The sequence below is a fragment of the Spirosoma migulaei genome (assembly GCF_054776855.1).
In genome coordinates this window covers 1-113966 of record NZ_BAAHBG010000004.1, presented here as the reverse complement: position 1 = coordinate 113966, position 113966 = coordinate 1, and the positions used below count along the sequence as shown (strand labels likewise).

Sequence of the window (113966 nt, the reverse complement as noted above, 5' to 3'; positions counted from 1 at the left end):
CCGCATCCTTTGGTTTATCGCGTAAGAGTTGTTGATACAAACGCGATGATTTGCTTCGGCCAAGCATGTCGCTCAGTAGGTCAGCGTTATAAAAATCAGCATCGAACCGTCCCGGCATATGGTAGGCTTTATACAAACCATTGAGGGGCACCTTCGCCGATGTTTCCAGCTTACGGGCTTCGGTCTGAATTGGTTCTTTAGGAAGCTGCCGAATATAAGGATCACCAGCCGGAATAGGGGAAAACCATTTGGCACACAACTGCTTCACCTGCTCAACGGTTACATTGCCTGCTACAACCAGAATGGCGTTGTTGGGTAGGTAATATTTGAAGAAAAATGATTTAACATCGCCCATCGTAGCCTCTTCAATGTGGCTGATATCCTTCCCAATCGTTGCCCAGCGGTAGGGGTGTTGCTGGTAGGCCAACGGACGAAGTTTAAGCCAGATATCACCGTAAGGCTGGTTTAGGTAACGTTGCTTAAACTCTTCAATCACTACTTTTTGCTGCACGTCCAGCACCTGCGGATCGAACGAAAGACTCAGCATCCGATCCGATTCGAGCCAGAAAGCGGTTTCCAGATTGGCTGAGGGTAAGGTGATGTAGTAATTCGTAATATCTGGGCTGGTAAAGGCGTTGTTTTCGCCCCCCACTTTCTGCAGCGGCTCATCGTAACTCGGAATATTTCGTGACCCACCGAACATTAAGTGCTCAAATAGGTGTGCGAATCCCGTTTTGGCGGGGTCTTCGTCGCGTGAGCCAACGTTATATAAAATATTGACGGCGGCTATCGGCGTAGATTCGTCTTCATGAACGAATACCCGCAGGCCATTATCTAAAACAAACTGTTCGTAATGAATCATTGGTAAGAATCTTTTGCGTAGAGCCCTTGTTAGATAATACGCATCAAACAAAAGTACGGTTCCGGCTGTATAGAATCAAACGGCGTTATTTCGACTAATACTTTGTCCATTCTGAAAAATACTTTACTGAGCGTATTTCTGCTCTGTTTACCGGTGCTCGCTCCAGCGCAGGTCATGAGTGATCCAGCCGCTCAGCAAACCATTGTAAAAGCGCTTGATCACATTTATAATCTTGAGTTTGCGGATGCTGATGTATTGATTCGACAGCTTCAGGCCAAGTATCCGCAGCATCCGGTTGCCCCAATTTTACGGGCTACACAATTGGATATCCAAAACTTGCCGCTCGCTGAAAATAAAGTGGCCACGGTACAGTTTGAACAAGCCGTTGGGCAGGCATTACAATTGTCGAAACGGATGCTTGCCAAAAACGAAGAAGATCCGGAAGCTGTGTTTTTTATGCTCACTTGTCATAGCTATATGGCCGCATTGTACAACAATCAGGGCGAGTCGTTAAAGGCTGTTGGTGAATCGAAAAAGGCATACAATTACCTGCGGGATGGTATCAAGTTGACGGACAAGAATCCAGATTTCTACTTCACAACCGGGCTTTATAACTATTATGTCGAGCGCTATCCGGCCGACCATCCAATTGTTAAGCCCTTCATGTTTTTCTTTGCTGATGGCGATATTGCACTGGGAATCAAACAGATGGATATGGCAACCCGTAAAGCGGTATTTATGCGCCCGGTATCCAATTACTACCTGGCACATTTGCTGATGAAACACGAAACGAACCCAGCACGAGCCACGGTCTACATGAAATATCTGGTTGATAAATACCCCAACAACCCGTTATTTGCCATGACCTACGCTGAATCGCTACTGCTGTCGGGGCGGTATACCGAAGCACGCCCTTATGTTCAGCGGTTGAAGCAGATGCCTAATAAATTAGTGCCATTGGCCTTCCATACGTTCACCGGAATGCTGACCGAGTTGGCTGATAAAGATGACAAAGAAGCTGCTGAGTCCTATGAAATGGCACTCAAATTTCCATCGAATGATGCCTATACGAAGGAGTATCGCGCGTTTGCCTATGCAGGTTTAGCGCGTATAGCTGACCGGGCTAATAACCAGAATCAAGCCAAACTGTATTACAAAAAGGCACTGGCCGTAGGGGAGTACAAGTCGCTGATTCGGGAGGCAAAGGCGTATAAATAGTCAGAACTGGGATTTAACTGATTTTAGGATTTACTGGATTTCGTCTCAGACGAAAAAACAAAATCAGGCCAATCCTAAAATCAGTTAAATCCCGGTTCTGACTAATAATCCACTTCCAGATTCAACACCTTTCGTAACTCATGCAGGGCAGGGTTTTTCTCGGCCAGATAGTTGTATTTATCCTGCGAGCTGTAAATCATTTTCTTTACTTCCTGCACAACCACCTGATGCTCAAGCTTAATCTGACTATTCTGAAGTTCAGTGCGAAGGTAGCCCAGCAGGTCGGGCTTCAGTTCGGTTAGAAAATCGACTTGCAGGGTGTTGTCAAGCTTAAGATGAATCGTTGTGCCGTCCAGAATCAGATCGCGATTCAAGACAACCTGTTCGGTGGTAATATCGCTTTTCTCGCGCCGAAGTTTTGCAAAGGCTTGCCAGGCGGCCTGTAACTCATCGAAATCAAACGGTTTATCAGGGCGAGTCGATGCTACAACAATGGGTGCTGCATCGGTAGTAGCCTCGGGTTGAACCGGCCCCGTTGTTAAGGCAACTGTCGACCGTAATCGACTTCCGGCGGGCCTTGTTGGTGGGACTTGTTGTGGCCTGGGCGGTAAATCCGACTTGGCAACAGCAGGTTGTGGTGTGACTACGGCTGTTACCTGCGCATTTGTTGCCGCTGTTTGCTCGTTGGGTTTAGCCAATCCATTCATTACTGTGCCGTTACCGTTAGCAGGTACCGTGGAATGGTATCCATTCACAGGCTCACTTGTGATAGGATGACTTTCGATTAGTTGGCTGCTATCAGGCGAGGGCTTGGGATTGCCGATTGTCGGTCCAGCGTTTTTTTTTTCAGCCATCACCTGGCTTACTGTCGTCGTTTCTCCACTATGTATACCGTTGAGTGGTAGGTCTGGGAGGGCTTCCCAGTTGAGCAGGTTACGCAAATTGGCCAGTTTCATCAGCCACAATTCGGTGTGTAGTCGCTGGTCTTTAGCCTGCTTGTAGTTCATGTCGCACTGACCGCCAAGGCTAAGGGCTGAGAGTAAAAACGACATGGGCGCCCGAGCCGCCTGGTCGAGGTATTGCCGCCGAACGTTTTCGGTCACTTGCAGCAACTGAACCGTAGCCGCATCTTTACAAACCAGCAAATCCCGGAAGTGACGACACAAGCCAACGATAAACTGATGTCCGTCGAAACCCTTACGCAGAATCTCATCGACTGTCAGCAAGCTTTGGGGAAGATTACCTGCCAACAGTAAATCCGTCAGTTTGAAATAATAATCATAGTCCAGAATGTGGAGGTTATCCAGCACTTCCTTATACCGGATTATCCGGTCGGCCGCAAAGGTCACGTTCAAATCGAACATCGACAACGCATCACGCAACCCCCCGTCGGCTTTCTGAGCAATCAGGTCCAGGGCTTCCGTTTCGGCAGTAACACCTTCCTTTTCAGCAATTTGGGCGAGGTGATTGGCAATGTGCCCCGGCTGAATCCGATTAAAGTCGAAAATCTGGCAACGCGATAAAATTGTTGGTAGAATTTTATGCTTCTCCGTTGTGGCCAGAATAAAGATGGCATAGGAGGGGGGTTCTTCCAGCGTTTTCAGGAACGCATTGAACGCAGCCGACGAGAGCATGTGCACCTCGTCAATAATATAGATCTTGTATTTTCCCGATTGGGGTGGATAACGAACCTGATCAATCAGGTTGCGGATATCTTCAACGGAGTTGTTCGAAGCCGCATCCAGCTCATGAATATTAAACGATGCACTCTGATTAAAGCTCACACACGACTCACATTGGTCGCAGGCTTCTCCATCGGCAGTCAGGTTTTGACAATTGATTGTCTTGGCCAGAATCCGGGCACAGGTTGTTTTACCAACCCCGCGTGGTCCGCAAAACAGGAAGGCAGACGCTAAGTGATTGGTCTTGATTGCGTTTTTAAGTGTGGTAGTAATGTGTTCCTGACCCACGACAGTGTCGAAGGTAGCGGGACGGTACTTGCGGGCCGAGACCACGAAATTTTCCATACTGCAAGTTAGTACTGTCGGGGGTGAAAGGCAAAAGGTATTTCGTGAAATGGGTGGAGTGAGTGGAGTTGGTGAAGTAGGTGGAGTGAGTGCGGTAGGTAAAATAAGTTATGTGCTTATTATTGCTTTTTAGTTTACTTTTTTATTTCCTTACACTTCTCTTATGCTTCATGGAACGTGAAAATAGCAGCGGTTTTGAAGAATTGATTGTCTGGCAGGAAGCCCGAAAATTCAGACAGACTATTGATTTACTCGTAAAATCTTTCCCTGGTGATGAACGTTACCGGCTGGCAGACCAACTTATTAGAGCTAGTCGAAGTATTTCTGCCAATATAGCAGAAGGTTATGGCCGGTATCATTTTCAGTAAAATATTCAGTTTTGCCGTCAAGCCAGAGGCTCACTTACAGAATGTCTAGACCATCTTATTTGTGCGTGCGATGAGGGCTATATTACAGCCAACCAACTACAGGAGAAACGTACTCACTATCAGCAGGTAATGAAGTTACTCAATGGATATATCGCTTACCTGAAAGAACGCAAAAAAACAGCATAGCCTTCACCAACTACACTTATTTCACTACCTCACTTATTAAACTTACTTCACCAACTTCACTCACTCCACTAAATTTCCTTCCCACAATGCGGACATACTTTGCGACGGGGTATTTTGTGATCACGAATATGCTCGTTGAAGCCGGATACCAGAATACCGGTTGGTAAGGCGAACACGCCAATACCGACTATGGCCGTAATCCCGCCCAGCAGTTTTCCTAAAGGTGTGATGGGATGAATATCGCCATAGCCAACGGTTGTCATGGCCGTAACTCCCCACCACATGGTTGCCGGAATGCTGGAAAATTTATCAGGTTGGGCCGCATGTTCAACATAATACATTACACTCGATACGATAATGAGCATGAAAATTACCAGCATAATACTGAGTACCAGTTCTTCTTTCTTTTCGGCAACTACATTCTGAATCAGGCGAAAGGCATGTGAGTAACGTGAAATACGAAAGAGTCGGAAAATTCGGAACAGTCGTAGAATCCGAACAATAGCCAGATCGGTAGCAAATAGTGAGAAGTAGAATGGGAAAATGGCCAGAATGTCAATAATGGCGCTGGTTGAGACAATGTAACGAAGGCGCCCCCAGAACCAGTGGTGGTATTTTTCATTCTCCACACTAACCCAAACACGTAATAAGTATTCAATGGTAAAGAAACCCACCGAAAACAGTTCGAAGTCAGTAAACAGGCGCGAAAATTGCTGGTTATAGTCCGGCACCGTATGGAGAACAATAGCGATCGCGTTCAGCGTAATGATCGTAATCAGTACCAGATTAAACGCCAGACTGACTCCCCGACGTTTACCTGCCGAAGTTTCGAGAATACGATAGAGTGATTTGCGGAGCATGATAGAAATAGAAACGGTCGGTAGAGATGCAAGCTACTCACCAAAATCTGAACTTGCCATTGATCCGTTTATAAAGAGAATCAGTTAGGCTTTTCGGGTTTATTACTGGTAGCTTTATTCCCGTTAAAAAAAATAGTTCCATTAAAAGCTATCATCTGCCAGTTCTAAAAACTACCTGGTACTTGTGAATGCCTGATTGTGAACGATGTAGCAATAGTGGGTTTAATGATTACCTTGTAGGTTTTAGCCGTTGACGAACTATCCTGAAAAAAAACCGTTATGATATTGCAAGACCCGGATAATCTCTCTAACATTGTTCGCGTTTTCGCACAAGAACCAATGGCAAAGCTCGTTTATATACCGACTTTCTTCCATACTACGCCATTTCGGTTTAGGTCCGAAAGGACTATACTATCTCGTTTGCCTATGCGGTAAGCACTTTCTACCCTTTTTCTTGTTCTATTTTTCACAACAAACCAGCTACCAGCTCGGATTACGCTGTCTCCGTTTTCGCGGCTTTACAACCGCTCAATAAACGACAATGATCACCCCAGAAATAGTTAACGATCAATACATCATTCAGGTGGCCAATGAAAACCACCTGCGGTTGGCCGAGACCATCTGCCACGAAATGGAAGAGAGCGCAAAAGCCCGGGGAACCGGTATTGCTAAACGTTCCCCCATTTATGTGATGGAGAAAATGCTCGAAGGAAAGGCTATTATTGCCATGACCCTTACGGGTGAGTGGGTAGGCTTTTGCTACATAGAGACTTGGGAGCACGGTAAATTTGTGGCCAACTCTGGCCTGATTGTCCATCCCGATTATCGGAAGAGCGGTATTGCCACACGCATCAAAGCCAAGGCTTTTGAACTGTCGCGGGCTATGTTCCCAACGGCTAAGATCATTGGCATTACAACCAGTCTGGCGGTGATGAAGATCAACTCCGATTTGGGTTATCAACCTGTTACGCTGAGTGAGCTTCCGGGTGATGACTCCTTCTGGAAAGGTTGCCAGACCTGCGCCAACTTCGATATTCTGACCCGAACGAATCGGAAGCACTGTCTCTGCACAGGGATGCTATACGATCCGGAAGAGCATAAGAAAGAAGAGAAAGATGAGAAATGGAATTTTCTCAAAGAATCGAAATTATATGAACGTTGGATGCGTATTAAAAAACGCATTCTGCTCCGTATCCAACCAGCCGACCGTTCGCGTTCCCGAAAAGGTGATCGTGAATTGGAAATTGCCTGATAACTACACAACAGTAAAACAAGAAAAGTCCGGAAGCAGCTTCCGGACTTTTCTTGTTTTACTACCTCTGTGATTTGACTGTATTTCTAAAAGCAGCCTGTAGGCTTATCACACGTTTTCATTTTTAGTCTGTCGCATCCAAGTACTTACTAATTTTCTTAACATTAAATTAACATTGAAGTGGGAAATAATATTTTGCAAACTGGCTATAGAAATATAGTTAGAGATATATTATACTTTAAAATTAATAAAATTCAAAATATGACAGCCGTTTTTATGCTATTTTGTAAAATAGACTGACTCCCAGTAAGTTAGGATAATGGATGTAAATGGTAATGTTTAGTTAATATTGACATAATATTTGCTTAATATTAACTAGCGAAAGCTCCTTGAGGATTTGAGACAAGGGGCGACCTTGTTTAATCATTTAATCCGTTTGAAGTCATGAAAAAGAAATTTACTCTTCTCATGCTGGTAGGCTTCCTGGCAACGCAAGCCTCCGCTGCGCCCATTACTACACACAAACCGAAAGAGGTTAAGGCTACATTGGAGCAGCAGTTAGCGAAACATATATCTTACCCAGATGTTCTCAAATCAACCCAACAGGCGGGTATTGTGGTCATTCAGTTTCGGGTGAATTCTGACAGTAAACTTTGCCAGTTGGAGGTATTTAGCCAGAATGAGAAATTGAATAACGAATTACTACGCCAGTTAACCGGTATTAAATTGACAGGTTATGCTACTGATTTGAGCGAATATGCTGCTCAGGTACATACCGTTCGATTACGCTTCAAGCCTCAATAAAGCGAAACATAGACAGAATAAGCAGTCAGAAGTTGCCAGACCGATTCATCTTGTCTGGCAACTTCTGACTTTTTTGTGACTTAACTTTTTCGACTAACGGCTGGTTAGCCCTTTTAAAAAAACTACTTACTGTATGTCTGAACCACTCTCGCTGGTCTGGCTCCGGCGCGATTTGCGTCTGCACGACAATGCCGCACTTTATTACGCATTTAAACGTGGTCGCCCTGTCATCCCCGTTTTTATTTTCGACCGTACGATTCTTGATGATCTTGACGACCGCCAAGACCGGCGGGTGGAGTTTTTGGTTCAGGAAGTAAACCGTCTGCATGAAGAACTAGCCAAAATGGGGTCAACCTTGCTGGTTCGGTACGGTAAGCCGATTGATGTATGGAAAGAATTATTGACCCAATACCGTGTAAGCGATGTATTTGCCAATCACGATTACGAAGTATATGCCAAGGAGCGCGATAAAGCAATTGGCGACTTGCTGACGGAGCAAGGCATCGGGTTTCATACGAGTAAAGACCAAACTATTTTTGAGCGTGATGAGGTGCTGACCGGCAAAAAAACGCCCTATACGGTTTTTACGCCCTATAGTCGAAAATGGAACGATAAACTGACGGATTTTTATCTGAAAGCCTATCCAACCGAGAACTATTTTAGCCAATTCTGGAAAACCAAACCCGAGAAAGTTCCTACACTCGCCGAAATGGATTTTCAGCCGGTTGGTGAGCCATTTCCAGCACGGACAGTATCGGATAAGCTACTTGATAACTATAACGAAACCCGCGATTTTCCTGCATTACCACACGGGACAAGTCAACTGGGAATGCATTTGCGATTTGGTACAGTCAGCATTCGAGAGCTGGCCCGTCAGGCAAGAGAGGCTGAAGACAAAACGTTTTTAAACGAACTCTGCTGGCGGGATTTTTACTTTCAGGTACTCGACCATTTTCCGCACGTTGAAAAGTATTCGTTCCGGCGTGAGTATGACCAGATTGACTGGCGAAACAATGAAGATGAGTTCGAGAAGTGGTGTAATGGCGAAACAGGCTATCCCATTGTAGATGCCGGTATGCGCCAACTGAATACGATCGGATGGATGCACAACCGGGTTCGAATGATTACGGCCAGTTTTCTGTGCAAACACTTGCTTATTGACTGGCGATGGGGTGAAGCCTATTTCGGTAAAAAACTGCGGGATTATGATCTGTCGGCCAATAATGGTGGCTGGCAGTGGGCGGCTGGTTCGGGCACCGATGCCGCACCCTATTTTCGCGTATTCAACCCAGAACGCCAGGCACAGAAATTCGATCCCAAGTCAGTTTATATTCGCCAGTGGGTGCCCGAAGTAGATGGACCAAACTACCCGAAACCCATTGTTGAGCATACTATGGCTCGGCAGCGCGCCATAGATACCTATCGGAAAGCATTGGCTAAGAGCAAGTAGGCTAATTAAAAATTAGTTAATTGATAGTGGAGCATATAGTCCAAAATGGCAACCTTTTTGTAGCTTACGGTTCTTTTTGTAGACTATTCCACTACTCGACCTTATGAATTTGCGGTTATCTCTTCTTTGTTTCTTCTGTTTGCTTGCGTTTCGTTCATCAGTAGTGGCCCAACAACGGCTTCGCCTGACTGTGATCGTACGCGACGGTGTTACTAAAAAACCTATCCCCGGTGCTAGTTTGCTCGTTGCCGAAACAAAAGCTGGGGCACGGGCCGACAGTGCGGGTGTCATTGCACTGGCTCATCCACCGGGGGCACTCACTATTTATGTGTCGGCGGTGGGCTATTTTCGGGGTCGAGAAACGGTTGTGCTGGATTTCAATAAACGAGTCGACTATTTTCTGCAACCCCGCTCCACCGATCTGGAAGAGGTAGATGTACGGGCTACTCGTAAAGACAAAAATATTAAAGACGTGCAGATGGGGCAGATCCAGATCAGCATGCCTGAACTGAAACGGATGCCAGTTGTACTGGGCGAGCCTGATATCCTGAAAGCCCTTACGCTCCAATCTGGAGTAACAACGGCAGGTGAAGGAGCCGGTGGTTTTAATGTCCGGGGTGGGCGTGCCGACCAGAATCTGGTGCTGGTAGACGGTGCTCCACTGTTTAATACCTCGCACTTACTCGGTTTTTACACGAATATCAATCCCGATATGGTGCAGGATGTTAGCCTGAATAAAGGGGCGTTTTCGGCGCAATATGGCGGGCGAGTATCGTCATTACTGTTGATGAGTACCCGTAATGGGAACAAGGATGGCTGGCGCGTATCGGGTGGATTAAGTCCGGTAAGTGCACGGGCTGTAGTGGATGGGCCAATTACCAAAAAACTGACATTGCTGGCCGGGGGACGTATCGCTTTTCCTAATTATCTGCTCCAATTGTTTCCATCGGGAAGTGTGAAAAATAGTCGGGCGTTCTTCTATGATGGTAACATTAAACTAACCTATACTCCCGACGAACGGAATACCATCTCGCTATCGGCTTACCGAAGTCAGGATAATTTCCGGTTTCCGGGCGATACGCTTTATGGCTGGCATTCGAATGTACTGACGGGCCGCTGGAGTTACCTCATCCGACCGAATGTGCAATTCAACCTGGCAGCGCTTTATAGCGGCTACTTCCTTAATGTAGATGGGGTCGCACCTAATCTGAACTTCCGTTTTACGTCGCACATTGAGCAGAAGGAAGGCAAGGCTGATGTGTTTTATACCCTGAACAAGTCGTTTAAAGTTCAGGTTGGTACGAATGCAATTTTGTATGGTATTCAAACGGGTGATATTCGGCCAACGAACGAAAATTCCAGTATTAACGCCAGACAAATTAATCCAGAACGGGGCCGGGAACTAGGTGTATATATAAACACCGAATGGGAAATTATGCCCACTGTTACGTTGATGGCAGGTTTACGCTATTCGGCCTTTGCTTCGCTGGGGCCACAAACCGTTTATGGCTATTCGGAAGGTCTGCCACCCTCACCCGAAACGGTTGTTGATTCGGTACAATACGGTAGCGGGAAAGTGGCACAGGCGTATGGGGGTTTTGAGCCGAGGTTAGCTTTGCGCGTGCAGGTCGCTAAAAACACGGCTATTAAAGCCAGTGCCGGTCGAACGCGACAGTATGTGAACCTTATTTCGAACACAACGGCTATTACGCCCCTTGATTTCTGGACATTGAGTAACCGATACCTGCCGCCCCAGATTGCCGACCAGATCTCTGTAGGATTGTTTCAGAATGTACAGGATAATGCCATCGAGCTAAGTGTAGAAGGTTATTACAAACGCCTTCAGAACCAGATCGACTATCGCTACGGCGCTAACCTGATTTTGAATCCAAAGCTTGAAACGGCGCTACTACGAGCAGCCGGACGGGCTTACGGAGTTGAATTTGGCATAAGCAAAAATACCGGACGGCTTACCGGACAAGTTAACTACACCTATGCCCGCTCGCTGATTGCCGTACAAACGCCTTACAATGAGCTTCGGATCAATGGTGGGGATTATTACCCATCCTATATTGACCGGCCACATACGCTTAATATGCAGGCTCGCTGGTCTATGTCGCACAACTGGACCTTCTCTACAAATTTTGTGTATTATACGGGTGTGCCAGCTACCTACCCCGATGGGCAGTACACCTATAACGGCCAGCCAGTTCAGGACTATTCGCGCCGGAATGCCGACCGCATTCCTGACTATCATCGGCTGGATGTTGCGTTCTCGAAAGATACCCGCTTTAATAAAGCGCAAAAACGGTATGGTATCTGGACCTTGGGTATCTATAATCTATACGCCCACAAAAATCCCTATTCCATCTATTTCACCCGGTATAACCAGCGGACAGAGTCGTATCGGTTGTCGGTATTCGGTACCATGATTCCATCTATTGCCTACAATTTCTATTTCTAGTATGCGCCAACTTATCAGCTATATCCTCATTCTGACCGTGTTGGTAGCCTGCATTGACCAGGTGGACTTACCCATTCGAACCGAAGAGCCACGTTTGGTCGTAGAGGGGCAAATTACCAACGAAGCTCCTCCTTATACCATTCGGCTTACTTATACTGGAAAGTACAGTGGCGCAGGCGCACAAAACGTGAACGATCAATATGTAAAAGAAGCGCAGGTTACCGTTTCTGACGACCAGGGCCGTTCAACGCGCTTTATATCAAGAGGATTAGGCGTGTACCAGACTACAGATTCAACCTTCCGGGGGCAGGTTGGCCGTTCATATAGCCTAAGCGTGGTACTTGCCGATGGCAAACGGTACACAACCAAACCCGAACGAATGCCTGCTGTTCCCGTAATCGATAGTATTTCGGCAACCTTGATTAAAACAAATAATTTGTCGATCCCTTACGCTTTTTCATATGGCGTGAATACGAACGATCCTGCTAATGAAGCAAATTATTATCGTTGGTCTGCGTATGGTTATACAACCCGTTTATCGGTAGGGGTACCCTGTAGTCTGGGTAATCCAAGTAAATGCAACTACCGCTGCTGGACAACGGTATCGAATGATGTGGTCAATGTATTTAGCGATGAGGCTATCAATGGCAATCCCCTCCGAGGGCGATTTGTTTTACAAGTGCCCATTTATGCCATTGGTCCCCAACTGGTGGAGGTGCAGCAGTATGCCATTACCCAGAGCAATTACCAGTTCTGGAAACTCTACCAGCAACAAAACGCCCGAACAGGTAGTATTTTTGATCCGCTCCCGGCCCCCGTTACAGGAAATGTAGTCAATACCAGCGACCCGACCGATGCGGCACGAGGGTATTTTGCCGTAACGTCGGTAACCCGGCGTCGGTATCGGCAGCAGAATTTTCCGAATGTTGTGTTTTATCAGGCTTTAGTCGGCTTCATCAGCAGTCAGATCATACCCGATGGCGATTGCCGGAATACGTATGGTAACGTACCTATAATTGAGCCGGAAGGCTGGTGATGTCTGACCGCCCGGGCGGTCAGATTACAGTTTCCATTGCACGATCCAGCCGGGTTTTGCAACCTTGGGGCGGGGAACGCCCGCCAAACCCGTTGCTGGATTCATAGCCTGCAAGGTGAGTGAAATCGTCGTATTTTCCTGAGAAGAAACTGCTTTGGTAGCCCGTAGAAACAGATTGCCACGTGTATCAACATCATCGACAATGGCATAGAGCATATCGCCTGTTTTGAGTGCATCATCGCCAATCTGAACATCTTCCGTCAGCGCAAATGCCCAACTTTGGCCCACTTTAGGAAGACCGGCCCGTACTAACCGGGTGGCTACATCGCCAACAAAGACAGGTAGGGAAGCAGGCTTGGTTTTGAGTAGCTCTGTTAACATGCTGTCCATAACCATCGCTTCATTTTTAACGGGTGTGTCTGATCCCAGAAAGGATTCAATGGGGATGCCTTCTGGTTCGGGTTCATCATCCTGGAGCCAACCCATGCGACGAGCCTGTTCGCGTTCACGTTCGTACAGATTACCTGACGATGCTGATGCCAGCATGATACCTATTGACCCAACTCCGTAAGTTGGATTCGTAAACAATTCTTTCATGGCCAGAATCCGGTAAAGGTAGTAACCCGTTTCTGGATTCATGGTCATCGAATAATAGTCCCGATTACCTGATTTTGTGATTTTACGCTGGACCATCCCTACGCCCCCGTTATAGGCAGCTGCTACGAGCGTCCAGGATCCCAGCTTGCGATAAAGAAATTTCAAATATTTACAAGCGGCTTCAGTCGATTTAAGGAGGTCGGTGCGCTCGTCGCTGCCGGGCGTGATGGAAAGCCCCATGTCCTGAGCGGTATCATCCATGAATTGCCAGTATCCAATGGCACCCGCCGATGATACGGCGTTCGACTGCCAGGCGCTTTCAATGAGTGGTAGGTATTTGAAATCGTTTGGGATATTGTACTTATGAAGAATTGGCTCAATAACCGCAAAAAATGGAGCTGAACGCGCCTTTAATCCATTTAGGTGGCGTATGTAGCCTGAACTACCAGCTAGCGCAAACGCCAGTTTTGCCGAAACATCTCCCTGCTCTGTTGGTACCACCTCACCACAAAAGTGTAACCGTTGGGGCTCATTTACTGAGCGAGGCTGGGCTATCGCTTTACGATTCGACTTGACTTTTAACGAAGCCGCCTTTTTTTGTGCCAGAAGAGGAGAGCTAAACGATAAAACGCTCAGAAGCAAAAGGATAACGCATCTCGTAAGTACTGTCAAAATAAAGAGCTGTTGGTTAGACCCATAGACAACGAATCGTATTCAGGGTTTAGTTCAGTTGGCAAAGTAGTGGAGTGAGTGGAGTAAGTGAAAGGAGTGAAGTGGTGGAGTAGGTGAAATAGATTAACCAGCGATCTACTTACTACACCTATTTCACTCATTTCACCCACTTTACAATGTTTTCCAGGTCAGAATCCAGCCTGCCTTTATCTGATCCACATCGGGGAGTTTAATGCCAATACGGCCCGTGGAGGCATCAATGGCCGATAGATTCATAGTATAGGTGTGTTTTTCACTCGCCGAATAGAGCCGATCTGCGCGCAGATAGATCTTATCCGTTTTTTTGTCAACGTCTTCCACAATGGCATACAAAACATCACCTTCTTCCACTTCTTTGCCGTCGGCCATCCCATCGCGGGTGAGGTGAAATACCCAGACCTGGCCTCGTTCGACACCCGCTGATTCCACCAGTCGCGCTTTAATACCTCCCCGAAACACATCAGCTGCATTGGGGAGGGGTATATCAAGCGTTCGCCCGGCGGTTGGCTGTGCTGTTTCAGTAGAAGGTGCATTAACCGCTACTTTGGTGGCCTCGTTCATGATCACTTCTGGCAAAAGCACCTCATCTTTATCCGGTTCAGCACCGGGCGTGAGTGGCTCACTTAAGTAGGCCATCATCCGCTCAGGAATAAACCCCTGATAGGATCGATAGTTAGAAAATAATTCTTTGAATGCCAGAATTCGGTACAGATACTTTCCTGTTTCGGCGTTCAGGCGTAGGTAATAATAGTCGCGTTGCTGTTGTCGGCGGATATTGCCCAGTAAGGCACCAATGCCATTGTTGTAAGCTGCAGCGGCCAGTGTCCAGGAGCCCAGTCGATTATACAGATAGTTCAGATAGCGGCAGGCTGCATTGGTTGATTTGACCAGGTTCTGCCGTTCATCGTAGCCAGGCCGGATGCTTAACCCTAGCTCACGCGCTGTGGCTGGCATAAACTGCCAATAGCCTACCGCTCCCTTAGGTGATACTGCCAGACCTGTCAACGCACTCTCGACCAAGGGTAAATATTTGAAGTCGAGCGGAATACCGTGCCGGGCCAGAATCGGTTCGATAATAGGAAAAAATACAGACGCCCGCTGCCGAATACGATAAAATATCCGATTTTGGTTTGTGTTCTGGGCTAAGGCAGATACTAATCGTCGGGCAACTGCTTCTTCGTGTAAGGGAACCGATTCCCCACAGAAATAAACAGGCGGCAATAGTCTGGTCAGTCCGGGATCGGCAACTAAAGCAGTAGCAGTGTGGATAGGCAATGATCTGTCTGCTGGTTTGTGTAGCAAACCGGCGAGATCAGAAACACTTGCCACCATCAAGCCAGTTGCCAGAGAAAGTGAGGCCAACAAGTTCATTAAACGGCAAGTTCAAGTTTTATGGGCTATATTTTTTTAGACTTTCACTTTAGTCTACAGTAACGCTATAGTGTTGCTTTATTTATTATAAGGTAGTAAACAGGAAAGCCGCTCTTATCAAGCGGCTTTCCTGTTTAAACGAATGTAGCGTTTTCGGATTCTGTTGGGTTTGCTGATTCTATTGTGTTGATAAACAGTGCCTATGCCCCAAAAGAATCCACAGAATGAAGATTGGTAACGAGAGCTTTATAACCAGTCCCAAAAGTGTAGAGGACGAATGCCTTCTCCTTTTTTCCACTGCAAAAACCTTGGCCGCCGGAACCGGAGCACCATTAGTCCCATCATTAATTTCTTGATTGGTAAATGTTGACCTTGCTGTTCTAAATCGGCAGCCGGGGTGTTAAGCGCTTTTTTGGCTAAAGCTGCACTAGCAATTAATTGGTCGGTATCCGAGGGGGCTTTGGTTAAGGTTGTATTTGGACGTGGCCCCCACATTGGATCGGTAAAATCTTCGTCAACCAGTTCGATAGTAGGCGAATCCTTGATTTTTTTCGGGAGAGCCAGCGGCTTATGCCAACTAGGCAATGGCTTTGTCAACTCAGCAATGGTTGAACCACTTAATAAGAGAGCGTATTGGCGCGGGTTCGTCAGTAGTTCTTTGAACGCCAGAATGCGGAACAGGTAGTGACTTGTTTCGCGGTGTAGCCGCAGCCGATAATAACTGGTTTGGCCCTGCTGCTCCATTTTGTTCATCACATGCGTGATACCACCATTATAAGCTGCAGCCACTAGTGTCCAGGAGCCTAATTCCCGATAGAGTTGGTGCAAATGCCGACAAACCGCTACCGTTGCTTTTTCCAGATTCAGGCGTTCATCTACTTTCCCGTTTACTTTCAGACCTAACTCGCGGGCAGTACCCGGCATAATCTGCCAGTAACCGGCGGCTCCCCGATACGATACACTCCGGTTGTCCAACGCACTTTCGGCAAGCGGCATGAATCGAAAGTCGCGCGGAATTTTGTATTTACGGAGAATAGGGTCAATGACCGGGAAAAACTCAGAGGCACGGGAACGAAGATCAAACAGGAACTCTTCCTGTGCTCCATAGGTGCGTAATGTTTGTGCCCAACGGCGCGACACTTTAGGTTCGTTAACGGGTACTTCTTCTCCGCAGAAGTAAATTGGGAACAGTCGTTTGGTTGAATCGACGACTAATAATTGAGGATTGTTGAGGCCGTTTGAGGGAAGAATTCGGCTCGTGTCGGGGCTGAAAATGGAGATCGGATGCGTTGTTGGCACGACACCCGGCCCCGATTTTACGGCGGCCATGAGCAGTGAAAAACTTACTTCTTTTATCAAAATTACATTAGTTGTTGTGATACATATAGACAACAAAACCCGCACTTGACTGACGGGCCTGTTTTCCACTAGAATACGAACTTAACTGATTCTCTGCTATATACCAACTATTTCCCTAAGAATTATCCAACGGTCCAAGCAAAAAATGGATTTTATCTTTAAAGAAGCCCTGCCACAAGCGTTAATTTGCCATAGTCATAGCGGCCACCTAAATGCTCGAAAACAGGCTTTAAACGCCCTTCTTCGATACCTACAGCCGCAATGGCTTTTTCAATTTCGCGCCGTTCGGTAGGGTCAATAAGTGAGACTAAATCAATATCGTATCCCGATTTGGAAAGCTGCACTAAATGGCTCGCAACAGAGCCGGTTGTGAGCTGGCGCTCGGCCGCAATCTGCTCCATGGTAAGGCCATTATTGTACAGATCAAGGGTTACTAATTGGGTCGATCCTTTTGGCTTTTCGCCAGCCTGCACCCGACCGCGAACATAACCGAGAATCTCGTCCAGAAACTGTTTCCCGAACAGTTGGAGTTTCCGTTCGCCCACCCCGCTCACATTCCGTAGTGCATCCGGGGTGATTGGCCGCTGGCGGGCCATGTCTTCGAGGGTCGTATCCGTAAAAATAACGTAGGCGGGTACGTTCTGTTCGTCGGCAAGTTGCTTGCGTAGTGTACGTAGCCGTTCGAACAGATCGTCGCGCTGGGTTTCGGTTTTGGTCTTCGTTTTCTCGACCACCGGCTTTGGGGCATCATCAGGCCGAACGAGGTCAATTTTGCGCGTTCCCCGCAATACCTGATCGGCCAGGATGCCCCGGCGGAGGGCGTAATGTTGCTCGTAGGCAATTTCAATGACCCCAATGTTGATCAATTGATGGATATAATTTCGCCAGTCTTCAAATTTAAGATCGCGGCCAGCCCCGTATGTTTTTACCTGATCGTAGCCGCCTTGCAACACCTGCTGACTTCGGGAACCACGCAAAATGTCAATCAGCAGGTTCATTGGTACGCGCTCGCCTGTGCGAACCATCGCCGACAAGGCTTTCTGCGCCAGAATTGTACCATCGAAGGTGACACGCGGGTCTCGGCACACATCGCAGTTGCCGCAGGGTTCAGACAGTTCTTCGGAAAAATACGAGAGCAGGATTTGTCGGCGGCAGGTGTGGGCGTCTGCGTATTGCTGCATCCGTTCCAGTTTGGCCAGCTGTAGACCAAGATTAGCTGGACTGTTTTCGGCGAGCATCTCCTTATAGGTAGCCACATCGGCGAAACTATAGAACAGAACAGTTTGGGCCGCTGCACCATCGCGCCCTGCACGCCCAATTTCCTGGTAAAAGCTCTCGATGTTTTTGGGCATGTTGTAATGAATTACCCAGCGCACATTCGACTTGTCGATGCCCATCCCAAACGCAATGGTAGCGCACATAATGCGGACATCGTCGCGGAGGAAAGCTTCCTGCGTTTTCGACCGATCGTCGGGGTCCATTTTCGCGTGGTAGAAAGCCGCGCTAAACCCTTTCTCCTGCAACTTAGCCGCGAGGGATTCCGTCGATTTGCGACTCAGACAGTAAATAATACCCGATGTATCGGGTTTCTGTTGCAACAGCTTAATGATTTGCTGAATCCGATTCTGGCCGGGCAGCACCTGTAAACTCAGGTTTTTCCGATTAAACGAATCCACAAATACCGCTGGATCATGCATGCCGAGCCGGGTGGCAATATCGTGTCGGGTGAGTTTATCGGCAGTAGCGGTGAGGGCAATGGTCGGTACGGTCGGAAACTTCTCCTTCAGGATATGCAGTTGGGTATATTCCGGTCGGAAATCGTGTCCCCACGATGAAATGCAATGCGCTTCGTCGATCGCAAACAGCGAGACATTGACGCGCTCCAGAAAATGAAAAAATGACTCGGTTAGTAATTTTTCAGGAGAAACGTAGAGCAATTTGAGCTTGCCACTGATGCAATCGTCTTCAATATCGCGCTGTTCGCGGCTGGTTTGGGTACTGTTATAGAAAGCCGCCTGAATACCGTTCATGTGCAACGCACCCACCTGATCTTTCATGAGCGCAATCAGGGGCGAAACCACCACCGTCAGGCCGGGGAGTATCAAAGCAGGAATTTGGAAACAAACGGATTTTCCCCCCCCGGTTGGCATCAGGACTACTGTGTCGCGTCCACTCAGGATAGACTGAATAATGGCTTCCTGCATGGGACGAAACCGATCATAGCCATAATAACGCTTGAGGTAATCGGCAGGAGTTTGCGAACGGGGTGGATTTGTACTAATCATTGCGTCTTTCCGAGTAGCGTATATGCCGGACAAACAGGCGTAGATAAGACGAGCTAACTAGCTATTCGTGACTGGCTGTCAGCTACTATATTTATATCAAATTTAAGAAAAATTTAAGTCATTTTTAGTGACAGATACGTGATTTTATACCCATCTTTCCGTCCTAAGAGTTAATATTTTCCAGTTGTTTCATAAACCCCAATCCAATGACCATGAAAAAGAATTTGTTAATGCTGTGTTTTGCCCTCGGCTTACTGGCCACATTTAATAGTATAGCCCAGGATACTAAACCGTCGAAAAGCAAAGCCAAGAAAGAGATGAGCGATGCGGACGCATCGGCTAAGGCAGCCGCGAAAGCGGAGAAGAAAGCGGCTAAGGATGCTGCAAAAGAGGGTATGACCGATGCCGACAAAGCAGCTAAAGCACAGGCGAAGGCCGATAAGAAGGCTGCCAAGGATGCCGCAAAAGAGGCTAAAGCGGATGCTAAAGGTAATGCAGAGGCAACGACCGATGCTGCTAAACAGGCGGCCATGAACGAGCGAATGGCCAAGGTCAGAGCGGCTAAGGATGCTAAAAAAGACGCCAAAGATGCTGCTGATAAAGGAGCTGTTACAGCTGACGCAAAGATGGATAAAGCCGCTAAAAAGGCAGATAAGGCCGCTGACAATGCAGGCCTAAAGGACGATAAAATGAGCAAAACCGCCAAAGCGTCGACGCCTGCCGTGAAGGAGGAAAAAGCCACTCCGGCCGACTATAAAGCACCGGTTGATGCTTCTAAAAAAGGCCCAAATGGCGAGAAAGTCATGACCGGCCCTCGTGGTGGTAAATATTACATCAATAAGAACGGCAACAAGACCTATTTGAGTAGCATAAAAGGGTAAGTTGCTGCTAGTCAAAACAAAACGTGGCGTCAGACTGTAAAGTCTGACGCCACGTTTTGTTTAATAAAAACTAGAAAAGTAGCTCTTAACGCTACTGGTTTGTTGGATAGGATTTTTAGAGCGGAACTGTTCCTTCGATAATACCGTCCTTGATAAGTTGATTGACAATCTGACGGGGAGGAACTTCACTGCTTCCGCCGGTTGTGACAAGGGCTTTCCAGAAAGGTTTTCCAGTTGTAAGGTCCGTCATCTCTAAAAGAAGTTCATTATAGGACGATATATACTTGCCAGAACCGGTTGTATAATTTCGATTAAAATCAATGGTTAAAATAACCTCACTTTGGCAGGTCTGCCGTTGCTTTTCAATTGATTCTTCTGGGCTCTCGAATGCGATTGGGCTGCTTGATACGGTACACACTTGATAGCCAGCCGGAAACGCCGTTTGGAATGTAGGCAAATAGGTCTGACTAACGTTTGAGAGCTTCGAGACGATTAGAATACGACGAAATTCCGGTTTGGCATCCGCTTTTACGTTTGACTGAAAGTTCGCTGTTATGCAACCAGTCAGAATTGTTAACAGGCTTATTATTAGGACTTTATTTATAATAGTTTTCATGGTTGTCGGGTAGTATGATTGGTTATTGAAAGTAACAACATAGTTACCTTTTACTTGCTAACTACCTGTTAAAGTTTAGGTGAACAAATTGTTGGCTATCTTACTCTAAAATAGCCTCAACGTAATGCGCCGAATACTACCTCTTCTTCTAGTTATTAGTACGTTCTCATCTGCCTGTTCCCAACAAACACCTGGTCTGCAACAACCTGTTGAAATCATCCGCGACCGATGGGGTGTCAATCATATCTACGCAAAAAACGAGCATGATCTGTTTTTTGCGCAGGGATATTCGGCTGCTCAGGATCGCTTGTTCCAACTGGAAATATGGCGTCGGCAAGCAACCGGCACCGTGGCTGAATTGCTGGGGCCGCAGGAAACCAAGCGGGATATTGGGACAAGACTATTTCAGTTCAGGGGCGACATTACCAAGGAGCTACTCCATTACCATCCCCATGGGCCACAGATTGTCCGAGCGTTTGTCGATGGGATTAACACTTACATTACGGAAATCCTGAAAACCCCCGAGAAACTACCTTTCGAATTTCGGGTGCTTGAAACAAAACCAGGCTTTTGGACGCCTGAAGTCGTTATCAGCCGCCACCAGGGTCTATTGGGTAATGTTCGCGATGAGTTAAATTACGGTCGGTTAGTGAAGCTCATTGGCCCTGAAAAACTTCGTGAGCTACAATGGTTTCATCCTATCACCAAAGCAGGTGAGCCAGACCTGACGCTCCATGTGAACGGCGACGAATTATTTCAGCCGATTCTGGAAATCTATGAAGCGTTTCGATTACCCCTCACCTTTAAAGGAAGACTATCAAAAGCGGATGAAGATGAAGCAAGTCGTTCCGTTGACGATTGGTTCGATACTGAAAAACAGTTTGTTGGCTCCAATAACTGGGTCATTTCGGGCAATAAGTCAGCCAGTGGATATCCGATGCTGGCGAATGACCCGCACCGCTCGCAGTCGACGCCTTCCCTGCGCTACTGGGTGCATCTGAACGCGCCCGGCGTGGATTCGCCCGGCTGGAATGTAATAGGAGGGGGGGAACCAACCTTGCCGGGTATTTCCATTGGCCACAACGACTACGGTGCCTGGGGACTGACCATCTTCGAAACGGATAATGAAGATTTGTATGTGTACGATACCAACCCCGCCAATCCCAATCAATATCGCTATAGAGGTAACGGTAAGGTGGATCGGTGGGAGACTATGAAAACGTTTACTGAAACCATTCCGATGAAGGTTGGCAAACCGGTTCAGGCCGAGTTAAAGTACACACGTCATGGACCGGTTGTATTTGAAGATAAACAACATCATAAAGCCTATGCTGTTCGGGCGGGATGGCTCGATACGGGCTGTGCGCCTTATCTGGCTAGTTTGCGCATGAATCAGTCGAAGAACTGGACGGAATTTCGGCAAGCCTGCCTGTATAGCCGGGTTCCAGGCGAAAACATGATCTGGGCGGATAAGACTGGCACCATTGGCTGGCAGGCCGTGGGACTGGCGCCCATTCGGCAAAACTTTACGGGTTTAGTGCCCGTTCCGGGCGATGGCCGGTTTGAGTGGAGCGGTTATCTACCCATTCAGCAACTTCCCAATAAACTGAACCCACCCGAAGGCTACGTAGCAACGGCAAATAATAACTTAACACCAGTTGATTTTTCGCACCGTAATGCCGTTGGCTGGACATGGGCTTCCCCGAGTAGGGCGCACCGAATAGAAGAAGTGTTAAGTGATGGCAAGCGTAAAAATCTGGTCGATTTTATGGCCTTGCAAGCCGATTATCTGGCTATTCCGGCCCGGACGCTCGTCCCACTACTTCAAAACCTGTCATCGCCTACTAATCAGACCGCAAAGGCCTTGGCGTATTTGCACCGATGGGATTATAAACTTGACCCAAACTCCATTGCTGCCGCCATTTATGTTGCCTGGGAAGAGCAGTTAAAACAGGCTGTTTATTGGCAAAAAGTACCGAAAAACGCTCAGCCTTACTTAAAAAGTCTGCCATCGAAACGGGTACTAGATGCCCTTCTCGTTCCAACGGCCTCTCGTGATAGTTTACTTCTTTCCTGCTTGGACCATGCCGTAGCCGAACTCACCAACCGACTCGGGAACGACATGGACAAGTGGCAGTATGGTCAATCGAAGAATAAACACATTACGCTTACACACCCGCTTAGTAATCTGGTTGACAAGGCTATGCGGAAGAAAATCAATCTCGGTCCGTTGCCTCGGGGTGGCTATGCCGAAACGGTTAATGCAACGAGTGCCAATCTCAACCAAACCCACGGCGCGTCGTTTCGTATTTTGGTCGATACCGAAGATTGGGATAAAACGTTAGGCATCAACAACCCTGGTCAGTCGGGTAATCCCGATAGCCCGCATTACGGCGATTTGTTCCCGATCTGGGCCGAGAATAAGTATTTCCCGGTATTCTTCTCGAAAGAAAAAGTAAAGTCAGTAGCGGAAGAAACTACTGTATTACGGCCCTGAAAGTAGCGTGACTTTCCAGTCGCACTACATAAGCCGCACATTTCGTACTTTTGCTATCGGAAAACTGCCCGTTCGCGCAGTTTCACAATCGAATGGATATTCAGGAAGAATTAAAAGTTGTTATTCAGCGTGCCGTTTCCGAATTGTATCAGCAGGAAATTGGTGAAGTGTCATTACAGCCTACTAAAAAAGAATTTGAAGGGCTTTACACCTTTGTTACGTTTCCGCTAACCAAAGCCCTTCGGCAGGCACCTGCGCAAATTGGACAAACCATTGGGGCCTGGTTGCTCGAACATAGTTCGCTTGTCAGTGCGTTTAATGTGGTGCAGGGTTTTCTGAATATTAGTGTTGCCGATGCGGCCTGGATTGAAGTATTAAATGACATTGCTGCCAGTTCGTCATTCGGTCTGTTGCCTGCAAAAGAACAGTCGGTGATGGTTGAGTTCTCATCGCCGAACACGAACAAACCGCTGCACCTCGGGCACTTACGTAATAATTTTCTGGGCGATTCGGTTAGCCGGATTCTGGCTGCCAATGGCTACGACGTTGTGAAAACCTGTATCGTTAATGATCGGGGCGTTCACATCTGCAAATCCATGCTGGCTTACAAGATGTTCGGTCATGGGGAAACACCTGAGTCATCGGGCATGAAGGGCGATCACCTGATTGGGAAATACTACGTCCTGTTCGATAAAGCCTACAAAGCGCAGATTGAAGAGATGGTGAGTCAGGGAACACTCAAAGAAGAGGCCGAAAAGAAAGCTCCTCTTATGCTCGAGGTTCAGCAGATGCTGCGCCTTTGGGAACAGGGTGATCCCGAAACGGTAGCGCTATGGAGCCAACTCAACGCCTGGGTATACGCTGGTTTCGATGCTACCTATAAAAGCATTGGCGTTAGTTTCGATAAAACCTATTACGAATCGAATACCTATTTGCTAGGGAAAGAAGTCGTTGAGGAAGGCTTACAAAAGGGGGTTTTCTACCGGAAAGATGACAGTTCGGTCTGGATCGACCTGACCGAAGAAGGCCTGGATCAGAAGCTGGTGATGCGTTCGGATGGTACGTCGGTATATATGACGCAGGACCTGGGCACAACTGATCTGAAATTCCAGGATTTTCATAATAACCGCTCCATTTGGGTGGTAGGCAACGAGCAGGATTATCACTTTGCGGTGCTTTTTGCTATTCTGCGTCGGTTAGGGCGGACGTATGCCAATGAGTTATATCACCTGTCGTATGGTATGGTGGATTTGCCAACGGGAAAAATGAAATCGCGCGAAGGCACCGTTGTGGATGCCGACGATCTGATTCAGGAAACCATCGACGCTGCGTCGACTGCCGCCGATGAGGCTGCCAAAGGTAAACTCGACGAGTTCAGTGAATCCGAAAAGACAACCCTGTTTCAGATGCTGGGGTTAGGCGCTCTGAAATATTACCTGCTGAAGGTAGATCCGCAAAAACGAATGCAGTTCAATCCGGCCGAGTCAGTTGATCTGCACGGAAATACGGGGCCGTACATTCAGTACGTTCACGCCCGGATTCAATCTGTACTAAGGAAGGCCGCCGACCTGACTATATCGCTGGAAGGGCCCGTGTCAGCAACGGAATTAGATGAGATTGAGCTACAATTGGTCTTTTTGCTGAGTCAGTATCCGCAGCGTGTAGCCGAAGCAGGAACAGCCTACGCACCCTCTTATATTGCCCAGTATGCCTATGAGTTGGCGAAGACGTTTAACCAGTTCTACGACAAGCTGTCGATACTGAAAGAAACCGATCCCATCAAATTACATACCCGGCTAGTATTATCAAAAGCCATTGGTGAAACTATTCGTAAGGCAATGGGTTTATTGGGCATAGAGGTGCCTGAAAAAATGTAGTTTAAGTGATTCAGGTTCAGTCTAAACAGTTCCCTTGCCAGAATTTCTACAAACACGTCAAACTAACCATGAAAAAAAATCTCATCGTTTCCATGATCGCGGTTGCGGTCGTTTTTACACTCACTAGTTTTATGTCCTTTTCCGTTCTTGTCAAAGGCATTTTTAGCGACAAACGGGCTGCTCTCTCGGTTCCAGCCGACGCAGCCGCGCCAACTAAAAGCCTTTATGATTTCACTGTAAATTCACTGGATGGCAAACCTGTAGCGCTGAAAGCCTACAAAGGCAAAAAAGTTGTCATTCTGAACGTTGCCTCGAAATGCGGCTTTACGCCACAGTATGCCGATTGGGAGAAATTCTACAAAGAACATGGCGATAAAGTAGTGGTTCTGGGCTTCCCGGCCAACAACTTCAAAAGCCAGGAGCCCGGCAGCAGCGAAGAAATTGCTGAGTTCTGCAAAAAGAATTACGGCGTAACCTTCCCCATGTTCGAGAAAGTATCTGTACTGGGCGAAGATCAGGCTCCCCTCTACAAATGGCTGACGACCAAGTCGTTGAATGGCTGGAATGAGCAGGCACCTACCTGGAATTTCTGCAAATATGTCATCAATGAAAAAGGTGACCTGACCAACTTCTTCGGCTCGAAAGTGAAGCCTGAAGATGAAGAGTTTAAGAAAGCTATTGGCATGTAATGTTAATAGCTAATGTAAAATGAATAATGAATAATGGATAATGAGTGGATCGGCCATTTGCTGATAACATCATTATCCATTATTCATTTTACATTATCCATTATGAAAAGCTGGATTGCGGCTGCCCGGCCGCGTACGTTACCGCTATCCTTAGCCAGTATTATTCTTGGTAGTTTTCTGGCATATGCCGATCACCATTTCAGTTGGCCAATTGCACTTTTGGCCGCTCTGACGACCATCTTCCTCCAAATCCTGTCCAACTTCGCCAATGATTACGGCGACGCGGTTTCAGGTAAAGACACCGAACTCCGAGTGGGGCCCCGCCGGGCCGTTGCTACTGGCGACATTAGTAAAGAAGCCATGCTTCGAGGCATTGTACTAATGTCGGTACTCTCGCTTATTTCTGGGATTGGGCTGCTTGCTCTGGCTTTTTATGATGCTGGCCCCAAAATCTTCTGGTTTTTCCTGGTCTTGGGCCTACTCAGCATTGCTGCTGCCATTGGCTACACCAATGGTAAACGACCGTATGGATACGCGGGTTTTGGTGATATTGCCGTGCTGATTTTCTTTGGGTGGGTAGGCGTACTGGGAACGTATTTTTTGCATACGCTTTCGTTCAGTGCTATCCTGCTGTTACCCGCCACAAGCGTTGGATTATTTGCTACGGGTGTGCTAAACGTCAATAACATCCGCGACATTGAAACCGACACCATGACCGGCAAACGCTCAATCCCCGCACGTCTGGGGTTGCCGCTAGCCATTCGCTACCATTGGGGATTGCTCCTAACCGGAATGGCCTGTGCTGTTGCCTATTCGTTTCTGACAGGGGCGGCCTGGTTCAGTTACGTTTACCTACTGGCGTTCCCGCTGTTTATACTGAACGGTCGGGCTGTGGCTACGCATAAGATGCCTGCTGAACTCAATGCCCGCCTGGGCCAGCTAGCCCTCACCACCTTACTGTTTGTGCTGTTATTTGGAATTGGGCAGGTGCTGTAATGCTTCGGGTAGGGACGCACCTACTGCGCTTTTGTGTTGCCTGAACATAGTTTTCCTACTAAAAATCCGCCTTTACAGGGCTGTGATACAGATGTTTATCTGATAACTATATGGCAGCAAAATTTACGTTCATAAGCGGTGTATAGCTATCTTTGAACGCTATTCTAAACTTGCCCATAGACATATGCTAAAACACTGGTGGAAAGCGTTGACCGTTCTCATTTTAACGTATGTCTTTATTGCAGGCTTGATGAGCCCTGTGCCTAAATTACCTATTTTACACGAGGCAATCCGCAATACGTTCTTTCATCCCCCCCTTTGGATTGCGATGATGGTTATGCTGCTGTCGTCCGCTATTTTTTCGATACGGTACCTCAGAAAAGGGAAAGCTGACGATGATTTGTTATCAGTGGAATTTGCCAATACGGCTCTTCTATTTGGTGTTCTGGGTTGTGTTACCGGATCGGTATGGGCCTATTTTGCCTGGGGCGATTTATGGCCCAATGATCCTAAAACGAATGGCGTTGCCGTTGGTATGCTTATGTATCTGGCTTATTTTGTACTAAGGGGATCGTTTGACGACGAGATGCGCCGAGCTAGAATTTCTTCGGTCTACAACATCTTCGCCTTTGCTATTTTTATTCCCCTTATTCTTATCCTCCCCCGCTTAACGGATTCATTACATCCTGGCAACGGCGGGAACCCCGGTTTTAATCAATATGATTCCGATAGCTCCATAAAACGGATTATCAGACCTGCTTTTATTGGCTTTACCTTACTTGGTTTTTGGATTACTCAACTTCGCGTTAGACTGCGCCGGTTAGAACTAAATTTGGACGAACAGGAAGAAGCGAAAAAGTCGGCTGCCCATCAGGCGATACAAGTACAAGACCCAGGCAATTTATAACGAGTAGCAAAATGGATAAACTAACAGAAATACTACGGGAAGACGGTAAAATCTGGGTTGTTGTCGTCGTGATTGGGGTTGTTTTGTCAGGGTGGCTGTACTACTTCCTGAGAATTGGAAGCCGGGTAAATAGGGTAAAACGCAGAATGCAACTGCGTCAGGATTCTTTGTGATGAAGCCTCCTGTTTTCACTCGGAAAAGCCAAGCGAAAACACAATATGTGTCTCACAGGCACTTAATAGGGCTCGTTTTTTTCTGCGGCTATGATCCGCTCTCTACTATTGGTACTACTGCCAAATACATTGATCTCCTTCAATATGATTCGGCCCGCCAGATCCTGAATAAATAGGGTATCCTGGGGAATAAAGGGTTTATCCGTATGGCGGTAATCCACAAAAATGAAAGAAACCGGTAAAATGTAGCTACCGGCGTATTGAAGACTTAGGGAAGGTAACTTTTTTAAGGCTGTTCGAATAGTTGGTTCAAAGCCATAATAAGTGCCTTTGTGGCTGGAGTTTAGAATTGAAATGTTCTGGATACGCCCTTTATTATCAACGGTAAATCCGGCAAAAACCCGACCATATACACTGGACCACTCAGCCTGGCGAGGGTAGGTGAGACGACGCTTTAAAACAGTCGTAAAAACGGGGTCCTGATTAAGATCAGGGCTTGCCAGTTGAGCAAAAGCCACATGACTACTTACGAATAGCAGGAATAATCGCCAATAGCGCATACGGGTATGTTAAGGTAAGTCAACAGCAATGGATCTCGGGAAGAAAGAAGAAAATTAGGTTGACCTACTTCAAAATACCTGTTCCCCTTATTGCCGCACCACCTTTCTAACCACCTTATTCTGCCCCGCCTGAATAGTAAGCATATAGGTTCCTGTGGCATGGGGCATTGAAATAGTTTCTATTACCGAAGAAACCGATCCATATTGTTTCTGGAACACCGATCGGCCCTGACTATCACTCAGGCTTAACGTGACCTCCTTTTTCTGATTCGTCGTTAACTCAATATACACTACTTCATGCGTTGGATTCGGGTAAATCCGAAGTTGTCCACCCGAAAATTCTTCTTCGGCGGTCGGTAAAAGCACTGTTATGGTTGCCTGTCCTGAAGCGCTGCCTTTCCCGCAACTATTTTCAACACTCGCTATTGAGTAAACAGTGGATTTGGTTGGTTGAACTGTTTGGACAGTGGGCGTTGTGCTGCTCGAAAAAGCCGTTCCGTCCGACAACGTGCCTTTCCAGGGGCTATCGCCTGTGAAGCTGAGCGAGAGATCAATGGGTTGTCCTTGCAATACCGTTCCCGAGCCAGCTAATGTAGCGGTTGGTAAGGGTTTTACTGTAAATCCATCGCTCGATACAAGCTGTGCATACGAAATGCCGCGTGGCCGCACTCGTACTCTGTAGCCTGCGCCGGGAGCTAAATTGGCTGGAAGCGACGCATTTAGAGTTGTCAGTGACCCTGAGCCAACAATCGTTTCGTTTGTAAAATCACCCGAGGCATCAGACAGGAGCACATCGTACTGCCAGGTTGACGCCTTGCTGGTATTTTCGGGTGTTGCTGTAACCGCGAAGGTGCTGCCTACACAAACCGATGTAGTACCGGATACGTTTGCCGTTAGTTTAGGCGGTTGCTGGACGCTTACCGTAAATTGGTCGGCCAGACACTGCCGGTCGTCAGTAACAACAACTGGGAACGTGCCGGCCTTATCGGCTACGTAGCGAATGGTACGGCTGGTTTGTCCAGTTGGCCAGCGATAGTCGCCTATCCATGATGCCGAAAAGGCAAGTGTGTCGGCGAACTCGGCGGTAAAGGAAGCCGATTTATTCACATTTTTCATGATCGTAAACTTATCCTGCACAGAACCGTCGGACATGACTAACTGAGCATCCAGGCGATTATCAACTACGTCAAGCAGCATTGATCCACCAAGTGTAGTATTATTATAAACCGTAGCCGGATGAGGAAAGTCGACGGATTGTCCGCCTAGTTGACCACCAGAACCGTTAACAATGTACACCGTGCCCTGGCCCTTTGTCAGAATAGGGCAGGAGTTGGGCGAGCCATCGTAACGGGCTGTCGTATTTTCGACAAGGTTTTGGCTTTTATCGTAGGTGTTAGCTAAACCACGTAATCCCTTAATCCGGTACGTTCGTTCGTAGCCATGACTATGCCCATTCAGGACTAAATCGACTCCGTAGCGCTCCAGAATTGGGGTCAGGTTCTCGCGGATAAGCCGCATAGATTCCTCCGTATCGGAGTTGTGGCCGCCTTTGCTATAGGGTGGATGGTGAAAAATGACGATTGTCCAGGGCAATTTGTTAGCCGCCAGATCACGTTTGAGCCATTGTACCTGAGTGGAGGTGGTATCATATAGCCGATATTGTCCATCCTGTCGGCCCTGCGAGTCCAGTGAGATTAAATGGACATTGCCGTAGCTGGAAGAATAATATGACTTTGAACCCGACGGAACACCCCCTGTTTCACCCTGTTGCGGAAACGAAAATAGATTGTAATAGGCTGTGTTGAAATTTGTTTCGCTATCGGCGTAATCGTGATTGCCCGGTGTAATAAATAGGGGCGTATTGCGGAGTGTGGGTGCGTACACCGGAAAAACCAGCCGTTGATATTCTTCCTCGAAGCCAAACGAGTACGCATTGTCGCCAAGCCAAAGCCATAAATCAGCTGGCCGGTTAGCAGTAGCATTGCGATAGGCCTGATAGACGTTTGTCTGATTATCGCTGCCACTGCCAAAGTCACCTAGTACCCACATCCGAAAGGGGCGGGTATCGCCAGTCGACACAGCCGTTTTAACATAGTAGTCTGGACCCGATGCTAATTGTGTATCGTCGTAGCCAATGGCATAGGCGTAGCGGGTTGCCGGTTGCAGCCCCGTGATGGTCAGTGCATGTTCGAGAGTGGGCTGGCTTTCACGGGTATTCTCAATAAGCTGACTGGCTGCCAAACCATACCATACCCGACCAGTTGTGGGCTGATCTGTACGCCAGCGAACGACAACCGAGTTTGGTGTAAGTACCTGCAAGTAGGGGCCACGAACAATACCAGGTAATTGAGCCAGAACGTTCTGCCCAAAAATCAGAAGGAAAGCCAGAGTCAGGCAACGAGCGTAGTGCATACGGTGAATGAGAAGACACCGTAAAATTACACCTGACGACCGACAAATCCGTCAATAAGCGTAATTTGTTCGCAATCAGCTAATTAGTTTTCAGGCATTGTACAATGCCTGATGCATCTTAAGTAAATTCCTGACGGGCCAGTCGCTTTGATTGTACGATTCCAACTGAGTTATCTTTACAAGTAACTGTCGTTCAATGCGTCGACGTTCGTCGGGAGAGAGTTTTTTTAGGGTACTTGTCAGCTCATTGAGTGTCTGATTGAGCTGAACACAAGCTGTAGTGGGTAGCGTAAAATGAGCAGCTAATCGCTGAACATCTGATAGTTTCCAGAGATCGGGCTTGCTGCGCCGGTTCCGAATGGCGTTTCCACTGAGTCCTACGGCAATCCCTAATTGCTCATCGTTGAGCGAACACTCACGTAGCCGCCACATAACGGCCTGATAATTATTGACAAATGAGTGTAACGTAGTTCGTAAAATATCTATCAAGGTTGTAAGTATTTAAGTGAGTGCCGCTACTAATCGTAAGCTACTATTCATTAAATGGGCTAGGGGTTTGAGTATAGCTGGGCCCGCTTCAACAAATGGCAGCAAGGGAATTTTAACAGCATATCAATTACGTACTCAGGTACTTACTTACAACATTCATGCCGTTGTGTACTTATTTTACAATATTGGGTAAATTCAGTGGTTCAGACAGAAACTACTGAACAAGCAAAAAGGCACCTTCGATCGAAGGTGCCTCTCGTAAACTCACGTCCTGAAACGGTGCCGCTCTAGCAACTCAACGCGTTCGGGAGGTTTGATCGTTAAGCCCGTTCTATTTTGAGCCGTAACTGGAACTCGTCCATCTCTATTTCTGCCGCAGTGCCATTTAGGCCACTCACTAAATCTAGTGAAACGGCCTGAACTTCCTGCTGGATATAATCACGGTTGGCTTCAATGGCGGTTGCCAGTGCTTCGTTGTTCCGTTCAAGTTCAATGCGAATCTTGTCAGTCACCGAAAAATCACGGTCTTTACGCAGGTTCTGAATCCGGTTTACAAAATCGCGGGCAATACCTTCTCCCCGTAATTCGTCGGTTACATGAACGTCTAGTGCCACTGTCAAGCCACTGTCGCTGGCCACGAGCCAGCCTGGAATATCTTCGGTCAGAATTTCAACATCCGACAATTGTAAATCGAACGAGCCAAGCTGCAAGCTGTCGGATTGTTCCAGTTGTTTCAATTGCTCGGGCGTCATCGCTGTGATGACGGCGGCAACATCTTTCATCTGTTTGCCAAACTTAGGGCCCAGCGCCTTGAAGTTCGGTTTAACTTTCTTTTTCAGGATACCGCTGGCATCATCCACAAACTCAACCGCTTTTACGTTCACTTCCGACATAATGATCGGGCTAACGTGCTCAATTTGCCGACGCGTATCCGCATTCAGGACCGGAATCAGTACACGGCTTAGTGGCTGCCGAACTTTTAGCTTATGGCCTTTTCTAAGCGAATGTACCAGCGACGATACTTCCTGGGCCAGTTCCATCGATTGCTCCAGTTCTGTGTTGATCAGCGCCTGATCAGCCGCCGGGAAGTCGGTTAAGTGAACCGACGTGGCGGCTTCTGTTAGGTTGCGATACAACCAATCGGCATAAAACGGCGCGATAGGCGACATTAATTGCGATATGGTTGTCAGACATTCGTGCAGAGTTTCGTAGGCCGCCCGTTTGTCGAGAGTCAATTCACCGTCGATCGCGACCCCGGACCAGAAACGCCTGCGCGATAAACGGACGTACCAGTTTGATAACTGGTCGTTCACGAAATCCTGAACCGCCCGACCTGCTTTCGTAGGATTGTAGCTATCAAACTGAGTACCAACTTCCAGAATCAATGATTGCAGTTTGGATAAAATCCAGCGATCCAGTTCAGGTCGTTCAGCTACAGGCACGCTTCGTCCGGCAAACGTAAACGCATCCAGATTGGCGTAGAGCGCGAAAAAGTTATAGGTATTGGACAGTGTGCCGAACAACTTCCGCTGCACTTCGCCAATGCCATCGGTATTGAATTTAAGGTTATCCCAGGGCTCAGCGTTGGTGATCATGTACCAGCGCGTTGCATCGGGGCCATATTTCGCAAGTGTTTCAAATGGATCGACAGCATTGCCTAGTCGTTTCGACATTTTGTTGCCGTTTTTATCCAGCACCAATCCTGTCGAAACTACGTTTTTGAACACCACCGAATCAAATAGCATCACCGCAATGGCATGGAGCGTAAAGAACCAGCCCCGAGTTTGGTCAACGCCTTCGGAGATAAAATCGGCCGGAAACGCTTTTTTGAACACGTCCTGATTTTCGAACGGATAATGCCATTGCGCATACGGCATCGCTCCTGAATCAAACCAAACGTCGATCAGGTCAGATTCGCGCTGCATCACTTGACCGCTCTCCGATACGAAATACACTTCATCGACATAAGGCCGGTGGAGGTCGTAATCGCCGGATGAAAGCTTTTGCAGAAACTCGTCGTTTTTCGCTTGTTGCTCGTCGCTTAGCTTGCCAGATTTCTGGGCTTCTGCGACATGCGCCTTCATTTCGTCGACCGATCCAACGCAAACTTCTTCGCCCGTTTCAGTGCGCCAGATCGGCAGGGGTGTTCCCCAGAAACGGCTACGGCTTAGGTTCCAGTCTACAAGATTTTCGAGCCAGTTGCCGAAGCGGCCTGTTCCCGTACTCTCGGGTTGCCAGTTGATCGTTTTGTTCAGTTCAACCAATTGCTCTTTCTTTGCTGTCGTGCGGATAAACCAGCTATCGAGCGGATAATACAAAATCGGCTTATCCGTCCGCCAGCAGTGTGGATAGGGGTGTTCGTATTTCTCAACCCGGAACGCTTTGTTTTCTTCCTTCAGCTTGATGGCAATCAGCACATCGGTTGGCTTGAAATCAGGATCTTCGCGTTCTTCGTCGGAGTAATATTCCTCTTTTACGTACCGTCCGGCATAATCTGTGATTTCATCCACAAACTGGCCGTGTTTATCCACAATCGGTACATATTTTCCCGTTTCATCCTTGACCATGATCGGTGGAATACCCGCAGCCTGCGCTACCCGGAAGTCATCGGCCCCAAAAGTTGGCGACGTATGCACGATACCCGTACCATCTTCAGTCGTGACGAAATCGCCCAGAATAACCCGGAAAGCAGGAGTAGCTGGTTGAACATAGGGCATTAACTGCTCATACTCGATACCTTCGAGGTGTTGGCCTTTAAACTCCGAAACAATGGTCCAGGGCGTTATTTTATCCGTGGGCAAGTAGGCGTCGAAGGCGGGACTAGTACGCGAATCGACCTTGCCTTTTTCGTTCAACCATCGTCCCACTAAGTTTTTGGCCATCACCACATGCACCACTACGTGCGTGTAGGGGTTGATGGTTTTCACCAATACATAGTCGATGTTGGCCCCAACGGTCAGCGCGGAGTTGGCGGGAAGTGTCCAGGGCGTGGTGGTCCAGGCCAGGATATAGATATCGGCATCGGCAGAATCGAAAAACAAAAAGCCCGATTTACCGCTTGGCTTCACCTTAAACTGGGCAACAATGGTCGTATCCCGCACATCTTTATAGGTGCCCGGCATGTTCAACTCGTGCGAACTTAAACCCGTTCCTGCCTTTGGCGAATAGGGTTGGATCGTGTAGCCTTTATAGAGCATTCGCTCGCCAGTTGCCGTTTTTTGGTCGTACAACTGTTTGAGCAGCCACCAAACCGATTCGATGTATTCGTTTTTGTAGGTGACGTAAGGATTATCAAGGTCCACCCAATAGCCCATTTTCTGGGTCAGGTCGTTCCACTGATCCGTAAACCGCATGACCGTTTCACGGCATTTGCGGTTATACTCTTCCACGCTGATACCCCCTTCCGACTCGGGTTTGCCAATATGATCTTTGGTAATACCCAATTCTTTTTCAACCTGCAATTCGATGGGTAGTCCGTGTGTATCCCAGCCGCCCTTGCGCTCGACCTGGAATCCCTGAAGCGTTTTATACCGACAAAAAATGTCCTTAATCGTCCGGGCCATCACATGGTGAATTCCAGGGGCTCCATTGGCTGATGGCGGTCCTTCGTAGAACGTAAATGTGGGCTGCCCATCGCGGATCGCCACTGATTGTTCAAATACCTGATTTTGATTCCAGTAAGTCAATACCTCGGCTGCGATCTGCGCGTAGTCGAGGGACTCATATTGTTGGTACTTCACGCCTGGCATAATCGGAAAGCACGAATGGTCTCCTGTCAGAGCCGGAGACCGTTGTGCGGTTAAAAAATAAGTGCAAAGATAGGTAAATAGACGGCATAGGTAGCCTAGTCTCGTAGTGCCTTGTTAAGCGGCAACAAAAAAGCGAACCGGTGTGGTTCGCTTTGGCACATGGATGAACCAGCGCAAACCTATGTAGCTTGAGTACGATTAATTTCATCTATAATAGTTTCTACCTCCGCCAGGGGCAGCTCTGCCGCTGAGGCAATGGTATCAGCCGTGAGGTTCAAATTCAACATAGCCTTAATGAATTTGATCTTATTCTGACGACTTTGTTCCCGCTCTTTCTGTACCAGTTCTTCGGCAACTGTCATAGCTTGTCGGCGCTCTTTCTGTACCAGTTCTTCAGCGGCTGTCATAGCTTGTCGGCGCTCTTTCTGTACCAGTTCTTCGGCAGCTGTCATAGCTTGTCGGCGCTCTTTCTGTATTAATTCTTCGGCGGCTGTCATAGCTTGGCGACGTCCCTCCTGTAATAGTTCTTCAGCGGCTGTCATAGCTTGGCGACGTCCTTCCTGTAATAGTTCTTCGGCGACTGTCATGGTAGAAGATTCGGTTTTTGAAGAAATACGGCTAAAGATACCGAATAGTTCGACTTTGGTCAAGTCGGCGGTGTATGATAAATAGAGAAAACCAGTACCTACGAAACGTTGCCCGACCGGTGTTTCGACTAATCGGCGGACAACATCGGCAAAGGTGTCCAGCATGCGTGTCAGTTCGCGCTTCCGGCGACTATTCTGCAATAGAATAGCCGTAAGTCGGGCGTAATCTGACTGTAATGTAGGGAGTCGTTCGTCAGAGAGTGTCGACAGGTCGATCAGTAGATAATCGAACGCAGGCAGATAGGCGTTGAGTGTTTCATGCAAGGGGGCGAAATAATCAGGCACACTGCGCTTTTTCCACCGTCGGTTGCCATGATAGACCACAACAGGTAGCACGGGTGTCAACGGTTGTTTCTGTTTGATCTGACTCTCCCAAAGGTTGAGCAGATACCGGTTGATCTGAAAATGTGGGTACTCCTCAGTGTAGCTTTTGTGTTCCAACAAGAGAACAAGCCGGATAGGGTGGCCAGCATACTGCACCGAAAAAACAAGATCAGCGAAATGTTCCGCTAGTTGTTCATCGGTAAACGTATCCACTTCACGGGTCAATGTAGTGTAGTCGATACGTTCCCGGACAGCCTCTGGCGCAAACACGTTTAAAAAGTCGATCAGAATTTCAGGCTGAGAAAATGTCTCTTTAAAAAACCTGTCGTGTGGGTTGTCGGGTGTTGTTGCCATCAAATCGTCAGAATCACAAACTCCACCCGGCGGTTCACCTTACGTTCTTCGTCGGTGCCTTTGGTCAGAATAGGCCGCGTGTCGCCGTAACCAATCGTCTGAATTCGGTCGATGTCGATTCCCTTCTGAACCAGATAGCGTTGGCAGGCAATGACGCGGTCGCGGGAGAGTTGTAGATTTTTGTCGTGGTCGCCGATGATGTCGGTGTGGCCTTCAAGTCGGATACTCATATTGGGGTTATCCTGCATCATGGATACCAGTTTGTCTAGCTCGGCAAAGGAGGCCGACAATAAATCTGATTTCGACATTTCGAAATAGATATTCTTGAGTGTCACCTTATCGCCCACGGCCAGGGGTGTTAGTGCAATATCGCGGGTTAGTTTCTGTCCACCAGCTACTTTGCTCAAATCCAAAACGCCACTGGTTGATTGGTATCCCCGTGCCGACGCGATATAAGTATACACTTGCCCTTTTTGTAAACTCATTCGATAGGCTCCCGTCGACGCAAAGCTCTGCACCGAGTCCAGCATTTGCTTACTAGCCGAAAGCTGATAGTCGATAGTGGCCGTAACGGGTCGTTTGTTTTTCGCATCACTCACGATGCCCGATACATTCACGAGCGTAAGTACGGGAGCTGGAGCGGGCACGGGTTTCGTCTTAGGAACATCCGTTCGGGGCGTTTCCATCTCACCACCCGATTCGCCCGACGGGGCTGGTGGCAGGTTTGTTTTCTTTTTTGGTACGTTGGGTACAGGTGTTGGTGCTGGCGCCGTTGGGGGATTGTAAACTACGGGATCGGCGGGGTTATTGACGTAGAGGTTGTAGATGTTCCAGCAGGTATATGCGTCGGAGTGACATTCGAACAAATCAAAATTTTCCAGACCCTTGTCTAATCGTTGAAAGTACAGCGTGAAGTTGATTTTTTCTCCAGAATACGTATCTCTTCCTACCAGTACCAATCTGCCGAGATTTTGATCAAACTTTTCCTGTTTTATCGGAATGCCATCTGCTCTGACAAAGGCAAATGTTCGAGCTCCATTAGCGGCTACTAAATAGCTATTCGGATCAATGCCGATTGTGTTTCCCGAAGGTAAGGGACGTCTATTTTGATCATACTTCGGTTGGCTATTGTCTGTAAATGTCAAATTCAGAATCGTGTAATCTTTCGTCAACCGAATGCTGTTCACCGTTACCCCAGGGTCGGCAGTGCGGCTAGTTCCCGGTTGGTTACCAGAATTGGGGTAATTGCCCGGTTGGTTACCAGAATTAGGATAGGTGTCATCCGGTGATTGCTGGCCGCTGGATGGGTATTGCTGGCCACCGCTTGACGGATAACCGGATGGATAAGAGCCAAACGTGCAGGCAGACGTAAGCCCGGCCAGTAAGAGGAAAATTACGTAGTGTTGACGCATAGGTACAAGAAACAAGTGATTCGTAATCAGGGGGTAAAGAACGAGAAATTCAGCGGTAACTTTCAGGAACAAGCGTTAGACTTGCCAGTTAGTCAGTTATTTGTATGAGACGCTGGGAGAGATGGCTGGTTACAGGGGAAAGGGATATACTATTTACTGAATTGGCGGGCTTGTGAATAAAAAAATAGTAAAAATCACTACCTCGACCCTTCTGTATACTATGAATCGTCTCTGAATCTTGCCGATTATGTCAACTGAAAAAAAATCAGCCCTTTCCCGGAGAAAATTTATTGATCTGGCGGCAAAAGGCACGTTAGCGTCATCCACAATCATCAGTGGGTTCCCCACTATTGTACCAGCCTCCGTATTTGGTAAAAACGCCCCCAGCAACCGAATCAACGTAGCCGCAATCGGTACGGGGCGCATCTCCCGTGGACACGATATGCCGGGCGTTTGGCAGTACGATAATGCCCTGATCATGGCCGTTTGTGATCTGGACAGCAAGCGGGCCGATGAAGCCAAACAACTGGTTAATGGCGTCTATGCCAAGAAAACCGGCAAGGATAGCTACGATGGTGTGAAGGTCTACACCGACTATCGCGAGTTACTTCTGAACAAAGATATTGACGCCGTCATCGTTAGTACGCCCGACCACTGGCACGCGCCTATCGTGGTCGATGCGGTACGTGCAAAGAAGGACGTATATATGCAAAAACCAGCCTCGCTCACCATTGCCGAAGGACGTATGATGGCCGATGCCGTCAAGCAATCGGGCCGGATTGTGCAGGTAGGTAGTCAGCAACGGTCGTCGGAGCAGTTTCGCTATGCGGCTGAACTGGTGCGTAATGGCCGGATTGGGCAGTTGAAAACGGTTTATGTTGGTCTCCCCGGCGACCCATCGGGCGATGAAGAGCCGCAAATGCCCGTTCCAAAGAATCTGAATTATGATATGTGGCTCGGGACAACGCCTGAGGTGTATTACACCGAAAAGCGCGTTCACCCGCAGGTTGGTTACGATCGTCCGGGCTGGTTGCGTTGCGAACAGTTTGGCGCGGGTATGATTACCGGCTGGGGTGCTCACCACGTCGATTCAGCCCACTGGGCCATGAATACCGAATATACCGGGCCTGTCGAAATCTGGGGTAAAGCCGAATTTCCGAAGAGTGGTTTGTGGGATGTGCACGGTATTTTTCGTACCGAAGCCATGTACGAAAATGGAGTACACATGATCGTGACGAATGAAATAGCCAACGGCATTCGGTTTGAAGGCACGGAAGGCTGGATTTTCGTATCGCGGGGTGATGCCGCCGTTACGGCCAGTGACCCAATTGCCAAACAAAATGCCGCTAAGAAACTCGACGCCAGTGATCCCAAAATCCTTACGTCTGTTATTGGCCCAAACGAAGTTCATCTAACTGTCAGTAAAGAGCATCATGGCAACTGGTTAGAAAGCATCGTGAGCCGGAAAGAGCCGATTGCACCTGCCGAAGTCGGCCACCGTTCCTGTTCGGCTTGCCTGCTCCATCACGCGGCCATGAAACTGAACCGAGGGCCGGCCCCGCGCAAACTCTATTGGGACCCTAAAAAGGAGCAGTTCAAAAACGATCCCGAAGCCAATAAACTCCTGTCGCGTCCACAACGCGCCCCCTACGCCATTAAAATGATGGCTTCAGCTAAATAAAAATTAACTAGTTTGGGGTTTAGAGTTTGAGGTTTGACGTTGACGAATAGGCTAACTTCAAACCTCAAACTCCAAACGAATAAAACCTAAAGAATGAAGTTATCCCCCACCGTTGGCTGCCTACTTATGGCTTCGCTGATTACCGCTTGCCAGACCTCTAAGAATGAAGCTGATAAATCGGCCATCCGCCTGATTACGTTAGATCCCGGCCATTTTCATGCCGCGCTGGTTCAGAAAACCATGTACGATGGTGTAGATTCCGTCGTGCATGTCTACGCGCCCGATGGCCCGGATTTACAGTTACATCTCGATAAAATTGAGGGCTACAACGCTCGACCCGAAAACCCGACACATTGGAAAGAAGAGGTCTATAAAGGCTCCGACTTTTTCGATAAGATGATTGCCGATAAAGCCGGAAACGTAGTTGTTATGGCCGGTAACAACCGCCTGAAAACGGATTATATTCAGAAAACGGTTGGTGCTGGCTTCAATGTGCTGGCCGATAAACCGATGGTGATCAGCGCGTCGAACTTCGATAAACTGAAGGAGTCATTTGCAACGGCTGAGAAAAACAAGGTATTGCTGTACGACATTATGACGGAGCGATACGAGATCACAACTCAGTTACAGCGGGCGTTTTCGCAGCAAGCCGAGGTGTTCGGTACGTTGGAAAAGGGCACGCCTGAGAATCCGGCGGTAACGAAAGAAAGCGTTCACCATTTTTACAAAAACGTATCGGGTAGTATCCTGACGCGTCCGGCCTGGTTTATGGACGTAGCGCAGCAGGGCGAAGGAATCGTAGACGTGACCACTCACCTGGTCGATCTGGTGCAGTGGGAATGCTTTCCTGAGCAAACGATTGATTATCAGAAAGACATTCACCTGACATCGGCCCGCCGGTGGACTACCGATATGACCCTAAGCCAGTTCAAGGCGATTACCAAACAGGCTGCTTTCCCTGATTATTTGAAAAAGGATGTCGTGAAAGACAGTATTTTACGAGTGTACAGCAATGGCGAAATCAATTATGAACTGAAAGGTGTGCACGCTAAAGTGTCCGTGATCTGGGCGTACAAAGCGCCCGAAGGAACCGGCGATACGCACTACTCGATCATGCGCGGCACAAAAGCTAATCTAATCATCCGTCAGGAAGCCGCTCAGCAATACAAACCAACCTTATACATTGAAGCTGTTGCTGGAAACAAGGATTTGGATGCTGCCTTGAAAACTGTTTTGCCCGCCATTCAAAAAGAGTTTCCCGGTGTGGAGGTTAAGAAAGCGACCACGGGTTGGGAAGTTATTATTCCTGAAAAATACAAGGAAGGCCATGAAGCGCACTTTGGTCGAGTTGCCGAAAAATACCTGGAATACCTGAAAGCAGGTAGCCTACCTGCCTGGGAAGTACCGAACATGATTGCCAAATACTACACAACTACGCAGGCGCTGGAGTTGGCGAAGAAAAAGTAATTTTCAATGAGTGAATGATAGGATGAGTGAATGGTTTCCATTGCCTATTCATACATTCTATCATTCACCGCACGGGCGGCCCCGTCAATCACTAATTGATCATGAACTCACCACAATCTGCCAATCGGCGCAATTTCATTAAAGAAACCATAGCTACTGCGGCTGGTTTAGTCGTACTACCATCGCTACCCGAACCTGTTCTAGGCGCACCGGCTATTGTACGGTCATCGTCGCTGGGAAGTGATTCGAAACCTGCTGCGGCCCGAATTCGCTTTGCCGTCATTGGTATGAACCACGGGCATATCAATAGTCAGGTTGGCGCGGTTACTAGGGGCGGGGGTGAGTTCGTTTCCTATTATGCTAAAGAGCCTGACTTGATGGCCGACTTCGCCAAGCGTTACCCGCAGGCAAAGGCAGCAAAAAGTGAAGCCGAAATTCTTGATGATAAGTCAATTCAGCTTGTTCTGAGTGCTGGTATTCCCGTTGATCGTGCTCCGCTGGGCATTAGGGTCATGAAGGCCGGTAAGGATTATATGTCGGATAAACCGGGCATCACCACCCTCGAACAACTGGCCGAAGTGCGTAAGGTTCAGAAAGAAACCAAACGTATCTATTCGATCATGTACAGTGAGCGCTTTGAAAATAAAGCCACTGTAAAAGCGGGTGAATTGGTGAAAGCCGGGGCAATTGGCAATGTTATTCAGACCATTGGTTTAGGGCCGCACCGCATGACACCCGCATCACGTCCACCCTGGTTCTTCGAAAAAAAGGAATTTGGCGGTATTATCTGCGACATCGGGTCGCATCAGTTCGATCAGTTTTTATTCTTCACAGGCTCAAAAAAAGCCGATGTGGTTGCTTCACAGGTTGGCAACGTTCACTTTCCGCAATACCCGAATTTTGAGGATTTCGGCGATGTAATGTTGCGTGGTGATGGCGGCATGGGCTATATCCGGGTCGACTGGTTTACGCCCGATGGGCTGAAAAGCTGGGGTGATGGTCGACTGACGATTCTCGGCACAGAAGGGTTTATCGAAATCAGAAAGAACATTGATCCGGCCGGACGTGAGGGCGGTAATCACCTGTTTATCACTGACAAGAAAGAAACCCGTTATATTGATAGTACCCAGGTGGTATTACCATACGGCGAACAACTGGTCAATGATATACTAAACCGTACCGAGACCGCCATGACGCAGGAACACTGTTTCCTGGCTACAGAGTTGGCTTTAAAAGCGCAGAAACAGGCGCAAATGATTCATCTTACGAAATGAGGTGGTAGATTTGGGTCTGGCATCGCGCCAGACCTAAAAAACATTGGCTGCTACTATTCTCATTATCGACGACGAGTCGCGGTTACGTCAGCTTCTGGCTCGTATCCTGCAACTAGAAGGCTACACGGTGTTAGAAGCCGAAAACGCCCGCGCTGGCCTGAAAATCCTCGAACGGGATGATATTCATCTGGTAATCAGTGATGTGAAATTGCCGGACAAAAATGGTATTGAGTTGTCGGCTCAGATTAAGCAACTTTACCCAGCTACCGAAATCATTGTACTAACCGCCTACGGTACTATCTCGGATGGGGTGACAGCTATCAAAAACGGCGCGTTCGACTACATTACAAAGGGCGACGACAACGACCGGATTATCCCACTAGTGAGCCGGGCTGTTGAGAAAGCCTCGCTGCAATTCCGAATTAGGCAACTGGAACAACGGGTAGGGCAGCGCTATGGCTTCGATAGTATAATTGGCTACTCGAAATCAATACAGCACGCAATCGAACTGGCTCGAAAAGTGGCCGTTACGGATACTACTGTGCTCCTCACGGGCGAAACAGGCACCGGCAAAGAAGTATTTGCTCAGGCTATTCATCAGGCTAGTCCGCGCCGAACGGGACCGTTTGTGGCCATCAACTGCGGAGCTCTGGGTAAAGACATTCTCGAAAGCGAACTCTTCGGTCATCGGGCCGGAGCCTTCACCGGAGCTAGTCGTGACCAGAAAGGACTCTTTTCCGAAGCGGATAAAGGCACGATTTTCTTAGACGAGATCGGCGAAATGCCGCTCGACTTGCAGGCTAAACTACTACGGGTACTCGAAACCCACGAGTTCCTGCGTGTGGGCGATACAAAGCCGACCAAAACGGATGTGCGCGTCATTGCAGCTACGAATCGAGGGTTAGAACAGGAGGCTTCTGCGGGTCATTTTCGGCTGGATTTATACTACCGATTGTCTGTTTTTAGTATTGAATTGCCCCCCCTCCGCGACCGGCGCGATGATATTCCAACGCTAGCCGACCAGTTTGCCCAACAGGAAGCGACCAAAGTAGGTAAACGCGCGATTCAGCTCAGCCCTGCCTTCATTCAGAAACTCCAGCAGCATTCCTGGAAAGGCAATATTCGTGAGTTAAAGAACGTCATCGAACGAGCGGTTATCCTGGCCGACACGCGCGATGACGGAACGACTGTGCTTACGCCCGATCTGCTGCCTTACGATATGCAGGATGGTACCCTACTCACTAACTCAACTGCTATGGACTTAGCTACAGTTGAACAACAACACATTCGGCGAGTGTTGCGACATACCAACGGGAACAAAGCCGAAGCCGCCCGACTGTTAGACATTGGCCTGACGACCCTCTATCGGAAACTTCAGGAAGCAGGCTTACCTGACTAATTAGTTGAGTGTGTTGTCAGTTACTTATAACTGACAAGTGAGGTTTCTCAAAACCTCGCGTATTGAATGTGAACTAGGTTTTGAGAAACCTTGCCGTGTCGGTTTCTTAAAAACCGACACCACTGTTGCCACCATTTTCTCAAAAACTAGATCAAGGTCAGCGTCAGTTGTGCGCCAGTTTACGAAGGCGGCCCGAATACCCGATCGGCCTCGATAGGTAGTAGGCGCGATGAAGCCACAATAAGTTGCCGCAATCAGTCATTGAACAGATCCATTACCTGAATAGCGCCCATTCCCTCATTTGCTAATTGGTTTCCTGCCGACTGTATAGGTTGTACTTGTCGGGAGCGTATCGAGGGCATTGAGATGGGCTAAACTTTCGGTCTTGGCCCGTTCGAGTAGGATAGCCAGATCGTTTAAATCCTGTTGTAGTGGTGAGGTCATTTTGTCGAATGGGTTTCTGCTAGAATGAAATAGTGTGTAAAATAAACCAAAACAACGGAGGAGACACGTAGTTTTGATGGTAAATGATTCGATCTTATTGACTTCATGTCTACATCTCATTCTTCGTTAAATAAAGTATCGGCCCAGGGGCTGCTGGTCGCTATCGGTATTGTGTTCGGTGATATTGGTACGTCGCCCCTGTATACACTGGCGGCCGTTATGCGCGGCAAAGACCTGACCGAAACATTGGTTCTTGGTACATTGTCGTGCGTGATCTGGACACTGACATTGCAAACCACCATTAAATACGTAATCATTACTTTACAGGCCGATAATAAGGGAGAGGGCGGAATTTTCTCGCTCTATACCCTTGTCCGGCGGTTTACCGGAAAGTGGTTGATCTATCCGGCCGTTATTGGCGGATCTTTTTTGCTGGCCGATGGCCTGATTACTCCACCTATTTCAGTCTCGTCCGCTATTGAGGGTCTGCTTATTTTTTATCCGCATCTGGATACTGTTCCTATCGTTATTGGTATTCTGGTTGCCCTGTTTGTGAGTCAGCAATTTGGTACCCAGCAGTTAGGAAAGCTCTTTGGGCCAATCATGCTGGTCTGGTTCTCGTTTATCGGCGTCATGGGGTTTATGGCCTTGCTGGGGCAACCGTCTGTTCTGAAAGCGGTAAACCCGGCCTGGGCGTTCCGGCTATTGACCATGTATCCGGGAGGATTCTGGCTGCTTGGGGGCGTATTTCTCTGTACAACCGGGGCCGAAGCCCTCTATTCCGATATGGGCCATTGCGGCCGGGGCAATATTCGGGTTAGCTGGGGATATGTAAAACTAACCCTGTTATTGTCGTATGCCGGGCAATCGGCCTGGATGATGCAGCACCTTGGGAAGCAGATTGGCGAAACCAGCCCGTTCTATTCCATCGTGCCAGCTCCTTTGCTGGTTTTCAGTATTGGATTGGCCACCCTAGCCACCATCATAGCGTCGCAGGCGCTTATTAGTGGCTCGTTTACCCTTGTGGGAGAAGCCATGCGCCTAAACTTGTGGCCCCGGCAAAGCGTCGTTTACCCGTCCGATATTCGGGGGCAGCTCTACGTACCATTCGTGAACTGGGGTCTCATGACGGGCTGTATTCTGATGGTGCTGCACTTTCGCGAATCCAAAAATATGGAAGCGGCTTTTGGCCTGGCCGTTACGCTAACCATGCTGATGAGTACGGTGCTGATGAGCACTTACCTGCGTGTAAAGCGTGTAAACACCTTCCTGATTGTGCTCATTACCGGCATATTTCTGACCGTTGAAACCACCTTTCTAAGTGCCAACCTGGTGAAGTTTGAAGAGGGCGGCTGGATTTCGATCACGATGGGGTTGTTGCTCATGGCCATGATGTTATTCTGGCAACGGGGGGAAGACCTGAAGGCAAGACTTATTCAATACGATTCCCTGCCCGACAATCTGCCACTCCTGAAAAAGTTGAGCAACGATTTGGATATTCCCAAATTTGCTACCCATTTGGTTTACTTGACAACAGCCGAAGACGCTCGTAAAATTGAGTCAGAAACCCTGTACTCTATTCTGAATCGCGCTCCTAAACGAGCAGATATTTACTGGTTCCTGCATGTAAACGTAGAAGACGAACCCTATGTAATGCGCTACAAGGTAGACACACTGGCTCATGAGGATGCGTATTTCATTACGTTTTATCTGGGTTTCCGGGTGCAGCCGCGCATCAACCTTCTCTTCCGAATGGTGGTAGAAGACATGGTGAAGAACAAGGAAGTAACCATCGATAGCCGCTACCAATCGTTGAATACACATCGAGTACCGGGCGATTTTCGGTTTGTCCTGTTTCGATCCTTTCTGTCCTATGAAAATGACCTTCCTGTGAGTTCGCAGGTGATTATGAATGGCTATTTTCTACTCAAATACATTGCCTTGTCGCCCCAGGCGGCCTATGGATTGGATACCAGCAATGTTATTACTGAAGATGTTCCACTCGTACTAGCCCGCCCTAGTAATATTAAACTTATGCGGGTGAAGCCTAAACAAGACTCATCCGTGTAGATCAGCAAGCGTAGATAACCAAACCGCTTTGCTTTTCTAGTGTAAATCGTTAAACGGATTATGAATCGATTTACAGCTATAGGATTGTCTGCTTTGTGTGTAGTGTTGCTCACGCTGGGGGCCAGTATAGGCCAGACGGTGAACTGGAAGAAAGTCAAGGTGTTGGTGTACACGAAGAATGGGAAGGGGTATGTCCACGATAATATTCCGAATGCGGTGGCGTGTATTCAGAAACTCGGTCAGCAAAACGGGTTTTCTGTCGATGTGTCTGAGCAGCCAACGGTTTTCTCCGAAGCCAATCTTAAGCAATACACGCTGCTAATTTTTCCCAGCACCAACAACGATGTATTTGATACGGATGACCAACGACTGGCGTTCCGGCGGTATATCGAAGCGGGCGGGGGGTTTGTGGGTATTCATTCGGTAATGGGTACCGAGCGTAACTGGACCTGGTTCAAGCGGATGATTGGAGGCACCTTTGCCTGGCACCCCAAGTTTCAGAAATTCAAGGTTGACATAATCGACTCGAAGCATCCGTCTATGCAGGGGTTACCCAAAATCTGGGAGAAAGAAGACGAATTCTACTTTACCAAAAATATGTCGCCGGGTCCAACGGTCATTATGGCTAATGATCTGACCTCGCTTAACCAGAATGAACCTGAAAAAGTGAAGCAGTTTGGTGGTTCTTATACGGAGCTGTATCCCTCAGCCTGGTACTACAATTTCGATGGCGGGTATACCTGGTGTACAACCCTCGGCCACGCCAAAACGGATTACGAGAGTGACGCCACCTTTATTAAGCACATTTTTCAGGGCATTCGCTACGTGGCCGGGCAGGTAACAAAAATTGATTTCAGCAAAGCCTACGCGGATTCCAGAGACACGCCGATTCGATAGACAGGACTTATAAAAAATAGTGTAAAGGTTAGTTTTTGGCTCGTCTAACCTTACTGGTTGTAGATACTAATTTACCAACTCTACCTATGAATGATTATTGCAAAGCAGGGCTCGTACTTACGGTCCTACTAGTTACCTCCTGTACATTAAGTGCCCAGAGTAGTCTGGTAAAAGGGCTTGATTCGATCAAGGTTGTAGCACCCGGTGCTACCCTTCGTCAGGTGTCCAGCCAGTTTGCGTTTACCGAAGGGCCTGCCGTCAATAAAAAGGGAGATATTTATTTTACCGATCAGCCCAACGATAAAATCTGGAAGTACGATACCGATGGTCAACTGTCGCTGTACATGGATAAAACAGGACGCTCTAACGGACTGTATTTCGATAAAAAAGGCAACCTGATTTCCTGTGCCGATGAAAAAGATGAACTATGGTCGATTGGCCCCGATAAAAAAATTACCGTTCTGCTAACCAACGTTCAGGGCCAGCGTATGAATGGGCCCAATGACTTATGGCTTGACGCCAAAGGCGGTATTTACTTCACGGATCCCTATTACCAGCGTGACTACTGGGAGCGAAAAAAGCCAGATATCGACGGGCAGAAAGTATATTATTTGCCCAAAGGAAAACAGGAAGCCCTACTGGTGGATGGTGATTTAAAACAGCCCAATGGCATTGTCGGTACGCCCGATGGGAAGTATCTGTACGTGGCTGATATTCGGGACAGCAAAACCTACAAATACGAGATCAAAGCCGACGGTACGTTGACCAATCGGCAGCTTTTTGTGCCGCAGGGCTCGGATGGTATGACGCTCGATAGTCAGGGAAATCTGTACATCTCAGGCCGGGGTGTTACGGTTTACTCGCCAGCCGGAGTTAAACTGGGTACTATACCAGTGCCCTCGCGTTGGGTAGGGAATGTGTGCTTTGGAGGCAAAGACCGCAAAACGCTTTTCATTACAGCATCGGAGTCCATATATACCCTGCCGATGCAGGTAAAGGGAGTTGAGTAATCAGTACCAGGCAACGCTTTATAGCTCAAAACGTTTTGGTTCATAAATCGAAACGTTTTGAGCTATTTTATTTTAAGCCTATTTATTATTGATAAAAAGTGAAATTGTGGTAATTAAAATTAAAAGCTTGTTAGTTTTCCAAATAAGGTTTGGTTTGTTTCGGAATAGTAGCGTTTTTGGGCTAGCCTAACATGATCAGTAACCTAATTCCATCAATTTCTGATCACTTACTTTACTAGTTAGCGTATGCGCTCTGTTTTACGAATCATTGGGTTTTCTTTAGTGGTACTGATTATTATTCTATTGGTCAATACCTTTCGGCTGACCTCGCATCAGCTAATGAATGTGCCACCGGCTGCTCCGATTAATGTATCCGATTCGGCTATTCAGCGGTTTGCCGGAGCCATTCGCATTCCAACCGTTTCCTACACAGACTACAGCCTGACGGATACAACCCAATTCGATAAATTCATTACCTACATCCGAGCGTCCTACCCGCTTATTCATCAGCGGCTGAATCCACAGACGTTCAATCAGTATGGTCTATTATACGAATGGAAAGGGCGAAATCCTACACTTAAACCTATTTTGTTAATGGGTCATTACGACGTGGTACCGGTTATTCAAGGAACACAGGGGATGTGGAAACGACCCCCGTTTGCGGGTATCATTGATGACGGATATCTCTATGGACGAGGTACACTCGATGATAAAATGGGCGTGATGGGCCTGCTGGAAGCGGTTGAGTATTTGTTGAAAACGAACTTTCAACCCGAACGAACAATACTACTGGCGTTTGGTCAGGACGAGGAAACATCGGGGCAACGGGGTGCCCAAACCATTGCGGCTGCTTTTAAACAACGGGGTATCTCGCTGGAATACATTCTGGACGAAGGGGGCGCTATTAAGACCGAAGGCGTTTCGGGCATTAATAAGCCTGTTGCGCTGATCAGTATCGCTGAAAAAGGCTATTTAAGCCTAGAGTTGACGGCCATTGGCAAAGGCGGGCACTCCTCCATGCCACCTGCGCAAACCAGCATTGGCATGGTAGCCGAAGCGGTCAGCAAATTAGAGCATAATCCTTTTCCGGCTCGGCTGGATGGAGGTGCCGACCAGTTGATCGATTATCTGGCGTCGGAAGTTCCCGTTGAGAAACGAATTGTCTTTGCCAATCAATGGCTTTTTAGCCCACTTATTAAGAAGCTGATTGCCGAAACAAAATCAGGAAATGCCACCTTACGCACAACTACGGCACCCACTATTTTCCGGGCTGGTGCCAAAGACAACGTATTGCCCATTGATGCCGTAGCAACTGTTAATTTTCGGCTTTTACCGGGCGATACGGTTGAGGGTGTAATTGGTCGAGTGAAAGAGATAATTGATAATGACAGCGTTACTGTTAGTATTTTGGGGAAAGGAAATAACCCCGCCCCCCTTTCCAGTACTGAAAATTTTGCTTTCCAGACGATTCATAAAACCATCAAGAGTATTTTTCCGGATGTGATTGTAGCGCCAAACGTCATGCTCGGCGCTACTGATTCTAAATTTTACGCGGCTCTTACATCTTCCATCTACAAGTTTTCGCCCATGCCTATGACGGAAGCACAAACAGCGGGGGTCCACGGTACCAATGAGCGTATTCGTGTTAAAGATTATCGAAACGCAATCTGGTTTTACGTAACGCTCATTAAAAATAGCCAATGAATTGTAGTGCCGACCGTCCCGGTCGGGCGTGGACTAAAGCGTTTCTCTTCCGACCGGGACGGTCGGCACTACAAGAAGCCTTATTTGCTTGCTGGTAACTCCTTCACCAGTACAAAGTCCAGATAGGCTAGGTTAGAGCCCTTGTTATAATGCAGGGTGAGCAGGTTAGGCCCGGCAACCGGGAAGGTGATTTCACCCACTGTAGCCTGCGTCCAGCGATGATAGTCACCTGTATTTTCAGGGAAAACCAAATCAACCACCTTTTTATTATTCACGGATAAGGTGGATTTGTTGTCCTGATAGCCGTACACCGTTATAATTCTATACCGGCCAGGAACCACTACATTGACGGTGTAATTGGTCCACTCACCGTCCTCCTGCCAGCCAATATATAACTGGTTCACTTTTGGGTCGACTTTGTTAGGATGATTGAAGTCGGCAAAGTCTTTGGTGAATGAAAGATCGACACCTTCTTTTTCTCTGAAATGCACCAGATACTCAGGCACGCCTGGTCGCTGGTGATCGGGTTTGCGATTGAGTTCTCCGCTACCTTTATTGATTGGATCGGTATCGTGGTAAGCAATTCCCTCACCACCCAGATCGTAATAGGCCAACTCAATGCGTCCGGGTATTAATTGGGCACCTTTTGTGTATTCAGTGTCTTTGAAGGGTTTGCCTTTGTACTCTTTCGGCACTTGGGCAACTACTACTGAAACCGTTACGGTCAGAAGCATAACAAGACTTAAAAGCCCTGCACTTAATGGGTATTGGATGGTGGACCGAACGAAGCGGCCCCAATGGCCTGCTATGCCGTAGTTCATAGGTAGTAAGATTAATTTTTGGTAAGTGGCTTTACGGATACCTCCTTGAAGAATACGACGTCATGTTCTCCGTGATTTTGTAAACCGATGTACCCTGCATTTGGTCGTATGCCCCGATAGGGCTCAAAATCAAATTTACGTGCCGGTACGGGGTCACCTTCTTTATAGTCGGTCACTTTTACGCCGTTGACTGAAATGATGGTACGAGGCCCGTCCAGCGTAATTTCCATGGTATTCCATTCCGGACCGGGTTTGCCGGGCTTAGCCAGCGGTTTGTTTAGGGAATAGAGCGTTCCGGTAATGTGCGTGTCGTCCTCTTTAGACGTTTCTGGATGGTTATCAATTTGTACCTCATACCCATAATGAACCGGCATCCATTCTTCGCGGGGCTCGAGGGGTATTCGAATATAGACGCCCGAGTTACTATTCTCTTTCTGCATTCTGTAAACCACCTTAATGGTACAGTTGCTGAATTTTTCCTTTGTCCAGTATAGCAATCCCATGCCCCCGTGGCCACGGATCGATCCGTTTTCAACAGACATACTTCCCTTACCCACATGTTTCCAGCCGGTAAGGTCAGTTCCATTGAAAAGCTGCCGCCAGCCACTGGTTGCGTTCGGTTTCGTTTGTTGAACTACTGCTGGGAATGGAGTAGGGAGCGGTATCGCCTGGCTATGTACAGTTGATAAGAGAAGGCTAAAGCCAGCCAGCCAGGTTTGGGCAATTGGGTTAATAAAGCTCATTGGTAACGGGTATTTCTAAAAGGCAACTGATTATTCAGGCAGAGCCTTACGACGGAATTGGAAGCTACTGGTTGCCGGAAATCTACTCATATCGCAAACGTAGGGATACAAAAAGGCCATACTTCAAGATGAGTATGGCCTTTGCGTTTTCTTAACCTAAACTCCACGACATTACTGTTACACCCTACTGGTAGTTTCGAGTTAATGGGGATCACTATTTATGAGTCAACTACTATACCAAACTGTTAAGTAATTGATAGTGAATAAAATATGATTTTTAGGGAAATTGGCCCTGTACGATTTTGGACAGCAAGCGTCCATTTTAGTACACTCTAAACTGTACGTTGACTTTATAGACTCGTCTGTATTGTACATGTCAACCCTTGTTTCTTAGCTGTCTGTATAAAGTTGATTAAATTCAAAATAAGTATACTTAAAGAAATAGATAGCGTTGACTTTATTTTGTTTCCGTTTTTACCTTTTAATAAATTTATAGTGACTGTCTAATTGATCTCTGTCTAAATGTTTAAAAAATAATCCTCGAGCTAATCAATCATGAATACCCGTAACCAGCACTCAACCCTATTGAACTACATAATCTACGCACTACTTGGTATTGCTGCGATCAGTGCATGGATGATTGTGACCCTATAGCCCTGGAACGAATGGGCACTTCCTATAGATGAAGGTTCATGAGAAACAAGTCTGCCCTGTCTAATGCTATTAACCCAAAGAACTTCTATTCTATACTATTGATGTACTCATGTCTTCAAATCAAAAATTCGCTCTTGTTACCATTTGTGATAATAGGTTTGCCCTCTTATTAGCCTCTTTACTTAAGTCGATTGAAGTCAATCTCGCTTCTCCGACGCAATTTGATCTCTATTTGGTGAATGACGGGATTCGACCGTTAACCCGGAATAAGCTTTTGCGGGCCATAAACCCGGATGTGTTTCATATTCATTGGCTAACCATTGATGAGACTTTACCTCCAGGGGTGACGCTACCCATGGATCGCTCGACGTTTCCTCGCAACGTTTTTGTGCGGTTGTTTATTCCTTATTTTATTCCTCAGGAGTTGACCAAGGTTGTCTATCTGGATGTAGATATGATTGCTCACCAGGATATAACAGCTTTATGGGCTATTGATTTGGGGGATAAACTATTGGGTGCTGTTCAGGATCGGGCTGAAGTAGCAGGTAGTTCGTGGGGGGGGTATAGCAATTATCAGGACTTAGGCTTAGCACCTGATACAAAGATTTTCAATTCGGGCCTTTTACTGATTAATCCTATAGCTTGGCGCCAGCAGAATATTACTGAGCGTGTCATTCGGTGTATTGAGGAGAATGTTAAATATGCTGTGTTTCCCGACCAGTATGGCCTAAATGTGGTATTAGCGAATCAATGGCTGGAGCTTGACCGGCGCTGGAATTGTTATGCCCAATATGATGAAGTCAATCCCTATATTATTCACTTTACGGGTGTGAAGCCTATTTATACATCATATCAGTATAACAAGGCCTATCAGGAGGAGTTTTATCAATATCTGCGCATGACTCCCTGGCAGCACTATAACCCCATTGGAGGATGGAGACGCTTTTTGCTAAAGCTAACCTATAAGCTCAGTAAGCGTTGGTACCACTTAACATACCGACTTAATCCATTTAAAGGACTGGCTGATAGTGAAGCAACGCATGCATCGGCAACCCGTTTTAAGCTTCTCTAACCAGCCTAGAGGTTTCTCCAGTTTCAGTTTGACGTCAATCAGACCGATCGCTCATAATAAATTTAACCGACTCATCAGTTCGGACTTATTGGCGCGGCTAATGGGAATTACTTTTGAAGCTACCACTAAATTGCTCTCTTCTATATCGACGATTTTATCCAGGTTAATGATATAAGACCGATGAACCCGGAGAAACTGTGTTCCTAATTTTTCTTCCAGTGATTTCATCGTTGTATAGACCACAAACGCCTGTTGGCTGGTCAGGATTTTGACGTAGTCGCCCGCATTTTCAATATACATGATTGAATCATAGGGAACGCGAACATAGCGGCCATCACACTTGACATAAATGGCTTTATTATCCCCCTGTCGCACTGGCTCATTCTTTTTCTGTGCTGCCAGAACCTTCTCAACAGCTAGCTTAAAGCGAGGTTGCGTTATAGGCTTTTTCAGATAATCCGTAACCTGGTACTGAAAGGCATCAAAGGCATAATCTGTTTTGGCGGTTGTCAGAATAACCTGTGGTACAACGGGTAGTCGATCCAGTAAGTCGAATCCTGATAGCTCCGGCATTTCAACATCCAGCCAGATCAAATCAATTTCATGCTCTGATAATACGTTCAGAGCCTGAGTGGCATTCTCACAAATCGCCACTATTTCTAAGGATTCGTGTTGCTCACAAAGGCGTTGCAAGGCCTTGCGAGCCATCGTTTCATCATCAACGATTATACATTTCAGGATCATGGTATGGTTGTTGTCAGCAAGCGTTGCCATTCGGCCTGAACAAGTGGTTTACAGCTTATCAGATCGGAATGTAATTGATTCCAGAGACGGCTAATCCGCTCTGATTTGGTGGTTGTAGCGGCTAATTCCTCAAACTGGGCTAGTAATATTTCCAGATCTGATAAACCCACCATGCCAAGAGTAGGTCTTAGTTTATGGGCTAACAGACGTATATCTACCCAGCGTTGTTCCGCAATAAGCGTATCGAACGTATCAAATTCCGGCCATACTGTTTCCAGAAATGTTTCGAACATACTGGCAGCATAGGCAGTATCCTCACCATATAATTCACGCAGTCGTTCTGTATCCAGCAGATGAGTTGAGGGGGTATTCGTTAGCCGATTTCCTTCCTGTACCATCCCAGCCTTCTGATCTACCTGTGTCAATGCCAAGTCTGGGTCCGTCCTCATAAGTATAAAAAAACTACAGTTTTTAAATTACAAGTATTGAAATAGGTACTAATGTAAATAATTGTTTAGATAGATAGCTAGTTCACTAATTAGAAGTTATAAAATAATCGGTACCTGAACCCTACATAGCACCCTGACGGCCTAGCACTAGCGGGCGTCTACTCTGTGCTCATTTCAGGTAATTACTGGCCTGGCAAAAAAGAAGCCAATTATTACTTAAAAGACGGCAATTTATGCTATTCATCGAATATAGATCACTAATAAACTATATAACCGCCACCTTTATTTTACTAAACTACAAGTCAACTGTTACGCAGCTTACTTATGTCTACTTCACTAACCGACGAAGCCCTGATTCGGCAATACATGCCTCATCAACCCAATGAGTGCTTCGAGACTCTCTATAATCGGTACGTCAACAAAGTATATCGGCATTGTTTATCCATAACTAAGGACACGGAGAATGCCCATGACTTTACGCATGACATCTTTATCAAGATGTTTAGTAAGTTAGATACCTTTCACGAACGGTCGAGTTTTTCTACCTGGCTTTATTCAATTACGCACAATTACTGCGCTGGCCAGCTCCGCTTATCCAAGCGGCTTACGCTGACTACGCTCGATGAAAGTGAAGAGACTTGTTCGTCTGAAGGGCAGGATGCCCAAATTCAGGAACAATCCCTTCAACTGCTTAAACAGGCGATGGCTAGTTTGTCGGCTAACGAACAGACGCTCTTAAAGCTTAAGTATGAGCAGGGAATGCGTTTTGAGGAGATTGCTCAGTTGTATAACCTGAAGCTTAGCACCGTTAAGATGCGGATTAAACGAAGTCGTGATAAAGTTTACCGACTGTGTTCATACCAGAATCTACCACTATAATCGGGTAAAAATTTCTGTTGTGGTTTATTGAAATCGGCCAGCATTTGCGCAAGTAAAGCTCATAGTTAGGGTTCTAGACGGTTTAGGTAGGGTGCTTCCTGAATGGTAGACTTTACATACTATTCTCCTGCTTCATTGTATGAGGGGAACTGCTCCGGTTTCCTCAAAAGTAATGGACTGCTAAGGTATCGGCAGGTCTTGCGTTCTTTCCCCACGTATACTCTCCATTTTGTCCGCAAGTGAACAGAAATTGTCCAGTTACGGACAGCACCCGTTAATGGCACACTTCGTAATATGTTGACAGTCAATTGGTATAAGAAACTGGCACAAGCTTTGGAATAGATGTAGCAACTAGTAAACAACACCTATTTAAAGACTAAACACGCTACTACCATGTTACCACTAATGAGCAAAGCCGCAGTTTCTATTTTATTGAGCGCTTCTTCCTTTATTAATCCCACTACTCCCAAAGCACTTTCGTTCGATGCCAGCGCGTATGTGACAATCAACCATGAAATCCGGGTTGCGGTCCAGAAATCAACCGAGACACCAGTTGTTGTGTTGCTTCGCAATAAAAACAATGAAGTTCTGTATCAGCAAAGCATTGGCAAGAAAGAAGCTAAATATGCCATGAAGTTAAATGTTGATCAACTGGCCGATGGAGAGTATGAACTGGAAGTAAAATCAAGCGAAGGCAGCATTCGAAAACAAGTAAATCTGTCGACGCCCGTTCAACAGACCAGCCGTACAATTGCCATGCAATAAACGCAGGCTCTGTACTTTATAGAAAAGCCCAGCTGATTAAGGCTGGGCTTTTCTATGTTGGAGCTTCGAAAGAGGTGCTATACGTACTACTCTTCCTGACCGAGTTAGCGCTACATAAATTTTTTAATCAGCTGAAAGCCGAGGGCGATACAAAGCCAACGGTGTTTTTGTAGAGCATACGCTCTATATCCCTACTGTTGATTCAATTTCCTGCACATTTACTCATTCTGCAACATTTGTTATAAATGTTGCTACAAAAGTTACGATTAGTTCGGACGTTATGTAGGATTTTTGAGCAAGCAATAAATTTGATGCGAATGAGGCTTGCTCCTAAAATCTTTACTTCCAATCCAGACCGCTATTGTTATACGATTCCTGTTAGCGCAACGGGGTCGCTCTGGTCTGGGTTTGGTGGGTATCGGTATATAGCATGTTCATTTTTACTGATTAGGGTAAACGCTAACCTCAGACCCCGGGTCATCCACTCAGCCTGTCAGTTCATCCAGCCTGGTGTTGACTACATAACCAGAGCCTACCCATCTGTCCAACTGCATTCGCAAAAGCAAGTTCGAGCTGATATTCAGGTGACTACCCCTATACCAGAGGCCGTTTCGACAAAGTGGGCTGCTTGATAGTAGCACCTTTATGTTAATTAAGCTCATTATGTACCTTAACATGAGCGGTCTTATACTCTTCTACGGCTAGTGTACGCCGTTCGATAAATTCGCGAACACTCATTGGTAATAGCTCGGCTTGTTCACCGTTCTTGGCTTAACTTGCCTGTATAAACTGTATATACATTGAGGTTTATAATGGTACTAACCATTGTTGCTCCTGATATTGCGCTTTTTAGTTTATTTATATCGAAACGTGATCTTTAAGAAACGAAGCCCGATTTGCGATAATATAGGGGCAGATAGAAGTGTACCACTACAAGGCTCGTGGGAATCGCTGGTATCAGATTGATATGACATCGAGTTAGCCAATTGCCGTTTTTACCTAATGAAACACAAACTCTTTCGCGTCTTAAGCCTTATTTCTCTACTTATTTCCGCGCTTTTAATTGCCAGTGCTTTCTTTTTCCCATTCAAAAACTTCTATCCATTAGTGTGTTTTTTTGCTTCGCTTACATTTACGGGTTTAGGGCTTTACTTATCGCGAAGGTCAACTGACTAACAGCGTTGCTGAACCTTAAGCTATTAACTAGTTGTGTTCATTCTGTTGAACGTAGTCAGTAGCTCGCTGGGTGTTGCTTTGGTCATTGCATCACTGAACCCAAATGTCAATTCCGTTTTACCTTGTTTTAACTGCTCAAACACAGCATCGATAAAATCACTTACGGGAGGGGCATGATCGTGTAATCCTTTTCCTCCCAGATCTGTATTAAGGGCGGGAGGTATCATCTCAATTACCTCTATACCGTTGGATTTTAATAACACGCGTAGCGATAGGGTGAAGGAATGGAAGAACGCCTTGGTAGCAGAGTAGACGGGCACTTTAGTTAGCGGGACAAAGGCTAAGCCCGACGTTACGTTAATAACCGAGGTTAGAGCGGGCAAGTTAATGAACAGGGACGTGAGGTGAAGTGGGGCTTCTATGTTTACCATAAGTTCATCTTTGGCGCGTCGGAAAAAGTCCTCGTCGGAAACAGACATCCATTGTTGAATACCTGCATTGTTTACTAATACCGATAAGTCATTATGTTCTTCCTGAATCCATTGGTAAAGGGCGTGCCGTTCTTCGGCAATGGCCAGATCGCAGGATCTTGTGATGACAGAAGGAAAATTAGTCGCTACTTCCCGGAGTGCTGACTCTCTCCTTCCGCAGATAATTACGGTGTTGTTTTCCTGGATGAAGCGTTCGGTAAGCCCTAAGCCAATCCCTGAGGCTCCCCCTGTAATCAGAATTTTATTATTCGAAATGTTCATATACCTGTTGGTTTGAGTTGTCTGCGATTACTAACAAAGGTAGGCTGGCCGGGGAGAGAATGTAGTACGATTTTCAAACCGTCGTCTATAAAAAGTGGATTTTTAAGTGTAAGCCAGGAAACAACGCTACAACTGGCTGAATACCTCTCTTTTGTCGGAAATACCCCCTAATATTGACGCTTTAGCCCAGTTTCTCCTAGCCATTTAGTCGCCATTTTTGTACTGGCGAATAAGCGTCCATCGAGTCGGGTTTAGGATTTGCATGGAAAAACGGAACGCTCATGCACATCCCTCTGAGAAACCTGATTAAACCAACAGAATTCATTTGCTTGATGGCCTCAATTATGTTGCTGACCGCACTGGCCATTGATATTATTCTGCCCACCTTTGGTGCCGTTCGCCATCATTTCGGTCTGGGGCCAGAGTCAACCGCAACTGCTCAATTAGTTACGTTCTTTTTTCTTGGTCAAATTGGGCAGATTTTTTTTGGCGTACTCTCGGATCGCTATGGCCGCTTACCCGTACTGCGAGTTGGTTTTCTTCTCTATATAGGTGGGTGTATAACCACTGTAATGGCTTCTGGCTTGGCCTGGCTTCTGGTAGCACGCTTTATTATGGGATTAGGAGCAGGAGCTTTGTTTGTAAGTGCTATTGCCTGTGTTCGTGATCGATTTCAGGGGAGTGAAATGGCGCGTATCATGTCCCTGATTCTGACCATTTTTCTGACTGTGCCCATTGTGGCACCTTTGCTGGGTTCTGCCATCCTCCTTGTTGGGCCCTGGCAGGTAGTTTTTCTAACCCCAGCTAGTTTTGCAATTGTCTTCTTTATCTGGTCATTCCGGCTCAGTGAATCACTATCGGAAGCAGATCGGCAACCGTTAGCCTTAGCTTCACTGATACAGTCTATGCGTCGAGTCTGGAGCAATCGGATTTTTGTCCGCTATACAGCTATTACGACCATCTTATTTGCTGGTTTTAGTTCTTATATAGGCAGTTCGGAACGCATGGTTGGTACAATTTATGGCCGTCCGGGGCTTTTTGTTTTCATCTTTGCGAGTGTGGGTATTATAATGGCTTTCTTCACATTCTTAAATGCCAAACTGGTCGCCCGGTTTGGCGCGCGTCGTACGGTACGGAGTCTGTTAACCGTTTACTGGATTCTGGCGAGTATCTTACTCGGGCTAACGATCCTGCTAAAAGGGCCAGTGAATATGTTTATCTTCTTTGGTCTCATAGCCCTTCTACAAGGGATCAATGTAGCTGCTGAGCCCAATAGTAGCGCGTTAGCGCTCGAACCCATGGGGTCAATGGCAGGTATGGCTGCGTCCATTTATGGGACCTCTTATCTAGTTGTAGGCGCACTGGGAGGCTCATTCATTGATCGGCTGCTGGTGAATTCGATAACTCCTCTGCCAGTTGCCTATTTTATGGGCGGGCTGGCAGCTATGCTTTTGGTACGCACGGCTCCTAAACGCTAACCATTCCCCTGATAGGAAACAGCAGTAAGCCCGTAAAGCACTGCAGACAAGTTGAGCCCCTTCACGGATAAATTACCACATTCGGTAAGCTGAGCTACCAATTATAAAGCCAAACCCACCAAACATAGAGTTGGGCTTTAGGGTGTTTACACGTCCGCTACCTTTGGGTCATTACTTCATAGAGATAACTAACTGTATTGGAGCCAGCAAAAAGGCGTGGAGAGATACCCCTTACTTTTGATGAAATGGCAGGGTGATAAGCTTTCAACTCTTTAGTATACAAGTGTTTTATGTATAGTAAGCAGAACAGTACTACGTAATTAGTAAGAACAAATGAAGGTTTATTTTTTTGCTATTATCTCAACCTTGCTGTTAACATTTACACCAAGTTATCATCAAGCGCAGGCACAGACAACGAAAGAAACTTCACTGATTGCTCAGCTCGTTAAAGAGGCAAATCAGACAGGTGCACATTCTGAAGGAGACGTTTATCTGTTGGTCAAAATCAGGGAAACAAAATACATGGCCGAACTCAAGTCCGGTAAAGTAGTAGACCAAAGGAAGGCCGATAGTAGCGGGGGAGGCATTTGTGGTGATTATGCCGAAGTCAGTATAAACCTGCTGGATAAAAATAAACAGGAAACCTCACAAGGTGCTGGCCAGGTGCTGAAATGGAGAAACGGCAAATGGATAATGATTGCGTTGTCGGAAGGCGATTATGCCTGCGAAAAATTAAAGGGAATTCCTCCCTCTGTTCTGACCTGTTTGAAGGTCGAGTGCAATTGAGATACGCGTGATTTTTTGGACTAACACCTCCGCCAATGAAAATTTTAGCCATTACGATCCTATCCATTCTGGTTCTCGGTTTCTTGTTTGTCCAATGGGCAAACAAACCGGAACAAGTTGAGGCATTGACCAGAAAACGAAAAATGGAGGCAATTCAGAAAATGGAGAATGAGAAAAAAGAAGTCCAAACTCGTATAGACCATGCGTTAATTCAAAAAGAAATTGAGTCTAAAAAAGCGAACATGACACTCGCGATAAACGAGAATTTCGCAAATAACCGGTTTGAACGACTTGACTTCAAGTACGATCATATTGATTATTTCAAGCTTGAGAAAAAAGAATTGAACTTCTCCGGTATGTTAGCTAAAGGCCAAAATGCACAGGATTATTTTATGAGCTCGCAAGATGATTTTGACGATTTTATCGCAGAAACGCAGATTGGAATCTGGGGGGAGAATGCTTACGCGGGTATTTTCTGGGATGCCAAACCGAATAACGACAAAAATCCTGAGCAGTATCAAGCTGCCTACGCGTCGCCTACTACGTTATATGTTGAAGCTGGTGATACAGAACGTTTCAGCCTCGGGGGCCTTATTTCGAGCGAAAATAATCAGTTACTCCGCGTTGAGCGATTTGGTAAAAACGTAAAGGTGAGTGTTAATGGTAGAACTCTTTTTGATGAACAGGTAGTATCAACCAACAGCGGCAAAGTTGGTATTTTCATAGGGCACCGCGGGGGTACTCGTAACATGGTTCAATCAATCAGTATTGGCATTAAATATTTTAAGGTTTGGCAGTGATTTATCCCCAACCAATCACTGTTTCAGCAGGCCACGCCCGTATTTTCCAGAATCACTAACGGTATAAGCCTGTTCAGTACGCTTACTATTTATCTGTGCTCTTCAACGCCCAAAAAATAAGGGCTGGTTGGAAAAATAAGCGTACAAACCGTTTTAGGTCCGTATCCAAACCGAATGCGCTTCGTTTATTCACGAACTGAGAAACGTTGCCTGGGAAAACAGCTGTGAAAAAAGTGGCCGCTACTTTTCCAACATCTTGCTGGTGCTTTTCATCCGTCAGTATCAAACTACTACCCAACGCTATTTCGGCTATGCCCGAATAGATCACGGTATCATCTTTCTTTACCGGGACCCAATCCGGGACTTGCGCTCTGAATTCCTTCCTGGCAAACGTCAAATGGCTTATGCCAGCAAAAACTAAAGAACCTCCTAAAACGATCCTTGCTACTTTTTTTACAGTTTTCTCGTCCATAGCCCTGTTATATTAATCACCTTCCAGAAATAATTCCAATAAATTTTAATACAGAAAGACATACAGGATACTTGATCCTATTCCTTCATTGTCCTTCATCGATTTATCTTTCCAGAGTTTAACAGGTTAGCGTGCCTGAGTGTTTTGTGAATGCTTGTTTATAGAATGAAAAATCAGGAACGAACTCTCCTCTATGAATTAAAAGAAATTGCCAGTTGGTGGAGCTGAAGATAAGCTTCACTAAGTTGCCTACTCCATCCACACGGCCAATGGAAAGAGGCTCCGGCTGAGCCTTTTATAGGTTTGGAACCCGTTTATCTACCAACAATGAGAATGGCAAACTGGATTTTCTCTACACGCCCGCTGCCAGGTCTACAGTCCATAACCAGGTTTCCAGAATGATAATTGCCTCTGAATTTATAAAATAGCCTGGGCTGCTATAGGTAATGCATACTGACCGATCCAGATTTACTGACCGTATGGATAGCAATGTGTCTAATTGGTTGAAATTTCGCCCCGGGCACCAATCGAAAACTCATCGTCGAAGCTGATGCTCACAACACTTGTATCGCGCACGCCCGGATGCTCTTTGATAAATCGCTGACTAGCGTTTTCCTCGCTACTGTTTAAATAAGCTTTTCTCCACGGCTTCGGTGTAATAGAACCATATCCGGTAACAATGACTAGTGTGTTGGTTGCCATGAGTGAAAATTGGGTTAAATGCTTTTAGGGTGAAGTAAGGGTGATTTAGTACGGCTGACTTAGGGCTTGTAAACTAGGTATTGACCGATCAGGCTTCGTAGCCCTGTGAGGTACTAGTTTGAACAAACAAGGGAGGAGCGATAAAACAACCAACTCCCATAGACGGGGGTTGGCTGTAAGGAACCGAACATATAAGTTTGGATTCAACGAACGTATAACAGGCTGGTAATAAGAAAGTTTTAAATAAGCCTGAACTATTCTCCCAGTAGAGGAAACAAAACAAAAAGGGCAACTCCATGAGTTGCCCTAAAAATATACAAGCTATTAAGCACCTGGGTGTATATATAGTTGGAAAAGTATCATTGCTAGCGCTGTATCAACAGCCGCAACGTTGTGGGCGATTGCCCGGCAGGCGTAAGCCGAATCAGGTAAAGGCCGTCAGGCAATTGGCTCGTGTTGACGCGGTACGGCTCTATAGGAGCAGTCTCCAACTGCGTCTGCTCAAGTGTACGGCCCATAAGATCGTTAAGTTGTAGTCCTATAGGTTGGCCACTAGCGGGGCTTAGGTCGATCAGCACATGGTCGCGGGCTGGGTTAGGCCATAGTTTGAACGCCACCCCCGTTTCCAAAGCGCCCACTCTGGCCCCGGTCGGACAGGTTTTCTCCACAATACTCCACTGCTGCTGTTGTCCCGACCCCAGGGTCAGCTGGCTGATGGGGGCTCCCTCAGCCGTGCTGGCATTGCGAACCGTGAGGGCCTTGCCCGAATTGCGGTTGGTGAAGGTGAAATAGCCCTCCGTGTTGCGCGCCAACCGCCACTGCTGATGCCCACCGCCCCAATACGTCCATTGCTCCGCCAAGGCATCATCGGCCGTCGAGGAGTTGGCCACCTGAATGCCTTTCTGGGTAGACAACACCTGGATGCTGTAGTAGTCCCCGCCGGAAGCGATGAATCGCCAGCCCTGGGTGAGTTTGTTGGCATCGGTCTGCTGGGTGAGTTTGTCGCCATCGCTCTGGGCGGTTCCTTCCACGCCCAGCACTTTGCCGCTGAGTCGGGACACGAGTCGATAGCACTTGTTGGCCTCAACCGCCGAAACCGAGACCGGTGCCGACGACGTGACCGCTGTTGGGGTAGTGCTAACTTCTACGCCCCCCGACCAGCCGTTGCCTGCATGGGCATACACCCGGAAATAATAGGGTTGCCCTGCCGTCAGGTCGGTTACCACTACCGAGGTTGACGTACCCTGATAGAGCACCTTGCCGCCCCCCGGAAAATCAGAACCATTGCCTGTAAAGCTTGGGTTAGCTGTGTAGGTAGATTCGAGTGGAATGCCAGTAAGTCCTGAGCCCGCTCGGCCCATCACCAGCACTTTGTCGAAGGGTAGGGTAGGGTTGGTCCAGTTGAGCCGCACACTGCTGCTACTGAGTGTAGTCGCTGTCAGGCCGGTAATAGTAAGCTTGGATGAGTTGCAGTCGGGATAGATCTTGACCGAATCCTGCGCCGACGTAGTACCGCCAATCCCTGTCACATTCAGTGTAATCACGTAATAGGTATCCACACCATCGCAGCCTACGGGCGAAATATCAATGACAGGATTGATATCCGACCGCGTAGTCACCAGTTGCTCGCTATTGCCCCGGCGCAGTTTTACTCGCCATAGTATAGAATTGCTGGAGCCTGCATTTGTAATAGTAGCGGCCAGCGTATAACTGGTACTCTTATCAAGGGCATACTTGGTAGTAGCGACCGGATTGGTGATTTTGGCCGTTGGAGCGGTATTGGTGAGCGAAATGTTGAATACCTGGCTGGTACTTCGTTGCCCTTTGCTATCGGTTACCGTGAGCTGAGCGGTATAACTTGTTATTGTACCTGATCCATGCTGCCCTGTTTGTGTCGTGAACACCTTCACGGGATTGGCTACGTTCAAGTAGGTGCCATCACTAAACGCCCACTCATAGAAAAGCTGATCGCCGTCGGGGTCATAGGATTTGTCGCCGGTGAAGGTCACGCTCAGGGGCGAACTGCCCGTTAACGGGGAAGTGGTGGCAACAACAACGGGAGGACGGTTGGCGGTGACTGCTACCGGAGTAGCACTAACCTCTACGCCCCCCGACCAGCCGTTGCCTGCATGGGCATATACCCGGAAATAATAGGGTTGCCCTGCCGTCAGGTCGGTTACCACTACCGAGGTCGACGTACCCTGATAGAGCACCTTGCCGCCACCCGGCAAGTCAGACCCGTTACCTGTGAAGCTGGGGTTGGCCGTATAATTAGGTTCGAGCGGAATGTCCGTAAGACCTGAGCCCGCTCGGCCTACCACCAGCACTTTGTCGAAGGGTAGGGTAGGGTTGGTCCAGTTGAGCCGCACACTGCTGCTGCTGAGTGTAGTCGCTGTTAGGCCAGTAACGGTCAATTTAGGTGAGTTACAATCCGGGTAAATCTTGACTGAATCCTGGCCCGAAAGATTATTGAAATCCGTCACTTTCACTGTAATCACGTAATAATAGTCTTCTCCGTCGCAGCCTACGGGCGAGATGTCGATAACCGGATTCGCTCCTGACGTGGTTTTTACAAGCTGTTCGCGGCTGTTGTGGCGTAGCTTCACCTGCCAGAGTTGAGAACTGATGCTGCCAGTGACCGTAGCGCCCAGGGTATAGCTGGTGGACTTGTCGAGGGGATATTTAGCATTGTTGATTGGGTTGGTGATCTTAACCGTTGGGTTACTATTGTTGAGCTTGACCGAAAATGTCTGAACCGGGCTCCGCAGCCCTTTACTATCGATGACCGTCAACTGAACTGTATAGTTAAGAATCAACCCAACACCCTGACTCCCGGCCTTCGCCGTGAATACCTTCACGGGGTTCGCTTCGGTGGAAAAAGCGCTGCCGTCACCAAAGTTCCATTCGTAGGTAATGGGGTCACCGTCGGGATCGTAGGATTTGTTGCCGGTGAAGGTCACGCTCAGGGGCGAGGTTCCTGTTAGCGAAGTGGAGGTAGCCACGGCTACAGGCGACTGATTGGTGGCAGTGGCCGTACAACTACGCTCCTCAATACTCCACTGCTGCTGTTGTCCCGATCCCAGGGTCAGCTGGCTGATGGGGGCTCCCTCAGCTGTGCTGGCATTGCGAACCGTGAGAACCTTGCCCGAATTGCGGTTGGTGAAGGTGAAATAGCCCTCCGTGTTGCGCGCCAACCGCCACTGCTGATGCCCACCGCCCCAATACGTCCATTGCTCCGCCAGGGCATCATCGGCCGTCGAGGAGTTGGCCACCTGAATGCCTTTCTGGGTAGACAACACCTGGATGCTGTAGTAGTCCCCGCCGGAAGCGATGAATCGCCAGCCCTGGGTGAGTTTGTTGGCATCGGTCTGCTGGGTGAGTTTGTCGCCATCGCTCTGGGCGGTTCCTTCCACGCCCAGCACTTTGCCGCTGAGTCGGGACACGAGTCGATAGCACTTGTTGGCCTCAACCGCCGAAACCGAGACCGGTGCCGACAGGTTAGCTGCTGCACGTGTAACCGAGGAGACTAGTACGGGTCGTAAACCAGTTCCGTCGCTAATTTTTGGTACCTCGCCAATCGTGTTGACGCTCGTTGGTAGCGATAGGCCAAGTACAGTGGTCAGGCTTCCCAATAAACAAAGGAGGCCAATAAAAAAGCTGTGCCCAATGGCACACAGCTTCGCAATGTAGGTAAACATTGAGTTCATGGGGGAAATAAATATGGGTTAGATAATGGTACTAAAACGCACGTAACGATAGCCTTGCGAACCACCTGACTATCTACTCCAACGGGGGGCGATACAGGCAACGAAATGCTCGTTAAATACGATGGCAAATACCGAAAATGCCCGCTTAACCGCTAGCATTCTCGTAGCATTCTTTGTCACTCTCGTTCCATTTTACTAAAAAATGGCTGAAATCAGGCGGTATAAAGATCAGTTCTGCTTTCTAACTACCGATCGGCAAAAAATCATCTCTATATGTTTTTAAACCTTGGTAATACAGTCCTCTCAACTTTTGCGCTTACAACCCATTAATAATTCTGGCGTAGACGTTATTGGACAAATTGCCATCGTAGGTCATGGTCAGATCATCGGCCACATTAACCGTAATACTGGCCGTACTGCCTGAGTTAGCCGTGGTTCGGGTGATACTAAACCCTAAACTCGATTCGCCACCTCCCGTAATAAAGGTCCCTGAGTTCATAGTCAGGGTCAGTTGTCGAGCCGCTAGTGTATTGGTGACTGACCACTGCCCATTATTGACCGCCACTGTGCCTCCCCCCGACACATTGATACTGGCTATGGCTGGTGCAAATGAGATGGTGTAGCCTACTGGTGCCGTGATGGTAATGGTCACTTTGCCCGATGAGGTAGGCAAACCCGCCACCTCAAAGACGTTGACCACAAAGTTGCCCACTGCTGCGGTACCCGATGCGGCAAAGTTGGCCTGAGGTAAATCCAGCGTAATGGTCAAATCCGAACCCACCACCGGCACACTGGCAGTAGCTGTACATCCCGTGGCATTGGTCAGGGTGACCGAGTAGTTGCCACTGGTGGTCACCGAGATCATCGGCGAGGTTTGGCCCGTCGACCAAAGGAAGGAGCCAGTTCCGCTGGCAGTCAGGGTAGCGGTCGGGTTGGCGTTGGTTAGGGTAGCACTGGTTGGGCTGACGCTGAGAGCTGGCACGACGACGTTACTGATAACCGTGGTGCTGGTGCTGCTCACACAACCACTGGCATTGGCCACCGTGACAGAATACGTACCAGCCGTAGTAATCGACTGAGTGTTGCCGGTGCCGGGCAATATCGTCCCGCTACCGTTGGTAAACGTATAGGAATCACCACCCGAAGCGGTTAAGGTCACCGCAGGCAGCGTGCAACTGATGGGGCCATTGTTGGTCAGGCTGGGTATCGGTAATGAATTCACGGTTACATCAGTCGTTGCAGAGGCTAACTGACCATTGTTTCTGACAAGTAGGGTAAAACTCTGGCTGCCTGACTCAGAAGACGTTAGGTCCTGGCTGAAAGCGGCACCAGTTTTTAGCCCAGTGGTCGGTGTACCAATCCCATTGGTGAGTGTATAGTTGTAGGATCCCGACACATTACCCACCGTAGCGGTGAAGGTAATAGGGCTACCCACGCATACACTGGTGTTCACCGTTCCAAAATCAGCAATGGTGGGTGTGTTGTCTGTAATGGTCAGGATGTAATTAGCTCCCACACCCGAACAGCCATTGGCATCAGTAACCCGAACGGTGATGGTAAAGCTACCACTCTCAGTAGGTGTACCTGATAAAAGGCCGGTGTTCGATAAACTCAACCCATCGGGTAAACTACCGCTGGCCACACTGAAACTACGGGGAGATGTCCCACCGCTGGCGGTGAAAGTCTGACTGAAAGCCGACCCCTGAGTGACCGTTGTGACGGTGGGATTGTTAACCGACACCGTAGCGATAGCGCCAGTTACTGTTGTGGTAGTGGTACTCACACAACCACTGGCATTGGCCGCTCTTACCGTATAGGTACCTGCGATAGTCACATCCACGGTATTGGATGCTCCCGGTGTGCCGATTACCCCACTACTATTGGTGAACGTATAGGAATCACCACCTGAAGCGGTTAAGGTCACCGTACTCAACGTGCAACTAATAGGGCCGTTGTTGGTCAGGCTGGTTACAGGCAATGAACTCACGCTTACATCAGTCGTTGCTGATGCCGACTGACTATTAGCTCTGACAATCAGCGTGAAGCTCTGACTTCCTGAGCCCGCAGACGTCAGGTTCTGGCTGAAGGAAGCACTCGTTTTGGTGCCGGTTGTTGGGGTGTTGACTCCGTTGGTGAGTGTGTAGCTGTAAGTCCCTGTTACATTGCTGATTGTAGCCGTGAAGGTGACAGGACTACCCACACAAACTGCGTTGTTCACTGCGGCAAAATCGGCAATGGTGGGCGTGTTGTCTGTAATCGTCAGCACATAAGCCGCGCCCACTCCAGAGCATCCGTTGGCATCGGTAGCGCCCACGGCAATCGTGAAGCTACCTCCTTCGGTGGGTGTACCCGACAGGTTACCGGTAGTCGATAAACTCAGGCCATCCGGCAAACTACCGCTGGCTACGCTGAAGCTACGGGGAGTTGCCCCACCTGAAGCAGCAAAGTTCTGGCTAAATGCTACATTCACGATGCCACTTCTTGTGGTCGGGTTGGTAACGGTGATAGTGGGTATTGATCCGGTAACGGTGGTGGTGGTGGTACTCACACAACCACTGGCATTAGCGACTCTGACCGTATAGGTGCCTGATGTGCCCACATCTACTGTGTTAGCTGCCCCTGGCGTGCCTATCATTGTGCTACCACTCGTGGTGAACGTGTAGGAGTTGCCGCCCGAGGCAGTTAAGGTCACCGCAGGCAGGGTGCAGCTGATCGGCCCATTGTTGGTCAGGCCAGGTGTTGGCAATGCATTCACCATTATATCAGTAGTGGCAAATGCCGACTGGTTGTTGTCGCTGATAATCAGCCTGAAGCTCTGGCTGCCTGAACCCGCAGAAGTTAGGGTCTGGCTGAAGGAAGCACTCGTTTTGGTACCAGTTGTCGGGGTGCTGATTCCGTTGGTGAGTGTGTAGCTGTAAGCCCCCGTTACATTGCTGATTGTAGCCGTGAAAGTAACTGAGCTGCCCGCACAAACCGCATCGTTAACAGCCGCAAAGCCTGCAATAATGGGGGTGTTATCCACAATCGTCAAGATATAGGTAGCACCTACACCCGAACAGCCATTGACATCAGTGGCTCGTACAGTGATGGGGAAACTACCACTTTGCGTAGGTGTACCCGACAAGACACCGGTGGTCGATAAGTTTAGTCCTGTTGGCAAGCTACCACTGGCCACACTGAACCTACGGGGAGAAGTGCCCCCCTGTGCGCTGAAGTCCTGACTAAACGCTGCATTCTTTACTCCGTTTGCCGTAGTTGGGTTGTCGACAGTGACGGTCGCAACGATGGTGCCTACTGTGGTAGTGGTGGTACTCGCACAGCCAGTAGCATTGGCCACTCGCACTGTATAGCCACCTGACGTGGTCACATTCGCGGTGTTCGATGAACCCGGTGTCCCTACTACCACTCCACCCATCGTGAATGTATAGGAAGTGCCGCCCGAAGCCGTCAGAGTTACGGTAGTCATGGTGCAACTGACGGGTCCATTATTGCTCAGACTAGGAACCGGAAATGGACTTACAGTTATGTTGGCAATTGCTGATGTCGGCTGACCGTTGTCACTGATAACCAATGTATAGCTTTGATTTCCCGATCCAGAAGGAGTCACATTCAGGCTGAAAGCAGCACCACTTTTTACACCAATTGACGGGAGGTTGATGCCATTCGTGAGCGTGTAGTTGTAGTTGCCTGTTACGTTGCCAATTGTAGCCGTGAAGGTGAAGGGGCTACCCACACACATACTCGTATTCACTGCTGCAAAATCGGTAATGATAGGTGTGTTATCTGCAACGGTCATCACATAAGCTGCTCCAATGCCAGAACAGCCATTGGCATCTGTAGCTCGTACCGTAATGGTAAAACTACCACCCTGGGTGGGTGTACCCGACAACACTCCTGTAGTAGACAGACTTAAGCCATCCGGCAAACTGCCGCTAGCTAAGCTGAAACTACGAGGGGTCAGCCCACCACTGGCCAGAAAGGTCTGACTAAAGAACGTGCCCTGGTTAGCCGTTGTGGTCGAAGGGTTCGACACCGACACGGTGGCCGTGCTGCCCATAATGACCTGCGTGGCCACTGAAATACAGCCGTTAGGAGCTATAACCGAGACCGAATAGGTACCTGATTCGGTAACGGTCCGGATGGCATTCGTCGTATTATTGTCCCAGCGGTAAGTACCTCCGCCGGTGGCCGTTAGGCTTAAGCTGGTGGTGGTGCAGGTTATTGTGCTACTGGCTGGAGCCAGAATACTAGCTGTCGGTGGATCTGTGTTGCCCATAATAACCTGCGTGGCCACTGCAGTACAGCCGTTAGGAGCTCTAACGGTTACAGAATAGCTACCTGCTGCGGTAACGGTTCGGATGGCACTGGTCGTATTGTTGTCCCAGCGGTAAGTACCTCCGCCGGTGGCCGTCAGGCTTAGGCTAGTGGTGGTGCAGGTTATTGTGCTACTGGCTGGAGCCAGAATACTAGCTGTCGGTGGATCTGTGTCGCCAAGGACGGTCGTGCTGGTGGTACTGACACAGCCATTGGCATTGCCGACCCTAACCGAATACGTACCAGGGGTAGTTACCGTTAGGATGTTGCCTGATTCGGCCAAAACCTCACCACTACTGTTAACAAAGGTGTACGATGTACCGCCGGTAGCTGTCAATCGAACACTAGGATCGGCACAGGTCAGGATACCATTGCTCTCTAACCTAGCTGTGGGTAAGCTATTTGCTGTTATCCTTAGCGTAGCTGTGCTGCTGCAACTCTGCCCACTACTAATCACCACCGTGAAGGTTTTCACGCCTGAAGTGGTCAGCGTTGCCGACACGGTCTGGTCTGAACTACTGCTTAGCATGGCTCCGGCTGGGCTTAGCCAGTTGTACGTGTAGCCGCTTCCACCGTTAGCACTTAAACTGACTACGCTCTGGACACAGACTTCAGCCTGATCAGCCGAAGCCTGGGCCAAAAACCCGTCACTGCCAACACCCGTATTACAGAATGTGTTGAAGTCGCCCTCTCCTGGCAGGCCTGGGTTATTACTTAAGTAAATAGTATGTCCTACTCCACAAAGCGCTGTTAATGAAGCCGGGAAGCAACCGCTCAACTGATTAGTACTTAAATTAAGGGCAATTAGGTTGGGTAGAGCACCCAAGCTAGCAGGAATGTTACCCGTTAACTGATTTCTATTTAAATCAATGGATTGCAGACTCGTAGGCAGATTCGTTGGAATGCCACCCGTTAACTGATTGTTATATAAATTAATCTCTATCAGTTTGGTTAGCGTATTCAGGTTGGTCGGTATACTACCCGTTAACCGGTTATCATTTAAATTAAGTCTTTCTATGTTCTTAGGCAGATTAGTCGGAATGCTACCGGTTAACTGATTATCCTGTAACTCAAATCCTTGCAGGCTCGTCGGTAGGCTCGTGGGAATGTTCCCTGTCAGCTGATTCTCACTTACATTAAAGTTTAGCAGGCTGGTCAAAGCACTCAGGTTACCTGGGATAGTACCTGTAAACTGATTAGCACTTAGAATAATATACTGAATACTGGTCATGGCAAACAAATTAGCAGGAAGGCTACCCGTTAGCTGATTGTGCTGTAATTCAAGGTATTGCAGATTTGTAGGCAGATTAGCAGGAATACTACCTGTTAACTGATTATGATGTAAATAAAGATAGCGCAGGTTGGTCAGTGTAGTTAGATCGGTAGGAATCGAACCCGTCAAGGTATTGTTATCCAGTTCGATGTCAGTCAGGGCGGTTAAATTGATCAATCCAGTAGGAATGCTGCCACCCAACTGTGAATTCTGGTTAATTCGAAGCACGGTTAAACCTGTGAGCCCGCTCAGACTAGCGGGAAGACTACCTACCAGGTTGTTACTAGTTAAAGAGACTTCATTAACTCGTCCATTATCACAGGTTAGACCAAACCACGGTTGCCCACCATTACCCGTGCAGGGGTCAGTACCGTTACCCCAGCCTGTATGGTTGGTCCAGTTTGGCCCATTCGTGCTAGTATACAGATCCATCAAAGGCTGGTAATCAAGCGTTGAGAGGGGGGCAGCTTCTAAACGGGCCTTAGTCTCACTAATTTTCTTTCCCCCGTTGTGAACTATCTCGAACGAGGCTTCTCCGGCTGGATGCATAACTTTCGGCCCATCGCTGGTCAGCCAGCCATCACGTAAAAGACGGTCAGTTCCTCCACTTAAATCCGTATATCCGGCCCGTATGCTATCGACAGTTGTTGAATCGGTAATAGCATCGATCATGGGTGTACTAGAACCGATGGATTTTCCCTGAGCGAGCAGGCCGACGCAGAGCAGTGTAATTAGCAGGCTATGCACCCGCAAAATGGTACAATGAGTGAGCTGTAAAAGAGGGGTCATAACTACTATTGACTAAGGATTTAAGATTTTTCGGAGACAGTCGATTCCTGCATCCGATCGATTGACGGGAAGAAAAACAGAAAGATGTGTGAAGCGGAAAGCGTTTATCAGTTGGCTAAACCGTCAGGAGCAATATCCTGAACTCCCTCGGTAAGGGTATACATGCAGCAGCGAGCGGGATACAAACCCGGTGTTTCGTATTGAGCCGGTTACGCACACAGCGTCGGATTGGAGGAGGCTATTAGTCCGTTTGGTACAGCCCAAAACAGGAGAGGTTAGCAGTAAATTGAGGAAGAAATGGTTCATACGTTGGCGGTAGAGTAGGCTTGAGATTTAGCGATAAATTGCCCCGGCAAGTACTGCACCTGGCGTCTCAACCGCTACCATATATGTTGCATTGTTTGTCAATTTAGGTGCATCGAACAAAAAAAAAGCCCAAAATTGGGCTTGGTAAGGGTGAAGTCGACAAATAAGATACCATTCGAATTATTTCGTAAACTAAATTTAAGCAGTGAGTGGTGGCTCGTCTTTTACAGCTCGTCCGGTTACGGTTCGACTATACTGCGAGGGTAATGTGTGGTAGCGTTCCTGAAATACTTTGGTAAAGTAGGATGGGTTATCAAACCCGACGGCGTAGGCTATTTGCGTTACGCTCTCCTCACCCTCAAGTAATAATTCGGTCGCTTTAGTCAGCCGTATCTCCCGAATAAAGTTAGTTGGGCTGGTGTCGGCTATAGCTCTCAGTTTCCGGTTAAGCTGCGTGCGACTCAGGTTAGCAGCCTCGGCCAAAGCTTCTACATTAAACGCCGGGTCACTCAGGTTTTGGTTAACAATAGCCGACAGCCGGTCGAGGAATCTCTGGTCGGCAGGGGGCAGGTCTGGTGTTGCCCCGGTGGTTGTTGAGGTTGCAGGTGGCTCGCTGTTAGTGGGAGCCTGATGGCTAAACCAGTGATACAGTCGTTCGCGCTGTTGAATCAGGTTGTTTGCCCGCACCCGTAGTTCGGCCGGGTTGAAAGGTTTGGTTAGGTAGTCATCAGCCCCTAGCTCGAAACCCTCAATTCGATCTTCTACCCTTGCCTTAGCCGTCAACATGATCACCGGAATGTGACTGGTGACTTCCTGTGCTTTCAGTGCTTTACAAAAGCCAAATCCATCAAGTTGGGGCATCATCAGATCGCAGATGATTACGTTAGGTAAACTAGCCGTCGCTTTTTCCAGGCCGTCCAATCCATCTTCGGCTTCAATGATGTGGTAGTCCGATTCGAACACAGTCCGCACGTAAGCTCGGATGTCGGCATTATCATCAATAATGAGCAGAATGTTATCGGTCGCTGGGGTTGGTAAATTCGTATCGGTCAAAACTACCGGGAGGTTATCGCTAGGTTCTGCCGTTTCCATCATCTCGAAGCCATCTGCTACCGATTGTTGTTCGATACCTGCTAGCGGTAGGCGAACCTTGAAGTTCGTGCCTACTCCCTCTGTGCTAGACACGGTGATTGTACCCCCAAGTATCTTTAACAACTCGCTAACCAGTGATAATCCGATACCTGTGCCTTCATAGGTCTGCGAACCGCCGATGCGGTTCGCTTTAACCTGATAAAACCGCTCGAAAATGGTCGCTAGATTCGCTGGGCCAATACCAATACCCGTATCCTCTACCGAAATGACTAATTCACCGGTTGAGGACGGGGAAGGATAGTCGACATGCAAATGGACCTGCTTCCCCGCTGGGGTGAATTTGAACGCGTTTGAGAGTAGGTTGGTTACTATTTTTTCGATTTTGTCATGATCGAAACTAGTTTGAAAATGGGCATATTGCTGTGAGAACGAGAACCGGATTTGTCGACTCTCGGCCAGCGAGCTAAACGAACTGGCCAGGGTTCGAAAGAACGTAGCCATGTCGCCAGTTTCCAGTGTCGGCTGAAGTTGACCCGCCGATAGTTTACTCAGATCCAGGAGTTGGTTGATCAGGCGGAGTAGCCGATTACTGTTCTGTTCCATTAGATTCACAACCGATGCAGTTAACGTGACCACATTTTCCGTCCGAAGCTGTTCTTTCAGCGCAGTCAGCGGACCCAGAATCAACGTGAGGGGTGTGCGAAATTCGTGGGAAATGTTCGTAAAAAATTGCGTTTTCAGTGCATCGAGTTCCGCCAATCGGCTGGCTTCTTTCTGCTCAAAAGCCACCTGCTGCTGCAACAACCACCGTTGTTTCTGGAACTGGTATAGCTGCCAGATAATGACAATCGACCCAAGTATATACAGCAAATAGGCCCACCAACTACGATAAAATGGCGGATGTACCCGAATCTGCAAATCGACAGGCTTACTCCATATCTGACCATCGGTCGAGCCCATCACATGCAGGGTGTAGTTACCATCAGGCAATTGGGCATAGTTCGCAAATCGGTTTGTACCGGCTTCCACCCAGTTCTGGTCAATACCCTCCAGCCGATATCGATATTGATTTTTGGCCGAATTGGCATAATCCATTACCGAAAATTCCAGGGTTACCAGATTTTGCGTATACGACAAATCAAGCCGCTGTGTTTGCTCTATACTTTCTGGCAAGATGCCATCTGAGGCCCCCACGGCAACAGCTTCGTTATTGATTTTTAGCCCAATGATCTGAACGGGGGGAGTCGATCCGGCAGTTGTAGCCGCCACGTCTTTAGGTTGAAACGCGGTTAGCCCGTTTACGCCCCCAAAGAGTAGTTCGCCCGATGCGGTTTTAAGAAATGAACCCGTATTAAATTCATCGTCCTGAAGTCCATCGGCCTTGGTGTAATTACGAAACCGGAAGGTTCGGGGATTAAACTGAGCCAGGCCCCGATTGGTGCTCATCCAGAGATTGTTAAACTCATCAGCCAGTATTCCGTAAACCACTTTGTTGGGCAAGCCCTGGGCTTCGGTAAAGTGCCGGAACTGCCCGGTCTGTTTATCGAGTCGTTCCAGTCCACCCCCTTTTGTACTTACCCAGAGGTAGTTGCCCGGCCGATCAGGGTCGTCGATAGTGCTCGATACAAAATCGTTGCTCAGGCTTTCGCGTTTAGTGATATCGTTTTTATAGATCGAAAAGGTGGGTTTTGTTTGCGGATGATCAGCCCGGATAAGGCCACTCTGGGTGCCAATCCAGCCCGTACCGGCTCTATCGAAATACAGCGAGTAGGTTTCGACTTCGGCAGCCTGCCGGGGCAGCAGATGCTGGTAAGAAAATACGGTAAAGCGTTCGGTAGTCGGGTTGAACTGGAGGAGTTTGCCATTCATAGCCCCGATCCAGAGATACCCGGCTTTGTCTTCCCGAATCTGATTGCCATATAAACCGAAGGCAGTGCCGGGCGGTAAGAGATAGGTCTTGAGCCGTTGCCAATTCGTTGAATACTTAACTAGCTGATGGAGAGATGAGTTGCGCTGAGAGCTAACGACGGCAGTCCAGAAAAAACCCTGATGGTCCTGCATGAGGTAACTTGGTCGATCGGCCTGAGCCGATCGGCTTTTATTCAGAAACGATATCCAGCGATTGTTGGAACGGTCTAAACGGCCATAGTCGAACTGACTCCGCACATAGGTCTGCCCCTGTTGATCCTGAAATAAGTACGAAAGGGAGATGTTGGGCAGGTAGGCTTTAAACTGCTTGATACGGGGACTGAATTTACGCAGTCCATAGCCCGCTGTACCTACCCATATGTTCCCGGTTCGATCAATGAGGAGTTTCGTTACGCCAAACAGGTTCGGTGGCATAACGGCAAAAGCGTTACGTACCGATAGACTATCCTGTGCATAGAGCTGAGCGGGCGACATAAGCCATAAAAAGTCTGGCGTTGCTACCGCTACCGTACCGTTATCCATTGCTTCCAGATACAAATTGAAGTTTTTAGTAGGCGGCAACTTAATCGCTTTTCGTTTGGCCTGCTGCCAGCCAACAAGTGTATCGGTACTAAACCCAAACCAATAATCGGGCTGTTGCCCGTCTGGGGTTGCCTTGAACAGAGTGGCCAATGAGCCAAAGCGTTTGATTTGCGAATAGCCGGCAGGTTGAGGCTGTCGCCAGCTTAGTGTGTATAGGTCTCGGGCTGCACTAACCACCACTTGGCCATCGTCATGAAAGCTGATTCGTACGGGTGCACTGCCACTGCTGGCTCCATCTAACGGAAATGAAAATCGGCTGAACCGAACCTGGGGCATAGCATCAGCCTGCTGTGGAAAGCCGTTTCTTAGCGAATCAGATAAGGTAATTTTAACGAGTTTGTTCTGACTGGTGCCAACCCAGATGTTGCCGTCTGGATCTTCTGCCAGTAAACTAATCTCATAATTTCCCGCGTCAGGAGAGGCCGGATCACTCATGTCGATATGGTAGAACCGTTGGGTTCGGTCATCATATAAATTGAGCCCCCGGTTTAGCGTTCCTATCCATAACCGCCCATGACGATCAACCAGTAAGGTCGAACACGCGTTAGACGACAGACTGTATTTGTTATAGGGATCGTGTGTGAAAACGGTGAAAGTATAGCCATCATAGCGATTCAGTCCGTCCTTTGTGGCTACCCAGATAAATCCTTTCCTGTCTTGCTTAAGATCAAAGATCATTCCCTGCGAAAGCCCATCAGAAATAGTTAGCTCCTGCCAGCCTTTTTCCGACGACTGGGTTTGTTGGGCAAGCAGTGTACACGGTAAAATAACGAAGAGTAAGTAGAGGAAACGCATGGTAAAGATCAATTGACTCTCAAAATACGTAAATTTGATCATAGCCGATTGTATTCAACTCTTACTCATTTCTAAGAAAAGACTTTGGCAATCCAGTATTATAGTAGGAATTGTAGTTTATTAAGTCGACCTTTGACCTAAATTCAAATAAAATGCAAACAGGAACTGTAAAATTTTTTAATGAGACCAAAGGATTTGGCTTCATTAACCCCGATGACGGTGGTGAAGACATCTTTGTCCATGCCTCAGGTCTTACTGATCAAATCCGTGAGAACGACAAAGTGAAATTCACTGTTGAGCGCGGTAAGAAGGGCTTAAATGCCGTAAACGTCGAAATGGCTTAATCGAAAGATATACCAAGATACACACAGTAAAAAAACATGCCCGAAAGGCATGTTTTTTTTTGCCCGGATGGCTCAAAAGCCGGGCCACGACAAGTTCAGTACTTGATTTCGACAGTAAATAAAGGGACCATCCGTGCTTTCCTGAATCATGAGATACCTGTTTGTCGTAGCCTCTCTGCTGTTTGTCACGACCCGTCTTGTTCATACGCCCGCGCTGCCCGATACCAACTGGACAGAGTACAATGGAGATGGTGCTCGCAGTCATTATTCACCCCTGATACAACTAAACACGGATAACGTACATCAGCTAAAGGTGGCCTGGACTTATGCGTCGGGTGGAGCCGATACGGTGGGGAATCGAACCCAAATGCAGTGCAACCCAATTGTTATTGCGGGTATTTTGTACGGTGTATCCGCAAATACGCAGGCCTTTGCATTGAATGCGGCAACCGGGCAGGAGCTATGGCGAACGAAATTGACCGACAATGGCGGAACTACCAGCCGGGGCGTAACCTACTGGGCCGATGGGGCTGACCAGCGAATTCTATTTGGTGCCGGAAAGTGGCTATACGCACTCGATGCCCGCACGGGTAAACTTATCGACAGCTTCGGGCAGGACGGGCGAATTGATTTGAAAGAAGGCATCGAACGACCGGGTGGCGATAATTACGTACAGCCCAACACGCCCAATACTATCTACAAAAACCTGATCATTGTTGGGGCACGTCTGTCCGAAGGTGAAACGGCTTTGCTCGGTGATGTGCGGGCCTATGATGTACGTACAGGCCAGAAAGTCTGGACATTTCATACCATTCCGCAACCCGGCGAGTTTGGCTACGATACCTGGGCTCCGGCTAACCCGCGTGAACGCCTGGGTGGGGCCAACGCCTGGGCAGGGATGGCCATCGACCGGGAACGAGGCATCGTGTACATACCAACGGGCTCAGCTGCTTATGATTTTTACGGCGGTAATCGGAAAGGGAATAACCTGTTTGCCAACTGTTTACTGGCGCTGGATGCTAACACGGGTAAACGGCTCTGGCATTTTCAGTTCGTGCACCACGACATCTGGGATCGGGACCCACCGGCTCCCCCCAATTTGCTGACGGTTGTACAGAATGGCCCCGACGGTCGGCCACGGCGTATTAATGCCGTAGCACAAACAACTAAACAGGGCCATGTTTTTGTCTTTGATCGGGTAACGGGAAAGCCGTTATTCCCTGTTGTCGAGAAAGCGTTTTCGGCGGTTGCTGTGGCGGGTGAGTTTCCCAGTCGGACGCAGCCCATTCCCCTAAAACCGGCCCCGTTTACAAAGCAGACGTTCACCGAAAAAGACATCAATCCCTGGGCATCCAATCGGGATGAAATCGTGGCTACCCTACGAAAAGCCCATACAGGTAGCCCCTACATACCCTTGACGTCAGACATGACCATCTTTTTTCCGGGCACCGATGGGGGAGCGCAATGGGGTGGTTCGGCGACTGACCCGGAGGGTATCATCTATATTCCTGCAAAACAAAATCCCTGTTTTTCTACCCTGATCCGTAAAGAACAGCCGATTGGCAATGCGAGCGTGACGGGGGCTCAATTATATAGCTTACGGTGCGCGGCCTGCCATGGTGCCGACCGCCGGGGAAATCATGATGGTTCGTATCCATCGTTACTGGGTCTGGAAACTAGACTTTCTGCCGATGCGGTTCATCAGGTCCTCTTGAAAGGCCGGGGCATGATGCCGTCGTTTTCGCACCTGCCCGAAGCCGAACGGAAAGCGATCGTTGATTTTCTGTTCAATAAGGGCAATACGGCACAAACGGTGAGCAGCCAGAAAGCAGGTTTGCCTTACCAGCACACAGGCTACAACCGCTGGTACGACAGTAAAGGCTACCCTGTGAGTGCGCCACCCTGGGGTACACTCACAGCTATTGACCTTAATACGGGCGAACATCGGTGGCAGGTGCCATTGGGCGAATACAAAGAATTAACTGCCCAGGGCATTCCGCCTACGGGAACCGATAATTACGGCGGGCCACTTGTAACGGGCAGCGGATTACTGTTTATTGCGGCCAGTAAAGACGAGCAACTTCGGGCAATCGACAAAAAAACGGGTAAAATCCGGTGGCAAACTCAGTTGCCCGCAGCAGGCTATGCTACACCCAGTACCTATTCGGTTGGTGGAAAACAGTACGTAGTTATTGCGTGTGGGGGCGGAAAACTCAACACCAAATCAGGAGATAAGTACGTTGCCTTTGCTTTACCTTAACTAGGCTTACGGTATCCTGTTTACGATTTATGGTGGGCGGCAGCAACTCATGCGTCAGCCCACCATAAACCGTAAACAGAATACCGTAAGCCATATACCATATATCATACATATGTCTACAGTAATTAACGTTGGTTTGGTTGGCTTTGGCCTCTCTGGGCGCTATTTCCATGCGTCGTTTCTATCCGTCAACCCAAAATTTCGCCTAAAGAAAATAGTCAGTAGCCGACCCGATGCAGTACGTGAATTCGATGCCTCGATTGAGTGGGTGGCTACGCCCGATGAGCTATTCGCCGATCCTGCTATCGATCTCGTGTTCATCTGTTCCCCTAACGAAACCCATGTAGAGTATGCCCGGAAAGCGCTGGAGCATCGGAAGCACGTGGTGGTTGAAAAACCATTTGCAATCACCGAACCAGAAGCTATTCAACTACTGGAACTGGCACAGCGGCAGGGGTGTATGGCTACAGCTTACCAGAATCGCCGGTGGGATTCCGACTTCCTGACTATTAAGCGGTTACTGGCCGACGGATCGCTGGGTACGCTCATCGAGTACGAAGGCCGGTATGATCGGTTCTCACCGGTAGCGTTGCAGGCCCACTCCTGGAAAGAGAAGGCTGCGCTGGGCCGGGGAAGTCTCTACAATCTGGGCCCACACGTACTCGACCAGGCATTGCATCTGTTTGGTAAACCCGATACGGTAGAAGCCAGCATCCGAATGATTCGTCCGGATAGTCAGGTCGTCGATTATTTCGATATAAAACTGGGCTATGCCGATAAAGCCGTTCGGCTTAAATCCAGCCTGCTGGTCTATCAAAATCAACTGCGCTACAGCCTGCATGGCACTGAAGGATCATTTCTAAAAGGCGGTTTGGATGTGCAGGAAGAACTGCTTCGACAGAATCACTTTCCTAATCAAGCTGACTGGGGCACTGAACCGAAAGATCGCTGGGGCACGCTTTACCGGAATGGGCAGAGCGAAGTCATTGAAAGTGAAGCGGGCAACTACACGCCTTTTTACGACAATCTATACGATGTTATTGTAAACGGGGCCGAGCCCGCCATTACACCCGCCGATATTCAGCAACTCGCCCGCGTTATTGATTTAGCTCAGGCAAGTAGTCAGTCCAAACGCACGATGTCCTTTTAATGATGAGCAACTACCGCTGGCGAATTGTCGTACTGTTGTTCATAGCAACGACCATAAACTATCTGGACCGGCAGGTGATCAGCCTGCTCAAGCCTACTTTAGAAACCGTTTTCAACTGGACCGAAACCGATTACAGTCATATTGTGATGGCGTTTCAGGCGGCCTACGCCTTCAGTTACGTCGTCTTCGGCCGACTGATTGACATTATTGGAACCAAACTGGGGTATACCATCGCCGTTTTTCTGTGGAGTATAGCCGCTATGCTGCATGGTCTGGCAACCAGCACCTTCGGATTCGGGTTTTACCGTGCCTTACTGGGTTTGGGTGAAGGGGGGAACTTCCCGGCTGCCATTAAAACGGTGGCAGAGTGGTTTCCCCGCAAGGAACGGGCGCTGGCAACGGGTATCTTTAACTCGGGTACCAATATTGGTGCGGTGGTAGCACCTATTCTGGTACCCTGGGTGCTGGGCGTTTACGGCTGGGAAATGGCGTTTGTGTTAACGGGTTTGGTTGGTTTTATCTGGGTTGTTTTCTGGTGGTGGAGCTACGATAATCCGCAACGCCATAAGAAGCTGTCGGCAGAGGAACTGGTCTATATTACCAGCGATGTGGAAAGCAATTCAGGGGAATCGGTACGATGGGTTGATTTGCTTCGGTATAAACAAACCTGGGCGTTCATTTTGGGTAAGCTATTTACCGATCCGGTCTGGTGGTTTTTCCTGTTCTGGCTGCCCTCGTACTTTGCGTCTTCCTTCAATCTGGACCTGAAAAAGCCCAGCCTACCACTCATTTTTGTGTATACCGCGGCTACACTCGGTAGCGTTGGTGGTGGCTATTTGTCCGGGTATTTCATACGCCGGGGCTGGACCATCAACCGATCCAGAAAAACGGCCATGATGCTCTATGCGCTATGCATTGTGCCAATTGTGTTGACCCGTTATGCCACATCAATCTGGGAAGTAGTTGGGTTGCTTAGTCTGGCCGTTGCGGCTCACCAGGCCTGGAGCGCCAATCTGTTTACGCTGGTATCGGATATGTTTCCTAAAAATGCGGTTAGTTCGGTGGTAGGGCTTGGCGGTATGGCAGGCTCATTAGGCGGGCTCTGTTTTCCGATTGTTGTGGGTGCGCTGCTGGATACTTATAAGGCGCAGGGGGACATTACCATTGGATATAATTATCTGTTTTTGATCTGCGGTAGTGCGTATCTGCTGGCCTGGTTGTGTATTCATCTGTTTGCGCCCAAGTTGAAGCCAATTGAGTCGATAGAACGCTGATTACCATGTATCCCCTTACTATCAACCAGTGGCTAACGCAGCACGCTCAGTTTCGACCCAATCATCTGGCGTTCGTTTTTGGTGATACACGCCTTACGTTTGCGGAGTTGAACCGGAGTGTTAATCGGATGGCGAATGCGTTGCGGGCTGCTGGTATCGGTAAAGGTGATAAAGTGGCTACCGTGCTGCCCAATAGTCGCGAGCTGTACGAGGCCTTCTGGGCGGTGGCCAAGCTGGGCGCGGTACTCGTGCCGATGAGCCCCATGGTACGGGGTCGGGGGCTGGTAAACCTGCTCACTGATGCCGACTCTAGTCTAGTCCTGACGGACACACTTCACGCGCCTTTCCTGGACGAGGTTCGAAACGACTTACTTGTGGCTACGGATAACTATTGGCTAACTGACGGTGAGCTACCAGGCTGGCAATCGTATCCTGCGTTGCGGGAAGCGGCTTCTTTAACGGAACCTTCCTCTCCCAACCTGAGTGGTGATGATCTGTACAATATCATGTACAGCAGCGGGACAACCGGACTGCCAAAGGGAATTATGCATTCCCATTTTGTCCGGTCGATGTACGGATCATTGTTTGCTAACGCCTTCCGCATCCGGCCCGAAAGCGTTGTCATGCACTCCGGTTCCATTGTGTTTAATGGGGCCATGCTGACCTTTATGCCGGCTATGTTCATTGGCTGCACCTATGTGTTGCTGAAGGAGTTTTCGGTTCAGCCGGTTCTGACAAGTATGGCTCAGGAAGGCGTAACACATACTATTCTGGTGCCTACCCAACTGGCGGCCTGCCTTCGTTACCCGGAATTTACCATGGAGTCGTTGCCAGCTGTTGAGTATATTCTGTCGGTGGGAGCACCTTTGTTGAACGACCCGAAAGCGGAATTGATCCGGCGCTTCCCGAATACATTCTATGAGTTATACGGCCTTACAGAAGGCTTCATGACGGTTTTGGACAAGACGGTTTCGGCCGAAAAGACCGGCTCTGTGGGTCGCCCAATCTGGTTTTCGGAGATGAAAATCGTGGACGACAGCGGTAGCGAACTTCCTATGGGCGAGGTCGGTGAAATCATTGGCCGGGCTCCGTTTCTAACATCGGGCTACTACAAAAAGCCCGCTCAAACCGCCGATGCGCTACGCAATGGCTGGCTGTACACCGGCGACCTGGGTTATGTTGACGACGATGGCTATCTCTTCCTGGCAGGTCGAAAGAAAGACCTGATCATTTCGGGTGGGGTAAACGTTTATCCAAAAGATATCGAAGAGATTATCATTCGTCATCCGGCGGTGGCCGAGGTGGCCGTGTTTGGTGTACCGCATACTGATTGGGGCGAAACGCCCATAGCTGCTGTCAGATTGGTTGAGGAGGTTGCTGTTCAAGAACTGAAAGACTGGGTCAATAACCACATAGAGGCCCGGTATCAGCGGATTTCGGCGGTGATGCAGGTCGATGAATTTCCGAAGAACGTAGCCGGGAAAATTCTGAAAGCTGAATTACAAGCGTGGTATAATGAAATGTAGCGCGGACGGTCGGCCGTTGCCGGTCGCGCTACAATCAGCACGCAACAGCTGCCACCGATTGGCCCAGAAGTACCTTCTCCAGGTGGGCTATATAACGTGCTTTATCCCGACTCACATTTATATTCTTCTCGACGTCGTGAAAGTGAATACTTTCCAGCGGTTGCATACCCGTAAAGGCGTTCATCCGGTGAAAGCCAAACATGACCCCTTCGTCCACGCTTTTTTGACCAAAAAACTCGCCCGGCAGTGTAAAGGCTTCCTCGGGTGCATTCCAACTCGTTGTCAGCATATACTGTCGGCCCTGTAGCGACCCACCCGTGCCGTAGTTAATAGCAGGATTCTTCCGGGAACGGCCATCACTCGTGTAAATGCCTTGCTGATGGCCAGCCGTAAACACTACATCAATATATTCTTTTAGGCGATGCGGTACCTGAAACCACCAGACGGGTGTATGGTAAATCACAATATCCGCCCAGACGTATTTTTTTACTTCCTCTGCTGGATCGTAGTCATCATTGATATTGGTGACTTTCACGTCGAAATCAGGGTGTTGTTGTAAAAAATCAACTGTCCAGCCTGTCAGTGTTTCATTAAAGGCACCGCCCGAATGAGCGAATTTTTGACCGCCGTTAATAACAAATATAGTCTTCATGGATGTGTTCGTCTTTTTGTTGATGCAAAATTAGATTGCCACACTTCATTATAAAAATAAGTTAACTAGTAGATTTGTATCATAAAAATGATAGATGATGATTGTTAATCTGGAATGGTTTCGAACGTTTAAAGCCATTTACGAAACTGGCTCTCTGACAGCTGCCGCCCAGGCGCTGTATATCTCTCAACCGGGCGTGAGCCTGCACCTTAATTCGCTGGAAGCGCACACAGGCTATAAACTCTTTGACCGGGCAGCCCGAAAAATGGTACCTACGGAGCGGGGTAAGGTGATGTATAATTTTATTCTGGAGCCTATCAGTAAGCTGGAAGCAGCCGAACAACAGTTTCACAAAAGCTCAAAAACGGATAAGGCCACCATCAGTATCGGTATGTGTTTTGAAACGTTTCAGTTTACGCTGGAGCCGCACATAGCCACGCTGCCGTTTAATGTCATTATTAAGTTTGGAGAGTACATGCAGATGCAGCAGGATCTTGATAAAGGTCTGCTGGATTTGATCATTACGCCCCAGAAAGGCGCGCAGACGAATCTGAATTACCAGCCATTTTCCAAAGAGCGAATTGTGCTGATTGCCGGAGCCAAATCGAATACGGAAGAACTGGCCGCTTTACTTGAAGCCGGAAAAATAAATGAGGCCGAAAGCTGGCTAAAAGAGCAACTGTGGTATAGTACGGCTGCCGACATGGATAATCTAAAAAAATTCTGGAACCTAAATTTCAACCGACATCCCGATTTTAAACCCAACTATATTGTGCCGAATATCTGCTCCATCGTACGTTGTTTGAGCGATGGGAAAGGCTTTTCCATCATCCCGGACTTTTTATGTCGCGATGAGCTGGATAAGGGTAAAGTAAAGCTGGTTTGGGAGGGCAAGAAGGTGATTGAAAATACGCTCTATTTCGGCACTCGAAAGAAAACGATGTACGTTGACGAGATCGGCCGGATTCAGCAAATTTTTGAAAAACAGAACTAAACGCCTTCACTATGCCGATCAGGGATTTTTCGTGAAGCGGTTTGAGTGGCATTGGTTATCAGTAACCGACGCCACTCAAACCGTTTCACGAAAAATCCCTACTACACCGCCAACAACTCTGGTGCAAGTGCCTGAAGGCGTTCATGGGCCTGAGCCAGACCCGCTGAAAACGCGTTTTCGGCAACAGATCTGTCAAACAGACTAGGGGCCAATTGGCGGTAATAGTTAATTCCGTCCTCTAAGTTCCGGCCGAAATTTCGCAAATAGGTTTGGCGTTTTGAATCGGTGGGGTCAGCGTCTGCCAACTGCTCTTCCAGGTAATTCAGGTATTGCGTTAGTTCGTTCAGGAACATGTGCGGGCGATCCGGATCGTCGAGCAGGTTGGTACGACCGTAGATATGGTCAGTCATTTCCTTCAGTGACGCAACTTTGGAAAAATAGGCGATGTTCGGGCCGGGGCAGATGGTTACAGCGTGCAGTTTTTTGAGAAACGGAACCCCGTACACATGCGAAGCCGCGTTACTCAGACCCACGCATAAACACTCCTTTTCCTCTAGTTCTGATACCTGTTTGTTATACTCAGGTGCGGGTAGATTCAACGAGTTGAGTTGCTCCAGTTTGAGTTTCTGATACTGTTGAGAAGCTGTACAGATGGGCTCTTTTGTGAATTCGGTGTTGGTGACCAGGTGTTTTTCGGTGCAGGGGCTACCGGGCCGCCCCCGGTTAATCCGGTTTAGTTTTTCCACTTCCGCGCTCGTCCCTTTCAGGTAATAAAAACGTACGCCAAGCGGAGAGGCTTTGCTCAGAACAACGTCTTTCTGCCGCGCTTTCTGAAGTTTTTCCAGGGTATCATCATCCACCGTAGTTGCTTCCGGAACCAACAGGAAAGGTGTTCCCCAGCCTGTACTTTCGGCTCCATAATACTGGTGCAGAAACTGGTCTTCCTGATGCGTACCAATACCGCCCTGAACAGTCAATTTAATCGGGTGTGGTTCGGTAAAAACAGGCTTTCCTTTTTGTTGTAACGCGTTGACATAAAGGCTGAAAAGAGCATCCACTAACTCCGTTTTTTTCTGCTTGAATTCTTCCAGGATCGGTCCCATCAGATACCCATCGGTGGCAAAAGCGTGCCCCCCGCAATTAAGCCCCGACTCAACCCGGAATTCACTGACCCAAACTCCTTTTTTTGCCAGATATTTTCCCTGAATCAGCGCCGACCGATAATCACTTACTTTGATGACCACCTTCTTGTCAAATTCGCCGAGACCTTTGGCGTCGAACTCAGGGCAGTTTTCCAGATAGTTGAACAGCCTCGGATTAAGACCCGCCGAGAAAATAATGGATGAATTTGATAGTGTACTATTGGCATAGCCCTGTAAGGCGGTTAGGGCATCAGATCCATTTTCGCGCACCAGTCCGTTTCGGTCGAGGTTGTTTTTATCGACCTTCGTCATGATGTTGACGTCAATGCTTCCGGGTTGAATCTGACTTCGTAGCATCTGTTCCAGACGAGCCTTTTCCGAGACATCGTTGGATTGAATCATCTTCTGGTATAAACTTTTCAGCGTACTGCTATCAGGGAGCATATCAACGTATTTAACAAGCTCAGAACCGGCTTCAAACGCGGCATTTTTCAGGGCTTCCACCTGCGCCTGAACCGTTCGATTCATCAGGTTGAGGTAGTCTGTTATCCGGCGGGCACGATAGTCTTTTTCGTTGGCTGTTATTGGTACATAGGGTTCATTGGCCTGTTGGTAATAGTAGTTGCGCATGGATTCAATAAGCCGGTCTTCCACAATGGAAAGAACCGAGTTGATGCCGAAACGGGCTACTTTGAACGGAGAATCAATGGTATAGGCCAAACCCATGACCGGGATATGAAAACTGTGAATGGGGGTACTCATAGCGAATTAGATGATGAATGGATGAGGTATAGTTCTCCAAATTCACGGATAAAGCTACTGGACTCTTTTGGGTGGGTTATTGACAACGATAAGGTAGCCAGCTGATTTTTATCAATCGCAGTTTTTGCCATTGTATATTTACTCCAAAAACTGATGCCTCTTTCTGCTGAATTATGACCTTCTTTTATAGCAAAGCCCTGCACATTATTTTTGTCGTAACCTGGTTTGCAGGCTTGTTTTATATGCCGAGGCTGTTCATCTACGCCACCGAAGCCGAGCCATTGCCTGAACCGGGACGTAGTGTTCTCCAGCAACAACTCCTGCTAATGCAGCGTCGACTCTGGTTCGGTATTACGTGGCCGTCGGCAGTAATAACCTTGATACTAGGCCTGAATACCTGGTATAACTACGGATCAACGCCCGACTGGCTCATCTACAAACTGGTGCTGGTGGCGGGCCTGTATGTTTATCACGGCTTGTGTCATGGTATTTTCCGGCAACAGCAGCGGGGCGAGTTTCGCTATACGTCCAACCAGCTTCGTATCTGGAATGAAGTAGCCACCTTATTTCTGTTTGCTATTGTTTTTCTGGTGGTCCTTAAGGATGCCCTGAACATGCTCTGGGGTATGCTGGGCCTGTTGGTTCTATTAGTTGTTTTGCTGGTTGCGATACGGACGTACCGGCGTTTGCGCAAAGGGTGAACTGGGGTGTTGATCCCATGAACGTGTGGTTACCTAGTAAGGAATACCTATAGGTTTTCCCAACCCGATCTCTCCATTGTAGCATCAGATATAGCAGCTAATCCGGCAAACGCGTTGGGAGGAAGATCGTATTTATAGTATTGATATAACTAAATCTGGGTTTTAGGAAAAAATCTGTATCTGCGCTTATTTTGGCACGTTATTCGCGGCCATTCCGCGCCCGATTAAACGGGCAGGTTTTAACGTAAAACGGGTAGCTATACCAGTTCCGTTTAAAAATAAATCTACTAATTCTGAAGGCTAAGTGTATCTGTCTTACTTGTCCATAAATACATTTTTGAAGCAGTTTTTGTATACTAATGGATTTACATGCTAATTCAGCGGTACGTGAACTGATTTTTCGATAAGTTATTGACTATTAGTTGATTGTTGTTTTTCGTCGCACGAAGCGTGACTATGTAACTATATAAAACGTCTACTGGTGTATATAGAATGGCGAATGTTACTATGACTTATATTTGTATATAAGATGTAACTATATATAGGATATTTTTTGTGTTTTCCAGGAAAATGGCACCCTGTTTGTCTAGCTCAGTACTTACTGATACAGCTCAACCGGGAACCCTATGGAAAATGATGTTTACGTTAAAAAGTCTGGACTGAGTATTTGTTCCATCTATAGAAATACAGCCCGTTTCTTCTCAATTGTTGGCTTACTGCTCGTTTTCATTGTCTTGTCCCAGTCAGCTTATGGACAACTATCGGGTACCGTTTATCGGGATTTCAACGAGGATGGGGTTCGCAGTTTTACAGTTGCCACACCCCTGGATGGTGAGATTGGGGTAGGTGGTATAACAGTCAATGTATATAACAACACTGGGCTGGTAGGTAGCACCATTACGAGCTCTGCCACGGCCACGGCTGGGTTTTACACAATTACCCCATCGGGAGCAGGCCCATATCGGGTCGAGTTTAGTAATCTGCCAGCGGGTTATTATGATGGATTGCATGGAACAGCAAGCGGCACCTCAACCCAGTTTGTTGCCAGCTCCGTTGCTACCGAAATTAATCTGGGTATTAATTATCCCTTTGATTATTGTCAGGCTGTCCCGGTTTTCTTTGTTCCCTGCTACGTGAACGGTAACCCATTGGGTAGCGGCAGCTCGGGTGATGAGGGGGTGTTTGTTACATTGCCCTACAATGCTACCAGTGCTCAGGAAGTTTCGAATACGGGTGGTAATACGCCGTCAGAAACAGCCATTAGCCTTAATAGCCAATTAGGAACTGTGTATGGGGTAGCCTATCAACGGGCCACAAAATATACGTACACATCTGCTTTCGTAAAACGGCATTCCGGACTGGCTGATGGTGGAGCAGGGGGTATTTATATCACAAAGCCTTCGGGGGGGGCTACGTTTACAACCAGCCTGTTCACCACGTTACCGACCGCCGTTACGGCAATAGCTACCACCAGTGTGTCGGGTACGGTTGCCACAACAGTTTCCAGTACAGTGGGCTCTAATACAGATCGGGGGTTGCCTGCTGTGCTAACGGAGGGTAATCGGGACGCAACTACATTCGATCTGGTTGGAAAAGCGGGTTTAGGAGACCTGGAAATTTCTGAAGATGGGACGCAACTGTACGTTGTCAATCTGGGTGATCGCCGATTATATCAAATTCCAATCATTGACCCAACCAGCGATACGCCAACGGCGGGTACAGCTATCAGTTTTACAATTCCATCGCCAAGTCAGCAACCAGGCAGCGTTTTTCGGCCATTTGGGCTTAAATATTACCGAGGCCGTGTCTATGTGGGTGGCGTAACTTCCAACGAAGGCGTAGCCGGAACGGTGAATTTTGGCATAGGAGGAACCATTGGGGAGTTGCCCAGCAGTACCAGCCTGGTTACTCGGGATACAACGGGTATGAAAGCCGTTGTCTATGAATTCAATCCGAATGATGCAAGTTTTACACCGGTGCTCTCGTTCCCGTTAACTTACCAAAAAGGGGCTACGAACAATGATAAAACCGGTGCCGACCGGGCTGAGTTCTGGCTGCCCTGGGTTGACGCTCAACCTGCCCGGTTTGCCCGGAATGATCTGCCTTACTGTAGTTATCCACAGCCTATGTTGACAGGTATCGAGTTTGATGTGGATGGGTCAATGATCCTGAGTATCCGGGACCGTTTCGGCGATCAATATGGGAATAATAACCTTGGGCCCGATCCCAATAGCACTGCTGATCCTATTCAGAAATACCGGGCTATTGCCCCTGGGGATATTCTGCGAGCTGGTAGATGTACGGCGGGGGTCAATGAATGGACGCTTGAGTACAACGCCAGCGTTTGCAATGGCCTGGTAACAAGTGGTGCCAATACAACGCAGGGACCCGGTAATGGAGAGTACTATTACAGCGATCATATAGAAGCTGGTGCATCTGGCGGAGCTTTTCAATTAGAAATGAGCGAGGGTGGGTTAGCCTTGCTACCCGGAAGTGGCGAAGTGGCATCTATTGTACTTGATCCCACCTATAACGTGGATTCCGGTGGTATCCGGCGATTCAAAAACTCAGATGGCTCGAGTGGACCAGCTACCAGTGTACAAATTTACCGGAGCGATGATGTGGCCACCTATGGTAAAGCCAATGGGCTGGGCGATCTTGAACTGGGCTGTGATTTGCCACCTATTCAAATCGGGAACCGGGTTTGGCGAGATACGAATAACAACGGGATTCAGGACCCCGATGAGCCTGGTTTCGCGGATGTGCAGGTTGCCTTGCTGGGCCCCGGCTCAACAACGATTGCTACCGTAACAACGAATGCCGATGGTGACTATTATTTTTCAACGGCAGTGGGTACAAATGTGTTGGGGTCCGTTTACAACTTAACCCTGACGCCAGGTGGCAGTTATACACTCAGTTTTCCCGTTAGTGTCAGTGCGTTTACCATTAACACAGTACCTGCTTCCGGCACAGCAACGAATGCCATCGACTCCGATCCGGATGCAACGGGTAGTATTGCGTTTACACTAGGACAGGCCGGTCAAAATAACTTTACGTACGATGCGGGCTATGTGTGTGCGCCCTTGGCCCTATCATTGACATCAGCCGAAATTTGCGTTGGTCAAACGGTTAACCTGACAGCTACTGCCGGTTTTAGCAGCTATACCTTTTCGAGCGAACTTACCCAGCTAGGAACCACTAATGTTGCTAGTGGCAGCGCTACGGGTACGTACTCGGTGACGGCGGTCAACTCGGCGGGTTGTTCAGGTACCGCTACCGGGACAATTACAGTGAATCCAAACCCAGTTATTACACTTACTTCAGTAACTATTTGCGCAGGAGAAACGGCTGCATTGACCGCTACGGCAGGGCTGGCTTCCTATAGTTTCTCAACGGGTCTCACACAACTGGCTGGTACAAATGTAGCAAGTACGACAGAAGCGGGTACGTATTCGGTGACAGCTGCTACGGCGGGGGGCTGTTCGGCCATCGCTACGGGCAGTGTTACGGTCAATCCTATACCTGTTGTTGAGCTTTCCTCGATCACGATCTGCGCGGGCCAGACGGCAATACTAACCGCTACGGCAGGTTTTGCAGACTATAATTTCTCACCTGGCCTAACCCGTATTGGCACAACCAATGAGGCCATCGGTACAACCACCGGTACGTACTCGGTAACGGCCATAAATTCAGTCGGTTGCTCGTCTACGGCCACAGGTAGTATCACCGCCAATCCACTACCCGTGGTTGCGCTTACATCGGCAACGATTTGTGAAGGACAGACGGCAAGCCTGACCGCTACGGCCGGTTATGATATCTATCTCTTCTCGACGGGTCTGACCCAGTTGGGGAACTCGAATGTGGCCATTGGTACAACCGATGGGATTTATTCGGTAACGGCGATCAGTGCTGAGGGGTGTGTAGGTACTGGTACGGGCAGCATCACGATTAATGCGAACCCGGTAGTGAGCCTGAGTTCTGATACAATCTGCGCTGGTCAACAGGCGGTGCTGGTGGCTACGGGAGGCTATACCACGTATCAGTTTTCATCAGGCCTGACTCAGGTAGGTCCATTTAATGTAGCCACGGGCACCGCGGAAGGTACGTACTCCGTCACAGCCATCAGTAGCGATGGTTGTTCGGGTACGGCTACCGGTACGATCACGGTAAATCCATTACCTGTGGCTGCCATTACAGGGAGTAGTGCAACGATTTGTGAGGGGCAAAGTGCGACGTTAACCGCCAGTGGGGGCGACACCTACCTCTGGTCAACTGGCGAGCAAACGGCTTCGATTGTTGTAACAACCAGCGATGTATATTCAGTAACTGTAAGCACGGAGGTCGGGTGCTCAGCAGTAGCCAGTACAATGGTTACTGTCAATCCCTTACCGGTGCTAACGGTGAATTCTGAAACGGTCTGTTCCGGACAATCAGCAACATTGACCGTGGCTGGTTGTGAAGATGGAACAATTCTTTGGTCAACAACCGAAACGACAGCTACCATACTTGTATCGCCTTCTTTAACAACTGTTTATACGGCTATCTGTGCGTTTACTACGGGCTGTTCGTCAACAATATCGACAACCGTAACGGTCAATGAAGTTCCATCGTACACGGCACTTCCGCAGGCAGTGACGGCTACCTGCGTAGGCCTCGCAGCCAATAACGATGCGCATATTGACCTGACCACCTTACAAAATACCGAACTCGCCGACATTGTTGCAGGGAATACCTACGGAAGTGGGCCTGCTTACGGCACCCCAACAAACCTGGCCATTACCGCTGGTGCCGTTAGTTTTACGAATTTGCCAAACCCTGCAACGAGCCAGCCTTACACCATTCGGTTGTACAGTCCGGGAGGAGCTTGCTATACAGATGTGACGGTTATCCTGGAACCTGCTACCTGTACGTGTCCGGCTCCCAAATGTATACCCCTGGTCATTCAGAAGTCGAGGACGGCTAGCCGATAAGTTTCAGAGAACGGGATGAACGAAAACCCCCAACCGTGAGGAAGGGGTTTTTCGTTATTAAAACTGCTGGAACGAACGAAGTTATTTGCCGTGCCCACCGTAGCGAAGTTGGCCTGGGGTAGTTCCAGGGTAACGGTCAGATCAGACCTGGTAACGGATACAGGCGGGTGTTACCGAGCGGTTGTACTATCTCCTGGTTTTCATAGTTCACTAAGTTAGATCATGCTTAACTTAATGTTCAGTCAACTATGGCAGGTCCACTTCTTTTTTATCATTACAATCCTTACGATTGGCTTTTACGTTTGGTTAGCCGAAAAGTATTGGTTTACTATTCCCTTGCTGGGCGTATCGATGGCCCTGGTCTGCTTTCTGGTTTCTTACATTTTAATCTTGGTAAACGATTAATGCATTGTTTATTACCCCGTCTAGGCTATCTATCAATAGGAGCGTGGCTGTTGCAGAAGTCGAAAATGGCACGGACTCGTTAATTGGCCAAATCCCTGTTATGGACGGCCCTTAATCGGTTCTATTTTATCGGCAGCCGACCCCATTTTAGATTTTTGTGACACCCCAGCACGTAGACAACAGAAATTAATCGCGCCAGCCAATGGGCTTGTTGGGCGTACGACCATCACTCGGTACACAGACCGCCGTTGGGTACTCGACCGACCCATAGCCACCCTGGTGGTTGGGTTGCGAAGGTGGGCGACCATACAAGGCCTCAAATAAGCCCGGCGCACGACCCGTCGCGTCGCTCCGGTCAATCCAGTCCAGAGCCACCGCCACCGCTGAGGCCGTAAAGTAGCCAATCACGCTTTCCTGTCCATTGGCGACGTTGCGTATATTACCCACCAACACCGTTGGGGGAGGGACGGCCACGCCCCCCGTGTTCTGGGACTGGTCCTCAACGGCTCGGTAGTACTGATAGGCCCCCTTGGTGAGCGAGGATTGGCGAAGCTGCACTAAGCAGGCGTTCTGTTGGTAAAATGGAATCTGGGCTACCGTGCGGCCCAGGATCAGCCCGCCGTTACTGTACACATCGTCGAACACATTGGTGGTATAATTACGAAGAATTTCCCAGCATTGGGTCCGGCAGTTGTAATCGATGACAAAGTAACCGCCATAATTGGGGTCTCCAAAGCAGTCTTCGTAGAGGGTTGGGGGGGTAGTATAGGGGTTGTAAATCATATATAAGGTATTCACACACGTATGACACCAGTCCTGTTTCTCCCACAACAGCCAGTCCCAGCGGTAATAGTTGTGTTGGTTGGCAGGGTCCTGAAAATCAATTGTTAGCTCATGTGCCCCCCGGTACTGATTAATGGTGCCATCGGCAAGGATAGCGGGTAAACTAGTGGGGTTGAATTTTGTATGGACGCGGTCAATGGAGGGGACCGGAGCCATCACTTCGGTCGTTGACCGATAATGAGTCCCATCTTTGAGTGTAAAACGTAGCTGGTAGGCGTGGCCGGGTTGGGCTCGAAAGCCTGCTGGTGAGCGGTAGGCCCCGGCTGTGTCGGTCTCAGTGAAGACCAGCACCTGGGACGAATCAACCACGACCTCTACGGTAGCGCCCGTGATGGGCAAGCTGCCAAAACGGCCAGTCAGCGAGTCGGATTTGGCGCGGTTGATGTGAATTTTTTGATCCTCATTGAGGTTGGTTAGTGTCCCATCGACCACTAGCACGTTAACTCGTTGAGTTAAGGGGATCTCCAGCAAATCGACGCAGGCAACGGGTAAGATAAGCGTCGTCAAGCCAACGAGTAGAAATAGACTAGCAGCACGCATAAACAAGAGGGTGTAGACTCGTAAAACGCAGGAAGTTGATCGTTCTACTTTATCAGGTCAACTACCCGGCTTTGACTCCGGACCGCCGACCGTCCGCGGCTGCGGTGCGGTTGGAAAACGCTAAACCCGGTTAAATAGGCCTGCATTGTCCGTGTTCATTGTAGCCCAATTTGTAGCCAATACTATCTGTTCAACGAGTCAACGAGCTAGTTGGCGGCCCTGTCGAGTTGTTCAACAGACACCGCTATTCATTTTATGTTGTCATTATAACCCCAAATTGCTTCGGCTACTACAGCCGCTGATCCCGGCAGGGTACCGCTCCGGCGTACCGGCCGTTGCAGGGAACCACGCTTAGCGGTGCAACTCCAAGTCAATCCCGATCAGTGGTCTACCTGGTAGCGAGTCTTGTAGATACAAAAAATGCCAACAACCCTACACCACGAATGGTTAGTAGTATTATAGGCATTCGAAATCAAAACGAGTTGGCCTGCGGCTCTTATAAATCCCGACGCACCAAGATGACGATTGAAAAGTTACTAACCTGGATCACACCGCTGACGCTGGGGGCATTACTGGGTCTGTACGAGATTCTGCATGGCCTATTTTATGTGCTGTACGGAACACCCGACCAAAAGCGAGACTATCCGCTCGAGATTGTGCTTGGGCTGCCCATCATGGCCATATGTTTGGGGGGACACTGGGTCATTCGACGGATCACGCATTCGAATACGCGCAACATCTGGATTATTGAATCGATCCTGGTGGGGCTTTTCCTATACGGCTTTTATCGATCGTAAAAGTAAATACGACCACGGCTACTGAAGAAAAAACAGAAACCGGTGTTACCCTAACCTAGTTTGTCAATAACCGTATATCGTCCGAAGGGTGTACAGGTTGATTAAACGCCTACCGCAAAACAGGATCATGAATTCGTCTTGGAAGCGAGCGCTGGTAGGATCTTGAATCAACAGCTCCTGGATGCAGGGGGTATTAAAGGGTCCTGCAAAGCGGGGCTTACCTAGTAACCTGAACTTACCTAGTAACCTGAACTTACTTACTCAAGAACTTAGTGAATAGTCAATAAATCTCAGCCTTTATTCTAACCGGCCTAATGGCCAAGCCCCAATTGTTATGAAGTTATACGTCGTTGAAGCTGCCGAAACCCTTGAATTGCTCGAAACTCAGGTTGTTGATCGGTTGTCAAGTGGCTACCAGCTAGCCGGTGGTGTCTCCTTTAATCCAGTGGATGCTGTTTATATACAGGCCTTATACTTGCCCAAACTTGAAAAGCAAGTCGATGAACTGTTAAGAGAAGAGAACATATATAGTGAACGAGGCTTACTGGATGTTTAGCTCTTCAGATTATTCCGGTTGGCTTTCATGCGCTCTAGGCAATCCCCAGAAAAGCGTTTTAACCCGTGGTTACCAATAGTAGTAGCGCTATCAATAGGTAGTCAGCGAATGATTAGTCGTCTTTAGGCTTTTACCAGCCGCTACTGAAAGTAGGTACCACTAGTTCACCGATTACTGGAAGAAGAGGCAAACCGGTAAGTAATCAGAAAAAACAGCACTTGTCCAACCACTGAAAGCCACTGATGCTAAGATAGTAGACGCATTCTAGAGGCCTTTGGCGATACAGATATAGCGGCCTATCTTCACGGCAGTTAATTTGTTTTTAATCCTTGTTATCTACTCATTATGAAAAACACGATCAAGCTAACAGCAGTCTGTTTACTTCTTGTTGGTGCGCTGCTTTTGTCCAGTCAAGCTCAGGCTCAGTTACAAGCTAACCTGAATGGTAACTTTCTGGCCCCAACCGAATCCGGCTCTTCATTCTCTGACGGCCTTTGGGGTGGTGGTGTTACGCTCCGCTATTTTGTTAACCCTAAGTTGGCCGTTGGATTAAACGGTCGGTATTTTACAAAAAGTAATTCAGCAAGTTTCGTTTTGGATCCTGGAATTGGGGCTAATGGATCGGTTAAAGCCTCTGGGAATCTACTAATGGTAACTGGTCAGGCAGAGTATTTTTTCTCCCAGTCAGCTTTGCGGCCCTATGTGGGGGTAGAAGCCGGGTTGTATAGAGCCGCTGCCAGCGTTGAGATTACCAGCGGGGCTCAGACTTTAAAATCAGCAGATAACGATAGTAAGTTTGGCGTAGCTCCGAAGGTAGGATTACAGTATGCTATTTCACCTGCCTTTGGCGTAAATGCGGATGCGGGGTATCATATCGTTTTTTCTGAAGGTGATACGGGAAAGATGCTTTTACTAGGGGCAGGCGTCTACTTTGTAGTTGGCCAGCGATAGGAAGACGTTAAAAAGGACAGATACAAAAATAGCCAGCAGAAGTGCTGGCTATTTTTGTATCTGTGAAATGGCTGAAGGATTCTATCGTCTCACTTGGAAGCGTTCTATAAGAATCCCCAGTCCTGACGAATTGGTTTTCCAGCAGTGAACTGCTTTCTTAAACATGGTCTAGATCATAGGCTCCGCAGCAAGCAACGTTGAGCTATTACCAGCGTCCTTGTCTGGTACCTACTTTAATAGTGGACCTGCTACCTTTAACTGGACATTAAGTTAAGCATGATCTAACTTAGTGAACTATGAAAACCAGGAGGCAGTACGACCGCACGGGCGGCCCCGGAGGAATTTAAACGAATGGCAGTGGAGTTGGCCGATGCCAAAGGCTCTCTGAAAGTGACCGCTGAAGAACTCGGTATCACCCCACAGATTCTAACCCGGTGGCGCAGAGAACGCTTATCTACCCCAAAAGCTAATACCAGTGGACGAGCGGGGGTCAGCCAAGAGCAGCAGGAAATTCTGCGGTTGAAAAAAGAATTGAAACAAGCTGAGCTAGAACGAAGCGCCGAAGCGACGCGATATATTAAAATCAGTGTACAGCGCATACGCTGTTGAATAGCCAATACAACTTACGTTCCCGGCCAGAAGCCCTACCTTTAGCCGACTTTCTGAACCAAGCCTCCCGCTTTATTGGTACCTAATTGAGTCCTTCCTTAAAATCTAGGCTGGAGCGTACGATGCCTTTGGTTAAAAAGGCATTTGGTGAATGAATTGGTGATCGCTTCGGCGAATCCCGTACAGAAAACTCTTACAGTCCCGGTGCGCTCCCGGAAGTCGCTAATCATCAATGCACTATGGGAAACAGCCAAGCAGCTTTTACTATTATCCATGCTCATGCCGCTGGCATTGACGTGGGCTCACGGAGCCATCTGGTCGCTATTGATCAGAACAAAGACAACGTTCGCGAATTTGGGGTGTACACCAAGGATCATCAGCAACTTATTGACCATTTTCGTCAGCATGGCGTGACGACAATCGCCATGGAGAGCACCGGTAGCTACTGGCAGACCTTGTTCAATGCGCTTCAGCGGGCTGGCTTTGAGGTGCTGCTAGTGGGCGGTAGCCAGACCAAAAATGTCAAGGGCCGCAAAACGGATGTTATCGATTGCATCTGGATTCAAAAACTACACTCGTTGGGTTTACTATCCGGCAGTTTGCTGCTCAGTGATACCTTTCAGCAGCTACGAACCTACTATTATCATCGTCAGCATCTAGTCCAGCAGTCAGCTCGCTATAGCAATAAGATGCAGAAGTCGCTGCGGTTAATGAATATCCGATTGGATGTGGTGCTGAGTGATATCACCGGTCAATCTGGGATGGCTGTTATTGAAGCCATTCTAGCTGGGCATCGGGAGGCTGATGAGTTGGTATCGCGGGTGGGTGATCGGCTCAAAAAGCCTCGTCAGGAGATTGCCGATGCGTTGCACGGCTGGTGGCGGGAGGAATTGCTCTTCGAACTACAGGCCTCACTGGATTTTTACCGACTCTACGAAGGCAAGATCAAAGAATGCGACCAAGTCATCGAAACGTTTCTGATCAAGTATGCTCCTCAGATTGAAGTAACGGCAGATGAGAAGAAGCAGCTAAAGACACACCGCAAGCGTGCTGGTAAACATGCCCCTGGCTTTAATCTCTCCCAGTTAGCTTACCAATATTTTCGAACCGACTTATTCGCTGTATCAGGCGTCAGCTATAATACGGTTCTATGCTTGCTAACTAGCCTAGGTCATGATATCCATAAATTCCCCAATGCTAAAAGTTTTGCGTGTTGGCTAGGCTTAGTACCTAATAACAAAGTCAGCGGGGGTAAGGTCATCAGTAATCGTCGACCTTCTGGTCGGAACACAATCGCTAAAGCGTTGCGTCATGCGGCCAACTCGATTGGTAACCAGAAAGATCATGAGTTAACCCCGTTCTTCAAGCGGATTGCTTTTAAGAAAGGCCGGATTGCGGCCATTATCGCCACAGCCCGCAAGTTGGCGGTTATCATCTGGAACATGATCAGTAAAGGGGAAGCCTATCAAAAAGAACGCGTGGAGTTGAACCAGGAAAAGTAGCGCGGCCTCAAGCTGAAGCACTTAGACAAGAAACTGCATGCGCTCCAATTAACCCAAGAAGAGTTAAAAAAGCTATTCTCAAAGCACTCTTTATCAGTATAGTAGAATTCAGTTGTACAGAAAAGGTATTGTCCAGATTAATACCTAGGTTGGCCACCGTCTTGGCTGGGAACACCAATTTGCCGGATGAAGAGATGTAACCCGTCAAAACTACCTTCGCTGGCTTAGCTGCTTTTCCGGTTTTAGGCTTAGCCTGGCTGTTGTCAGTCGTCGAGAAGAAATGGATATTGATTGCTTTCATTCTAGATTGTTTAAAAGACGAGTTCTTGGAGCAAATAAACGGTATAAAACCATGTCTCACTGAATGATAGCTAACCAAGCAATGTATGATCAGCTATCCAAGATATCGCTTATTTAGAAACGGTAAGGGAGAGGGATGGTCATTAGAGAAGTGTTTTTTTGATTATGCGAATTATTAATTTCTTTCCCAAATTGATTAATTTCTTTCCCAAATTGGTTAATTTCTTTTCTAAATAGATTAAATCGTACTTTGTTTTTAACGCATGCCAAATAATAAATATTATTAAAAGGAAATTTCTTTCTATTTGTTTGATTAAGCCGGACAGATAGAAAGAAATTTTCTGATTAGATTTTTACTGTTAAAAAAATGAGTTTGCATACTGAAATATTCTGTATATATTATTGAAAATCAGCTATTTAATTTAAATAAAAAGGAAGATTTGTCGGTATTTTTTAATGTAATAGATATAAAAAATAAAACTTATATTTATGGTATAATATAGAAAATCTTGATAGCTCTATTTGCAAGATAATACCAATTCGCCGATTAATAAATTTTTTATAACCTTAACTGAAGTTCCCAGAATACAGTTTTAATCCTAAATAAATATTTAGTTGTATTGCATCAATAAACTCTATACCTAACTATGTTGAGTATGTTGATAAAATATATACTTTTTTTAGGCCTATTCTGTTACCTAATTACTAACAGTTTAGCGCAGGCTCCTTTAAGTGGGCCTGTTGCTGGTACGCTAACAAAAGCGAATAGCCCCTACCTCATTACCGGTTCAATAACCATACCTACTGGACAAACACTCACCATCGAGTCAGGGGTCGAGATTCGCTCCGCTTCTCCATATGATCAGATTGCCGTCTATGGTACATTACTGGCCCAGGGTATGGTTAGTGACTCGATTCGGTTTACCGGTTTTGCCAATCCCGCTTATGGTTCATCGCATGGGGGCCAACTCAATTTTGCCAGTGGTAGTGTCAACTCGGTATTGTCCTATGTGGTCATCGATCAGTGGGCTGATACGTATCCGTATGCGAGGGGAAACCGGCCAGCTGTTAATGTTAGTACAGGAGTAAGCTCATTGACTATCAGCAACTCCTCGATCCGCAACAGTAAAGGCCGGGGTATCACCATCAGCTCATCGGGGGTGAGTATGAGTGATTGTTCGGTGAGTTACAGTGGAGAGGTTGGCATCAGTATCGATATGGTCTCGATCAGCCCCGTCATTAGCTCGGTCGCGTTTTCGGGCAATGGCAATGCCATAGTTGCCTATGCCTCGAGTGTGAGCGGTTTGAGTAACCTAACCAATGCCGACATCCAGTTGCGGGGTGGCCCTACCGAGACCTCCTGCAGTATCCCCAAGGCCGGCCCAGGTTCGTACTACAATCTCGCGGAAAGTGGCTTTTCGATCTCGGCCAATACGGTGACCACCATTGAACCAGGAGCAGAGATTCGTTCCCCTTCTGCCACCGATCAGATTGTAGTCAATGGCACGCTGCTGGCCCAGGGTACGGCTAGTGACTCGATCCGCTTTGTCGGTCTTGCCAACCTGCCGAATGGGACAACGCATGGGGGGCGACTCATCTTTGCTAATGGTAGTGTCAACTCGGTATTGTCCTATGTGACCATCGATTACTGGGCCCAGACGTATCAATATGGCCCTAACCGGGCAGCTATTGAGGTTAATTCAGGCGTGAGTGCATTGAGTATTAGTAATTCCTCGATCCGCAACAGTCAGGGTCGGGGTATGCATATCAGCTCATCAGGGGTGAGTGTGAGTAATTGTAGGGTTAGCAATAATGGAACCATAGGTATTAACATTGATGTGGTCTCGATCAGCCCCGTCATTAATTCGGTCGTGTTTTCGGGCAACGGTAATGCCATGATGGCGTTTGCTTCGAGTGTGGGTGGTTTGAGCAATTTGACCAATGCCGACATCCAGTTGCGAGGTGGCTCTACCTAGACTTCGTGTAGTATCCCCAAGGCCGGCCCAGGTTCGTATTACAATCTGCTGGAAAGTGGCTTTTCGGTCTCTGCCAATACGATAACCAGTATTCAACCAGGAGCAGAGATTCGTTCCCCTTCTGCCACCGATCAGATTGTAGTCAATGGCACGCTGCTGGCCCAGGGCACGGCTAGTGACTCAATTCGGTTTGTCGGTCTTGCCAACCTGCCGAATGGGACAACGCATGGGGGGCGACTCATCTTTGCCAATGGTAGTGTTAACTCGGTATTGTCCTATGTGGCCATCGATCACTGGGCCCAGACGTATCAATATGGCCCTAACCGGGCGGCTATCGAGGTTAATCCAGGGGTGAGTTCGTTGAGCATCAGCAATTCCTCGATCCGCAACAGTCAGGGTCGGGGCATGCATATCAGCTCATCGGGGGTAAGTGTGAGTAATTGTACGATAAGCAATAACGGAACCATAGGTATTAATATTGATACGCCCTTGATCAACCCTGTCATTAATTCGGTCGTGTTTTCGGGCAACGGCAATGCCATGATGGCCTTTGTTTCGAGTGTGGGTGGTTTGAGCAACCTAACCAATGCCGACATCCAGTTGCGGGGTGGTGCTACCGAGACCTCCTGTACGATTCCCAAGCCTGGTTCGGGCTCGTACTACAATCTGCTGGAAAGTGGCTTTTCGATCTCGGCCAATACAGTGACCAGTATTCAACCAGGAGTAGAGATTCGTTCCTCTTACGCCAATGATCAGATCACTATCAATGGTACGCTGCTGGCCCAGGGCACGACTAGTGACTCGATTCGGTTTACCGGTTTTGCCAATCCCTTTTTTGGTACAACGTATGGGGGACGATTCAACTTTACCAGTGGTAGTAGCAACTCGGTGTTATCGTATGTGGCCATCGACCGCTGGGGGGAGACCGATCAGTATGGGTCTATGTGGACTATTATTAGCAATACCGGGTCGATGAGCGTGATCAACTCTTCGATTCGTAATAGCAAAAGAGTGGCTATTCGTATTGAACCGGTGTCGATTAGTCCGGTGATTTCGGGTGTTTCGTTTGCCAACAACGGCAATGCCATACTAGTCCCGGTTTCGAGTGTGGGCGGTTTTAGTAACTTAATCAATGCCGACGTCCAGTTGCGGGGTGGGGCCACCGAGACTTCGTGTACGATTCCCAAGCCCGGTCCGGGTTCGTATTACAATCTGCTGGAAAGTGGCTTTTCGGTCTCTGCCAATACAGTAACCACCATTGAACCAGGGGCCGAGATTCGCTCCGCTTCTCCTTACGATCAGATCGTGGTCAATGGTACGCTGCTGGCTCAGGGCACGGCTAGTGACTCGATTCGGTTTACCGGTTTTGCCAATCCTGCTTATGGCTCATCGCATGGGGGGCGAATCAACTTTGTCAGTGGTAGTGGCAATTCGGTGTTGTCGTATGCGGTCATCGACAGCTGGGGGGAGACTTATCAGTATGGGTCTGCTACAGGGGCTATTGTTAGCAATACCTCCTCCCTTAGCATTTCTAAAGCAACCATTCGTAACAGCAAAATCAATGGGATCTATAATAGTAGTTCGCCGATAATTGCTACGTCGACTATATACGGTAATTCAACCGGGATTTTTAATTTGGCTGGCCAACCTGTTCTTCAGAACAATAAAATCTTTAGTAATACGAATTACGGCATCAACAATGTCAGTAGCGACACGGTTGATGCCCGAAATACGTATTGGGGTGCCTCAAACGGCCCCTTTCATCCTACACTTAATCCGAATGGAAACGGGAATAAAGTTTCTGATAGAGTAAAGTTTATTCCTTGGCTTGAACAGGTAGGCCAGGCTGACCAAACGATCAATCTGCCTGAAATTCTTGATAAATATGTAGATGAAACGGTGGTACTTAATGCTACTGCAACGTCCAATTTGCCAGTAAGCTTTTCAATCAATACAGTACCAGCTGCCGATGTGGCAAGTATTACCAGTAACACAATTACGTTCCCTGGAACAATTGGACAGGTAACGGTTACAGCCTCTCAGGCTGGCAACGATTACTTTAAACCAGCCACATTACAACGAACATTTAATGTTTTGAAGCGTAATCAAAGCATTTCAGTTGCCACAATTCCGACAAAAACATTCGGCGATGAACCCTTTAGCCTGACTGCCATAGCGACATCGGGGTTGCCGGTTACTTTCAGTGTTGTTTCCGGCCCTGCGACAATAAGCGGAGATTTATTGACGTTGACGGGGGCAGGTTCAGTCGTCGTGGAAGCCAGCCAAATTGGAGACCGGGTATATAATCTGGCCATAGCCTCTACTACATTTACGGTGGTGAGCGCCAACCCAGTGGTGCAGGCCAGCATTAGCCCCAGCTCAGCGACCCTGACGTGTGCCAGTCCAACGGTAAGCCTGATTGCTTCGGGCGGCCTGAGCTATCGCTGGGAGGATGGCAGTGAAAATGCAGAACGATCGGTGAGTACAGCAGGGGTGTACGCTGTAACGGTGACTTCGTCCAGTGGCAGTACGGCTACAACATCAATCTCTGTGGGAGCCGATCAGACTGCTCCTTTCCTCAGTATCAATCCAAGTGCTGCAACCTTGACCTGCGCTAGCCCGATTGTGAGTCTGACGGCCGTGGGGGTTGGCTCGCTACGTTGGGATGACAACACCACGAACGCCATTCAGATAGTAAGTGTGGCGGGTACCTATTCGGTTACGTTGACGGGCTCGAATGGCTGTACAGCCACGTCCAGTGTCATGGTTGACTCGGATCAGACGGCACCATCGGTGAGCATCAATCCTTCAAGTGTAACCTTGACTTGTGCTACGCCAAGTGTGAGTTTGACGGCAGCTGGCAACGGGTCGGTACGTTGGGACAATAACGATACGAATGCGATTCGGACGGTGAGTGCACCGGGCACTTACTCGGTAACCTTGACCTCTCCTGGGGGGTGTACTGCTACGGCCAGTGTACAAGTGAGTAGTGACCAGACAGCGCCCGCAGTGAGTATTACCGCATCCTGTACTACGCTGACCTGCGCTAATCCTACAGCTACGCTGACGGTTCTGGGAGCGGGTTCAGTCCTGTGGAGCACGAATTCGACCCAGAGCCAGATTAGTGTGAGTTCGGCTGGAACCTATTCAGTGACATTGGCTGCGCCGAGTGGATGTACAGCCAGTGCGAGTGTAACGATAAATGCGGATCAGACGGCGCCCGCAGTGAGTATCAATCCTAGCATCGAAACACCAGCTGGTACTACGTTGACCTGTGCTAGTCCTTCGGTGAGTTTGACGGCGGTGGGCGTTGGTACGTATCGATGGAATACAGGAGCAACCTCGCAAATTATCAGTGCAACGTCAGTAGGCACCTACTCGGTGACCTTGACGGGGGCCAATGGTTGTAGCTCGTCAACCTCGATACAGGTCTTCCAGGATAACTCGGTTCCCACAGTGAGCATCATTTCCAGCAGTACTACGTTGACTTGCGCTAGTCCCTCCATCAGCTTAACAGCGGTCGGTAACGGATCGGTACACTGGGAAAATGGGTCAACCAATGCCATTCGGACGGTGAGTACGGCGGGTACTTATTCCCTAACCCTAACGGGCTCGAATGGCTGTACGGCTTCGGCCAGCGTTAGCATTGTGGCCAATCAGGTGGTACCAACTGTCAATCTGACCAACAACGGGCCTATCACCTGTACGCAGACTAACGTGACACTCACTGCTTCCGGGGGCGATGTATATCAGTTTAGCGCTGGTGCTACGCAAAGTGGTGGTGATGGAAGCAAAGCTACCGTCAGTCAGCAAGGGGTGTACTCGGTGACCGCTCTGAGTGCCAACGGATGTTCTGCCATAGCCTCTACCACTGTTAGTAGCAACACGGTCATTGCTGCTCCTACGCTGCAAGCTTCAGCGACGACAACCACCAATCAGCCTATATCCGTGACGGCCAGTGGTTGCTCGGGCACGCTAACTTGGCAAACCCAAGGTGGAACAGGAACGGCTTCAGGAGCAGTCTACACGTTCACCCAGCCGGGTAGCTATATACTATCAGCCACCTGCCAATTGGTTAGCTGTACCAGTCCAGCTGCGTCTCTGACGCTGGTTATTCAGGCAACTGCCGCTACGCTGAGCGTCTCCTACCAGAACGCCGATCTTAATCAGCCAACTAACAACGCGATTAAACCTAATCTCCAGCTCAATAACGAAGGTAGTACACCTATACCTTATGGAGAGATCACCGTTCGTTACTGGCTGACGGCTGAAAACTTTGCCCCCATGACGAATCTATCGATCTACTGGGCGCAGCTGGGCACAGACAAAGTGAAGTTGAAGTACGTCGAAATAGCTCAGCCCCGGCAGGGCGCCTTTGGGTACCTGGAGTATAGCTTTCTGTCTTCTGCCGGGAATCTGGCCCCCAACAGTAATTCAGGGCCTATTCAAACCGGAGTTGGCAAACAGGATTGGACGAATTTCAATGAAGCAGATGACTATTCATTTGCCAACAACAATAGCTATGTCAAAAGCAGTAAGGTAACCGCTTACCGCAATGGCGTGCTGATCTGGGGGATTGAGCCGAGTGTAGTTGCCCCTCAACAGCAGCTGAAAATCCTGACCCAGAATCAGAGTTCGGCTACGACCAATTCGATCAGTACGTATTTACAGCTTAGCAATGAAGGCAACGTCGGGGTTAATTATTCCGACCTAAAAGTCCGGTACTACTTCACCTCGGAAGGCACACTGCCGCTAAACTTCTATTTGGACTATGCGGTGCTGGGTAACAGCAATGTAAAAGGCACATTTGTGAAAGTGAATCCGCCACTAGCCAATGCCGATACGTATCTGGAATTGAGTTTTATGAACCTGAGTAAGCTATACCCGTTAAGTGGGACGGGCAATATTCAATACCGCATCGCCAAATCGGACTGGACTAATTTTACGCAGACGAATGACTACTCTTACCAAAGTGCTAATTCGTTTGTGGAAAATAGTCGGGTAGTTGTCTATTTAGCAGGTCTGCGCGTGTATGGTATAGAACCCGGCGCAACTAGTCGGGAAGCGGCCCCTGAACCGAGCACTGGTTTGTCCGTGAAGCTCCTTGGCAATCCGATGGAGAGCAATCAGCTTGAGGTAGCGATAAGTGGGGTAGAAGGGCAAGCTGTTGAGCTGAAGATGTACAATCAACAAGGGCATCCCTTGACTTATCAGCGGATTGATCAATCGGCCGCGCATCAGCGAGTCCAACTGGTAGTCGAAAGTCCTCCGGGAGTATTGCTCTTGCAGGTTCGTACGGCTATGGCGTCGCAGAGCATCCGGGTTGTAAAAATTCGTTAGGTAGAGTTCAGTAGTCACGTAAGGTGCTCCACTGGTATATTTTCTTCAGTGGAGCACCTTATTTGTTTTGTCAGGGAATCAAATCTAACTTATCTCAGTCCTGTTGCTAGTGTAGCCTGTCTGATTCTGATATAGATTGTCAGATTTTCACCAAAAACTGACAATCTATGCAAGATCACATTCGCGACCTGCGGAGTCGCTTACAGTCAACAATCCCGAGAGATCGCCGTGTTCCGTATCCTCTTCGGCGGAGAAGAAGTTAGCCAAATAATGGAGCGTTTTTGTGAGATTGTTAGAACCTGTTTAAACTTTTATTTTTCAAGAAGAATTAGGTGTTTTTTGCTCCTACCGAAGATCCCTTGTTCCTCGGGATGACAAAAAACACTTATTACCACCTATTTATGAAAGATTAAACAGCTTCACTATCAACTGGTATGATATAATCACCTATTTTAGACAAAAAACTATTCATAAGCCATCGATGCGTACGTTCTTCATTTAGCTTCATTGATAACACATCACATATCATAGCCACAAAAAGCGCCTACAAAAGACCTTAGTTCTGTTGAGTGCGTAGGTTATCAAATAATCCTCAAAGCGCACAAACGATGCTTCTACATCGCGTTTCACTCGAGGAGCGGAGCACGATGTAGAAGCAGTCAGGGCCGGTGACATGGACGCCGTTCAGAAAGATCTGACTGTTTTTATCAGAGATGTTTTCAACACTTAGTGATACTATCCTACATAAAGGTATGTATTCAATTTACCTCTATGTACTGGATTGGCCTGAGTGCGTTTATACTAATCTGTCCCGCTTGATGCCCATTCGGACCATTTTAGCTTCCAATGTGGTCGGTTTAATATTAAGCAATTCGGCCGCCCCTCTTTTACCTCGAATCCGAAAATTCGTTTGTTTAAGAGCTGCCAGAATGTTGTCTCGCTCGGCTTGAGCCAAAGGCTTGACGACAATTCCATCTACTGGCTGGCTGTTAGGCAGAGCTGGTGTTAAGTTCGCGGCAAGGGGTTCAACAAGAGAAACCTGGGCCGTAGTGCTCATAATAGCGGCCCGCTCCAGTAAGTGCTCTAACTCGCGGATGTTGCCCGGCCAATCATACGCGTACATCTGTTGTAAAGAAGAGGCCGAAAGTTCCGTTAATTTTTTTCCAAGCTTTTTGGTAATCTTTTGCAGAAAGTAGGTGCTTAGCAGCGTCAAGTCTTCTTTACGCTCCCGTAAAGGAGGCAAATTAATGGGAAAAACATTCAGTCGGTAATACAAATCCTGCCGAAAACGACCAGCTTCCACGGCCTGCTGAAGTTTCCGGTTGGTGGCTGCAATCACGCGTGCATCGCATGGAATTGGGCCCTTGCCCCCTACTCGTTCAATTTCTTTTTCCTGTAAAACCCTTAGTAATTTGCTTTGTAGTTCCAATGGCAACTCGCCAATCTCGTCTAGGAAAATAGTCCCTCCATTCGCCAGTTCAAACTTGCCAATTCGTTTCTCTATAGCACCCGTAAACGCCCCTTTCTCGTGGCCAAATAAGTCGGATTCGATCAGGTTGGCTGGGAGTGCGGCACAATTGAGCTTAATTAGGGCTTTGTTCCGGCGCATTGAGCGGTTGTGAACCGCTCGGGCGATGAGTTCCTTACCCGTACCTGTTTCACCTTGGATAAGAACGGTGTAGTCTGTTGGAGCAACCTGTTCGATGCTCCGAAATACATGCTGTAGGGCTGGACAGTTGCCAACCATCTCCTCAAAGTTAGCGCCTGTCTTTACTTCTTCTTGCAGATATTTGTTTTCCTGCTGAAGCTGCTCGCTAAGTTGCTCAATTTTATTGAAGGCAAGTAAACGGTCTACTGTCAAAGTCAGAGAAGACCTAAGCCGCTCCAGCAAGCCCAAGTGATGATGTTGATAGGCTCCTGGCTGTCGATGAAAGAAGTTTAAGAAAAAGGTACCATCCTGCGCTGATTGGAGTGGCATGACTAGATTCGATTGCAACCGAAATGTTTTGGCAATCAGTTGTTTCATTGGATCCTGCTGGCAAACTGTCTCAAAGTCATCTCCCGTATATACAAACGTTTGGGTGTAGGAAGCATCCGCACGGGCGCGGATCTGCTGGTATTTTTCCAGAGTCAGGCCGGTCATCGCCAGAAGGTTCTCAACGTTGATAGTCTGGTATTCGTCCGGGCCGGTTCGGAAGAAGCTACAGGAAAGAAAAACATCAGAGGGTTGGGCTTTTTCTCGACCGATACTAAAATAATCGAACGGGATATGAGGTTGAAACAGTTGAGCGGCCTTGAGCAACCGTTGCTCCCAGTCAGTATGTTCCGATAAGGCATCCGTCAGGGCAATCTGCAGGGCCTGTTCCTGTCGGATCTGAACTTCAACGCTGTGAGCATGACGGTAATGGGCAATCTCCAGGGCCACCAATACGTCTTTCTCGCGGAAGGGTTTTACCAGGAAACCGTAAGGTATAGTTGCCTTGGCCTGCTCCAGAATGGTGCTGTTGGTATTGGCTGACAGATAAACGAACGGAATATTTTCTTCGTTGAGTCGATGAGCCAGGTCGATCCCGGTTTCGTTTCCTTTCAGGTAGATATCTACCAAAACCAAATCTGGTCGTCGCTGATAAGTAAGTTCCAACGCTTTAGATACTGACAAAGCGATTCCACTTACCACAAACCCCGCTTTTTCTAAGATAAGCTGTAGATCATTGGCCACCGCAAACTCATCTTCTACGATCAGAATGGTCTGCGTACGCTGCTGAAATTTGAATCTGTTTGTTGACATGAGTGATAATGATCTAGCTTGGAACAACACTTGTTTTTATTAATCTCCGAGCAGTATCTCCATTACTAAGGCAAGGAAAATTAAGAATCGCTTTCAGTAAAGTTTGCATCGAGCGACGGCTGTTTGCTCAGCCATCGAATTGTAGAACCGTCGAATGATCAATTCACAACTCTCCTCCTAACTGTAAGTTAAAGCTCCGCGTGAGTTCTATAGCCAATGATCAACTACATCCTGACTCATGACCTGATAGTAACCTCAGCCATCGTCAGCAATATTGTTCTAATCAGGTCTGAGGACTATTTATAAAATTAATAATAACACATTGAATCAGTCAAACCTCTCATAGCTAAAAAGATCATACTATCCATACAACCACTCCAACCCATTGGAGGCACATTATTGGATACTCCACTGAGTTGGAGTTAGCTGCGGGGCAAGGTTTCTTCATTTAACGCACCCATAAAGCCATTTCATGCATTTTTCGCTACCAGAACGTCATTTAGCGATTTGCAACTAAAAGTCTAGCGATTTGGCACGCTTTTCGGATTTCTCTTTTAAAATCGTTTCTCTGGTTGATTTCTAATTCTCAATAACTAGTTGTATTTAACGATAAACCGTTATGAATCAGCCTACAATACTTTACTCATTATCAGCAGGCTCGCCCGATATTACTCTAGTTGAGAGCCTTAACAGTCAACTGATTAACGACTGGATTTTACACCCAACCACCGACTTTCTAGATGCGCAGTGTAGTTGGAAGTTGGGAGAGGGGCAATACGTAGGCGCTGACTTTTATAATCGCTATGTGAGCCAACTAGCAGAAACTTACTCAAGGTGGATTCAGGTAGTTAAGCGCATTGTAGGATCTCAGATTGGCGGGGTTGTGGTTGGTGAATACCACTTTCAGCGGAAGCCGGATGGAGACCGGTGTAAGGTAGCCTTTATTCAATTTTACCGGATTGAAGGTAGGCAAATCGTCTCTGCTCAGTTCTACACGGGTGAAGTTAAAACTAGCGCTGATTCACTACACTGGCTGGCAGACGTCGATTTACCGGCCTACGCTTTGGCATTGAACTGATCCTGTTATCACCGAGCACTTGCATTTAGGCTCACTTTAACCCTCCTGCGTATGGCTTCTTTGTACAACTCATTCTCACCAAACAAAGTGATGGTACAGATTACCGAATTTGATGACGTTGTCGCCTGCAAGAACGTTAGGGTACGTAAGCTCATGGATGCTATCCTGGATCTGTTCGAGGGGGCTGTTACCCATCACTATCGCTACTACCCCAACCTTATTGGTGATGAATCACTGCTGGCCGCTATGGCACTAGAAGCGGCCAAACGTCAAGGACAGTTTCGCCCTTTATATGACGCCCTGATTACCCAGAAAGCTATTAATTGCGAATCGCTTTTGACACTGGCCAGTCGGTTAAATCTGGACGAGGACAAGTTTATGCACGATTTAACGAGTGACCAGGTCCACAACGTCGTTAAGGCTGATTGGCAAGCCGGTTTTGCTTTACGGATACAGTCTACTCCGACCCTTTATGTGAATGGATACCGGTTTTATGGCAAACCTAGTTTATCAAGGCTGCTTCCGTTTGTGCGTCATTGCGCTGATCGTTCTAGCAGTGCGCTTGGTTATATGGGCCAATTCGAGCAAGTATCAGTAAGGAAACAAGACATTCTTTCGCAAGGATCAAGCTTCTTGTTGTAACCTATATGGCATATCGTTAGCACACGATAAATGCATCAGTATAGTGCTTTGACTGTAGTGTGATAAGTAATAGAAGTGAGTACATGTACATACTCCATGACCTAAAGCTAGACCGAAACAGACTTTGCAAACCAGTTTAGATGATAGTAAATCAGTTTGATTAACGTTAGTCTCATGAAAAAGAAAATCCTCTTCGTGGTATCCAGTGCGAATCTTATTGGACCAAAAAATCGGCGTACCGGTAACCTGCTAACCGAAGTCGCTCACCCCTATGAAGCCTTTAAACAGCCGGGTTACGACATTGATATTTACAGCGTAAAAGGGGGCGAAGCACCAATTGACATGGTTGAAGTCGATGACCCCGTAAATGGTACCTTCCTCAACGACGAAGGTTTGCAGAAAATGAAAACGACCAAATCCATTGATACGGTTTCTGTGGATGAATATGATGCTGTGTTTGTGCCAGGTGGACTGGCCCCTGTTGTGGATATGCGGGATAACCCAACAGTTCAACAGATCTTATCGCCCATGTACGACAATAGGAAAGTAGTCAGTGCGGTTTGTCATGGTCCAGTGTCGGTACAGGCGAAAGCACTAAGCCTGACTACTCTCAAATAGCCAGCCTATAAAGCCAAGTCGTTTTGTAGGAACCTTAGTGTATCCAACGATTGGCCAATCGCTTTTTACTTGTTCTCAAACTTTTTCACTTAACAACTAAATTATCATGAAAAGCTTAGCCCTACTTCTATTATCAGGAGCGATCTTATCAATTGTTGATTCGAATGCTCAATCAAAGAAAACCGATTCAGCTAAACCAACCATTGTTTTTGTGCATAGTTTATGGGCAGACGGATCGTCATGGAGTAAAGTAATACCGCTTTTGATTGCCCGGGGTTACAAGGTCATATCCGTACAAAACCCAAATACATCGCTTGACGACGACATTGCAGCCACTAAACGAGCCATTGCCATTGCCGGTGGTGATGTAATTCTGGTGGGGCACTCGTGGGGAGGTTTTGTTATCACAGAAGCCGGCGATCATCCACAAGTAAAAGCTTTAGTTTATGTAGCGGCCTATGCACCTGACAAGGGCGAAACGGTTCCTTCCCTAAGTGAAAAAGCCGCACCCACTCAACTTTTTTCGTTCTTACAAACGGAAAACGGTTTCGTAACGCTGACTAAAGAGGGTGTAACTAAAGTCTTTGCCAATGATCTTACGGCGCAGGAGCAGGAACTGGTTTTTGCTGTACAGGTACCAACTTCCCCAGAGGTGTTTAAAGGGGCCGCGAATGTAGTGGCCTGGAAACAAAAACCCTCCTGGTATATAGTGGCTTCGGAAGATAAGACCATCAACCCCGACCTGGAACGCTTGATGGCGCAACGGGCAAACGCAAAAACGACTACGCTGAAGTCCTGCCACATTGCCATGCTGTCTAAACCTAATCAGGTCCTGGAGGTGATTCTGGAGGCCGCTAAACAGCCGGTTAATTAGTTGAGGCAAGAAGAAATTATGCGGAAGATGTAATTCTGAAAAGGAAGACAAAAAAGATTCGTCCGGTTCGATAGATGCTATTAAGGCTGACAGGCTGATCTACAGCATCCATCGAACCAATTTACCCTCTTTCTTTACCATGAATGATTCTATTTTAGGTCTTCACCATAGTACAGCCATCGCGGACAACGCCCAGCGCAATTACGACTTTTACACCCCCTACTGGAACTGCGTATGGTAAAGAAGACGGATAATTTCGACGATCCGACGGCCTGCAGATCACCCCGAAAATTGACCTTGACTACTTTTTCACGCTCTATTTCCGCGGACCGAGGCGTTCTGTTCGAAATCGCAACCGAGAATCCGGGCTTTACCGTCAATGAGCCGCTGGCCGAGCTGGGCAATCATCGCAAACTGCCTAAACAGTACGCAGCTTTCAAAGAGCGGATCGAAAAGGCGCTACCTATCTTACGGGTTAACTGACCTGCTATACAATTCAGTCAAATTGTATATATTGATTACCAAAACAACCCAAACTGCATGCAAACGCTTAGTCAACCACAAACAAATACGTTCGTTTCGGAACAGGGATTGAATGTTGTGTACAAGCATTGGAAGGTGGCCGACACCCCAAAAGCCACTGTGGTGTTTGCGCATGGCTTTAATTCGCATAGCGGCTATTTCCAGTGGCCAGCCGAACAATTAACGGCTCAGAACTATGAGGTGTATGCAATTGACTTTCCGGGCCGGGGCAACCAGACGGCGAACGGTACTATATAGCCGACTACGAGCAGTTTGTCAAAGAGCTGGATAAACTAATAGATATTGCGAAAGCCGCACATCCGGGATTACCGATTTTTTTGATAGGACATAGTGCGGGTGGTGTTTTGTCGGCTGTTTATGCGTTGGAGCATCAGGATAAGCTCAGCGGTTTTATTTGCGAAAGTTTCGCGTTTCAGGTACCCGCTCCCGATTTTGCTGTGGCTGTTCTAAGAGGGTTAAGCCACGTATTCCCCCACGCACACGTGCTGCGACTAAAAAACGAAGATTTCTCCCGCGATCAGGCTGTGGTTGACTTCATGAATAGTGACCCGCTCATAGCGAATGAAGTTCAACCGACGAAAACCGTGCAGCAATTATCGCTTGCCGACGAACGACTGAAGACTGGATTTCCTGCCATAAAAGTGCCTCTACTCATTCTGCACGGTGCCGCTGACCACGCCACTAAACCCAGTGGAAGCCAATTTTTTTACGACAATGCCTCACCGATCGACAAAACACTAAAATTTTACGAGGGCCATTACCACGACTTATTGAATGATATCGACCGAGAAGTTGTCATGAATGATGTGCTGAACTGGCTCAATAAACGGGTCAACTAAGACAAAACAGTCATTATACTACCTCGCCATTCCGAAGCAGAGTTTACCTACGTTAACTGAAACAGCTGGGTACCTCACAGGCGACAAATGGCATCGAGTATTTTGAAGATGTACTCCAAAACGTAATCACAATCTAGGCGGGCCAGTTGACTTCTTCCCGAAAACGCAGGTGTAAAGACATCCCAGCTTGACTGTCGATCTGAAGCTGGCCCGCTAATTGTTCACTGAAACCACGTATTAGGGTCATGCCCAGCGAACGGCTTCGGGCGGGGTCAAAGTCAGCGGGTAACCCCACTCCATCGTCCGTAATCATTACTCATATTCCTTGTGGCCTACCTCTTTCAGGCTCACCTGCACTGTACCCGTTCGCCCACTGGGAAAGGCGTACTTAAGAGCGTTGGTGATAGCTTCGTTGATGATCAGCCCCAGCGGGACGGCCTGCGTGACGTCTAGCTCGATAGCGGCCACTTTATGTGGTCAAATGAAAGTGGACAGACGCGGGTGAAAAGAGAAGAGATGGCTTTAGCCACT

The 113966-nt window shown here is 48.0% G+C and carries 78 protein-coding genes and 3 pseudogenes; 49 read left to right on the top strand and 32 right to left on the bottom strand.

Annotated elements, in window-relative coordinates; translation table 11 throughout:
* The coding region (locus tag ACYVGO_RS05080) for a M16 family metallopeptidase (protein WP_460968035.1) at window positions 1-862 on the bottom strand (862 nt) is incomplete at its 3' end.
* A gap of 102 nt (window positions 863-964) precedes the next feature.
* Between ACYVGO_RS05080 and ACYVGO_RS05075 the strand changes: the two genes are divergently transcribed.
* On the top strand, window positions 965-2080 hold the full coding sequence (locus ACYVGO_RS05075) for a tetratricopeptide repeat protein (protein WP_460968033.1): 1116 nt from the start codon (window positions 965-967) through the stop codon (window positions 2078-2080).
* Window positions 2081-2181: 101 nt separating this feature from the next.
* On the opposite strand, the gene ACYVGO_RS05070 is transcribed toward ACYVGO_RS05075, so the two are convergent.
* Complete coding sequence (locus tag ACYVGO_RS05070; RefSeq protein ID WP_460968031.1) at window positions 2182-4107, bottom strand: DNA polymerase III subunit gamma/tau; 1926 nt, start codon at window positions 4105-4107, stop codon at window positions 2182-2184.
* A 110-nt stretch (window positions 4108-4217) separates the two neighbouring features.
* Between ACYVGO_RS05070 and ACYVGO_RS05065 the strand changes: the two are divergent.
* Window positions 4218-4661 (top strand): annotated as a pseudogene (locus tag ACYVGO_RS05065) (four helix bundle protein).
* Between the two features lie 68 nt (window positions 4662-4729).
* Here the strand turns inward: ACYVGO_RS05065 and ACYVGO_RS05060 are convergent.
* Window positions 4730-5521 carry an ion transporter gene (locus ACYVGO_RS05060; RefSeq protein ID WP_142775705.1) on the bottom strand — a complete coding sequence of 264 codons (792 nt, stop codon included), beginning with the start codon at window positions 5519-5521 and terminating at the stop codon, window positions 4730-4732.
* 541 nt (window positions 5522-6062) lie between these two features.
* On the opposite strand from ACYVGO_RS05060, the gene ACYVGO_RS05055 reads away from it, so the two are divergent.
* From ACYVGO_RS05055 to ACYVGO_RS05035, 5 genes are all read left to right on the top strand, one after another.
* A complete protein-coding gene (locus ACYVGO_RS05055) occupies window positions 6063-6773 on the top strand; it encodes a GNAT family N-acetyltransferase (RefSeq protein WP_142775704.1) in 711 nt (236 codons plus the stop codon).
* 444 nt (window positions 6774-7217) lie between these two features.
* The gene (locus tag ACYVGO_RS05050; RefSeq protein WP_142775703.1) at window positions 7218-7577 is read left to right on the top strand and encodes a hypothetical protein; all 360 of its coding nucleotides are present in this window, start codon (window positions 7218-7220) and stop codon (window positions 7575-7577) included.
* Window positions 7578-7710: 133 nt separating this feature from the next.
* The gene (locus ACYVGO_RS05045) at window positions 7711-9027 is read left to right on the top strand and encodes a cryptochrome/photolyase family protein (protein ID WP_460968028.1); all 1317 of its coding nucleotides are present in this window, start codon (window positions 7711-7713) and stop codon (window positions 9025-9027) included.
* A 103-nt stretch (window positions 9028-9130) separates the two neighbouring features.
* Entirely contained in the window at window positions 9131-11491 is a 2361-nt protein-coding gene (locus tag ACYVGO_RS05040) for a TonB-dependent receptor (protein WP_460968026.1), read from the top strand.
* 1 nt (window position 11492) lies between these two features.
* Complete coding sequence (locus tag ACYVGO_RS05035; RefSeq protein ID WP_460968024.1) at window positions 11493-12527, top strand: DUF4249 domain-containing protein; 1035 nt, start codon at window positions 11493-11495, stop codon at window positions 12525-12527.
* Window positions 12528-12551: 24 nt separating this feature from the next.
* Here ACYVGO_RS05035 and ACYVGO_RS05030 read toward each other — a convergent pair whose 3' ends face one another.
* The 4 genes from ACYVGO_RS05030 to recQ form a co-directional block, all read right to left on the bottom strand.
* The gene (locus ACYVGO_RS05030; RefSeq protein WP_460968023.1) at window positions 12552-13766 is read right to left on the bottom strand and encodes a lytic transglycosylase domain-containing protein; all 1215 of its coding nucleotides are present in this window, start codon (window positions 13764-13766) and stop codon (window positions 12552-12554) included.
* 201 nt (window positions 13767-13967) lie between these two features.
* The gene (locus tag ACYVGO_RS05025; RefSeq protein WP_460968021.1) at window positions 13968-15206 is read right to left on the bottom strand and encodes a lytic transglycosylase domain-containing protein; all 1239 of its coding nucleotides are present in this window, start codon (window positions 15204-15206) and stop codon (window positions 13968-13970) included.
* Between the two features lie 246 nt (window positions 15207-15452).
* Complete coding sequence (locus tag ACYVGO_RS05020) at window positions 15453-16535, bottom strand: lytic transglycosylase domain-containing protein (RefSeq protein WP_142775698.1); 1083 nt, start codon at window positions 16533-16535, stop codon at window positions 15453-15455.
* A gap of 188 nt (window positions 16536-16723) precedes the next feature.
* Window positions 16724-18850 (bottom strand): DNA helicase RecQ, encoded by a 2127-nt coding sequence (gene recQ / locus ACYVGO_RS05015; protein WP_460968018.1) that lies wholly within the window; start codon window positions 18848-18850, stop codon window positions 16724-16726.
* 212 nt (window positions 18851-19062) lie between these two features.
* On the opposite strand from recQ, the gene ACYVGO_RS05010 reads away from it, so the two are divergent.
* The gene (locus tag ACYVGO_RS05010) at window positions 19063-19731 is read left to right on the top strand and encodes a hypothetical protein (RefSeq protein ID WP_460968016.1); all 669 of its coding nucleotides are present in this window, start codon (window positions 19063-19065) and stop codon (window positions 19729-19731) included.
* 115 nt (window positions 19732-19846) lie between these two features.
* On the opposite strand, the gene ACYVGO_RS05005 is transcribed toward ACYVGO_RS05010, so the two are convergent.
* Window positions 19847-20347: a hypothetical protein gene (locus ACYVGO_RS05005; RefSeq protein WP_142775695.1), complete on the bottom strand. Its 501-nt coding sequence runs from the start codon at window positions 20345-20347 to the stop codon at window positions 19847-19849.
* A 124-nt stretch (window positions 20348-20471) separates the two neighbouring features.
* On the opposite strand from ACYVGO_RS05005, the gene ACYVGO_RS05000 reads away from it, so the two are divergent.
* From ACYVGO_RS05000 to ACYVGO_RS04975, 6 genes are all read left to right on the top strand, one after another.
* The gene (locus ACYVGO_RS05000) at window positions 20472-22844 is read left to right on the top strand and encodes a penicillin acylase family protein (protein WP_460968014.1); all 2373 of its coding nucleotides are present in this window, start codon (window positions 20472-20474) and stop codon (window positions 22842-22844) included.
* Between the two features lie 92 nt (window positions 22845-22936).
* A complete protein-coding gene (gene argS / locus ACYVGO_RS04995) occupies window positions 22937-24721 on the top strand; it encodes an arginine--tRNA ligase (protein ID WP_460968012.1) in 1785 nt (594 codons plus the stop codon).
* 68 nt (window positions 24722-24789) lie between these two features.
* Window positions 24790-25410 (top strand): glutathione peroxidase, encoded by a 621-nt coding sequence (locus ACYVGO_RS04990; RefSeq protein ID WP_460968010.1) that lies wholly within the window; start codon window positions 24790-24792, stop codon window positions 25408-25410.
* A gap of 102 nt (window positions 25411-25512) precedes the next feature.
* The gene (locus ACYVGO_RS04985; protein ID WP_460968008.1) at window positions 25513-26406 is read left to right on the top strand and encodes a 1,4-dihydroxy-2-naphthoate polyprenyltransferase; all 894 of its coding nucleotides are present in this window, start codon (window positions 25513-25515) and stop codon (window positions 26404-26406) included.
* 184 nt (window positions 26407-26590) lie between these two features.
* On the top strand, window positions 26591-27313 hold the full coding sequence (gene ccsA, locus ACYVGO_RS04980) for a cytochrome c biogenesis protein (RefSeq protein WP_142775690.1): 723 nt from the start codon (window positions 26591-26593) through the stop codon (window positions 27311-27313).
* Between the two features lie 11 nt (window positions 27314-27324).
* A complete protein-coding gene (locus ACYVGO_RS04975; RefSeq protein ID WP_246859313.1) occupies window positions 27325-27486 on the top strand; it encodes a CcmD family protein in 162 nt (53 codons plus the stop codon).
* 62 nt (window positions 27487-27548) lie between these two features.
* Here the strand turns inward: ACYVGO_RS04975 and ACYVGO_RS04970 are convergent, their stop codons facing one another.
* From ACYVGO_RS04970 to ACYVGO_RS04945, 6 genes are all read right to left on the bottom strand, one after another.
* Window positions 27549-28046 (bottom strand): energy transducer TonB, encoded by a 498-nt coding sequence (locus tag ACYVGO_RS04970; RefSeq protein WP_460968006.1) that lies wholly within the window; start codon window positions 28044-28046, stop codon window positions 27549-27551.
* 87 nt (window positions 28047-28133) lie between these two features.
* Window positions 28134-30458, bottom strand: coding sequence for a metallophosphoesterase (locus tag ACYVGO_RS04965; protein WP_460968004.1), 2325 nt, complete (start codon window positions 30456-30458; stop codon window positions 28134-28136).
* A gap of 90 nt (window positions 30459-30548) precedes the next feature.
* Window positions 30549-30947: a hypothetical protein gene (locus ACYVGO_RS04960; protein WP_246859312.1), complete on the bottom strand. Its 399-nt coding sequence runs from the start codon at window positions 30945-30947 to the stop codon at window positions 30549-30551.
* Between the two features lie 320 nt (window positions 30948-31267).
* The gene (gene ileS / locus ACYVGO_RS04955; protein WP_460968002.1) at window positions 31268-34696 is read right to left on the bottom strand and encodes an isoleucine--tRNA ligase; all 3429 of its coding nucleotides are present in this window, start codon (window positions 34694-34696) and stop codon (window positions 31268-31270) included.
* A 179-nt stretch (window positions 34697-34875) separates the two neighbouring features.
* Complete coding sequence (locus ACYVGO_RS04950; RefSeq protein WP_460968000.1) at window positions 34876-36021, bottom strand: Rpn family recombination-promoting nuclease/putative transposase; 1146 nt, start codon at window positions 36019-36021, stop codon at window positions 34876-34878.
* Entirely contained in the window at window positions 36021-37433 is a 1413-nt protein-coding gene (locus ACYVGO_RS04945) for an OmpA family protein (RefSeq protein WP_460967998.1), read from the bottom strand. Before ACYVGO_RS04945 ends, ACYVGO_RS04950 begins: the two co-directional genes overlap by 1 nt.
* Before the next feature lie 247 nt (window positions 37434-37680).
* Between ACYVGO_RS04945 and ACYVGO_RS04940 the strand changes: the two genes are divergently transcribed.
* The 4 genes from ACYVGO_RS04940 (at window position 37681) to ACYVGO_RS04925 (ending at window position 43254) form a co-directional block, all read left to right on the top strand.
* Window positions 37681-39114 carry a Gfo/Idh/MocA family oxidoreductase gene (locus tag ACYVGO_RS04940; RefSeq protein ID WP_460967997.1) on the top strand — a complete coding sequence of 478 codons (1434 nt, stop codon included), beginning with the start codon at window positions 37681-37683 and terminating at the stop codon, window positions 39112-39114.
* A gap of 93 nt (window positions 39115-39207) precedes the next feature.
* Window positions 39208-40581, top strand: coding sequence for a putative oxidoreductase C-terminal domain-containing protein (locus ACYVGO_RS04935; protein ID WP_460967995.1), 1374 nt, complete (start codon window positions 39208-39210; stop codon window positions 40579-40581).
* 101 nt (window positions 40582-40682) lie between these two features.
* Window positions 40683-41855 carry a Gfo/Idh/MocA family protein gene (locus ACYVGO_RS04930; RefSeq protein ID WP_460967993.1) on the top strand — a complete coding sequence of 391 codons (1173 nt, stop codon included), beginning with the start codon at window positions 40683-40685 and terminating at the stop codon, window positions 41853-41855.
* 43 nt (window positions 41856-41898) lie between these two features.
* Window positions 41899-43254: a sigma-54-dependent transcriptional regulator gene (locus ACYVGO_RS04925; RefSeq protein WP_460967991.1), complete on the top strand. Its 1356-nt coding sequence runs from the start codon at window positions 41899-41901 to the stop codon at window positions 43252-43254.
* 297 nt (window positions 43255-43551) lie between these two features.
* Here the strand turns inward: ACYVGO_RS04925 and ACYVGO_RS04920 are convergent, their stop codons facing one another.
* The gene (locus ACYVGO_RS04920) at window positions 43552-43698 is read right to left on the bottom strand and encodes a hypothetical protein (protein ID WP_168207897.1); all 147 of its coding nucleotides are present in this window, start codon (window positions 43696-43698) and stop codon (window positions 43552-43554) included.
* A 105-nt stretch (window positions 43699-43803) separates the two neighbouring features.
* Here ACYVGO_RS04920 and ACYVGO_RS04915 point away from each other — a divergent pair, with 105 nt between their 5' ends.
* The 4 genes from ACYVGO_RS04915 to ACYVGO_RS04900 all read left to right on the top strand — a co-directional run bounded on the left by ACYVGO_RS04915 (window position 43804) and on the right by ACYVGO_RS04900 (window position 49379).
* Window positions 43804-45768, top strand: a complete 1965-nt coding sequence (locus ACYVGO_RS04915; protein WP_460967989.1) for a KUP/HAK/KT family potassium transporter — start codon at window positions 43804-43806, stop codon at window positions 45766-45768.
* 60 nt (window positions 45769-45828) lie between these two features.
* A complete protein-coding gene (locus ACYVGO_RS04910; RefSeq protein WP_460967988.1) occupies window positions 45829-46665 on the top strand; it encodes a ThuA domain-containing protein in 837 nt (278 codons plus the stop codon).
* Window positions 46666-46751: 86 nt separating this feature from the next.
* On the top strand, window positions 46752-47675 hold the full coding sequence (locus tag ACYVGO_RS04905; RefSeq protein WP_460967987.1) for an SMP-30/gluconolactonase/LRE family protein: 924 nt from the start codon (window positions 46752-46754) through the stop codon (window positions 47673-47675).
* 246 nt (window positions 47676-47921) lie between these two features.
* Window positions 47922-49379, top strand: coding sequence for a M20 family peptidase (locus ACYVGO_RS04900; RefSeq protein WP_460967985.1), 1458 nt, complete (start codon window positions 47922-47924; stop codon window positions 49377-49379).
* Between the two features lie 80 nt (window positions 49380-49459).
* Here the strand turns inward: ACYVGO_RS04900 and ACYVGO_RS04895 are convergent, their stop codons facing one another.
* Together ACYVGO_RS04895 and ACYVGO_RS04890 are read right to left on the bottom strand one after the other, a co-directional pair.
* Window positions 49460-50200: a hypothetical protein gene (locus tag ACYVGO_RS04895; protein ID WP_460967983.1), complete on the bottom strand. Its 741-nt coding sequence runs from the start codon at window positions 50198-50200 to the stop codon at window positions 49460-49462.
* Between the two features lie 11 nt (window positions 50201-50211).
* Entirely contained in the window at window positions 50212-50943 is a 732-nt protein-coding gene (locus ACYVGO_RS04890; RefSeq protein WP_460967982.1) for a 3-keto-disaccharide hydrolase, read from the bottom strand.
* Between the two features lie 763 nt (window positions 50944-51706).
* Between ACYVGO_RS04890 and ACYVGO_RS04885 the strand changes: the two genes are divergently transcribed.
* Window positions 51707-52669, top strand: coding sequence for a glycosyltransferase family 8 protein (locus ACYVGO_RS04885; protein ID WP_460967980.1), 963 nt, complete (start codon window positions 51707-51709; stop codon window positions 52667-52669).
* A gap of 51 nt (window positions 52670-52720) precedes the next feature.
* Here ACYVGO_RS04885 and ACYVGO_RS04880 read toward each other — a convergent pair whose 3' ends face one another.
* Window positions 52721-53443, bottom strand: coding sequence for a LytR/AlgR family response regulator transcription factor (locus ACYVGO_RS04880; protein WP_460967978.1), 723 nt, complete (start codon window positions 53441-53443; stop codon window positions 52721-52723).
* Window positions 53410-53862 (bottom strand): Hpt domain-containing protein, encoded by a 453-nt coding sequence (locus tag ACYVGO_RS04875; protein ID WP_460967977.1) that lies wholly within the window; start codon window positions 53860-53862, stop codon window positions 53410-53412. Before ACYVGO_RS04875 ends, ACYVGO_RS04880 begins: the two co-directional genes overlap by 34 nt.
* A gap of 324 nt (window positions 53863-54186) precedes the next feature.
* Here ACYVGO_RS04875 and ACYVGO_RS04870 point away from each other — a divergent pair, with 324 nt between their 5' ends.
* Both ACYVGO_RS04870 and ACYVGO_RS04865 read left to right on the top strand, forming a co-directional pair.
* A complete protein-coding gene (locus ACYVGO_RS04870; protein ID WP_142775672.1) occupies window positions 54187-54741 on the top strand; it encodes an RNA polymerase sigma factor in 555 nt (184 codons plus the stop codon).
* A 405-nt stretch (window positions 54742-55146) separates the two neighbouring features.
* Window positions 55147-55506: a hypothetical protein gene (locus tag ACYVGO_RS04865; protein ID WP_246859310.1), complete on the top strand. Its 360-nt coding sequence runs from the start codon at window positions 55147-55149 to the stop codon at window positions 55504-55506.
* 1199 nt (window positions 55507-56705) lie between these two features.
* On the opposite strand, the gene ACYVGO_RS04860 is transcribed toward ACYVGO_RS04865, so the two are convergent.
* A complete protein-coding gene (locus ACYVGO_RS04860) occupies window positions 56706-57434 on the bottom strand; it encodes an SDR family oxidoreductase (RefSeq protein WP_142775670.1) in 729 nt (242 codons plus the stop codon).
* Window positions 57435-57715: 281 nt separating this feature from the next.
* Between ACYVGO_RS04860 and ACYVGO_RS04855 the strand changes: the two genes are divergently transcribed.
* The 3 genes from ACYVGO_RS04855 to ACYVGO_RS04845 all read left to right on the top strand — a co-directional run bounded on the left by ACYVGO_RS04855 (window position 57716) and on the right by ACYVGO_RS04845 (window position 60498).
* Entirely contained in the window at window positions 57716-58912 is a 1197-nt protein-coding gene (locus tag ACYVGO_RS04855) for an MFS transporter (RefSeq protein ID WP_460967974.1), read from the top strand.
* 333 nt (window positions 58913-59245) lie between these two features.
* Window positions 59246-59698: a hypothetical protein gene (locus ACYVGO_RS04850; protein ID WP_460967972.1), complete on the top strand. Its 453-nt coding sequence runs from the start codon at window positions 59246-59248 to the stop codon at window positions 59696-59698.
* A 35-nt stretch (window positions 59699-59733) separates the two neighbouring features.
* Complete coding sequence (locus tag ACYVGO_RS04845) at window positions 59734-60498, top strand: hypothetical protein (RefSeq protein ID WP_460967970.1); 765 nt, start codon at window positions 59734-59736, stop codon at window positions 60496-60498.
* An 85-nt stretch (window positions 60499-60583) separates the two neighbouring features.
* Here the strand turns inward: ACYVGO_RS04845 and ACYVGO_RS04840 are convergent, their stop codons facing one another.
* The 5 genes from ACYVGO_RS04840 to ACYVGO_RS04820 form a co-directional block, all read right to left on the bottom strand.
* A complete protein-coding gene (locus ACYVGO_RS04840) occupies window positions 60584-60970 on the bottom strand; it encodes a DoxX family protein (protein ID WP_142775666.1) in 387 nt (128 codons plus the stop codon).
* Window positions 60971-61465: 495 nt separating this feature from the next.
* Window positions 61466-61672 (bottom strand): hypothetical protein, encoded by a 207-nt coding sequence (locus tag ACYVGO_RS04835; RefSeq protein WP_142775665.1) that lies wholly within the window; start codon window positions 61670-61672, stop codon window positions 61466-61468.
* A 365-nt stretch (window positions 61673-62037) separates the two neighbouring features.
* Window positions 62038-65379 (bottom strand): RICIN domain-containing protein, encoded by a 3342-nt coding sequence (locus ACYVGO_RS04830; RefSeq protein WP_460967969.1) that lies wholly within the window; start codon window positions 65377-65379, stop codon window positions 62038-62040.
* A 316-nt stretch (window positions 65380-65695) separates the two neighbouring features.
* Window positions 65696-71755: a beta strand repeat-containing protein gene (locus ACYVGO_RS04825; protein WP_460967967.1), complete on the bottom strand. Its 6060-nt coding sequence runs from the start codon at window positions 71753-71755 to the stop codon at window positions 65696-65698.
* A gap of 504 nt (window positions 71756-72259) precedes the next feature.
* Window positions 72260-76459 carry a hybrid sensor histidine kinase/response regulator transcription factor gene (locus ACYVGO_RS04820; RefSeq protein WP_460967965.1) on the bottom strand — a complete coding sequence of 1400 codons (4200 nt, stop codon included), beginning with the start codon at window positions 76457-76459 and terminating at the stop codon, window positions 72260-72262.
* Window positions 76460-76611: 152 nt separating this feature from the next.
* Here ACYVGO_RS04820 and ACYVGO_RS04815 point away from each other — a divergent pair, with 152 nt between their 5' ends.
* The 5 genes from ACYVGO_RS04815 to ACYVGO_RS04795 all read left to right on the top strand — a co-directional run bounded on the left by ACYVGO_RS04815 (window position 76612) and on the right by ACYVGO_RS04795 (window position 83013).
* The gene (locus ACYVGO_RS04815) at window positions 76612-76803 is read left to right on the top strand and encodes a cold-shock protein (RefSeq protein WP_142775660.1); all 192 of its coding nucleotides are present in this window, start codon (window positions 76612-76614) and stop codon (window positions 76801-76803) included.
* 148 nt (window positions 76804-76951) lie between these two features.
* Window positions 76952-79063, top strand: coding sequence for an outer membrane protein assembly factor BamB family protein (locus tag ACYVGO_RS04810; protein WP_460967962.1), 2112 nt, complete (start codon window positions 76952-76954; stop codon window positions 79061-79063).
* Between the two features lie 112 nt (window positions 79064-79175).
* Entirely contained in the window at window positions 79176-80213 is a 1038-nt protein-coding gene (locus ACYVGO_RS04805; protein WP_460967960.1) for a Gfo/Idh/MocA family oxidoreductase, read from the top strand.
* Window positions 80214-80215: 2 nt separating this feature from the next.
* Complete coding sequence (locus tag ACYVGO_RS04800; protein WP_142776886.1) at window positions 80216-81487, top strand: MFS transporter; 1272 nt, start codon at window positions 80216-80218, stop codon at window positions 81485-81487.
* 5 nt (window positions 81488-81492) lie between these two features.
* Window positions 81493-83013, top strand: a complete 1521-nt coding sequence (locus ACYVGO_RS04795) for a class I adenylate-forming enzyme family protein (protein ID WP_460967958.1) — start codon at window positions 81493-81495, stop codon at window positions 83011-83013.
* A gap of 34 nt (window positions 83014-83047) precedes the next feature.
* Here ACYVGO_RS04795 and ACYVGO_RS04790 read toward each other — a convergent pair whose 3' ends face one another.
* On the bottom strand, window positions 83048-83665 hold the full coding sequence (locus tag ACYVGO_RS04790; protein WP_460967956.1) for an NAD(P)H-dependent oxidoreductase: 618 nt from the start codon (window positions 83663-83665) through the stop codon (window positions 83048-83050).
* Between the two features lie 94 nt (window positions 83666-83759).
* Between ACYVGO_RS04790 and ACYVGO_RS04785 the strand changes: the two genes are divergently transcribed.
* Window positions 83760-84659, top strand: a complete 900-nt coding sequence (locus tag ACYVGO_RS04785) for a LysR family transcriptional regulator (protein ID WP_246859309.1) — start codon at window positions 83760-83762, stop codon at window positions 84657-84659.
* A gap of 101 nt (window positions 84660-84760) precedes the next feature.
* Here ACYVGO_RS04785 and ACYVGO_RS04780 read toward each other — a convergent pair whose 3' ends face one another.
* Window positions 84761-86563 carry a hypothetical protein gene (locus ACYVGO_RS04780; protein WP_460967954.1) on the bottom strand — a complete coding sequence of 601 codons (1803 nt, stop codon included), beginning with the start codon at window positions 86561-86563 and terminating at the stop codon, window positions 84761-84763.
* 173 nt (window positions 86564-86736) lie between these two features.
* On the opposite strand from ACYVGO_RS04780, the gene ACYVGO_RS04775 reads away from it, so the two are divergent.
* On the top strand, window positions 86737-87264 hold the full coding sequence (locus tag ACYVGO_RS04775) for a CopD family protein (RefSeq protein ID WP_142775654.1): 528 nt from the start codon (window positions 86737-86739) through the stop codon (window positions 87262-87264).
* 626 nt (window positions 87265-87890) lie between these two features.
* On the top strand, window positions 87891-92234 hold the full coding sequence (locus ACYVGO_RS04770) for an SdrD B-like domain-containing protein (RefSeq protein WP_460967952.1): 4344 nt from the start codon (window positions 87891-87893) through the stop codon (window positions 92232-92234).
* 591 nt (window positions 92235-92825) lie between these two features.
* On the opposite strand, the gene ACYVGO_RS04765 is transcribed toward ACYVGO_RS04770, so the two are convergent.
* The gene (locus ACYVGO_RS04765; protein ID WP_460967950.1) at window positions 92826-94022 is read right to left on the bottom strand and encodes a DUF4249 domain-containing protein; all 1197 of its coding nucleotides are present in this window, start codon (window positions 94020-94022) and stop codon (window positions 92826-92828) included.
* 443 nt (window positions 94023-94465) lie between these two features.
* On the opposite strand from ACYVGO_RS04765, the gene ACYVGO_RS04760 reads away from it, so the two are divergent.
* The 5 genes and pseudogenes from ACYVGO_RS04760 (at window position 94466) to ACYVGO_RS04740 (ending at window position 98437) form a co-directional block, all read left to right on the top strand.
* Window positions 94466-94819, top strand: coding sequence for a hypothetical protein (locus ACYVGO_RS04760; protein WP_246859308.1), 354 nt, complete (start codon window positions 94466-94468; stop codon window positions 94817-94819).
* Between the two features lie 334 nt (window positions 94820-95153).
* On the top strand, window positions 95154-95375 hold the full coding sequence (locus ACYVGO_RS04755) for a hypothetical protein (protein ID WP_460967948.1): 222 nt from the start codon (window positions 95154-95156) through the stop codon (window positions 95373-95375).
* Window positions 95376-95720: 345 nt separating this feature from the next.
* Window positions 95721-96326, top strand: coding sequence for an OmpW family outer membrane protein (locus ACYVGO_RS04750; protein ID WP_460967947.1), 606 nt, complete (start codon window positions 95721-95723; stop codon window positions 96324-96326).
* Between the two features lie 345 nt (window positions 96327-96671).
* Window positions 96672-96935: pseudogene (locus tag ACYVGO_RS04745) on the top strand (transposase); the annotation flags it as partial.
* Window positions 96936-97174: 239 nt separating this feature from the next.
* On the top strand, window positions 97175-98437 hold the full coding sequence (locus ACYVGO_RS04740; RefSeq protein WP_460967945.1) for an IS110 family RNA-guided transposase: 1263 nt from the start codon (window positions 97175-97177) through the stop codon (window positions 98435-98437).
* Window positions 98438-98444: 7 nt separating this feature from the next.
* Here ACYVGO_RS04740 and ACYVGO_RS04735 read toward each other — a convergent pair whose 3' ends face one another.
* Entirely contained in the window at window positions 98445-98738 is a 294-nt protein-coding gene (locus ACYVGO_RS04735) for a hypothetical protein (protein WP_460967943.1), read from the bottom strand.
* A gap of 655 nt (window positions 98739-99393) precedes the next feature.
* Between ACYVGO_RS04735 and ACYVGO_RS04730 the strand changes: the two genes are divergently transcribed.
* Together ACYVGO_RS04730 and ACYVGO_RS04725 are read left to right on the top strand one after the other, a co-directional pair.
* Window positions 99394-100713, top strand: a complete 1320-nt coding sequence (locus ACYVGO_RS04730) for a right-handed parallel beta-helix repeat-containing protein (RefSeq protein ID WP_460967942.1) — start codon at window positions 99394-99396, stop codon at window positions 100711-100713.
* Between the two features lie 279 nt (window positions 100714-100992).
* Complete coding sequence (locus tag ACYVGO_RS04725) at window positions 100993-106053, top strand: cellulose binding domain-containing protein (RefSeq protein WP_460967940.1); 5061 nt, start codon at window positions 100993-100995, stop codon at window positions 106051-106053.
* A gap of 796 nt (window positions 106054-106849) precedes the next feature.
* Here ACYVGO_RS04725 and ACYVGO_RS04720 read toward each other — a convergent pair.
* Complete coding sequence (locus tag ACYVGO_RS04720; protein WP_460967939.1) at window positions 106850-108841, bottom strand: sigma 54-interacting transcriptional regulator; 1992 nt, start codon at window positions 108839-108841, stop codon at window positions 106850-106852.
* A 619-nt stretch (window positions 108842-109460) separates the two neighbouring features.
* Here ACYVGO_RS04720 and ACYVGO_RS04715 point away from each other — a divergent pair.
* The 6 genes and pseudogenes from ACYVGO_RS04715 (at window position 109461) to ACYVGO_RS04690 (ending at window position 113435) form a co-directional block, all read left to right on the top strand.
* Window positions 109461-109919: a nuclear transport factor 2-like protein gene (locus tag ACYVGO_RS04715; RefSeq protein ID WP_460967937.1), complete on the top strand. Its 459-nt coding sequence runs from the start codon at window positions 109461-109463 to the stop codon at window positions 109917-109919.
* A 51-nt stretch (window positions 109920-109970) separates the two neighbouring features.
* Window positions 109971-110561, top strand: a complete 591-nt coding sequence (locus ACYVGO_RS04710; RefSeq protein ID WP_460967935.1) for a DsbA family protein — start codon at window positions 109971-109973, stop codon at window positions 110559-110561.
* 174 nt (window positions 110562-110735) lie between these two features.
* On the top strand, window positions 110736-111179 hold the full coding sequence (locus tag ACYVGO_RS04705; RefSeq protein ID WP_460967933.1) for a type 1 glutamine amidotransferase domain-containing protein: 444 nt from the start codon (window positions 110736-110738) through the stop codon (window positions 111177-111179).
* A gap of 106 nt (window positions 111180-111285) precedes the next feature.
* The gene (locus ACYVGO_RS04700) at window positions 111286-112053 is read left to right on the top strand and encodes an alpha/beta fold hydrolase (protein WP_460967931.1); all 768 of its coding nucleotides are present in this window, start codon (window positions 111286-111288) and stop codon (window positions 112051-112053) included.
* Between the two features lie 234 nt (window positions 112054-112287).
* Window positions 112288-112536, top strand: coding sequence for a hypothetical protein (locus ACYVGO_RS04695; RefSeq protein ID WP_460967930.1), 249 nt, complete (start codon window positions 112288-112290; stop codon window positions 112534-112536).
* Between the two features lie 57 nt (window positions 112537-112593).
* A pseudogene (locus ACYVGO_RS04690) lies at window positions 112594-113435 on the top strand (lysophospholipase).
* A 133-nt stretch (window positions 113436-113568) separates the two neighbouring features.
* Here the strand turns inward: ACYVGO_RS04690 and ACYVGO_RS04685 are convergent.
* On the bottom strand, window positions 113569-113748 hold the full coding sequence (locus ACYVGO_RS04685) for a hypothetical protein (RefSeq protein WP_460967928.1): 180 nt from the start codon (window positions 113746-113748) through the stop codon (window positions 113569-113571).
* Entirely contained in the window at window positions 113748-113903 is a 156-nt protein-coding gene (locus ACYVGO_RS04680) for a hypothetical protein (protein WP_460967926.1), read from the bottom strand. The genes ACYVGO_RS04685 and ACYVGO_RS04680 overlap by 1 nt, the downstream gene beginning before the upstream one ends.
* Window positions 113904-113966: the final 63 nt, after the last annotated feature.

Excerpts from the sequence above, each read along its gene's own strand:
- ACYVGO_RS04885 (WP_460967980.1), top strand. The coding sequence starts at position 51,707 with ATGTCTTCAAATCAAAAATTCGCTCTTGTTACCATTTGTGATAATAGG.
- ACYVGO_RS05020 (WP_142775698.1), bottom strand. The coding sequence starts at position 16,535 with ATGGCCGCCGTAAAATCGGGGCCGGGTGTCGTGCCAACAACGCATCCG.
- ileS (WP_460968002.1), bottom strand. The coding sequence starts at position 34,696 with ATGCCAGGCGTGAAGTACCAACAATATGAGTCCCTCGACTACGCGCAG.
- ACYVGO_RS04965 (WP_460968004.1), bottom strand. The coding sequence starts at position 30,458 with ATGCACTACGCTCGTTGCCTGACTCTGGCTTTCCTTCTGATTTTTGGG.
- ACYVGO_RS05035 (WP_460968024.1), top strand. The coding sequence starts at position 11,493 with ATGCGCCAACTTATCAGCTATATCCTCATTCTGACCGTGTTGGTAGCC.
- ACYVGO_RS04880 (WP_460967978.1), bottom strand. The coding sequence starts at position 53,443 with ATGGCAACGCTTGCTGACAACAACCATACCATGATCCTGAAATGTATA.
- ACYVGO_RS04720 (WP_460967939.1), bottom strand. The coding sequence starts at position 108,841 with ATGTCAACAAACAGATTCAAATTTCAGCAGCGTACGCAGACCATTCTG.
- ACYVGO_RS04770 (WP_460967952.1), top strand. The coding sequence starts at position 87,891 with ATGGAAAATGATGTTTACGTTAAAAAGTCTGGACTGAGTATTTGTTCC.
- ACYVGO_RS04730 (WP_460967942.1), top strand. The coding sequence starts at position 99,394 with ATGTTGATAAAATATATACTTTTTTTAGGCCTATTCTGTTACCTAATT.
- ACYVGO_RS04775 (WP_142775654.1), top strand. The coding sequence starts at position 86,737 with ATGACCTTCTTTTATAGCAAAGCCCTGCACATTATTTTTGTCGTAACC.
- ACYVGO_RS04735 (WP_460967943.1), bottom strand. The coding sequence starts at position 98,738 with ATGAAAGCAATCAATATCCATTTCTTCTCGACGACTGACAACAGCCAG.
- ACYVGO_RS04970 (WP_460968006.1), bottom strand. The coding sequence starts at position 28,046 with ATGCGCTATTGGCGATTATTCCTGCTATTCGTAAGTAGTCATGTGGCT.
- ACYVGO_RS04805 (WP_460967960.1), top strand. The coding sequence starts at position 79,176 with ATGTCTACAGTAATTAACGTTGGTTTGGTTGGCTTTGGCCTCTCTGGG.
- ACYVGO_RS04750 (WP_460967947.1), top strand. The coding sequence starts at position 95,721 with ATGAAAAACACGATCAAGCTAACAGCAGTCTGTTTACTTCTTGTTGGT.
- ACYVGO_RS04930 (WP_460967993.1), top strand. The coding sequence starts at position 40,683 with ATGAACTCACCACAATCTGCCAATCGGCGCAATTTCATTAAAGAAACC.
- ACYVGO_RS05045 (WP_460968028.1), top strand. The coding sequence starts at position 7,711 with ATGTCTGAACCACTCTCGCTGGTCTGGCTCCGGCGCGATTTGCGTCTG.
- ACYVGO_RS04760 (WP_246859308.1), top strand. The coding sequence starts at position 94,466 with ATGGTTAGTAGTATTATAGGCATTCGAAATCAAAACGAGTTGGCCTGC.
- argS (WP_460968012.1), top strand. The coding sequence starts at position 22,937 with ATGGATATTCAGGAAGAATTAAAAGTTGTTATTCAGCGTGCCGTTTCC.
- ACYVGO_RS04900 (WP_460967985.1), top strand. The coding sequence starts at position 47,922 with ATGCGCTCTGTTTTACGAATCATTGGGTTTTCTTTAGTGGTACTGATT.
- ACYVGO_RS04895 (WP_460967983.1), bottom strand. The coding sequence starts at position 50,200 with ATGAACTACGGCATAGCAGGCCATTGGGGCCGCTTCGTTCGGTCCACC.
- ACYVGO_RS05060 (WP_142775705.1), bottom strand. The coding sequence starts at position 5,521 with ATGCTCCGCAAATCACTCTATCGTATTCTCGAAACTTCGGCAGGTAAA.
- ACYVGO_RS04855 (WP_460967974.1), top strand. The coding sequence starts at position 57,716 with ATGCACATCCCTCTGAGAAACCTGATTAAACCAACAGAATTCATTTGC.
- ACYVGO_RS04975 (WP_246859313.1), top strand. The coding sequence starts at position 27,325 with ATGGATAAACTAACAGAAATACTACGGGAAGACGGTAAAATCTGGGTT.
- ACYVGO_RS04785 (WP_246859309.1), top strand. The coding sequence starts at position 83,760 with ATGATGATTGTTAATCTGGAATGGTTTCGAACGTTTAAAGCCATTTAC.
- ACYVGO_RS04940 (WP_460967997.1), top strand. The coding sequence starts at position 37,681 with ATGTCAACTGAAAAAAAATCAGCCCTTTCCCGGAGAAAATTTATTGAT.
- ACYVGO_RS04755 (WP_460967948.1), top strand. The coding sequence starts at position 95,154 with ATGAAGTTATACGTCGTTGAAGCTGCCGAAACCCTTGAATTGCTCGAA.
- ACYVGO_RS04705 (WP_460967933.1), top strand. The coding sequence starts at position 110,736 with ATGAAAAAGAAAATCCTCTTCGTGGTATCCAGTGCGAATCTTATTGGA.
- ACYVGO_RS04990 (WP_460968010.1), top strand. The coding sequence starts at position 24,790 with ATGAAAAAAAATCTCATCGTTTCCATGATCGCGGTTGCGGTCGTTTTT.
- ACYVGO_RS04920 (WP_168207897.1), bottom strand. The coding sequence starts at position 43,698 with ATGACCTCACCACTACAACAGGATTTAAACGATCTGGCTATCCTACTC.
- ACYVGO_RS04795 (WP_460967958.1), top strand. The coding sequence starts at position 81,493 with ATGTATCCCCTTACTATCAACCAGTGGCTAACGCAGCACGCTCAGTTT.
- ACYVGO_RS04875 (WP_460967977.1), bottom strand. The coding sequence starts at position 53,862 with ATGAGGACGGACCCAGACTTGGCATTGACACAGGTAGATCAGAAGGCT.
- ACYVGO_RS05005 (WP_142775695.1), bottom strand. The coding sequence starts at position 20,347 with ATGAAAACTATTATAAATAAAGTCCTAATAATAAGCCTGTTAACAATT.
- ACYVGO_RS05050 (WP_142775703.1), top strand. The coding sequence starts at position 7,218 with ATGAAAAAGAAATTTACTCTTCTCATGCTGGTAGGCTTCCTGGCAACG.
- ACYVGO_RS04865 (WP_246859310.1), top strand. The coding sequence starts at position 55,147 with ATGAGCAAAGCCGCAGTTTCTATTTTATTGAGCGCTTCTTCCTTTATT.
- ACYVGO_RS04815 (WP_142775660.1), top strand. The coding sequence starts at position 76,612 with ATGCAAACAGGAACTGTAAAATTTTTTAATGAGACCAAAGGATTTGGC.
- ccsA (WP_142775690.1), top strand. The coding sequence starts at position 26,591 with ATGCTAAAACACTGGTGGAAAGCGTTGACCGTTCTCATTTTAACGTAT.
- ACYVGO_RS04800 (WP_142776886.1), top strand. The coding sequence starts at position 80,216 with ATGAGCAACTACCGCTGGCGAATTGTCGTACTGTTGTTCATAGCAACG.
- ACYVGO_RS04870 (WP_142775672.1), top strand. The coding sequence starts at position 54,187 with ATGTCTACTTCACTAACCGACGAAGCCCTGATTCGGCAATACATGCCT.
- ACYVGO_RS04715 (WP_460967937.1), top strand. The coding sequence starts at position 109,461 with ATGAATCAGCCTACAATACTTTACTCATTATCAGCAGGCTCGCCCGAT.
- ACYVGO_RS04835 (WP_142775665.1), bottom strand. The coding sequence starts at position 61,672 with ATGGCAACCAACACACTAGTCATTGTTACCGGATATGGTTCTATTACA.
- ACYVGO_RS04780 (WP_460967954.1), bottom strand. The coding sequence starts at position 86,563 with ATGAGTACCCCCATTCACAGTTTTCATATCCCGGTCATGGGTTTGGCC.
- ACYVGO_RS04935 (WP_460967995.1), top strand. The coding sequence starts at position 39,208 with ATGAAGTTATCCCCCACCGTTGGCTGCCTACTTATGGCTTCGCTGATT.
- ACYVGO_RS05010 (WP_460968016.1), top strand. The coding sequence starts at position 19,063 with ATGAAAAAGAATTTGTTAATGCTGTGTTTTGCCCTCGGCTTACTGGCC.
- ACYVGO_RS04825 (WP_460967967.1), bottom strand. The coding sequence starts at position 71,755 with ATGACCCCTCTTTTACAGCTCACTCATTGTACCATTTTGCGGGTGCAT.
- ACYVGO_RS05025 (WP_460968021.1), bottom strand. The coding sequence starts at position 15,206 with ATGAACTTGTTGGCCTCACTTTCTCTGGCAACTGGCTTGATGGTGGCA.
- ACYVGO_RS04790 (WP_460967956.1), bottom strand. The coding sequence starts at position 83,665 with ATGAAGACTATATTTGTTATTAACGGCGGTCAAAAATTCGCTCATTCG.
- ACYVGO_RS04890 (WP_460967982.1), bottom strand. The coding sequence starts at position 50,943 with ATGAGCTTTATTAACCCAATTGCCCAAACCTGGCTGGCTGGCTTTAGC.
- ACYVGO_RS04700 (WP_460967931.1), top strand. The coding sequence starts at position 111,286 with ATGAAAAGCTTAGCCCTACTTCTATTATCAGGAGCGATCTTATCAATT.
- ACYVGO_RS04685 (WP_460967928.1), bottom strand. The coding sequence starts at position 113,748 with ATGATTACGGACGATGGAGTGGGGTTACCCGCTGACTTTGACCCCGCC.
- ACYVGO_RS04860 (WP_142775670.1), bottom strand. The coding sequence starts at position 57,434 with ATGAACATTTCGAATAATAAAATTCTGATTACAGGGGGAGCCTCAGGG.
- ACYVGO_RS04910 (WP_460967988.1), top strand. The coding sequence starts at position 45,829 with ATGAATCGATTTACAGCTATAGGATTGTCTGCTTTGTGTGTAGTGTTG.
- ACYVGO_RS04830 (WP_460967969.1), bottom strand. The coding sequence starts at position 65,379 with ATGAACTCAATGTTTACCTACATTGCGAAGCTGTGTGCCATTGGGCAC.
- ACYVGO_RS04740 (WP_460967945.1), top strand. The coding sequence starts at position 97,175 with ATGGGAAACAGCCAAGCAGCTTTTACTATTATCCATGCTCATGCCGCT.
- ACYVGO_RS04695 (WP_460967930.1), top strand. The coding sequence starts at position 112,288 with ATGGTAAAGAAGACGGATAATTTCGACGATCCGACGGCCTGCAGATCA.
- ACYVGO_RS04850 (WP_460967972.1), top strand. The coding sequence starts at position 59,246 with ATGAAGGTTTATTTTTTTGCTATTATCTCAACCTTGCTGTTAACATTT.
- ACYVGO_RS04840 (WP_142775666.1), bottom strand. The coding sequence starts at position 60,970 with ATGGACGAGAAAACTGTAAAAAAAGTAGCAAGGATCGTTTTAGGAGGT.
- ACYVGO_RS05000 (WP_460968014.1), top strand. The coding sequence starts at position 20,472 with ATGCGCCGAATACTACCTCTTCTTCTAGTTATTAGTACGTTCTCATCT.
- ACYVGO_RS05040 (WP_460968026.1), top strand. The coding sequence starts at position 9,131 with ATGAATTTGCGGTTATCTCTTCTTTGTTTCTTCTGTTTGCTTGCGTTT.
- ACYVGO_RS04765 (WP_460967950.1), bottom strand. The coding sequence starts at position 94,022 with ATGCGTGCTGCTAGTCTATTTCTACTCGTTGGCTTGACGACGCTTATC.
- ACYVGO_RS05070 (WP_460968031.1), bottom strand. The coding sequence starts at position 4,107 with ATGGAAAATTTCGTGGTCTCGGCCCGCAAGTACCGTCCCGCTACCTTC.
- ACYVGO_RS04820 (WP_460967965.1), bottom strand. The coding sequence starts at position 76,459 with ATGCGTTTCCTCTACTTACTCTTCGTTATTTTACCGTGTACACTGCTT.
- ACYVGO_RS04950 (WP_460968000.1), bottom strand. The coding sequence starts at position 36,021 with ATGGCAACAACACCCGACAACCCACACGACAGGTTTTTTAAAGAGACA.
- ACYVGO_RS04810 (WP_460967962.1), top strand. The coding sequence starts at position 76,952 with ATGAGATACCTGTTTGTCGTAGCCTCTCTGCTGTTTGTCACGACCCGT.
- recQ (WP_460968018.1), bottom strand. The coding sequence starts at position 18,850 with ATGATTAGTACAAATCCACCCCGTTCGCAAACTCCTGCCGATTACCTC.
- ACYVGO_RS05055 (WP_142775704.1), top strand. The coding sequence starts at position 6,063 with ATGATCACCCCAGAAATAGTTAACGATCAATACATCATTCAGGTGGCC.
- ACYVGO_RS04915 (WP_460967989.1), top strand. The coding sequence starts at position 43,804 with ATGTCTACATCTCATTCTTCGTTAAATAAAGTATCGGCCCAGGGGCTG.
- ACYVGO_RS04845 (WP_460967970.1), top strand. The coding sequence starts at position 59,734 with ATGAAAATTTTAGCCATTACGATCCTATCCATTCTGGTTCTCGGTTTC.
- ACYVGO_RS04945 (WP_460967998.1), bottom strand. The coding sequence starts at position 37,433 with ATGCGTCAACACTACGTAATTTTCCTCTTACTGGCCGGGCTTACGTCT.
- ACYVGO_RS04905 (WP_460967987.1), top strand. The coding sequence starts at position 46,752 with ATGAATGATTATTGCAAAGCAGGGCTCGTACTTACGGTCCTACTAGTT.
- ACYVGO_RS04710 (WP_460967935.1), top strand. The coding sequence starts at position 109,971 with ATGGCTTCTTTGTACAACTCATTCTCACCAAACAAAGTGATGGTACAG.
- ACYVGO_RS04985 (WP_460968008.1), top strand. The coding sequence starts at position 25,513 with ATGAAAAGCTGGATTGCGGCTGCCCGGCCGCGTACGTTACCGCTATCC.